This is a genomic window from Streptomyces sp. AHA2, from assembly GCF_036857595.1.
Lineage (GTDB): Bacteria > Actinomycetota > Actinomycetes > Streptomycetales > Streptomycetaceae > Streptomyces.
This window is the reverse complement of the sequence record NZ_JAUQWJ010000005.1, coordinates 288,358-400,659: the sequence shown is the minus strand read 5'-3', so window position 1 is coordinate 400,659 and position 112,302 is coordinate 288,358. Positions and strand designations below refer to the sequence as shown.

Below are 112,302 nucleotides of genomic sequence, written 5' to 3'. Positions count from 1 at the left end.
CACCGGGGCGGTCAGTAACCGACGACGTTCAGCGACAGCCACAGCGCCGCCACGGCCGGCACCAGCGCGGCCGGCACCGCGAGCAGCCCCAGCCGGGTGAACTCCCCGAGGCCGATCCGGTGCCCCCGCTGCTGCGCGATCCGCCGCCACAGCAGGGTCGCCAGGGATCCGGCGTAGGTCAGGTTGGGGCCGATGTTGACCCCGATCAGCACGGCCAGGACCGCCCCGGGCCCGGCTCCGGCGGTCAGCGGCAGCAGGACCAGCACGGCCGGCAGGTTGTTGATGAGGTTGGCCAGCACCGCGGCCAGTGCGGCCACGGCCAGCAGCGCGAGCAGGCCCGTCCCGCCGGGCAGGACCCGCCGCAGCGCGTCGGCGAGCCCGTGGTCGACGACCGCCCGCACGACGACGCCGAGGGCCAGCACGAACGCGAGGAACGCCGGGGCAGCCGACCGCACCACCGCCAGGGGCGTGGCCTTCCGGCGTGCCAGCGCGCGCCCGGCCAGCACCAGGGCACCGGCCAGGGCGGCCCACGCCGGGGAGATCCCGACGGCCGAGGCCAGGACGAACCCGGCGAGGGTGCAGCCGACCGTGACCAGCGCGAACAGCGGCAGCGGCGCCGCGGGCCCGGCCGGGCCGGGGGAGGGGAGGGGTGCCGTCAGCTCACGGTCGAAGAAACGCCGGAACACCAGGTACTCGGCGATGACCGCGACCAGCCAGGGCAGCGCCATGAGGGCCGCGAAGCGGGTGAAGGTCAGGCCGCTCGCCGTGAAGGCCAGCAGATTGGTCAGGTTGGAGACCGGCAGCAGCAGCGAGGCGGTGTTCGACAGATGGGCGCAGGCGTACAGGTGCGGACGGGCCTCGACACCCATGCGGGTGGCGGTGGCCAGCACCACCGGGGTGAGCAGGACGACCGTGGCGTCCAGGCTGAGCACGGCCGTGATCAGGGAGGCCAGGACGAACACGGAGGCCAGCAGCCGCACCGGCCGCCCCTCGGCCCGGCGGGCCATCCACGCCCCGCATGCCGTGAACAGCCCCTCGACGTCGCAGAAGTGGGCGAGCACCAGCACGGCCGCCAGGAAGCCCACCACCGGACCGAGCCGCTGGATCTCCTCCCATGCGTGGCCGGGGGAGACGAGACCCACGGCGACGGCCAGGGCGGCGGTCGGCACCGCCAGCACGGCCTCGGGCAGCCCCCGGGGCCGGGCGACGGCCCAGACGAGCACGGCGACCAGCAGCGTCACGGACAGGACTGTGGCGAGCGGGGTGTTCAGGGCGGGTCCTCCGTGACGTGATCACGACGTGCCCGCCCATGAAACCAGGCCCCGGTAAGAACTCCGCGAGAGCCCTGCCCGCCGCACCGCCCGGGCCACCGCCCACCCGCGGGGCCGACGGCGGGCGGACCGCGTCAGAGGTCCTCGACCAGCGCCAGCTCCGCCCAGATCGTCTTGCCCTCGGCGGTGTGCCTGCTGCCCCAGCGCTGGGTCAGCTGGGCGACCAGCAGCAGCCCCCGGCCGCCCTCGTCCCAGGTCTTGGCGCGACGCAGGTGCGGGGCGGTGTGGTTGGTGTCGGACACCTCGCAGATCAGCGTGGCGGCGTCGTGGATGAGCCGGAGCCTGATGGGCGGGGCGCCGTAGCGGATGGCATTGGTGACCAGCTCGCTCACCACCAGCTCGGCGGTGAACGTGGCCTCGACGAGTCCCCACCGTTCGAGCTGGTCCACGACCTGCTTGCGGATGGGCGCGACCAGCGCCGGGTCCGCCGGGATGTCCCACGTCGCCACCTGGGAGGACGGCAGGCCGCGGGTACGGGCCAGCAGCAGGGCCACGTCGTCGGCGGAACCGCCCGGCGGGAGCAGGGAGTGCAGGACCCGGTCGCACGTCTCGTCCAGGGAGTCCGAGGGGACCGACAGCGCCTGCAGGATCATCTGCGCGCTCGTGTCGACGTCCCGTTCCCGGCTGGCCAGGAGGCCGTCCGTGTGGAAGGCCAGGACACTGCCCTCGCGCAGCTCCACGTCGACGCTCTCGAACGGCAGCCCCCCGACACCGAGCGGCGGTCCCGAGGGCAGGTCGAGCCGGCGCGCCGGCCCGTCGGGCGGGGCCAGCAGCGGCAGCGGGTGCCCGGCGCGGGCCAGCGAGCAGCGCCGGGACACCGGGTCGTACACCGCGTACAGGCAGGTGGCGCCCACCTCGCCGGTGCCCGCGTCACCGCCGGACTCCTGCGACAGCCGCACGACCAGGTCGTCGAGGTGGGTGAGCAGTTCGTCGGGGGCCAGGTCGATGTCCGCGAGGGTGCGCACGGCGGTGCGCAGCCGGCCCATGGTGGCCGAGGCCTGGATGCCGTGGCCGACGACGTCCCCGACCACCATGGCGACCCGCATCCCGGACAGCGGGATGACGTCGAACCAGTCGCCGCCCACCCCGGAGCGGGTGGCCGGCAGATAGCGAGAGGCCGCCTCGACGGCCGCCGTGCGCGGCAGGGTCCGCGGCAGCAGGCTGCGTTGCAGGGTGAGGGTGGTCTCACGCTCGCGGGAGTAGCGGCGCGCGTTGTCGATGCAGACGGCGGCCCGGGCCGTGACCTCCTCGGCCAGCAGGACGTCGTCCTCCGTGAAACCCTCGGGGCGCCGGAAGCGGGTGAACACGGCGACGCCCAGGGTGGTGCCCCGGGCCGTGAGCGGGACCGACATCGTGGAGTGGACGCCGTGGTCGCGGATCCGGCTGAAGCGCGCCGGGTCCCAGCCCAGCCACCGCTCCAGATCGCCCGACGAGCCCGAGGCGACGACCGTGCGGCCCGCGGACAGGGAGGCGGCCTGGGGGGAGGTCTCCGGGTAGAGGTCCTTCTGCCCCGGCTCGGCGACCGCCTCGGGCTCGCCCGGGCTGACCGACCGGTGGGCCGCCCGGCGCAGGGTCACGGGCGGAGCGGGCGGCCCGGCGGACTCGCCGCCGTGCTCCTGGGGGTCCAGCAGGTCGACGCTGACGAAATCGGCGAGGGCCGGGACGCACACGTCCGCCAGCTCCTGGGCCGTGCGGGTCACGTCGAGGGTGGTGCCGATGCGCACGCTGGCCTCGTTGACCAGTTGGAGACGCTCGCGCGAGCGGTACTGGTCGGAGAAGTCGTGGGCGGTCACGCACACGCCCCGCACGCGCCCGTCGGCCCCGGTCAGCGGCGCCATCCGGGCCAGCCACGCGTGCGGCCCGCGGGTCTCGCCCCCGGCCTTCATGTACGTCTGCATGTCCTGCCGCCGGCCGGTGCTCAGCACCCGGCGCAGACGCTCCTCCAGCTCCCGGTTCTGCGGCCGGCTGCCGAGGTCGGTGGGCCTGAGCCCGAGCAGCCGCTCCGCGGGCAGGCCGACGATGTCCGCCATGGCGTCGTTGACCCCGCGCAGCCGTAGCCGCTCGTCGTAGATCATCGTGGCGCAGGGCGACTGGCGCAGCGCCTCGCGCACCAGCGGGTCGTCGTCGGGCAGCCCGTGGCGCGGACCCTGAGGCGGGGACACGGCGAGCCAGTCGGTGGTCCGCGGGCCGTCCGGGGGCCGGCGGTGGGCGACCACCCACACCGGCACCGGGTGCCCGTCGCGGTGGCGGAGTGTGAGGGTGCCGCTCCAGCGGTGGTCGTCTTCGACCAGGGGCGGTGCGGCGCCGTCGGCCAGGAGCTCGGCGGCCGGGCGTCCCACCACCTCGGCGGCGGTGTGGCCCAGCAGGCGGCGTGCGCCCTCGTTCCACTCGGTGAGCGTGCCGTCCACGGCGATGACGGCGCGGGCGGTCACACCGTCGTCGAACGTATCGTCCGGGCTCATCGTCGCCACTCCATACGGACACTCTCAGTGAACGGAAGCGCCACCAGAGTCCCAGACTAGTGCGTGGGCGCCCGGCGTGAACCGGTATCCCCGGGGACGCCCGGCCCGTGCGGACCGCGAGCAGCCGGGGCCCCGCGGTGACAGCCGGTCCTGTCCCAACCGTTGACGGGGCGTCACGTGGGCACGACCATGGCGTGCGTCCGCTTATGGGAGCGCTCCCAATGCGAGCGTCCGCCCGCACCTCCGCCGAGGAGTCCAGACGTGCACCGACGCAGAACCGCCCTGCTGTCCCTGACGGCCCTGCTCGCGACGGCGCTCACCGCACTGCCCGCCGTGCCGGCCGGGGCCGAGGAGACCGAGCAGGTCAGAAACGGCACCTTCGACACCACCACGGAGCCGTGGTGGACGACCGCGAACGTCACCGCGGCACCGTCCGACGGCAGGCTGTGCGCCGACGTGCCCGGCGGCACCGTGAACCGCTGGGACGCCGCCGTCGGGCAGAACGACATCACGCTGGTGAAAGGGGAGTCCTACCGGTTCTCCTTCAGCGCCACCGGCACGCCCGCCGGACACGTCGTCCGGGCGATCGTGGGCCTGTCCGTCGAACCGTACGACACCTACCACGAGGTGACGCCGCAGCTCAGCGTCTCCGGCGACACCTACTCCTACACCTTCACCTCGCCCGTCGACACCACCCGGGGCCAGGTCGGCTTCCAGCTCGGCGGCAGCGCGGAGCCCTGGCGCTTCTGCATGGACGACGTCTCCCTGCTGGGCGGTGTCGCGCCGGAGCCCTACGAGCCCGACACCGGACCCCGCGTCCGCGTCAACCAGGTCGGCTACCTGCCCGCCGGGCCGAAGAACGCCACGCTCGTGACCGACGCCACGGCGAAGCTTCCCTGGGAGCTCAGGACCGCGCGCGGCACGGTGGTGGCCCGGGGCACGACCGTCCCGCGCGGCGTGGACGCGTCCTCCGGGCAGAACGTCCACTCGATCGACTTCGGCGCGTACCGCGCGAAGGGCACGGGCTTCACCCTGGTCGCCGACGGCGAGACCAGCCGCCCCTTCGACCTCGCCGGCGACGTGTACGACCGGCTCCGGGTGGACGCGGCGAAGTACTACTACACCCAGCGCAGCGGCACCCCGATCCGCGAGGACCTGCGCCCCGGCTACGGCCGCCCGGCCGGCCACGTGGGCGTGGCGCCCAACAAGGGCGACACCGACGTGCCCTGCCAACCGGGTGTGTGCGACTACACGCTCGACGTGAGCGGCGGCTGGTACGACGCCGGTGACCACGGCAAGTACGTCGTCAACGGCGGCATCTCCACCTGGGAGCTGCTCAGCACCTACGAGCGCGCCCTGCACGCCCGCACGGGCCGGACCGGCCCGCTCGGCGACGGGTCCCTCGCCCTCCCCGAGAGCGGCAACAAGGTGCCCGACCTGCTCGACGAGGCCCGCTGGGAGCTGGAGTTCCTGCTGAGGATGCAGGTGCCCCCGGGGGAGCCGCTGGCCGGCATGGCCCACCACAAGATGCACGACGAGCAGTGGACCGGACTGCCCCTGATGCCCCATGACGACCCCCAGAAGCGCGAGCTGCACCCGCCGTCCACGGCCGCGACCCTGAACCTGGCCGCCACGGCCGCGCAGGCCGCCCGGTTGTACCGCCCCTGGGACAAGGCGTTCGCGGGCCGGGCCCTGGCCGCCGCCCGCACGGCCTGGTCCGCCGCGCTCACCCACCCCGACCGCTACGCCTCCGAGAGCGACGGCGTCGGCGGCGGTGCCTACCCCGACCGCGACGTGACCGACGACTTCTACTGGGCGGCGGCCGAGCTGTACCTCACCACGGGGGAGCGGCAGTTCGAGGAACACGTGCTGACGTCCCCCGTGCACACCGCCGACCTCTTCACCCCCGTCGGCTTCGACTGGGCCCGCACCGGCGCGGCCGGCCGGCTCGACCTCGCCACCGTGCCGAACAAGCTGCCCGGCCGGGACCAGGTGCGCCGGTCCGTGATCAAGGGCGCCGACCGCTACCTGGCGACCCTGAAGGCCCACCCCTACGGCATCCCGTACGCGCCGGAGGGCAACGTCTACGACTGGGGCTCCAGCCACCAGATCCTCAACAACGCCGTCGTCCTCGCCACCGCCTACGACCTCACCGGTGCCGCCGGGTACCGCGACGGGGCGCTGCAGAGCATGGACTACGTGCTGGGCCGCAACGCCCTGAACATCTCCTACGTCACCGGCTACGGCGAGGTCAGCGCGCACAACCAGCACAGCCGCTGGTACGCCCGCCAGCTCGACCCGAACCTGCCGAACCCGCCCCGGGGCACCCTCGCCGGCGGCCCGAACTCCCAGATCCAGGACCCCTACGCGCAGAGCAAGCTGCAGGGCTGCGTGGGGCAGTTCTGCTACATCGACGACATCCAGTCCTGGTCGACCAACGAGCACACGATCAACTGGAACGCCGCCCTGACCCGCATGGCGTCCTTCGTCGCCGACCAGGGACGGCACCTGAGGTGAGGGCCGCGCGCGTGCCGGGGCCGGGCCGCCGGCGGACCGCCCCCGGCACGCGCGCGTAGCCTGGGCACATGCCGGCGGTGCGGGTCGACGGCATCGAGATCGCGTACGACCGGGTGGGCCGGGGCCCGCCCCTCGTGCTCGCGCACGGCGCCACGAGTGACGCCCGCCTGTTCCGGCCGCAGGTCGAGGACCTGGCCGACGAGTTCACCGTCGTCGCCTGGGACGAGCCGGGCGCCGGCCGCTCCTCCGACGTAACGGCCTCCTTCTCCCTGGCCGACTACGCCCGCTGCCTGGCGGCCGTTATCGAGGACGTGGACCTCGGCCCGGCACACGTGCTGGGCCTCGCCTGGGGCGGGACGGTGGTGCTCGAGCTCTACCGGAGCCACGCGAGCCTGGTCCGCACGCTGCTGCTCGCCGACACCTACGCCGGCTGGAAGGGCTCGCTCAGCGCGGCGGAGGTGCGCTCACGGGTGCGGGGCGCCGAGCGGATGCTCGCCGTGCCGGACGAGGTGTTCGCCCCGAGCCTGCCGGGGCTGTTCGCCGGGACGCCGCCCGCCGGGACGGTGCGTCTGCTGTCCGTGATGTCGGCGCAGGCGCGCCGGAGCAGCATGCGGGCGGAACTCGCCGCCGTGGCGGACGCCGACCTGAGCGCCCTGCTCCCGCGCATCGGTGTCCCGACCCTCCTGCTGTGGGGCGAGCTGGACGCGCGTTCCCCCGTGGAGACGGTGGCCCGCCCGTTCCTCGACGCCGTCCCGGAGGCCACGCTGGTGGTGCTCCCGGGCGCCGGGCACCTCAGCAACATCGAGGCGCCCGAGGCGTTCAACCGGTCGGTCCGGGAGTTCTGCCGTTCCCGTTCGTGACCCGGCCGCCCCCCGGAGAGGGGGCTCGTGCCCGGCCGGTCCACCGGGACGCGCAGCGCTCGCCCCGCGTGTCACACCCCCCCCCGGGGCAGGTGCGCCAGCTTGTCGGGGTTGGCCACCACGTAGATGCCCGCCACCCGGTCGCCCTCCGGCGTCAGGTCCAGCACCAGGACGGCGTAGGGCGCGTCGCCGTCGAACAGCACCACCGCGTCGTCGCCGTTGACCCGCCGGTAGCGGAAGACCGGGTCGCGCGGGCCGCCGCGGCCGGACGTGATCAGGCGGACCACCTTGTCCCGGCCGTGCACCGGGCGCAGGCTCGCCGGCCGCCGTTTGCCGCCGGCGTCCGTCCACGCCGTGACGTCGGGCGCGAGGACCTCCATCAGCTCCGCGATGTCCCCGCCGAGCGCCGCCCGCACGAACCGCTCGGTCGCCTCCCGCCGCACCCGTGGATGGGCTTCGTAGCGCGGCCGCCGGGCGTGCACGTGCTCCCGGGCGCGGCGCGCCAGCTGGCGCACGGCCGCGGGGGAGCGGCCGATGGTCTCCGCGATCTCGGCGTGCGGGTAGCCGAAGACCTCGCCGAGCACGAAGACGGCCCGTTCCAGCGGCGTCAGCGACTCCAGGACGACCAGCATCGCCAGCGACACCGATTCCGAGCGCAGCGCCGGGGCCTCGGCGGTCCCGGCGTCCTCGTCGGCCACCGGGGGCTCGGGCAGCCACTCGCCGACGTACGTCTCGCGTCTGCGGCTGATCGCGGCCCGGCGGCGCAGCGCGTGGTTGACCGCGACCCGGACGAGATAGGCGCGGGGGTTGCCGACACCGGCCAGGGGCGCGCCCCCGGCACGGGCCGTCCAGGACAGCCACGTCTCCTGCAGGACGTCCTCGGTGTCGGCGACGCTGCCGAGCATGTTGTAGACGACGCCGAACATCAGCTCGCGGTGGTCGACGAACACCCCGGTCGCCTCGTCGAGCGGGGTGCCGATACCGGGTGTGGAGATCTCGGGCATGCGTGGCCTCCTGGACGGGCGCTCACCACTGCGAGCCGCGCAGGGCCCCGGAATGTGACATCGCCCGTCCGGATGTGACCCGCCTCTCACCCCTCCCGCGAACGCCGGGTCCCTTCGAGGTACCTCTGGGCGCCTGCTGTGACCTGCGGGTATTTACGCGTCAGTACCCGAGCGGTACCGTGAAGGCATGCCAGCTCTCAACGTCGAGTTCAGCGACCGCGAACTTGAGGACCTGCGGCAGATCGCCAAGGAGCGCGGTACGTCCATGAAAGCCCTCGTGCGGGAGGCGGCCGCCGCCGACATAGCCCGGCACCGGGCTCTGCAGGAGGGCGCGGAGGCTTTCCGCCGGTTCTTCGCCACCCACGCCGACGAGTTCGCCGCCGCGTTCCCGGAGGACGAACCGCCCGGCAGGGGCGAAGGACGGGCCGCCTGACCCATGGCATCCGTCCTCCACATCGACGTGCCCTGGCTCCTGCAGCGCCACGAAGAGGTCCTCCCGGACCAGCCCACCGTCAACGACTTCTCCGCGCTGGTCGCCGCCGTCGCCCGGCACCGCGTCGACCCGCCGCGCCTCGGTGTGGACTCCGACCCGGCCTGGCGGGCCGCCGCCCTGCTGCACACCATCGCCGTGCTGCGACCGCTGCCCTCGGCCAACGCCCGCTTCGCCTGCGCGACCGCCGTGGCGTACATGTTCGTCAGCGGGGTCGGCATCGACCCGCCCTACGGCGCCCTCGTCGATCTCGCCCGCGACCTGATGTCCGGTACGGCCGACGTCTACGGCGCCGCGGACCGGCTGCGTTCCTGGCAGATCTGAGACGGGCCGCTCCCCGGCCCCTCGCCCCTTTTCCAGCGAGGCGCGAGAAGAAGTCGAAAGCCGGTGCGAGTCGAGTTCGGGTGTTCCCGCCTTTCTGACTTCCTGTCAATGGCGCATATGTGGCACGCGCGCCTTGTTGCTCCTGTGGAGGTTGTGCAAGAGTGCACCACGCGTGCGGGGGGAATGGCCAGGTGTCGCGCGCGCATAGTCGACCGGGTCCGAATCGCCGCCGGCGCATTCGCACCTCCCGCGCCGCGCCAAAAGGGGACGCACCTACCGGGCCTCCTTTTCGGCGACCGGACTTCTGTGTGTCGCACGCGTGGGAAGGAACCATCTCAGTGCCCACCCCCCACCCCCCTCGTCCTCCGTATCCCCCGCCCGGCGGGGATCCGGGGGACTCCGACGAAAGCCTCGCGGCCCCGCTGAGAGGCAGCCCGGAGGGCGAGGTGGCCGCCCGTTCCGTCGCCCTGCTGATGGCGCGGCACTGGCAGCCGGTCCACGAGTACGCCGTCATCTGCCTCGCCTCCTCGGCGAAGGTCGCCTCCATGGTCACGGGCACCGCCTTCCACCGGACCCTCAACCGTCTCGCCTTCGGCGAGTCCGCCGTCGCGCTGCGCCCGGCTCTGCTGGTCACCGTGCGCGACACGATCCGCGAGTGGTCGGGCGACGACCGAATATCCGCCGTACTGCCCGCCCTGCAGAAACCCGCGGGGGGACGCGGACTTCGCGCCGCGACGTCCATGACGCCGGAGAACCGCGTCCTCGCGGAGCGGGCGTTCCAGGCACTTCCCGCCGTCGCGCGCTGTCTGCTGTGGCACTCGGAGGTCGAGGCCGACCCGCTGCACCTCCCGGCCGGACTGCTGGGCATGGACACCGACATCGCGTCGGCCGCCCTCGATCAGGCGCGCGACACTTTCCGCGAAGGTTGTGTGCGTGCTCATCGCGAACTGGCCCCCACCCAGGACTGCCGGTTCTACAACCGTCTCCTGGACGTGCCGATCCGCCGGGGCGGTGCCCTGCTGCCGGATGTCCAGGACCATCTCGCCGAGTGCCGCTACTGCCGCAACGCGGCGGAGCAACTCAGCCATTTCGAGGGGCCGTTGGGCCCTCTGATCGCCGAATCCGTGCTCGGCTGGGGCGCCCGCCGCTATCTCGACTCCCGTCCCGGGCGGGCGGCGCACGGCGCCCGGGGCACCCGCGCGGGCCGGCGCGGCGGCGGACGGCGGGGCGGCGGACGGCACGGGTGGCTGTCGCGGATCCCCTCGCCCGTGCGCCGGGTGCCGGTGACGCTGCCGTCCTCGCGAACGCTGCGGTCGGGTCTGGGGGCGGTGTCGGCGGGGGTGCTGGCCACCGTGCTCATCGCCGGCCTCAACTCCTACGACGGCGGCGGGGCGGACCCGGCGGGCTCCGGCAGCGCCGGTGACAGCGGTGCCACCTCCACCCCGCCCCCCGGCTCCGCCGGCCTGCCCGCGTCGCTGGACGTGACACGGCTGCGCAACACCGGGGCCGGTCTGTGCCTCGACGTCCGCGGTCTGCCCAAGGAGGGCTCGGGGGCCAGGCTGGCGGCCTGCTCGTCGACGTGGACCCAGCAGTGGACGGTCGAGGACGACGGTCTGCTGCGCAGCGTCGCCGATCCGGGCCTGTGCCTGGACTCGCACAAGGACGCCGGTGTGGTCGTCCTCGGCACCTGCGCCGACGAGGATGCCGAGCGGGGCGACGACGTGCGCTACGACCTCACCGTGCAGGGGGAGCTGCTGCCGCGCTGGGACGAGCAGCTCGCCCTCGCGCCGGCCGGCGACAAGCCGGGCGCCGATGTGGTGGTCAAGGTCCGCGACCGCACCGACGCCCAGCGCTGGCGGGCCGAGCCGCTGCCCACGGCGGCCGGGTCCCAGTCCATCGAGGAGCAGGACGGCCCGTCGTCCCGGCAGGTGGCCGTGCCGGGCGGCGGCCCGACGTCCTGACGGCGCGCGGGGCCGCGCGCGGCCGCCCGAGGGCCGCGCGGCAGGCGCCGCGCGGCCCTCGTGTCAGGCGGGGTCCACGGCCAGGTCGGCGCGCCCGACCGTGTGCGGGGTGGCGTGGCCCGACAGGGCGAGCGTGAGGTCGAGTTCCGCGAGCAGGCAGCGGATCACGTGCTCGACGCCCGGCCGGCCGTCGAGGCCCAGTCCGTACACGTACGGGCGGCCCAGCAGGACGGCCCGGGCGCCGAGGGCGAGCGCCTTGAAGACGTCGTCGCCCGTGCGGATGCCACTGTCGAACAGCACGGTGAGCCGGTCGCCGACGGCCTCGGCGACCCGTTCCAGCGCGTCGGCCGCCGCGACGGAGCCCGCCACCTGCCGTCCCCCGTGATTGGAGACGACCACACCGTCCATGCCCGCGTCGGCGGCCCGCCGGGCGTCGTCCGGGTGCAGTACGCCCTTCAGCACGATCGGGCCGTCCCAGTTCTCCCGCAGGAGCGCCAGGTCCGGCCAGGTCTTGGCCGGGTCGGAGAACATGCCGACGAAGTGCATCACGGCCGCGTTCGGGTCCTCGTGGACGGGCTTGGCCAGCCCCGCCCGGAACGCCGGGTCGGAGAAGTAGTTGGCCGTGCCCACGCCGTGCAGGAACGGCAGGTACGCCTGGTCCAGGTCGCGGGGCCGCCACGACAGCAGGGGCGTGTCCAGGGTGACGACCAGCACGCTGAACCCGGACGCCCTCGCGCGGGCGAGGAAGCTGCGGGCCACCTCCGGGTCCTTCGGCCAGTACAGCTGGAACCACCGCTCGGCGTCGCCCATCGCCTCGGCGACCTGCTCCATGGGCGTGCTGGACGCCGAGGACAGGATGTACGGCACACCCTGCGCGGCGGCGGCCAGGGCCGCGGCGGTCTCCGCCTCCGGGTGCATGATCGACAGCACGCCGACCGGGGCCAGCGCCAGCGGGGCGGGCAGGGAACGGCCGAGCACCTCGACCGACAGGTCCCGTTCGTGCACGTCGCGCAACATGCGCGGCACGATGCGGCGGCGCTCCAGGGCGGCCCGGTTCGCCCGGGCCGTGCTGCCGTCGCCCGCGCAGCCCGCCACGTAGCCGACCGGGCCGGGGCCGAGCCGCTGTTCGGTCAGCTCCTCCAGCCGCGTCAGGTCGGTGGGCAGCCGGGGTACGGCGCCCGTCATGCCGTTCAGGTAGATCTCGTACTGGAAGTCGGCCCAGTGCTTGCCCACGTCACGCCCCGCCTCTCGTCGTCTCCTCGTCGCGACCGTGCCGGCCGAGGATACCGAGCGGTATGCGATCGGTGGATCGGAGGTGATCGCGAATGCCGTCCGATGGCGATTGCACGACGGGAGCGTGAACGAAAGCGGTTGCAAAGTGGCTGCAGGAGAGCGGAATCGGAATGTTTCCGGCCTATTAACCAGCGCAGGTAAATCAGCCATCTGGCCGCTTCGGGCCGCCCCGGACCGCGCAGTTACGGGCTTCACACGTGCAGACTCCGTAACTTCACGCCACTGATTCAACACGCAATGTTACTGAAACCCGTGGGGTCGATGTGTGTTTCGGCGGCGGACTCGGCAGACTCGCGCTCGCCGCTCCGGGCACCATCCGAGCACGGGTCGGCACACGTCATCATCGAGCGGAAGGATGCACACAATGCGGACCCCCGCGCGCTGGGCCATGACTGTCGGACTGACGGCCACCGCCGTCTGCGGACCCCTCTCCGGGGCCGCGCTCGCCGACCCGGGTCAGGCCCCCACCGCGCTCTACGCCCCCTCGGCCCTCGTTCTCACGGTGGGCCACGGAGAGAGCGCGATCGCCACCACCCCGGAACGCGCGGTCACCCTGACTTGTGCCCCGAGGCCCTCGGGCACCCACCCGGCCGCCGACGCCGCCTGTGCGGAACTGCAGGGCGTGAGCGGCGACTTCGACGCGCTGACCGCGAAGGAGGGCGTCATGTGCACCAAGCAGTACGACCCCGTGGTCGTCACCGTCGACGGTGTCTGGCAGGGCAAGCGCGTCTCGTACGAGCGCACGTTCTCCAACGACTGCATGAAGAACGCCTACGGAACGGGCGTCTTCTCCTTCTAGGAGAACCCCATGGACCGGGATCGCGTCGCCCCGTGAGGCACAGCGGACCGTGGCTGGGGAGCCGGGCCGCTGTCACGGGAGCCGCGATCTCGTGCAAGGAGGCCGGCGGGCGGAGTGGGGCCGCCCGCCGGCCTCCGGCATCTTTCCGGGGCCGGTGCGTCAGGCCCGGTCGCGGTGGCTCGTGTCGCACCACGGGTAGCGGCGGCTGCGGCGGCAGGTGCACAGGGCGACCCGGAAGCGGTCCGAGGACACGACGGTGCCGTCCTCCAGTTCCACCTCCACCGGGCCCTCCATCAGCAGCGGCCCCTTGCGCTGGATCGAGACGCGGCGCGGGGCGCCGGAGCGGTCAGACGGGGAGTTCGGCACGGACCACCACCAGTTCTTCGTCGTGCTCCGCATCGGACAGCAGGCCCTGCTCGCGCAGCCAGCGTTCGCGGCCGCGCAGCACGGGGCCGAACGCGATCCGCTGCCGACGGGTCACCGCGGCCTTCAGGCCGGCCGCGCGCAGCTGCGCGACCGTGAGATCCGGCCCGGCGAGCGCCGACTGCACGAGCAGCAGCACCCCGCCCGGCCGCAATAGCGCGGGCGCCTCCCGGCAGATCCGGTCGACGACCAGGCGTCCGTCACCGCCCGCGTCCCAGGCCCGGGCCGCGCCGCGGGGGGCGCGACGGGCGTCCGGCGCCGGGACGTAGGGCGGATTGGCGAGGATGAGATCGAAGGTCTGTCCGCGCACGGGCTCGAAGAGGTTGCCGTGGCGGATGCGGACCGTGAGGCCGGCCAGCCTGGCGTTCAGCCGGGCCGCCCACACGGCGCTCCAGGACACGTCGACGGCGGTCACACGGCCGCCCCGGCGTGCGGCCTCCAGGGCCAGGGCGCCGGATCCGGTGCCCACGTCGAGGACCTGCGCTCCCTGGGGGAGCGGCTCGTCGGACAAGGCACCGGCCAGCAGCTCGGTGTCCTCCTGCGGGGCGTACACGCCCGGGGGTACCAGTGCAATCACGGGCGCCGAGTACCCCCGTGCTCAGGAGATATGAGTCACTTCCCGCGCCAGGGGTTCCCGCAGGGACGAATGTGAGGCGCGCCAGTCCGCCAGCAGCCGGGTGCCGAAACGCTCCTCGACGAACTCGGTGGCGTCGATGCCGAAGGCGATGTCCGCGGCCAGGTACGGCTCCTGCTCCAGCAGTCCGCCGATCACGTCGTGCCGCACGATCTGCTCGTGGACCGCGTCGGCCTCCACGTGCTCGTCGTAGAAGTGCTCGGCCGCGGATCCGGCGCCCGCGCGGCGCATGGCCTGGGCGAGCCGCCGCGAGCCCGGGGACGAGGTGATCTCGACCGCCGCGAAATGGCCCACCAGGGCGCCCCGCAGACTGCGATGCAGACCGAACAGGGACATCATGTTCACCGTGACCAGGGCCTCGGCGGAGGCGGCCCCCAGATAGCGGCCGTAGGTGGTGTCCAGGCCGAGATCCGTCATCAGGTCCGCGAACAGACGGGCGTGGACGCGGTCCGGGCGGCCGCCGCCCCACTCGTCGAACTCGACCGCGGCCATCGCCGCCTTCGCCCGGCCCCACAGCCGCGGCAGCACCCAGGCGTGCGGGTCGGCCTCCTTCAGGTGGTACAGGGAGCGCTGGGCCGCGTACTCGCGCAGGTGCCACAGTTCGCCCTCGTCGCGCAGGAAGTAGCTGACGCCCTTGCCGTCGACGGGCTCGACCAGAAGGGGGGCCAGGGCTTCGTCGACGCTGTCGTGCACCTGGGCGTCGCTGCGCAGCGCGGACAGGAACCGGTGCTCCATCGCCGCGCGCACGCGCAGCAGGTCCGGGTCCCACTCGCGCTCGGGCGGCACGGCGGCGAAGCCGCGGTAGTGCAGCTCGTAGCACAGGTAGAGGGCGAGCTGGAGGTCGTCGCCGTACACCTCGGCGCGGGCGACCTCCTCCAGGCGGGGCAGCCGGCCGGCGCCCCGCAGATATGCCTCGACACCCCGGCTGAGCGGGCCGCGCGGGGTGGGCAGTCGTGGTCCTTCGTGCTCCATGCGCACCGGGTACCCGCCCGCGGCCCAAGGTCACCCGCGGCCCCGCTCACGGCCCGGCAGCCGCCTCTCGCTGCAGCCCTCCGGACGCACGCGGGCCCGGGACGGTGGGAGCGGTGTGCGCCCCGCACCGGCCCGGGCCCGTGCCGTGCTGCCGCTCAGTCGCCCTCGGACTCCTCCTGGGCGCGGGCGTTCGGGGTGATGGCCTCGCCGGCCTCGCCCCGGTGGCGCCGCTCCGCGGCGGTGTCACGGGTGCGCGTCTCGGCGTCCTCGATCTCGCTCATGACCTCTTCGAACGCCGTCTCGGGCTTCTCGCCGGAGCTGTCGCGGTCCTGGTCGTGGGACACGGGTCTCCCTTCTGCGTCGTCTCGTCGTTCACTTCGCGGCGGTGGCGATGCGCAACGTCACCGGCTCCGCGAGATCCGGTGCCTCGTCCTGCCGGGCCACCTCGGCCCACCAGGACGGGCCGTCCTCGATGTGCCGCAGCAGCACGCCCTCGCGGATCGCCCAGGGGCACACCGTCACGGACTTGATGCCGGCCAGCTTCATCGCCGTGTGCCCGACGACCGCGCCGGCCAGGCTCTGGGCGGCCCGCGGCGCGGAGATGCCGGGCAGGCGTGCGCGCTCGGCGGCGGGCAGGGCGGCCAGCCGGCCGATGGCCCCGCGCAGCTGCGCGCGGCTCATCTCACGGTCCACGAACGGGCCGTGGCGGCCGGGTGCGGCGCCGCACAGCCGTCCCAGCTGCTGGAAGGTGCGGGAGGTGGCGACCGCGGTGCGCGGGCCCTCCCAGCGGATCCGGGCCGCCACGTCCCGTAGCTGGTGGCGGACCTTGCGGCGCAGCTGGCGCACCCGTTCCGGCGACGGCGGGTCCTCGTCCTCGAAGAACTCGTGGGTCAGCCGCCGTGCGCCCAGGGGCAGCGACGCCACGAAGTCGGGCAGCCTGCCGCGCCCGAAGGCCACCTCCAGGGTGCCGCCGCCGATGTCGAGCAGGGCGAGCGGTCCGGAGCGCCAGCCCATCCACCGCCGGGCCCCGAGGAACGTCAGCTCGGCCTCGACCTCGCCCGGCAGGGTGCACAGGTCGACGCCCGTCCGGGAGCGGACGGCGTGCAGCACCTCCTGGCGGTTCGGCGCGTTGCGCACCACGGCGGTCGCGAACGCCGGCGGCCCGCCGGCGCCCCACCGGGCGGCGGTCCGGCCCGCTTCGGCGACCGCGTCCACCAGCGACTCCACGGCCTGTTCCGGGATGGCTCCCCCCGGCGGGATCTGCTCGGACAGCCTGAGCCGCCACTTGGCGGTGTGCACGGGCAGCGGAACCCCGCCCACCGCGTCCGCGACCACCAGTCTGACCGTGTTCGATCCCACGTCCACCACGCTGATACGCATGACCGGTGGGTACCCGTTTACCCGGCGTACCAACAGGGTTCACCCGCCGGATCCCTCTTACATGCCTTGACCGGCATATAACCGGCGAGGCATATTGAGGGCATGTCCGACGCCGCCGGGTCCGACGCCCTCTGGACCGCGCTCGCCGATCCCCACCGGCGGGCCGTCGTCGCGCTGCTCCTGGAGCGGCCCCGGTCCGTCGGCGAGATCGCCGAGCGGTGCGGACTGAGCCAGCCGAGCGCCTCCAAGCACCTCAGGGTGCTGCGGGAGGCGGGTCTGGTCCGGGTGCGGCAGGAAGCCCAGCGCCGGGTCCACGCACTCGACCCGGCCCCCATCGCCGCGCTCGACGCCTGGCTCGCCCCCTACCGCAAGCTCTGGCACGACAGCCTCGACGCGCTGGGCCGCCGCCTCGACGAGGCGGACCGGCCGCCCGGGCCGTCCCCCGCACCGAAGGACTGATCCCCCATGACCACCGACCCGACCGGCACCTACCTGACCCTCGACGACGGCCGCCCCGCGGTCCGCTTCACCCGGGTCTACGACCACCCCGTCGAACGCGTGTGGGCGCTCGTCACCGACCCGGACGAACTCGAGCGCTGGTTCCCCTGCCGGGCCGAGATCGAGCTGCGCCCCGCAGGCACCGTCACCTTCGGCGGCGACCCGCACCTGGCCGGCTCCACGGGCCGCGTCATCGCCGTCGACCCGCTCCGGCACCTGTCGTTCGCGTGGGACGGCGACGAGGTGCACTTCGACCTGGAGGCGACGGACGACGGGCGCACCCGCTTCACCCTCACCAACGTCCTCGTCGCCGAGGACACCGCCGCTCGCAACGGCGCGGGCTGGGACGTCTGCCTGGCCGCACTGGACGCCCGGGCCCGCGGCGAGGAGCACGCCGGACCCCACGCCGGGGCGGAGGCGCCCTGGAAGGGACTCTACGAGGCGTACGTCGCCGCCGGCGTCCCCTCCGGCGCCCCGGTGCCCGGGCAGGACTGACCCTCAGGCCATCTGGCGGCGCACCAGCTCGTGCAGCCGGCCTCCGGTGTCGGCGAGCAACTGCGCGGGCGGGCCCTGCTGGACGACCTTGCCCTCCTCCATCACCACCACCCGGTCGGCGTCCAGCACGGTCGACAGCCGGTGCGCGATGACGACGCGCGTGGCGTCGATGGCCTTGGTGCTCTCGATGACCGTGCGCTGCGTCTCGTTGTCGAGGGCGCTGGTCGCCTCGTCGAAGAAGAGGATGCGCGGCCGGCGGATCAGCGCCTGGGCGATCATCAGCCGCTGGCGCTGGCCGCCGGAGACCGCTCCGCTGCCGGAGACGATGGTGTGCAGCCCCATCGGCATGCGCTTGATGTCCTCGGCCAGGCCCGCCATCTCGGCCGCCGCCATCGCCTCCTCAGGGGTGTACGGCTCGGTGCCGCAGATGACGTCCAGGATCGAGCCGGTGAACGGCTGGGCGTGCTGCAGCACCACGCCGCACTGGCGGCGCACCGCCGACTGGTCCAGAGCCGCCAGGTCCTGGCCGTCGTACAGCACACTGCCGGACACGGGACGGTCGAAACCGATCAGCAGGCGCAGCAGGGTCGACTTGCCGCAGCCGCTCGGCCCCACGATCGCGACGAACTCGCCCGGCCGCACCTCGAACGACACGTCGTCCAGCACCAGCGGACCGTCGTCCGTGTACCGGAAGGACACCCGCCGGGCCTCGATCGCACCGGTCAGCGGCCCCGGCCGGGTGCTCGCCGCGCGGACCTCCGGTGTGGCGTCCAGCACCGGCCTGATCTCCTCGAACAGCGGCAGCGCGGCCACCGCCGACACGAAGGCGCCCGTCAGCTGGGTCACGGAGGTCAGCAGCATCGTCACCGAGGTGTTGAAGGTCAGGAACGCCGCCGCCGACATCGAGCCGCGGGCCGGGCCGGCCAGCAGCATGAACATCAGCAGGGTGCACAGCGGCAGGTACACCGCGCCCAGGACCGAGGTGACGTTCTTGATCCGGCCGACCTTCTGCTGGAGCTCGCGGCTGCGCGCGAACTGCGAGGCCCATGCCGCGTAGGCGTAGTTCTCCGCGGCGGCCACCCGCAGTTTGGGCAGGCCCCGCAGGGTCTGGAACGCCTGGTTGTTCAGCTTGTTGGACAGCACCACCAGCCGCCGCTGCCAGCGCACCTGCCACAGTCCGAGTCCCAGGAAGACGGCCGCGATGACGACGAGCATGCCGATGGCGGCCATCGCCATCGGCACACTGAACCACAGCAGCAGTCCCAGGTTCATCGCCCCGACCGTCACCGACTGGGCGACGGTCGGCCCCACGCCCGCCAGCAGCCTGCGGATGGAGCTGATGCCCATGGCGGCGCCGGCCAGTTCGCCGGTGGAGCGTTCGGTGAAGAACGTCGTCGGCAGTCTCAGCAGCCGGTCCCACACCGCCGGCTGGAGCGTGGCCTCGATGCGGCCCTCGAGCCGCAGGATGGTCAGGTTCTGCAACAGCATGAAGGCGGCGGCGACCACGCTGCTCAGCATCACCGCCAGACACACCTGCACGATCAGCCCGGTCTGCGCCTTCGGTACGAACTCCCCGAGCACCTTGCCCGTGGCGATGGGCACCAGCGCCCCGATCGCCACCGTGACCAGGCCGCTGAGCAGCAGGGCCGTCAGGTCGCCGCGCATGCCCCGCACGCAGAACCGCAGCAGCCCGAGGGGCCCGAGCCCCCGCTCCGGGAGCGGGCGGTAGAACATCACCGCACGCGGCTCGAACTCGTCCGCGTTGGCCTTCTCGACCGGCGTCTCGCGGCCCGTCGACGGATGCACCGCGACATAGCCGCCGCGCCGCCACAGCAGCGCCACCGGCGCACCGGACAGGGCCCGCCGGCCGACCAGCGGCCCCACGTCGTCCCGCCACCAGCGGCCGTCCAGCCGGACGGCCCGGGTGCGCACGCGGGAGGCGAGTGCGACCTGCTCGACGGGGTCGAGGCGGTCGCCGCCCGTGCCCTGCTGCGTGGGTTCGGCGATCGGGATACCGGCCGCCCGCCCCACCAGCCTGCACGCCGCGTACGTCGCGTCGGCGTCCGCGGCGGTGGCGGTCCGGGCGGAGCGCCTGCCGATGGAGGCGAGCAGCGTCCGGTCGGCCTCGGCGCGCACCGCCTCACCGGCCCTGATGCCCTCGGCCGTACGGGTCTCGTGGGTGCGCTCCACCTGCTCGATCCAGCGGTCCAGCGTGGTCAGCAGCCGGTACTGCTGGTCCACCATGGACTGCCACAGCGCGGGGTCCATCAGCAGGTCCGCCGCGGCCTCGGCCCCGTACAGGGAGCCGTACTGCACGCTGCCGGGCGGGACCGGCATCCAGAACACGTCGTCGTCGGTGGGCGCCGCGGCCCGCTCGGTGGCCATCGGAGCCTGGAAGAGGATGGACAGGCTGCGACCGACGCCGAGGGCGAGCGCGTACTCCAGAGGACTCGTCGTCGGCGGCACGTACTGCGGGTTGCCGTACGCGTCGTACGACCAGGTCGCGGTGTTCGCGGGCTGGTACAGCTCGCGCAGGCCGATGCGGTGCACCACGCAGTCCCGCAGCGGCCGGGCCACCAGCGTGTGCTGCGGGCCCGCCACCGGTCCGAGCACCAGCGAGCCGGCCTCCAGCCGTCCGAGGTGGTGCCAGTGGCCCTGCTGCCCGGCGTCGACCGCGAACAGGTCCAGCGCGCCGGACGCGACCAGCCACAGCACCTGCGGGCCCTCGAGGTCCAGGCGGGTGAAGCCGGCGCAGTCGACGCGCGAGCCCAGCCGCCCGAACGCGTCCAGCACCAGGTCGCCGTGGTGTCCTTCCGGAACGGCCGTCATCTCACCGCTCCCTGACCAGTGCCGCGTAGGCGCCGCCGCGTGCCACCAGGTCCTCGTGCCGTCCCCGCTCCACGACCGTGCCGTGCTCCAGGACGACGATCTCGTCGCTGTCGCGCACGGTGCTGAGCCGGTGCGCGATCACCACGCAGGCGCAGCCGCGCCGGCGCAGGTTGTCCATCACGACCAGCTCGGTCTCCGCGTCGAGCGCGCTCGTCACCTCGTCGAGCACCAGGACGCTCGGCCGGCGCACCAGCGCCCGCGCGATCTCCAGCCGCTGGCGCTGCCCGCCGGAGAAGTTCCGCCCGTCCTGCTCGACCCTGCTGTGGATGCCGCCCGGCCGGCGCGCGACCACGTCGTACAGGGCGGCGTCGCGCAGCGCGTCCTCCACCGCGTCGTCCGGGATCGACGGGTCCCACAGCGCCACGTTGTCGCGGACCGTGCCCTCGAAGAGGAACACGTCCTGGTCGACGAAGGAGACGGAGGCGGCGAGCGCCCCGCGCGGGATGTCCTCGATGCGCTGCCCGTCGATGCGGATGACGCCCTCCCACGGCGCGTACAGGCCGGAGATCAGCCGGGACACCGTGGACTTGCCGCTGCCGGAGCCACCGACCAGCGCCACCTGCTGCCCGGGTCCGACGGTCAGGTCGAAGCCGGCGAGCAGCGGCTCGTCGAGCGGGCTGTAGCCGAAGGTGATGTTCTCCAGCTCCACATGGCCCTGCAGGCGCCGCGTCGACTCGCCGGCGCCGGGGCGGCCGTAGAGCGGGTCGGCCTTGAAGTTCTCCACGTCCTTCAGCCGGGCCACGTCGGCGGCGAAGTCCTGGATGCGGCCCGCCACGCCGTTCAGCCGGGTCAGCGGCGCGGTGAACCGGGTGACCAGGGCCTGGAAGGCCACCAGCAGGCCGACCGAGATGTGCCCCTCGACCGCCCGCATGCCGCCGATCCACAGGATCAGGGCGCTGTTGAGCGTGGCGAGTGTCGGCGCGACCACGCCCAGCCAGGCGCTCGGCACGCCGAGCCGCTGCTGCTCCTCCAGGGTGGTGGCGTGCTGCCCGGCCCACTTGCGGAAGTAGCCGTCCTCGCCGCCGGTCGCCTTCATCGTCTCGATGAGCTGCAGCCCGGTGTAGGCGGTGTTGGTGAGCCGGGCCGTGTCGGCGCGCAGCTTCGCCGTGCGGGTGGCGCGCAGCCGTACGACGACCCGCATGGCGACGACGTTCAGCAGGGCCACGCCGATGCCGACGAAGGTGAGCTGCGGGTCGTAGGTGTACAGCAGGACCGCGTACAGCACGACGACGATCGCGTCGACGCCCGCCGCCGCCAGGTCACGGGACAGGGTCTCGGCGACGGCGTCGTTGGACTGCAGCCGCTGCACCAGGTCGGCGGGGCTGCGCTGGGAGAAGAACGTCACCGGCAGCCGCAGCAGGTGGCGCAGGAAGCGGGCGCTGGAGAGCGTGGAGGAGATGATCCTGCCGTGCAGCAGGTTGGCCTGCTGCAGCCAGGTCAGCGCCAGGGTCAGCAGCACGCACGCCGCCATGGACGTGAACAGCACGCCCAGCAGGGAGGTCTGGCCCCCGATCAGGAACTCGTCGATGTAGGTGCGGCTGAGCGCGGGCACGGCGGCGCCCACGGCCACCAGCAGCAGGCTCGCCAGCACGGCGGCCGGCAGGGTGCCGGCGGTGCCGCGCAGCCGGGCGGGCATCGCGCCGAGGACGCCGGGCTTGCGGCCGCCCCGCGCGAAGCCCTCGCCGGGCTCCATGACCAGCACGACGCCGGTGAAGCTGCCGTCGAAGTCCTCCATGGGCACGAACCGGCGGCCCTTGCCGGGGTCGTTGATGTGGACGCCCCGGCGGCCGAAGCGGCGGCCCATGCCGTCGTAGACGACGTAGTGGTTGAACTCCCAGAACAGGATGGCCGGCGACCTCACCTCGGCGAGGGCCGCAAGGTCCATCTGCATGCCCTTGGCCGTCAGGCCGTAACTGCGGGCCGCCTTCAGCAGGTTGCTGGCGCGCGAGCCGTCGCGGGAGACGCCGCAGGCGATGCGCAGCTCCTCCAGCGGCACGTGCCTGCCGTAGTGGCCGAGCACCATCGCCAGGGAGGCGGCGCCGCACTCGACGGCCTCCATCTGCAGCACGGTGGGGGTGCGGACGGTCTTCGCCCCGGCCTTGGGCACCTTGCGCTCGGGCGGGGCGGCGCGGCGCCTGCCCCGGGTCTCCTGTGCGGTCCGGCTCATGGCAGCAGCCAGTCGACGGGACGCCGGTCGGCCAGCCTGATGGAGCCGGAGGCCGGCGTCATGGACGTCAGCTCGAACGGTGGCCCGTCCGCGGAGGACCACGCGTAACCGCTCTTCGTGGTGGAGGACTTGTCCAGCCGGACCGTCACGGCCACCGGCCTGCCCTTCTTCGTGAACTGCTCGCCGAGCTGGCTGTCCCCGAGGAACGCGGCGATCTGCTGCGGCGACTGGGCCGAGCGGTCCACGGACTTCACGTGGCCGCGCAGCACGCCGTACTCCTGCGTCGGCACCGACTGCACCGTGAGGTCGACGGGTGCGCCGTCGGGGATCGTGGCGGCGTTCTGTGCGGGCACGTAGACCGTGGCGTAGAGGGGGTCCCCGGTGCGGGCGACCTTCTCGACGGCGGCGACGTTCGCGCCGGTCCGGATGATCTGCCCGACGCTCGCGGCGAGCGCGGAGACGCGGCCGGCGTCGAGCGTGCGGACGACGGTCTCGCCCTCGGGGGTGCGGACCTTGAGCACGGGGGAGTTCGCCGGGAGCCGTTCGCCCTGCTCGGCGAGGACCGCGGTGACCTGGCCCGCGACGGGGCTCTGCAGGACGTAACTGCCCTGCCCGTGCGTGAGGATGGCGGGCGCGCTGACCGTGGAGGCCACCGAGCCGGTCACCGCCCACATCGAGGCGGCGGCCATCGCGACCAGCGTCACGGACAGCACGAGCCAGCCCTGCGGGCGGGCGAAGCGCACCGGCAGGTCGAGTTCCTCCGGTGACTGGAGCTTGGCGAGGGCCTGTTGGCGGAACTGCAAGGGGACTTCCCGCACCCGTAGAAGAAGCACTGACGGCCGTGACGGGGACGGTCACGGCACCCGAAGATCCCGGAACCGCCGGCTGCGGTTCCGGGAGTCGACGGCACTGGGGCTCGATCAGAGACCGGCGACCAGGTTGGTGACCGGGGCCGTGTTCAGGCCGGTGACACCCTCGACGGTGCCGACGGCCGTGTCTACCAGGCCGGCGACCGGAGCGATGCCGTTCACCGTGTCGGTGACGGTGTTCACGGCGTTCACGGACAGACCGCCCGAAACGGCGTCGAGCTCGGCGTCGGCGATCTCGACGGTCTCGACCTGGGGGGTGGAGTTCATGATGGAACTTCCCTTCGTATGGATAACTCATCAAGGGGGGAGCGGCCCCCTCTGGGGACAGACGACGGCCGCGACCACGAGTGCCGGACGCGCGTTCCCGAGCGCCCTCCGCGGCCCCCGCGGTGCGATGGATCAAAGCACGCCCCGGGCGGGCGCTTCCACTCAATCAGCCGCCTCACCAGGCAACTTGTGCAGCGGCGGCTCGCACCCGTGCAGATTCGGGCACGGCTCGGCGGCGACTTCTTCACATGCCCCACGGCATCGGCGCATCCCGTCCCTTGCGTCCCGTGACGGCGAATCCGGCACTCCCGCCCCAAAGGCGTGAGCGCCCCATCACGCCTGTGGACAACCGCCGGCCCGGTGACCGGGTTGGGCAGCCGATGTGCAGATTCGCGGAAGCCGGGATTCAACTTCGTGTGCGGGACGGAGTGTTGCCGAATGGACACGCACCGCTGTGTCCCGCGGCGGGGTCCCGGCGGGTGCCGCTGAAGGGCCGTCAGGACAGGAGCCGGCCGATTCCCCCGGGTCGACGGACCACTTGCAGTCGGAATTGAACGCCCCGTGCGACCGCTGCGTACCAACAGCCATCCAGGCGCCCCCCCCAAGACGCTGCCGGACGGCGGCACCGCTCCGTCCCCCAGGAGGAGAGAAGTTTGAGTCACAAGCGAATCCCGAAGCGCAAGGCCGCGATAGCGGCGGGCAGTGTGGTGGCGCTCGGCGCGGCAGCGATCCTGCTCCCCAACGCCAACGCCTCGCAGGACGGTTCGTCCGGCGACGCGGCGGCCGCGCCCAGGACCCTCAAGGCGGGCGACGCCTCGGATCTCGCCGCGCAGCTGTCCGGGCTCCTCGGCGAGGCGTTCGGCGGCTCGTACTACGACGGTGACAACCGGCAACTCGTCGTCAACGTCGTGCCGGGCGACGACGACAACGCGATCGCGCAGGCCAAGGCCGCCGGCGCGAAGGTCCGCGAGGTCGACAACAGCTGGTCCGAGCTGGAGGACGGCGCGTCGACGCTCACGTCGGAGGCGACCATCGCCGGCACCTCCTGGTCGATCGACCCGCGCACCAACAAGCTCCTGGTGACCGCCGACAGCACCGTGACCGGCGCCGAGTGGGACCGGCTGGAGGCCACCGTGCGCAGCCTCGGCCCGGACATGGCGACCTTGAAGAAGTCCTCCGGCACCTTCAAGCCGTTCGTCTCCGGCGGCGACGCCGTCTTCGCGGGCGGCTCGCGCTGCTCCCTCGGCTTCAACGTCACCGCGGGCGACGGTTCCCCGGCGTTCCTGACGGCCGGTCACTGCACCCTCGGCGGCAACGAGTGGTCCGACACACAGGGCGGCCCGCCGATCGCCACGGTCGACCAGTCGACCTTCCCCGGCAACGGCGACTTCGCACTCGTGAAGTACGACGACCCGGCGACCCAGGCGCCCAGCGAGGTCGACACCGGGAACCAGACCGTCCAGATCAGCGGGGCCGCCGAGGCGACCGTCGGCCAGCAAGTGTTCCGGATGGGCAGCACCACCGGCCTCAGCGACGGCCAGGTGCTCGGCCTGGACGCCACGGTGAACTACCCCGAGGGCACCGTCACCGGGCTCATCCAGACCGACGTCTGCGCCGAGCCCGGCGACAGCGGCGGCTCGCTGTTCACCCAGGACGGCCTGGCGATCGGCCTGACCTCGGGTGGCAGCGGCGACTGCACCGTCGGCGGCGAGACGTTCTTCCAGCCGGTGACCACCGCCCTGGAGGCGGTCGGCGCGACCCTCGGCGCGGCCGGCGAAGCGGGCGCCGGTGCGGAGGCCGGCGCCGGTCAGGAGGCCGGTGCCGGCCAGGACGCCGGTGCCGGTGAGCAGACCGGTGCCGGTGAGCAGGCCGGTGCCGGAAACGGGGCCGGCCAGGGAGCGGGCGCCGGCCAGGACGCCGGGGCCGGCGAGCAGGCCGGCGGCGACGCCGGTGCGGGTGCCGGACAGGACCCGGGCCGGGAAGCCGCAGACCACTCCGAGCCGACCGAGTCCCGGTAGCCGACTGAGGCCGGTCCACGTGGCCGGTCCTGGTGCCGCCCCCTTCCCGCGGCGGTGCCGGACCGGCCCGTCGGCGTCCGGGGCCGGGTTCCTTCCGGGCCCTATCCGACCGCCCTGATCAGCAGCACGGCGACGTCGTCGAGGCGTTCGTCGCCGTTCACCTCGTGCCGGACCTCGCGCACGAGGCGGTCGGCCAGTTCGTCCAGCGGCAGGTCCCCCGCCTCGGCCAGGCGCCGACTCAGGTCCGCCAGGGCGTCCTCGAAGTCCGTGCCGGGCGATTCCACCAGCCCGTCGGTGTAGAGGACGAGCAGTGAGCCGGGCGGCAGGGCGACCTCGGTCGCCGGGTAGACCGCCGAGGCGTCGATGCCCAGGAGCGGCCCGCCGGCCAGGTCGAGCACGCGCACCCGGCCGTCCGGGCGTCTCAGCAGCGGCGGGGGATGTCCGGCCCGCGACATCACCGCGCGGCCGCGCGCCGGGTCGAGCCGCAGGTACAGGCAGCTGGCGAACAGGTCGGAACCCAGGTCGAGCAGCAGCCGGTTGGTGCTGCGCATGACCTCCTCGGGGGCCTGGCCGACGGTCGTGTACGCGCGCACCGCGGTACGCACCTGCCCCATCAGCCCGGCCGCGGTGACGTTGTGGCCCTGCACGTCCCCGATCACCGCCGCCGCCAGGCCCTGCGTGCGCACCAGGTCGTAGAAGTCACCGCCGATGTCCATGCCCTGCGTGGCCGGCAGGTACCGGCCGGTGGCCTCCACACCGGGCAGCGCGGGCAGCGAGTGCGGCAGCAGCGCCTCCTGCAGCCCGTGCGCGAGCCGGTGCTTGGCGTCGTAGAGCAGCGCCCGCTCCAGCGCCTGGGCGATCAGCCCGGCCAGGCTCGTCATGATCGCCCGATCCTCGGTCGGGAAGGGGTGCGGCTCGGCGTAGGCGAGCACGCAGGTGCCCACGGGGCGGCCCTGCGCGATCAGCGGCAGGTAGGCCCACGCAGCGAAACCGTCCGGAGTGGCGTGGCGCGCCGGGTACAGGCGCTCCAGCTCCTCCTGGGACTCGAAGAAGGCGGGCACGCCGGTCCGCAGCACCTGGGTGCCGGGCGTCGGCTCGGTCAGGGGCAGGCCGTCGAACCGTTCGACCACGTGGGCGTCCCGGTAGCCGCGGTGCCCGAGCACCCGCATCCGGTTCGCGCGAGACCCCAGCAGCACGAGGGCCTGGCTGCCCACGGCCGGGGCGATCTCGTCGGCGACGAGCTGCACCACGTCCTGCACCCCGACCGCCTCGGTGAGCGCGCCGGCCAGGTTCAGCACCTGCGAGATGGTGACCAGCCGGGAGGGCGCCCCGTCCGGCGGCGGGACCCTGCGGTTCATCTCCGACACGGCCCGGGACCGGGTGATGCGCACGCTCAGGCCGGTGGTGCTCGGATAGAGCCGGAAGGACAGCCATTCGCCGGGCGGGCGCAGCGCCACGAACGAGGTGGTGTGCTGGCTCATCAGCGCGGCCCGGTAGCGGTCCTCGTACACCGGGTCGTTGAGCCAGGGGACCGATGCCCACAGCTGGGTGCCGAGCAGCCGGCTGACGGGGACGTTCAGCAGCTCGGCCGCCGCCGCGTTGACGAAGCCGATCCGGCCGTGCAGGTCCAGGGAGACCAGGCCGTAGGGCAGCCGGCTGACCATCCGGGCCGCCTCGACCGTGCCGAGGGAGCCCGCCATGCCGCCCACCAGGGGAGCGGCGACCAGGTCCGTCTCGGGGTGCGGCGGGACGCTGTGCTCGGCGGCCCGCTCCAGCCGCACGGCCAGCCGGCCACAGGCCGCCGTGAGATGGTCGCGCTCGTGGTCGGACAGCTCCGGCGGGTGGGCGCCCGGCCAGGTCACGAACACCGCGCCGTAGACGGTGGAGTCGGTGGCGACCGGCACGGCGGCCAGCGCGAAGGGGTAGGGAAGGACCATGGCGATGCGGGGGTAGCGGCGGGCCATCTCCTCCTCGCCGCCCACCCAGACCAGGCGCCGCTCGCGGGCCGCGTCGGCGACCGGGATGGGCGCGCTGAGCCCCACCCGCTCCCAGGGGGCCGCGAACGCCCGGGGCAGCCCGGCCATCACCGCCATCTCCAGCACCGGCTGGTCCCGGGCGAGCAGGTACACCGCACCGGAGTGCGCGTGCACCTCGTCCATCATCGAGGCCAGGGCGAGTGACAGCAGCGGCCGTCCGACCGGCATCCTGGCGGTCGCCGGCGCCTGCGCGGACGCATGCCCGTCGGACACGCCGACCACCTCCTCGCACGGACCGTGCGGCCTGGCCCAGAACAAATCTGCCCCCTGGCGGGCCGTCCCGCACGACGAGCCACACCGGCACCGGTCCGCCGCCGGGAGCCCCCGGCCCGCACCCGCCGCACGGCGACGCGGCGCTCGGCGCCGTGCGGCGGCGTCCACGCCGCTGGTTCACGGACCGCCCACAGGGGCTGCGCAGGTGTCTCATTAGCGCTGTAATGGCCATCGTGGTCAGTCAGGGCGCCCCAGAACGCGGAACGCGAATCTCGCGCGTCGAAGGTGCTCTCAAGGCGGTCGCGGCCGAGCACGAGTCACCCGAACGGGTGCGCCGCGTCCTCGAACAGGCCCTCGTCTACGCGGGTGCCGTGCTCGCCGCCGTGTACGCCCCGAGCACCGACGGCGAGCTGCTGTGCCTGGTGGAGTCGGCCGGAGTGCCGCGGACGCTGTACGGACTGCGCGACAGCTACCCGCGCGCCGGCCGGTCCCCGGTGGCCGAGGCCCACCGCACGGGACGGCCCGTCGCGCTGGACCCGGTGGACCTGGCCGGGCACGCCCAGGCGCGGCGCGTGCCCTCCGGGAACTTCCACCTCCTCGCCCTGCCGCTGCAGGCGCCCGGCACAGTCGAGGGCGGCTGCCTGCTCGCGGTGACCGAACGCCCCGGCGGGTTCTGCGCCGAGGACCGGGCCTGCCTGGAACGGGTCGGCGACGCGGTCGCCCTCACCGCCCCGTCGGCGCCCGCCGAGGGCGGCGACCTGCCGCCGGGCGCGTTCAGCCTCGCCATGGACAGCGGGCGCGTCCGCGTCGGTGACGACCTGCTCGCCCTGTTCGGGCTGGATCCCGCCGAGTTCGACGGCCGGGTGGAGACCCTGCTCGGCCTGACCGTGCCGGAGGACCTGCCGTCACTGATGTCGGTCGTGGAGGCCGACCACATGTCCATCGGCGACCGGGAGCTGGAGTTCCGGGTGCTCCAGCCCGCCGGACCGCCGAAGTGGCTGCGGCTGCGCGGGCGCCTGGTGCCCGGCGGGGACGGCCGCCCGGCCCGGCTCGTCGGAACGGTCGCCGACGTCTCCACCCTGCGCTCCGACGTCACCGACGTCGCCCGCGTCCAGCGCCTCGCCGCCGCCCTGGCCACCGCCGTCACCGTCCGCGACGTCGGCAAGGCCGTGGTCGCCGCCCTGCGCCGCCCGCTGCGGGCCGACCGGATCGCGCTCGCCGAGCTGGAGGGCGACCGTCTGGTCGTCACCGTCCTCGACCCGCCCGAGCCCGAGGCCTGGCCGGGGGTGTGGCGTACGGAGTGGCGCGGCGAGTGGCCCGACGCGCCCGTGCGCTCCATGCCGGCGCTCGCCGCCGCGCTGCGCGAGGGCCGGGCCCACATCTGGCCCGCCGGCAGCCCTCTGGAGCCCTCCCTCGCCGAGGTCGGCCCCGGCGGCCTCGCCGTCCTGCCGCTGCCCGCCGGGAACCGCATGGCCGGGGCCTGCCTGATCGGCTGGGACAGCCCGCACGACTTCGGCTCCGACGAGCGCGCCCTGCTCACCGCCTGCGCCGGACTCGCCGGGCAGGCGCTGGTGCGGGCCCGGGCCTTCGACGCCGAGCACGAGCTCGTCGGCATGCTCCAGCGCCAGCTGCTGCCGCGCCGCCTGCCCCGGCTGCCGGGCGCGGTGGCCGTCGCCCGCTACCTGCCCAGCACGGCCGGGCTGGAGCTCGGCGGTGACTGGTACGACGTCATCCCGCTCCCCGACCACCACGTCGCCCTAGTCATCGGCGACGTGCAGGGGCACAGCGCCGGCGCCGCGACCCTCATGGGGCAGATGCGCACCGCCCTGCGCGCCTACGCCGTCGAGGGTCACCCGCCGGACGTGGTGGTCGCGCACGCCAACCGGCTGCTGATGGACATGGAGAGCGATCTCTTCGCCACCTGCTGCTATGTCGACCTGGACCTGGAGGAGGGCGCGGCCTGGTGCGTGCGCGCCGGGCACCTGCCGCCCGTGCTGCGCCGGCCGGACGGCCGCACCGAGATCGCCGAGGCCGAGGGCGGCCCACCGCTGGGCGTGATCACCCAGGCCGAATACCCGATGAGCCCGCTCCGCCTCCAGCCCGGCACCGTCATCGCCCTGGCCACGGACGGGCTGGTCGAGACACCCGAGTCCGACATCGACGAGGGCATGGCCCACCTGGCCGCGCAGTTCGCCGGCGCCGCCCCCACCGACCTGGGACTGATCGCCGACGCCCTCCTCGGCAATGCCCCGCGCAGCGACGACGTCGCCCTGCTCCTGCTGCGCTACGACGGTATGGACCTGCGCCCGCTGCGGGAGAGCTGGACGGTGTGGCGGGTGCCCCAGGCGGTCGGGCACGCCCGCCGGTTCGCCCGGCGCACCCTGCGCTCCTGGGGCGTCGGCGGGGACCAGGACGCGGCTCTCCTCGTCGTCTCCGAACTCGTCACCAACGCCCTGGTGCACACCGACGGCCAGGTCCGCATGGACCTCACCCTCATCAACGACCGCCTGCGCATCGCCGTCGCCGACGCCTCCCCCCGCACCCCGGTACGGCCGAGGAGCATCGGCTGGGAGGCCACCGGCGGCCGCGGGATCCTCCTCGTCGAGGCCCTGTCGGCCACCTGGGGGACGCTGCCGGTCAGCGGCGGCAAGCAGGTGTGGGCGGAGCTGGCGGTGGGACGCTGAGCGCCCCGGGCCGCGCCGGTCAGCCCAGCCGCGCGAGCAGTTCCTGCGCCAGCGGCGCGGAGGACGCCGGGTTCTGGCCGGTGACCAGGTTGCGGTCGGTGACCACGTGCGGGGCCCAGGGCTCACCGGCTCGGACGAGCACGCCGGCCTCGGTGAGGCGCTGCTGGAGCAGCCAGGGCGCACGGTCGGCCAGACCGCCCTGGATCTCCTCGGCGTCGGTGAACGCCGCGACCTCGTAACCGGCGAACACGTTCCCCCCGTCCGGCCCGACGGCGGCCAGCAGCGCGGCCGGCCCGTGGCAGACCACGCCGAGCGGCAGGCCCGACTCCAGGGCACGGGCGAGCAGCCGGCCGGAGTCGGCGTTCACCGCCAGGTCCTCCATCGGACCGTGGCCGCCGGGGTAGAAGACGGCCGCGTACTCCTCCAGCCGGACGTCCTCCAGCCGCAGGGGGTGGCGCAGCTCGGGGGAGGACTCGACCGCCGCGGTGATCCGGTCGGCGTTCTCCCGGCCGCCGTTCATCTCCGGTGCGAGCGAGGCGCGGTCGACGGTGGGCACGACACCGCCGGGCGTGGCCACGACGACCTCGTGGCCGGCGGCCCGGAACGCCTCGTAGGGGGCGACGAACTCCTCGGCCCAGAACCCGGTGGGGTGGGCGGTGCCGTCGGCCAGGGTCAGGGTGTCGGCGCCGGTGACGACGAAGAGGATCTTCGACATGGGTGGATCTCCGTGAGAACGGGCCGCGGTCGGGCAGTGCGGCGATGACTCGGACGGTGACGACCGTACGACCCTTGCCCCTTGGTCTTCCAATGGATCGGCCAATGGCAGCCATAGGGTTTCGCATGGCAGCGGGCGGTATCGTGGGGGCTCGTGAAGCCCCTCGGCACCCTCGGCGCGGCCGGTGCGCCCGCACAGCCCGACCTGAACCTCCTGCGCACCTTCCTGGCCGTCTACCGGTCCGGCTCCTTCACGGCCGCCGGACAGCTGCTCGGCCTGTCCCAGCCGACCGTCACCACCCAGATCCGCTCGCTGGAGCGGCAGACCGGCAGGGAGCTGTTCGAGCGCCTGCACCGCGGGGTCGCCCCCACCGCGGTGGCGCACGAACTCGCGGCCCGCGTCGCCGCCCCGCTCGACGCGCTCGCCGAGGCCACCGGGCACGGGCCGCGGCCGGCCGCGACGGCGGAACCGGTCCACCTGGCCGGTCCCGCCGAACTGCTGGCCACCCGGGCCCTGCCCGCCCTGGCCCCCCTCGTCACCGGCGGGGTGCGGCTGCGCGTCACCACGGGCCTGACCGAGCCGCTGCTCGAGGAGCTGCGGGCCGGACGCCACGACCTCGTCGTCTCCACCACCCGGCCGCGCGGCCGCACCCTGTCGGCGGTGCCGCTGACGGACGAGGAGTTCGTCCTGGTCGCCGCGCCCGTCTGGGCCGACCGCGTCCGGGAGCGCCTGGCCGCCGAGGGACCCGTCGCCCTTCAGGACGTCCCGCTGATCGCGTACGCCGAGGACCTGCCCATCGTGCGCCGCTACTGGCGGCACGTCTTCGGCCGTCGTCTGAACGGCCGCGCCGCCGTCTCCGCGCCGGACCTGAGGGCCGTCCTCGCCCTGGTCGCGGCGGGAGCCGGCTTCAGCGTGCTGCCGCGTTACCTGTGCGCCGCCGAGCTGGCCGGCGGCGCACTGGTCCTGCTCGACGCCCCCGAGGACCCGCCGATCAACACCGGATTCCTCGTCCAGCGGCCCGGGACCCCGGGCAACCCGCACGTCGCCCTCGTGCGCGACCGGCTGCTGGAAGCGGCCCGCGGCTGGTGAGGGAACGGGGCCACCGGGTACCCGCCGCCACAAGGACGGGGAACACCGCACGAGCCGAGGAAAGAGGAACGTCATGGCTCAGCACGTCCGCGACATCATGACCAGCGATCCGGTCACCGTCGAGCCGCAGACCTCCGTCGCCGAGGTGGCGCGCATCATGCGCGACGAGGACCTCGGCGTCGTCCTGGTGAGCGACGGCGACGACCTGAAGGGCCTGGTCACCGACCGGGACCTCGTGGTGAGGTCGATCTGCCAGGGGGGCGATCCGGAGCAGACCACCGTGGCCGGCGCGTGCAGCGACGACCTGGTCACCGTCACCGCCGACGACGACCTCGGCCACGCCGTGGAGCTGATGCGCGAGCACTCGGTCCGCCGCGTCCCGGTCGTCGACCAGGGCCACCCGGTGGGCATCGTCTCCCTGGGCGACCTGGCGATGGAACGCGATCCGGAGTCGGCACTCGGCGACATCAGCGCCGCGCGCCCCAACACCTGATCGCGGCGGCCCTCCCCGGCGGTCCCGGCACCTACACGTGCGCGGGGCCGCCGTCGTGTGCGCGGGGTACGCGCGGCGGGTGCCGGGCCGTACGGGACGAGGGTGCGCGGCAGGGGCAAAGGCCGCCCGCGGCAGGGGAGTCGGGTATGTCACCGCCCCGCCGGTGACCGCGGGTGTTTGCCCGGTTCGTCCCGGGACACCCGGAGGGGAGCGGAAGCAGAAGGAAGATGATGAGCCGTGACGTGCATGGACCTCCCCGACCAGTCGGCCCTCCGACGCCCCGAGACCGGCTGGTCGCAGGCGCGCCGCCTGCGCGGCAGGAGCCCGGTGCGCACCTGCCTGCCCGCCGTCGAGGACCGGGCCACGGCCGGAAGCGCCCGTTCCGGCCCGGAGTGGAACATAGTCCGGGGTGAGGACTGACCCCCCACCGGACGAACGCACGATGACGATCCGGGCAACGGAGCACGTCGGCAACCCGTTGAAGTGATGTTCACATCCGCCGGATCACGACTAAGGTGAGCCCAATGAAGGCTCTCGTGCTGTCCGGTGGCGCAGGAACACGGCTGAGGCCGATCACCCACACGTCGGCCGGACGACTCGTGCCCGTGGCCGACAAGGCCGTGCTGTTCTGCGGGTTGGAGCCGGACCGGGTCGAGTACGTCGAGGACCGCAAGGGCCACGACCTGCGCTGCTCCGTCGACTGGTCCAAGGCCCGTGACGAACTGGGCTACCGCCCCCGCCACGACGTCACCACAGGCCTCGCCGAGACCGTCGCCTGGTACCGGGACAACCGAGCCTGGTGGGAGCCGCTGAAGCGGCGCGTCGCCCAGGAGCGGGCATGAGGTGGCTGGTGACCGGCGCGGGCGGCATGCTCGGCCGGGACGTCGTCGAGGAACTGGCCCGGCGCGGGCAGACCGTGACCGGCCTCGACCGCACCGCCCTCGACGTCACGAACCCGGGTGCCGTCGACGCGGCGGTGCGCGAGCACGGGCCCGGCGTGGTCGTGAACTGCGCCGCGTACACGGCCGTCGACGACGCCGAGACCGACGAGGCCCGCGCCCTGGAGATCAACGGCGACGGCCCGCGCCTGCTGGCCCGGGCCTGCGCCGCGCACGGCGCACGTTTGATCCACGTCTCCACGGACTACGTCTTCTCCGGAGTCGCCCGCACCACCCCCTACCCGGAGGACCATCCGACGGGGGCGCGCACCGCCTACGGCCGCACGAAGCTGGCCGGGGAGCAGGCCGTGCTGGAGGAACTTCCCGGCGCGAGCGCCGTCGTGCGCACGGCCTGGCTCTACGGCGCACACGGCCGCAACTTCGTCCGCACCATGATCGAGCTGGAGTCCCGCCGCGACACCCTCGACGTCGTCGACGACCAGCGTGGGCAGCCCACCTGGAGCGCCGACGTCGCCGAGCGGATAGCCGATCTCGGCACCCGGCTCGGCCCCGGTGCGCACGGCGTCTTCCACGCCACGAACTCCGGCGAGGCCAGCTGGTACGAGCTGGCGCGCGAGGTGTTCTCCCTCATCGGCGCCGACCCCGACCGGGTGCGCCCCACCAGCAGCGCGGCCTTCCCGCGGCCCGCGCCCCGCCCCGCGTACAGCGCCCTCGCACACCACCGGTGGCCGGAGATCGGCCTGCCCCGGCCGCGCGACTGGCGCTCCGCCCTGCACGAAGCACTGCCCCGCATCCGCAAGGAAGGTCTCCCTCGTGAAACGCCATGAGTTCCTCCGGGAACTGCACAAGGTCAGCGCCAACCGCAACTACCTGGAGATCGGCGTCAACGACGGGCGCAGCCTGACGCTGTCCCGCGTGCCCAGCATCGCGATCGACCCCGCATTCAAGGTGGTCTCGGAACTGCGGTGCGACGTCCACCTGGTGAAGGCCACCAGCGACGACTTCTTCGCGCGGGACAACCCGCTGCAGCACCTCAAGGGCGGCCGGCACCCGCTGCGCAACCTGCGCCGCGGCCGCAGCCCGATCGGTCACTGGCGCCGCACCACGCTCGACCTGTCCTTCATCGACGGCATGCACCTGTTCGAGTTCGCGCTGCGCGACTTCATGAACGTCGAGAAGCACTCGGACTGGTCCAGCGTGATCGTCCTGGACGACATGCTGCCGCGCAGCGTCGACGAGGCGGCCCGGGACCGGCACACCGACGCCTGGACCGGTGACGTGTACAAGATCACCGAGGTGCTGGCGCGCTACCGCCCCGACCTGGTCACCGTCCTGGTGGACACCGCCCCGACCGGCCAGCTCGTCGTCTTCGGCGCCGACCCGGAGAACCGGGTGCTGCACGACAAGTACGACGAGATCATGGCCGAGTACAAGGTGCCCGACCCGCAGAAGGTGCCCGAGGCGATCCTGGAGCGGGCCGGTGCGGTCCGCCCGGAGGCGCTGCTGGAGGCGGGCTTCTGGGGTCCGCTCGCCCAGGCCCGCAACCGCGGCCTGCCCCGCAGGATCGGCTGGGAGCCCCTGCGCCGCGCGCTGGAGCAGGTCGGCGTCAGCCGCTGAACCTGGCCGGCATGCCACAGGCCCGGACGCCGCGCGCGTCCGGGCCTGTGGCCTGTGCGGACGCGGTGTTCCCGCCCGCTCGGGCAGGTTCAGGGACCCTAGGCGTTCCGGCGCCGCAGGTGCTCGCAGTACGCCACACAACTCGTACGACGGCAGCAGTCCCTGGCGCTCCGCCTCCGCGAGGGTCGGCGCCTGCTCGTCCTCGGTGGAGACAGCAGCGGTGTGATGCCCTCGGGCCATGCGATGCCCATGAAGGCGTGCTCCAGGCCCTCCGAGAGGAACACCGCGTGCCGGGTCTCGTCGTCGAGCCGCACCGCCTCCCATGCGCCGTACGTGGCGTAGCCCGCAGGGCAACTGAGCTGCACCGTCTGTCTGTCCACGATCACAAGCGGGGTTCCCGTTCGGACGGCGGCCGTCCGCCCGGCGGACCGCGCGCGGCGGCCGTACGCTGAACACGTGCGTCTGCTGCTCATGTCCGACACCCATCTGCCCAAGCGTGCCAAGGTGCTGCCCGCGCCCCTGCTGGACGAACTGGCGCGGGCCGACGTCGTGTTCCACGCCGGGGACTGGGTCGACGTGGACACCCTCGACCTGCTGGAGGGCCGCTGCCGCCGGCTCGTCGCCGTGTACGGCAACAACGACGGGCCCGAGGTGCGCGCGAGGCTGCCCGAGGTGGCGTACGCGGAGCTCGGCGGGGTGCGGTTCGGGGTGGTCCACGAGACCGGGGCCAGGCAGGGCCGGGAGGCACGCTGCGCCGCCCGGTTCCCCGACCTCGACGTGCTGGTCTTCGGGCACAGCCACATCCCCTGGGACACCACGGCCCCCTCCGGCCTGCGGTTGCTCAACCCCGGCTCCCCGACGGACCGCCGCCGTCAGCCGCACTGCACGTACATGACCGCCACCGTCGCCGCAGGACGGCTCGGCGAGGTGGAGCTGCACCGGCTGCCGGCCCGTGCGCCCGGACGGCCGTCACCGCCTCGCCGATGATCCCGGCACGGGGCCGCGAGCCCGGCGGCGCCGCGCACTGAGTTCAGCGGGCGGCGGGCGGATGCACGGCGCCTTCCGTCGCACGGGGCGGAGCACCGCTGCCGCCCCAGCGCAGCACCACGATCTCGGCGGCGACGGACACCGCCACCTTCTCCGGCGTACGCGCTCCGAGGTCCAGTCCCACCGGTGAGCGCAGCCGCGCCGGCTCCCGTTCCGTCACCCCCGCCGAGCGGCCGGCCGCGCCGCCCGCTCGGCGCGGGTGCGGCGGCTGCCCGTCGCCCCGACGTACGCAGCCAGCCTGCGCAGCGCCTCGGGGCTGAACAGGGAGAAGTACCCGCTGAACGTGACGCGCCGGGTGGGTGGCTGAGCAGGACACGCGGCGCGGGCACGCCGACTCCGGGGTCACCCGGCCGTGGGGCCCGTCCAGTCGGCCGGGACACGGGCGAGACGCACCCGCTGCGGATGGTCGCCGACCGGAACGGACACGACCTTCCTGCCGGTGGCGAAGTCGATGGCCGTGACCTGGTCGGTGCCGCTCTCGGACACCACGCAGGACTTGCCGTCGCCGCTGACCGTGGCCCAGTAGGGCTTGGCGGCGGTGACCAGCGGGCCCTCCCGGAGGGTCGCCCGGTCGACGACCGTGGCGTAGTCGTCCATCGTGCCCGCCACGCACAGCTTGCTGCCGTCGGGACTCATCGAGATGCCGTGGTGGCGCGAGTCGTTGACGAACGTGGTGCGGTCGTCGCTCGTCGCGGGGTTCTTCGGCAGCGTCTTGGTGCGGGCGATCTTCCCGGTGGCGACGTCGTACTCGAAGAAGCCGTTGAAGAAGGACACCTGGAAGTACAGCTTCGACTCGTCCGGCGAGAACACGGCGGGCCGGACCGCGTCGGAGAAGTCCTTCAGCCCGATCGCGTCCAGCTGCGGGCGCATGTCGATGACCTTGACCTGCTTGTACGTCGTCGCGTCGACGACGGTGATGCGCCGGTCGCCCTTCGTCCAGTCCAGCCATGGTGCGTCGGTCTGCGTGTTCACGTCGCCGATCGCCATGTTGTAGAGGTACTTGCCGTCCTGGGTGAAGATGTTCTCGTGCGGCTTGTCGCCGGTGGCGAACCTGCCCAGCTCCTTGCCGGAGACGATGTCCAGGACGTGCACGGTGTTGGACGTCGACGCCGACACGGCGACGCGTCTGCCGTCGGGGGAGACCGCCATGTGGTCGGACCGGTAACCCGAGACGGGGAAGCGCCAGTTGATGCGTCCCGAGGCGAGGTCGATGGAGACGACGTCGGCGAAGCTCGGCCGGGAGACGACCATCGCCGTGCCGTCCGGGGTGGAGTACATGTCGTCGACGAACTGGTCGTGGCCCTCGCCGACGCTGTTGCGGATCGCCATGAAGTAGATCCACTTGATCGGATCGGCGTTGATCTCCGCCATCCGCTGTTCCTTGTCGGGGACGACGTCTATCCGGCCGATCTTCCGGAAGTCACCGCCGGAGGCGATGACATCGGCGGTGCCGTCCCAGTTGTTGCCCACGAACATCACCTCGCGCAGTGCGGCGGGCGAACCCGGGGGCGCCGCCGCGGCGGTCGCGGGAACGGCTGCGGTCAGGGCCAGGGCGGCGGTCAGGGAGCACAGGTGCCGTCGTCGGAAGACGGACATGGCTGATCCCTCCTCTGCGGTGGGGTGAGGAATCTGAACACGCGTGCTTTCACAGTGAACTTACTGCAAAGTAAGGAAAGGGCGGCCTACTCCACAAGACCGCGTACACGACAAAATCGTGAGCGGGCCACGAGAGGAGAGCGGGTGCCGGGCAGACTCAGAACCCCGACGGGCCGCTACGGCGGCAAGACGGCCGAGGAGCGGCAGGCGGAGCGGCGCCGCCGGTTCCTCGACGCCGCGCTCCGGCTCTTCGGCGACACCCCCGGCTACCGGGCCACCACGGTCGCGGCGCTCAGCGAGGCGGCCGGTCTGTCCACCCGCCAGTTCTACGAGGAATTCCGCACGTTGGAGGACGTGCTCGCCGCGCTGCACCTGCAGGTCAACGGCTGGGCCGAGGCGGCGGTGCTGGAGGCGGCCGCGGGCGCGGCGGACCTGCCGCTCGTCGAGCGCGTCACGGCGATCTTCCGGGCGTACGCGGGCAGCGTCACCGCCGACCCGCGCCGCATCCGCATCACGTTCGTGGAGATCATCGGCGTCAGCCCGCGCCTGGAGGAACAGCGGCTCGCCCGCCGGGCGGGCTGGGTCGACCTCATCTGCGCCGAGGCCGACGCGGCCGCCGCCCGCGGCGAGGCCGCGTCCCGCGACTACCGGCTGGCGGCGACGGCCTTCATCGGCAGCGTCAACGGCCTGCTGCACGACTGGAGCGCCGGCTGGGTCGACGCGACACTCGACGAGGTCGTCGACGAACTGGTCCGCCAGCTCCTCGCCGTCCTGCGGCCACCGGGGTGGGAACCGCGGGGCTGAATCCGGCGGCCCGTGGCCGCTGGCGCGAGCGCAGGCCGGACCGAGTGCCCCGGCCGCTGTTCCCGGGGCAGGTGCTCCTCCCGCGCGGCGCGCTCGGCACGTCCCGGGTCGCTGCGCCTGACGGGTGAGCGGGACGCATCACCCGTGTCCGCCGGGGACCCGCCGGCGTTGCGATAGGCATGATCTCAACACGACGTATCGTCGCCGCCGTTGGTCTCGCCGCGGGGGTGACCGGTCTCGCCGCGCCGATGGCGCAGGCGGCCGACACGGGAGCCAAGAGCCCGCTCAGCCCCATGGCCGCGCTCGACTCGCTGGCCGTGAGCGACATCCCCGCCGAGCACAAGGACGAGATCCTGCGGCCCTCCTCGCAGCTGGCCGGACTGAACCGCCTCAACGACCTCAACCAGCTGAACCAGGTCGTCGGTCTGGTCTCCCCGCTGTTCGGTTTCGTCCCGAACATCCGCTGACGACCCGGACCTGCGAGGGCCGCCCCGCCCGGGGCGGCCCTCACGCGTGTCCGCGGCTCAGTCCGCCGCCAGGAACTGCGTCGCGGCCGGCTCCGCGTACAGCGGGCCGGCGGTCACCGGCTCGCGATGGGTGCCCACGGTGCGGATCCGCCCGGCGTGCCTCACCACGATCTGGTCGGCCACGGTCTCGGTCGGCAACCGAGGGACGGCGACGAGGCCCGTCGTCGAACCGGTCACATCCGCGACGCTGTCGCGCAGCGCCGTCTCTCCAGCGCGTCCCGCCGCGACGTCGCCTCGTCGAGCGGCGGCAGCCGCAGGCGGCACACCAGCGCCCGGGGGATGGCGAGACGCTGCCGCCCCCCGCCGGACAGCGTCGTCCCCCGGTGCCCGGCGATCGTGTCGCGCCCGTCCGGCAGCCGGGCCGCCGGCCCGTCGGGCCGGGTCGTCCTCACCACGCGCGCGAGGGCGTCCTCGTCGGCGTCCGGGTTGCCGAGCAGCAGGTTGCCGGACCGGCGACGACAGGCGGAACACGTACGGCAGCGACGACAGGCCGAACACGTACGGCAGGAGCGCCACCGGCGTGCCACTGCCGACGGCCCGGCGCCGGCCCGGCGGCCTGCCGTTCCCGGGACCACGAGCGCCCGATCGGCACTCTTGCCGATCAGTCGCGCGTAGGGTCGGAACGGAACGAACCCGGCCGACGAAGGAGTCACCACCATGGCCCAGGAAGTACGCGGTGTGATCGCGCCCGGCAAGGACGAACCGGTGCGGATCGAGACGATCGTGGTGCCCGACCCCGGCCCGGGAGAGGCGGTCGTCCGCGTCCAGGCCTGCGGGGTGTGCCACACGGACCTGCACTACAAGCAGGGCGGCATCAACGACGACTTCCCCTTCCTGCTCGGGCACGAGGCCGCGGGCGTGGTCGAGGCGGTCGGCGACGGCGTCACGGACGTCGGACCCGGCGACTTCGTGATCCTCAACTGGCGTGCGGTGTGCGGCAAGTGCCGGGCCTGTCTGCGCGGCCGGCCCTGGTACTGCTTCGACACCCACAACGCGCGGCAGAAGATGACCCTCACCGGGGGCACCGAACTCTCCCCGGCCCTGGGCATCGGCGCCTTCGCCGAGAAGACGCTGGTCGCCGCCGGGCAGTGCACCAAGGTCGACCCGGCCGTCGCCCCCCAGGTGGCCGGACTGCTCGGCTGCGGCGTCATGGCCGGCATCGGAGCCGCCATCAACACCGGCGACGTCGGACGCGGCGACTCGGTGGCCGTCATCGGCTGCGGCGGCGTCGGCGACGCGGCCATCGCCGGATCGCGCCTGGCCGGAGCGCGCACGATCATCGCCGTCGACATCGACGACCGCAAGCTCGCAACCGCCCGGTCCATGGGCGCCACGCACACCGTCAACTCCCGCGAGACCGACCCCGTCGAGGCGATCCGGGAACTGACCGGCGGCTTCGGCGCCGACGTGGTCATCGAGGCCGTCGGCCGCCCGGAGACCTACCGGCAGGCCTTCTACGCCCGCGACCTGGCCGGCACCGTCGTCCTCGTCGGCGTCCCCACCCCCGAGATGAAGCTCGAACTGCCGTTGCTGGACGTCTTCGGCCGCGGCGGCGCCCTGAAGTCCTCCTGGTACGGCGACTGCCTGCCCTCCCGGGACTTCCCCATGCTCATCGACCTGCACCTGCAAGGACGCCTGGACCTCGGCGCGTTCGTCACCGAGACCATCCGGCTCGACGAGGTGGAGAAGGCGTTCGAGCGGATGCACCACGGCGACGTGCTGCGCTCGGTGGTGGTGCTGTGATGACGACGCGCGTCGAACACCTCGTCACCTCCGGGCAGTTCAGCCTCGACGGCGGCACCTGGGACGTCGACAACAACGTGTGGATCGTCGGCGACGACCACGAGGCGGTCGTCATCGACGCCGCCCACGACGCCGACGCCATCCTCACCGCCCTCGGCGACCGCCGGCTGACCGCGATCGTGTGCACGCACGCCCACAACGACCACATCGACGCCGCCCCGGCGCTCGCGGACCGCACCGGCGCCACCATCTGGCTGCACCACGACGACCTGCCGTTGTGGCAGCAGACGCACCCCGACCGCGAGCCGGACGCCTGGCTGGTCGACGGCCAGGTGATCGAGACCGGCGGCGCCGACCTGCGCGTGATCCACACGCCCGGGCACGCACCCGGTGCCGTCTGCCTCCACGCCCCCGGACTGGGCACCGTCTTCACCGGCGACACGCTCTTCCAGGGCGGGCCCGGCGCCACCGGCCGGTCCTTCTCCCACTTCCCGACCATCATCGACTCCATCCGCGACCGGTTGCTCACGCTGCCGCCCGGGACGACCGTCCGCACCGGGCACGGCGACTCGACGACCATCGGCGGCGAGGCCCCCCACCTCCAGGAGTGGATCGCCCGGGGCCACTGACCGCGTGTCGGCCCCGAAAGGCGACAGAAGATGTCCGGCTTACCCGTCACCCTGGACGCGGCACACAGTCGAGGGCACGGGAGGCCGGACATGTCAGCTCAGCTCGAGGGCAAGGTCGCACTGGTCGCGGGGGCGACCCGGGGCGCGGGGCGGGGGATCGCCGTCGAACTCGGCGCGGCCGGCGCCACCGTCTACGTCACCGGCCGCAGCACCCGGACCCGCCGCTCGGAGTACGACCGCCCGGAGACCATCGAGGACACCGCCGACCTGGTCACCGCGGCCGGCGGGCAGGGCGTCGCGGTTCCCACCGACCACCTCGACCCGGCGCAGGTCCGCGCGCTCGTCGACCGCATCGCGCGGGAGCAGGGCCGCCTCGACGTCCTCGTCAACGACATCTGGGGCGGCGAGAAGCTCTTCGAGTGGGACTCCACGCTGTGGGAGCACGACCTCGACAACGGACTGCGCCTGCTGCGCCTCGCGATCGAGACGCACGTCGTGACCAGCCATCACGCCCTGCCCCTGCTGCTGCGCCGGCCCGGCGGCCTGGTCGTCGAGGTCACCGACGGCACCGCCGACTACAACCGCGACCACTACCGCGTGAACTTCTTCTACGACCTCGCCAAGACCGCCGTGCTGCGCATGGCCTTCGCCCTCGGCCACGAACTCGGCCCGCGCGGCGCCACGGCCGTCGCCCTCACCCCCGGCTGGCTGCGCTCGGAGCTGATGCTGGACGGCTACGGGGTGAGCGAGGACAACTGGCGCGACGCGCTGGAACGCGTCCCCCACTTCGCCATCTCGGAGACCCCCCGCTACGTCGGCCGGGCGGTGACCGCCCTGGCCGCCGATCCGGACGTGGCACGCCTGAACGGCCGGTCCCTCTCCAGCGGCGGTCTGGCCCGCGAGTACGGATTCACCGACCTCGACGGCAGCCGCCCGGACGCCTGGCGCTACCTGGTCGAGGTCCAGGACCCGGGCAAGCCGGCGGACACCACCGGGTACCGGTGAGACGCCCGGGCCCGCCCGCCGCCCCATGACGTCACCCCGCTGTGCGAAATGTCACCGATCGGTCGCAGGGCCGCCGGCCGTACAACCGAAGCGGCCGTCCGCCCGTCTAGAGAGCAGGGATCGCAACCATGTGACCACTTCCGCGAAAGGGCAGGACCGCTCATGGGGGACGTACGCAGACGGGGCGCCGTCGCACTCGGGATCACCGGACTGGTGGCGCCGCTCACGCTCGCGCTCGGCGCCACGCCGGCGCAGGCCGCGAGCTGCACCACGCAGGCCGGCCCGTACCAGAAGCAGGTGGAGAAGTTCCTCGGCCGGCCGGTCGACGGGAAGCAGTCCGCCGCCGACTGCAAGGCCATCAAGGCCTTCCAGACCAAGCACGGCATCTCCCCGAACGCCGGTTACGCCGGACCCGTCACCTGGGGCGTGATGGACCTGATGCAGAAGCAGAAGGCCGTCGGGACGAACCCCAACAAGGACGGCAAGTGTCCGGTGAACAAGGGCCGCATCGCCTGCGTGAACCTCACCCTCCAGCTGAGCTGGATCCAGGACGGCAAGAAGCTCGTCTACGGCCCCGTCCCGGTCCGCACCGGCCGCGACGGTGACGAGACCCGCACCGGCCTGAAGAAGATCTACTGGCGCAACATCGACCACGTCTCGTCCCTCTACGACGTGCCGATGCCCTACGCCCAGTTCTTCGACGGCGGCCAGGCCTTCCACCAGGCGAACGTCAGCATGTGGAACCCCCCGGGTTCGCGCGGATGCGTCAACATGACCAAGACCGACGCCACGAAGTACTGGTCGCTGCTGAAGAAGGGCGACGACGTCTTCGTCTACGGCCGCAAGCCGGGCACCTGATCTCCGGAACCCGGCCCGCACCCGCCTGGTACCGGGGTGCCTCCCCGAAGACCGGGATCTCCGGCCGCACACCACCCTGCCGCGCCGACTCGTGCGCGATGAAGCCCGGCAGGGTGCAGCGGGCGGCCGCTCAGGCGTTCACCGACGGCAGGCTGCGCTCGTTCACCGCGGTGACGAAGTCGTCCACCGGGACGTGGTGGCTGCCCTCGTGCTGGTGCTGGGATCGGCCGAGGCGTGATCCGTGGCGAAGTCCGTACCCGTAAGCGGCACTCGCAGGCGGATGATGTGAACAGCCTCACGTTTACCGGCAGATGGACGTGATCAGCAACACTGTCTGATATGTCCATTTAGCTCGGGATTACTCACATCGCCTTCACGTCGGCCGACGTATGCTTCACAGCATGTCCACCACTGTTGAACCATCATCCGAGCGATCGGCTGACGAGGTCAACGAGGAGATCCGGGCCCTGTGGCGCCGGTCGGGCGGGACACTGAGCGTCGAGCAGCGCGAGCAGTACCAGCGGCTCGTCCTGGAGTGGGCCGCCGCGGCCCCCCAGAAGGCGCCGGCGGCCTGACCGCCGCCCGCTCCCCGTTGACATACCGGGCCTTCCACGCGCATCGGCCCCCTCGTCCGAGGGCACCCTGGATCCCATGGGTGCCCTTCTCGCGTTTCCGCGTGCCGCCGGTCACCCCCAAGTCGCCGAGTAATGCCGCCGATAGGCCTTGCGGTCCTGTTCCGCCCGGATGTAGCGCGTCGCGACCAGGGCGACGAGACTGCCCGCGATCACCAACAGGCCCGGGCCGACGTTGCGCGGGTCGCTGAGCCGGGTCAGCAGCGTCGACACCGTCTCGCCGGTGATCGGCGCCGAGGCGCCGGGGGAGGCGGCTCCCGGGGACGCCGACGGGGCGGGGGAGGCGCCGGTGCCGCCGGCCCGCTCCGAGACGATCAACTTCACGCCGAGCTCGGTCAGCGCCTTCGTCACCGGCTGGAAGAACGTCGTGCCCCCGGCGGCGCAGTCCCCGCTGCCGCCCGAGGTCACGCCGAGCGCGATGCCGTCGGCGAACATCGGCCCGCCGCTGTCGCCCGGTTCGGCACACACATCCGTCTCGATGAGCCCGGTGACCGTGCCCTCGGGGTAGTTGACCGTCGCGTTCAGGGCCGTCACCTCCCCCTGCCGCAGCCCGCTGGTGCTGCCGCTGCGGAAGACCTTCTGCCCGACCTCCGGATCGGCGACGCCCGTGATGCGCACGCCCTTGCCGTCGCCCACCACCACCACGTCCGCCCCCTTGCCCGCGCGCCCGCCGTCGTACTTCACCAGGGAGTAGTCGTCGCCCGGGAAGCTGCCCCTGAGCGAGGTGCCGACCTGCCGGCGGCCGCGGTCGTCGGCGAACCAGATCGAGCCGTCCGGCCCGCAGTGCCCGGCCGTGAGGATGTAGTCACTGGTGCCGTCGGTCACGTTGAAGCCGGCCGAACAGCGCCCGGCCGTCGAGAGGATGGGCTGTGCGCCGTTGAGCCGCGTGGTGAACGTGCCCTGGGTGCGCTCCATGCGCACGAAGCCACCGATGCCGTCGGCGACCTTCGTCAGCCGGGCCCAGGCGGCGGCGGAGACGGTGCTGTCGCCCCGCACGACGACCTCGTTGCGCTTGTAGTCCAGGGCCCAGGACGTCCCGGACACCCGGGGTGTCGAACGCAGCCTGTCCGTCGCGGACTTGAGGTCGCTCATGCTGTGACGGACCAGCTTCGCCCGGGCCCCGGCCCCTTCGACCTCGGCGGCCGCCTCCTCGTCCGTGACGGCGACGACCGGCCGTCCGGCCGCGTCGACCCAGCTGCCCGCCGTGCGGGAGGCCCCGAGCCGGGTCACGAGGCCGGTGCCCTCGCCGGTGGCCGGCGGGGCGGCGTACGGGACGCCGATGACCGGGCCGGGCGGCTCGCTCGCCACGGCGCTCGTGACCATCGCTCCTCCGAGGAGGAGTCCGCCGACGGCCGCCAGTCGTGTCACTCGCCGGACGACCCGTCGTCGTGCGTGCCTCATGCATGGCTCCCGAACCCGAACATCACGGTGCGAACACCGCGGGCCGCTCCCGGAGTTGAACGCCCTCCCTCCATACGGTGCGCGGTCGCGCCGCGTTCACCGCGGGGATGATCCCTTGTCGTCCGAGAGCGAGCCCCGTCCCCTCTCGTCCCGTCGTCCGCGGCCCGTTCCCGCCCTGCCCGGCGGCCGTCCGGCTCCTATCGTGGGTGCATGACCAGGACCCCGCGCGAGACGTCCGGCGAACCGAACCCCCTTCAGGCCCTCACGCTCGACCGGCTCAGGCTCCGCACCAGCACGAAGTGGCGCACCCACCCCGAGGACGTGCTGCCGGTGTGGGTGGCCGAGATGGACGTACCGGTGGCCGAGCCGGTGGTACGGGCCGTGACGCAGGCGATGGAACGGGGGGACACCGGCTATCCCGCCGGGACCGGCTACGCCGAGGCGCTGGCCGCCTTCGCCGCCGAGCGCTGGAGCTGGGACGGGATCGCGGTGGAACGCACCGCGATCGTGCCCGACGTCATGCTGGGCGTCGTCGAGATGCTCAAGCTGGTCACCGGGTACGGGGACGCCGTGGTCGTGAACCCGCCCGTGTATCCGCCCTTCTTCCACTTCGTGTCCCACCTGGACCGGCGGGTCGTCGAAGCCCCGCTCGGGCCGGACGGCCGGATCGACCCGGGCGTCCTGGAGGAGTCGTTCCGCCGGGCCGTCGCGGGCGGGCGGCGGGCCGCCTACCTCCTGTGCAGCCCCCACAATCCGACCGGCACCGTGCACGCGAAGGACGAGCTGGCCGCCGTGGCGCGACTCGCCGAGCGGTACGGCGTCCGGGTCGTCGCGGACGAGATCCACGCGCCGCTCGTCCTCGGGGGCGCGCAGTTCGTGCCGTACCTGAGCGTGCCGGGCGCCGAGCGCGGACTGTCGCTGATGTCGGCGTCGAAGGCGTGGCACCTGGCCGGGCTCAAGGCCGCCCTCGCGATCGCGGGGCCCGGGGCCGCCGACGACCTGGCCCGAATGCCGGAGGAGGTCGGGCACGGCCCCAGCCACGTCGGCATCCTCGCCCACACCGCCGCCCTGCGCGACGGCACGGCCTGGCTGGACGCCCTGCTGGCCGGGCTGGACGACAACCGGCGCCTGCTCGCCGCGCTGCTGGCCGAGCACCTGCCCGAGGTCCGTCACCGTCCGCCCCGGGCCACCTACCTCGCCTGGCTCGACTGCCGCGCACTCGGGCTCGGCGACGACCCGGCGGAGGTCTTCCTGCGCCGCGGCCGCGTCGCGCTCACCTCCGGACCGCCCTTCGGCACCGGCGGGGCCGGGCACGCGCGTTTCAACCTGGCGGCCTCGGCAGAGGTGGTCACGGAGACCGTGCGCAGGATGGCGCGGGCGGCACACTGACCCGGTACCTGCGCGACGTACGGCACGCTCGTACACTGCCCGCCATGGACGACAGGGCGCTGGACCACCTGGGCTCGGGCAAGTACCTGCTGATCACCAGCTACCGCAGGAACGGCACGCCGGTCGCCACCCCCGTCTGGGTGGTGCGCGACGGGGACGCGCTCGGCGTCTGGACGGCCGCCGACTCCTGGAAGGTCAAGCGCATCCGCAACCGGGCCGACGTCCTGGTCGGCCCGTGCGATCTGCGCGGCAACCCCACCGGCGACCAGGTGCCCGCCACCGCCGAGATCTGCGACGGGGCCACCACCGCCCGCTACCGGAAGCTGATCGCCCGCAAGTACGGACTGATGGGCCGGCTGACGCTGCTGGGCAGCCGGCTGCGGCGGGGAACGGACGGCACGGTGGGCATCCGCGTCACCGTGTGAGCCCCGGCGGCGTCGCCCCGCCCGCGCTCCTGACGAACGCTCAGCTCCAGGCCCGGTAGGGCTCGTCCAGCAACTGGAACACCGGCTCGCCCCGGACCGGATCCTTGGCGGTGGACAGGCGCACCCGGTCCCCGCTGTGGATGCCGATGGGCGGGCCCATCACCCGGCCGCGCACGACGAAGCCCTCGGCCATCTCGACCATGGACACGTTGCGCGCCGCGGGCGTGTTGCGGTGCACCACCGTGGAGTGGCGGACCGTACCCGTGCCCTCGGCGCGCTCCGTGCGCAGGTCACTGCCCCGGCAGACCGGGCACAGCAGACGGTGGTACATCGCCGTACCGCACCAGGTGCAGCGCTGGAAATAGATGGCGTCCCTGTCCTGGCCCTGGGGGTCGAGCAGGCCCGTCGCGGAGCCGGCCGTCTGCTGAGCGACGCTTCCTGAGTGGTGGTACACGCTGTCAACTCCCTGCACTCGCCCGGAATCCGTGTGCGGTGCGGGGGTCGCCCGCGCACACGTGTGCCCGGTCGCCGTGCCACCGTGCACGCAGCACAGAGTATGGCACTCAGTGCCACTCGTAAAGGCACTCCGTACCCTCACTCCGGACCGCTCAACGGGTCCGGAGGTTCTCAGGTCCGGCCCAGCGCCGACTCGATCTCCTGCACGACCCGCCACAGGGGTGCTCCCCGCCGCGACACCACGACGACCACGTCGTCGGGCCGTTCGCCGGCCGGGGGCACGGTGGTGCCGCCGAACGCCGACCGCACGTGCGCGAGCGCGTGGTCCACCGCGGCCTCCGCGTCGTCCCGCCCGTCCGAACGCAGCCAGGAGCGCAGGGCGTTGTTGTGCGCGGCGACCACGGCCGCGGCGATCACATCGGCCCGGAGGGTGCCGTCCCGGCGGGCCGCGAAGCGCCGCCGCAGGTACGCGGCGAGAGCCCTCTCGTAGCGCCACACCACCGACAGCTCGTAGGCGCGCAGTCCCGGGACCTGCTTGGTGAGGCGGTAGCGCTGGACGGAGAAGGTGGGGTTCTCGGCGTACATCCGCAGCACCAGCCGGGCCGCGTCGCAGACCCGCTCCACCGGCTCCTCGTCTCCGGAGCCGTCCGCGAGGAACGCCGTCATGTCGGCCAGGCAGCGCTCGTGGTCGGGGAAGACCACGTCCTCCTTGGACGGGAAGTAGCGGAAGAACGAACGCCGCCCGACGCCGGCGAGGGCAACGATGTCGTCCACGGTGGTCTGCTCGTACCCCCGCTCGAGGAACAGGTGGAAGGCCGCCGCCACCAGCGCGTCCCGCATGGGCGGCCTGCCGGCCCCCGTCTCGGCTTTGTCGGAGCTCATGATCTGCAACGTAGCACCCGTACGTCCTCCTATGGCACTCAGTGCCGCGGGCGCCCGGCCGCAGGGACGAGGGCTGCGCCCCGCATGCGGACATCCGGCGCCCCGGCCGGGTCCCTGAGGCGGGCGGACCCGCATCTGCCTGCGGTCATGGACATTTCCTCATCGATCGCGAGGCATCTTCCATGGCCTGCCCTCCTGACTTCGGGACTGCCCCCGTGCGAGTGTCTGGGAGGCGCCTCACCGACCGGGGCGACCACCGCGCGGGACGGACCACTCGCGCACTCGTAGCCGTGGACGACCTTCATCACGCCTGCGCGGCCGCGCCCCGTGACCTCGGGCGGAGCCGCTGGACCAGGGGTGCACTCACGAAACGGGGGATCACCGATGCTGCCTGCCCTCAGGACGAGAACGGCCCGGACGAGGACCGCCCGGGTGAGAACCGGGCCACCGTCGCCCGAGGTGCCCGCGGGATGACGGCCGCAGCGGCGGCGTCCGGCCGACACGGGCTGTGAGGCACCGCGGGGCGGCGGTGAGTCCCGCCGGTACGAGCGGACCCCACCTTCGTGGGGCGATACGGAAGACACACACGATGACGCGATGTCGCAGAAGCACGGCCGCCGCCGTGACGGGGCTGATCCTGCTGCTCGCCACCGGATGCTCCGACGGGCCGGCGGCCGACGGCGGGCCGCGGGCCGCCGGCACCTCGACGACGGCGAGACAGGCCACGGCGCAACAGCGGAGTCTGCTGTACGACGCCGAGCAGGAACTCCAGCGCAGGTGCATGAAAGCGGCCGGGTTCCGGTTCTGGGCCGTGCCCGAGGACCCGCTGCCCGAAGCACGTGACTTCCCTTACGTGATCGACGATCCGAAGTGGGCGAAGCGGTACGGATACGGCAGCGTCTTCGAGGCACGGGTCAAGAGGCTCCGCGCCGAGGACCCCAACCAGGTCTACCTGCGCGGCCTGCCCGACGACCGCCGGCGGGCGGCGATCGCCGCCCTGAACGGCACCCGCCGCGAAGGGCTGCGCGCCGAACTCCCCGGCGGGGCGGTCATCGGGCACAGTGCCACGGGCTGCAGGGCGAAGGCCTGGCGCACCCTGTACGGCGACCTGTCCGCCTGGTACACGGCCAGCACGCTCGTGAACAACCTGAGCGCCCTCACGCAACAGCGCGTCACCGCCCACCCCGACTTCACCCGGGCCTCGGAGAAGTGGTCGTCGTGCATGCGGGCGCACGGACTGCGCTACCGGAACCCGGCGCAGGCCAGGACCGAGTTCCTCGGACACGGCGGCGGTCGTGACACGGATCGGGAGGTCCGGGTCGCCGTCCAGGAGGCCCGGTGCGCGCGCAGCAGCGGCCTGTCCTCCGTCGCGCAGCGCCTGGAGCGCCGCCTCGGCCGGGAACTGCGGCAGGAGCACCGTGCCGAGGTGGACCGGGTGGAACGCCTGCGGGCCGACGCCCTTCCGCGGGCCCGCACCCTCCTGGCCCGCTGACCGGCCGGGACCTCAAAGCCCTCACCGCAGGGGAGCGCGGGCCGTGCCCGGTCCTCCCCGTGCAGCGTGTCGAGGAGAACCAAAGAGTGACGAACCCAGAAGGAGACAGCACATGCTCATGAACCGAGGCAAGTCCTGGCTCACCGCGGCGGTGTTCGCCGCCGCCCTCGTGGCGCCGACCACCGCCTACGCGGCGGGCGCCGGAGAGGCGGCCCCCACGTCGGAGAAGGCCGTGGCGGCCGACGGCAACCTCTACGCGTGGGAGCACTCGTGGAAGAACGGCCGCCAGGCCGCCTGGTACGGCGACAGCTCGAACTGGTCCGACCGCAACATGCGCAACCAGGCGTCGTCGGTGGACAACCAGGGTTATGCGGGGGCGTACGACGACGTGCGGCTCTACTGGGACGCCGGGTACGGGGGCGCTTCCTACTGCCTGGCCAACGGCAACTACCTGATGGACATGCGGTACGACTACTTCCCGCACAACGGGGCCGGTGGCGGTGAGGCGATGAACGACAACATCTCCTCGCACCGCTGGGTCAACTCCTGCTGATCCCCCGCGTCCTGCGACGGGTGCCGACCACATCGGATCGGCACCCGTCGCCCGCGCGACGGACGATACGCGGCCAGCGCACCCCCTGTTGTGCACACCGGGCGCGGTGGCCGCGTATCCACCGGCAGGAATCCACGGCCCGGGCCCCGTCCTCCCCGGCGGACGGCACCCGTCACCGGCTGACGCCCGGCATCAGGCCCCGGCGCCGGCCCCGGGCGGGGCTGATGCGACCATGACGGGCATGGACGAGTTCATCGACCGTTTGAACCCCGACATGTGCCTGGTCACGGCCGCCGCGGGCGGTGAACGAGCGGGGTGTCTGGTCGGGTTCGCCTCACAGTGCTCGATGCGACCGGTGCGCTTCGCCGTCTGGCTCTCCGAGCTGAACCACACCTTCCGGGTGGCCCGGAAGGCCGACGTGCTCGCCGTGCACCTCCTCACCCGTGAACAGCACGCTCTCGCCGAGCGGTTCGGCGGGCACACCGGTGACGACACCGACAAGTTCCGCGGAGTGGCCTTGCGCGAGGCCCACGGCGGCGCGCTCGTCCTGAAGGACGCGCCGGGCTGGTTCGTCGGCAGGATCGTGAACCGCGTCGTCGGCGGCGACCACGTCGGCTTCGTCCTCGACCCGGTCGAGTGGGGCGGCCGGGCCTCCTCGGACGGGCCCCTGCTCCGCCTGTCCGACGCCCTCGACATAGCACCGGGTCACCCGGTCGACTGATCAGCCGTCCCGCGTCTCGAACTCCCGGCAACGGAAGGCAGAAGCGGCGGTCCGGCAACGCCGCGGTGCGTCACGCTGACCCCGTGCGGCCCCACGAGCACCGGCACCTGCCACACCGGCCCGTCGCGAACGACTCGGCGCCGCCCCGCCGGCCGGTGCCCCGCCGCCGGAGTCCGCCGCGAACCGAAGGCCACGTCCATGAACGGCTTCCGCATCCCCGGCCTGGTCCTGCCCACCCTGTTCCTGCTGGCCCTGCTGGTGGGCCTGTGGTGGTACTGGCGGCACCGCGGCGACTCCTGAGCCGCCGTCAGACCGCCTGCGCCCCCACCGACCGCCCCTGCGTCTCCGGCACCCGCACGTCCACCACGCACACGTCGTCCCTGCGCTCGTCCGGCAGCATCCGCGCGAGCAGCGGTCCCAGCGACCCGGGCCGGTCGGTGTGCGGCGCGGCCACGGCCTCCCCGAGGCGTTCCAGTCCCCGGTCGATGCTCTCCGGCGGGTGCTCGACCAGTCCGTCGGTGAACAGGATGAGCCGGTCGCCCGGTTCGAGACGGCACTCCGCCTCCTCGAAGACCGGGGTGGCGGACGCCCCGATGAGCATGCCGCGCGGGCGGTCCAGGTACCGCGGCTCACCGTCCCGCAGCAGCAGGGGCGGAGGATGCCCGGCCTGGGCCCAGACCAGTCGGCGTTCACGGGGGTTGTAGCGGGCGAGGACCATCGTGGCGGTGGCGTAGGTGTCGCGCGAGTGCAGCAGCAGCGTGTTCAGCCGGGTCAGTGCACCGGTCAGGGAGGAGCCCGTGATGACCATGCCCTTGGCGGTGAACCGCAGCTGGGCCATCGTGGCCACGGCGTCGACGCCGTGGCCCGCGACGTCGCCGACCACCAGCAGCGCGTCCCCGTCGGGCAGTTCGATCGCGCTGAACCAGTCACCCCCGACGTGCACGCCCGACTGGGCGGGCAGGTAGGCGACCTCGACGCGCAGCCCGGCCAGGTGCACGGGCCGGTTGGCCATCGGCAGCAGGGCGTGCTGGAGCCGGGAGGCCAGGGTCCGCTCGGCCCGCAGCACGTCGTGCTGGGTGAGGATGGCCCGCTCGCTCTCCACCAGGGCCAGCTCCGCCCGCCGCCGGGCCGTCGTGTCCTGCACGAACCCGTGCACCTCGACGGGCGTGCCGTGCCGGTCGCACACCGCCTCGGCCGTCAGGCGCAGGTGGCGGATGCCGTTGTTCGTCCTGATGCGGAACGGCACGTCCGCGGACTTCCCCTGGTGGACGAGGCCGGCGACGGCACGGGTCAGCGCCGGCGTGTCCTCCGGCAGGGCCAGCTCCGGCACGTCGGTCAGCGGCAGCGGGCCGTCCGCCGGGTCCCGGTCGAGCAGCGCGAACACCTGGGTGGACCAGGAGACCTCCGGAGCGTGCAGGCTCCAGTTCGCCCAGCCGAGGTTGCCCAGCCGCTGCAGGTCGGCCAGCCGCTGTTCCTGCCGGTCCGAGGAGCCGTGCCGGATCCACGAGACGACCAGGGTGTCACCGAGCGGAGCGACCCGGACCGTGTAGATGAACAGGGCCGCGATGCCCGCCACCACCTCCTCGTGCGCGAAGGGCTCGCTCTCGTACTCCTGTCCGGTGGCCAGTACCCGCAGGCAGCCCTGCCACAGCGGCTCCGCCGGCATCGCCGGGCGCAGTTCCAGCAGCCGCCGGCCGGCCGCCGCCTCGCCCGCGCGGCCCAGCAGATCGCCGGACCGGGGGGTCGCGGCCTCGATGCGGAAGTCCTCGACGTCGCCCGAGGCGTTCCGCAGCGGCGTCAGCAGCATCGCCGAGAGCGGCAGTGCCCCGAACAGGGCCTGCACGACGTCCGTGCCGGCGTCGGCGGAGCGCTCCGGCGGGGTGTCGAAGGCCCGCAGCCGTCCGGCGCACAACCCGGTGAGGCCCCGCAGGTGCGCGCGGTCCCGTGCGGTGAAGTCGCCGGCACGCGTGCGCAGCACCCCCACGCAGACCTCGGCCGGGCCGCTGCCGGTCAGCGGGAGCCAGGCGCGCGAGCGCCACCGCTCGGGGGGATCCCCGATGAGCAGGTACCGCTTGACGTCGGTGTCGAAGTCCTCCAGCCAGCGCGGTTCGCCCGCCCGCAGGGCGTCCAGCGCCGCCACCCCGCTCAGGGGCGGCACCTGGCGCCACTGGGCGGCCAGCCGGTCGTCGACGCCGGCGTGCCCGATCAGCCGGAGGCCGCCGTCGACGCGGCGGCGGTAGATCAGCACCGCGTCCGCCGCCATGTCGGGTGCGAGGTGCTCCAGCAGGCACCGGGCGAGATCCTGCGGTGTCGTCACCCGAACGAGGGCCTGGCCGAGGCGGGCCAGAGCGGCACCGACGTCGTCGGGCACGGCGGTCCGCCCCGGACCGGAGGCACCGGGGGCCGTCGGGTCACCGTCGCCGCAGGCGTCCGTGACGGTCGGCGGGGGCGCCGCGGGGCCGAGGGCGCCGAGCGTGATCCAGCACTCCTCCAGCAGGGTGCGGCGTGCGTCCTTGGCCCTGCGGCGCAGTTGTTCGCTCGCCGCGTCCGCGGAGCATCCCGTCAGCGCCATCACCGCGCCCTTGGCCCGCTCGACGACAGCCGAGACGGCCGCCTGACCGCGCAGCCGGTCCAGCTCGGCACGCTGCCGGGCGACGATCCTGGCCAGTTCGACCAGGTCCGGTGCGGCACCCGGCTGCGCCGGTGTCACGGGCTCGCTCGTCACGCGTCGAGCATTGCACACCGGGGCGGATCGGTAGAGCGCCTTGTGGGCAGGTGATGCACCCTCTTCACATGCGCACCCGGGCGGCGCCGGGGTGCGCGGCCGATCCCTCAGCGCCCGTCGCGCGGATAGAGCCACCGGCGCAGCAGCCGGCTGAGCCGGGGCATCACCAGGTACGTCAGTACGGGCAGCAGCACCAGGGGGAAGACGACGGCCCGCAGCGGCAGCGGCCAGCCGGCGGTCGACGGCGTCACCAGCCACTGGATGAGCAGGACGAAGGGGTAGGCGCCCAGGAAGGTGGTGAGGACCATCTTCCAGCGCGGCGGGGCCTGGACGGTGGTGCCCGGCAGGCTGAACCAGGTCTCCAGGCCCGTGGTCGACTGGCGTTCGCTGCTGACCTCGACGGCGATGTCGTGGATCTGCCGGTGCCAGTGCGCACGCTCCTCCGACTCCAGCCAGGCGGCGAGCCGGTGCCGGTCGGACCAGCGCAGCACGGCGTGATAGCGGTGTCCGTCCTCCGGTGCCAGCCAGGAGACGCCCTCGTTGCCGGGGAAGCGCCGGGCGCACCGGGTGATGCCGCGCGTCCACTCCTCGAACCGCTGCTCCCGGCCGGGGCGCACCTGCCAGGTCAGCACCGTGGTCACCGGTTCGGCTCGGCGGGCTTCGGTGGTGCTCATCCCTCTCCGGGTGCCACGCGGCGAGCCCGTCATGCGCCCCGGGTCAGTGGCGGCCGGACTCGGTGAGCGCCTGGGTGACCGCGCGGACGCTGCGGGCGATGTGCTGCAACTGCATGACCTCGGCCGCGTACAGCTTGATCGTGTGCTCGATGACGCCTTCGTGCAGACCGAGACCGGGCAGGTCCGCGCGGGCGGTCTGCAGGGCGGTGCGGGCGACCCGGATCTCGTGCTGGACCTGGATCTGGGCGTGCCGCGCCAGGAGGACGGGGTGGCGGATGAACACGGGGTAGCCCGCGTAGCGGGCCGGCACCAGTTCGCGCAGCCACTTGGCCGCCGAGCGCTCCCAGTCGAAGCTCCCGGGGGTCTTGACCTGGCAGGGCCAGTCCGGGCTGATGCGCGTGGACGTCAGGGACATGATCATCGCTTCCGGGTGTGCGGCGTCGTGAGGGTGGACGACGGTTCGGGGCGGCCCCGGCCTAGGGGATGACCGGGGCCGCCCACGGGCACCCGGGAGGCCGGAGTGGGTAGGACCCGGCTCGTCAGGTGCGGAACGGATCCGGACGGGCCGGGTCGCGATCCGTGAGCAGTATTTATATATGCCTTCCGGTTTGCAAGAAGCATGAAAACATTCATGCGCGCTTTGTTGTGGATGGTCCGCATGCGTACCCGGGTGCCTCGGCGCCGGAGTCAGTCCCTGAGGAAGAACTGGTGCTGGTCGGCGACCTGCTCGTACTCCTCGAGCCGGGCCTGCGTGCGCTCCGGGTCGGCGTCCGTCATGGCCTGCAGCAGCGCCGAGCACATCACGCCCGGGGCGGCATAGGAGTCGAAGACCAGGCGCGAGCCGGTGCCGAGGGCGAAAGCGACGTCGGCCTCGTCCGCGAGCGGCCCGAGCGCCAGATCGGTGATCAGGGCGACCTTGAGTCCGGCGCCGCGCGCCACCCGGATCGCCGTCAGGGTCTCCTGGGCGTGCCGGGGCATGGAGAAGGCGAGCACCCAGGTGCCGCCCGCCTCACGCGACTGCAGCAGGGCGTCGTAGGCGGTGCTGCCGCCGCGGGTCACGAGCCGTACGTCCGGGTGGATGCGGCGCGCGGCATAGGCGAAGTACTCGGCGAGCGAGCCGGAGATGCGCAGCCCGAGGACCGTGAGCGGAGTGGACGACGACAACTTGCGGCCGACGTCGATGACCAGGGCCGGGTCCGCGAAGTCCCGCCGCAGGTTCTCCAGGTTCTCGATCTCGGCGTCGACCGCCGCCTGCAGCTCGTTGCCCCGGTTCTCCTCCGCCGGGCCGCCCGCGAGGGTGCCGAGCGCGATGGACTGGAGCCGCTCGCGCAGGGCCGGGTAACCGCTGAAGCCGACCGCCGAGGCGAACCGCGTCACCGACGGCTGGCTCACCCCGACCCGGTCCGCGAGGTCCGTGATCGACAGGAACGCCGCCTCGGTGATGTGCTCGATCAGGTACTGGGCGATCCGCCGCTGCCCCGGGGAGAGCCGCGGGCGGTCGAAGAGGGTGCGCAGCCGGGAGGACGGGGACACCTCCGTCTGGGGGGCGGCCTTCCCCGAGGTGATGGCGGATGCCTGTGCGCGTGCCTGCTGCGGCGATGGCACCGGTACGCCTCCTTCGTTGCCCACGGACGTTCAACATAGCTCACGCACCGTGGTGACCAGGGCTTCTTCGCGGGTGCACATGAGCCGCAGCCGACAGGGATACCCGTGCCCGGAGCGGGAACCCGCCGCCGCAGAAGATCCTGAGAGGAGTCACCGACATGAGCACCCCCGAGGAAAGCCGGCCCAAGACCCACACCACCGACGAGGTCCTGCAGCAGCACGACGACGACCGTGCCAAGGATCAGGGCGCGACCGGCCGCACCATGCGCGAGGCACTGGAGGAGGCCGAGGTACGCCCCGACGACTTCGACGAGAAGTGAGCCCGGCCCGCGCGGCCGCACCGACGACGTTCCCGGCAGGTGAGAAACGCATGGGCGCCCTCAGCGCGCTGGAGGAGACCCTCGAGAACCGATGGCGGGCGCTGTGGGCACGCGTCCTCGACAAGGAACCCGTCGAGGTCGTCGAGGCCCTGCGGCGCGAGTGCGACGACAACGCCGTGGTGTGCGGCGAGGGCCGGGTGATGGTCCCCAACGCCTACGACGTGGAACTGCCCGACGAGGTGCACGAGCACCTCACCCGCAGCGGCACGGAGGTGGGGCAGGCCCTCACCGACAGCCTGTCCCGGCACGCGGAACGCCGCGGCTACGAGTGGGCCGGACCCCTGACCGTCCATGTGGCGAGGTGCCTCGACGTCCCCAACGGCCGTTACCGGGTGGCCAGCAGGGTGATGCACCACGTCAGCGCCGACGGGTTCTTCCGCGCGGCCCACTGAGGCACCTCACGGGGTCCGTCGACGACGGTGGATCGTGATCGTGTGCCCGACGTCGTCCACGGGGCGGCTGCCGCCGATCGGTTCGGCCGGCCGCCCCGTGGCCCTCTCGGCCGCGGAGTCCGACACCACGAGCAGCCCCCGCACCCGCACGGCCGGCACCCGCAACGGATCAGCCGCCCGGATGCCGTGGTACGCCGGCACGCCGCCGCCCTTGTACACCAGCCACACCCGCTCGCCGGGATACCGCTCCCGCAGCCGGCCGGCGGGCCGCCCGGGGCCCACTCGCGTCCCGCCGGCAGCACGCACCCGGCCGCGACCGCGAGGAACAGCGGCGGGAAGACGGCGTGGCGGGTGCCGAGGTCACGCTCCCCGAACATGGCCGCCGCCGGCCAGACCGAGGCAACGGCGGGCACGTACGGTGCGGCAGGACGTCACCGACGGCACCCGGCTGTGGACGACGGTGGCCGTCCCACGGCTCGACGGCACGCCCTACCTGCTGGCCGGACTGCCCTGCGCCGAGGACGACGGCGACCGCGTCCGGCGCACGGCGCGGGCCCGGGCCGCCTCGGCCGGTGCGCTGCGCCCGACACACCCGGACGGGACCGACCGCACCACGTCGGCACCCGCTGCGAACGCACCCGGGAGCAGGCGGCGTTCGCCCTGGTGCTCGACCCCCGCGGCTACGGCGACCCCGACGAGGGCCGGCGCCACCTGGTCGCCTCCTCGGCCCTGGGGGCCGGTCCGGCACCGGGCGCGCCGCAGGACCTGCACGTCTTCGCCGTCCGCTACGGACCGGACGACAGCCCGTCCACGCCGGTGCCCGCGCGCGAGGGCGCGGCCCTCAGCATCCGCACCGAGGCGTTCACCGCGCTGATCGGCGACCCGGCGGGCGATGCGCACGGGGAACCGGAACTGGTCCTGTCGGCCGCCGGGCCGCCCGCCTGAGGCCACGGGGGGCTGCCCCGTGTCTGGTCGGCCCTCCTCAGACCTCGCCGGCGGCTGCCTGCGCCGCGAGCCGGGTGAGGGAGCCGCCGCTGAGGCGGCAGACCTTCCACTCGTCCATCACCTGGGCGCCGATCGACCGGTAGAAGCCGATCGCCGGCTCGTTCCAGTCCAGGACCCACCACTCGAACCGGTCGTAGCCGCGGCGCCGGCACAGCGCGGCGAGATGCGCGAGCAGGGCTCTGCCATGGCCCGCGCCCCGGGCCCCGGGCCGCACGTACAGATCCTCCAGGTGCATGCCCCGCCTGCCCGTCCAGGTGGAGAAGCGCGGGAACCACACGGCGTAGCCCACGGTCCCGCCCGTGTCGTCGTCCTCGGCGATCAGCGCCGACGCGGCGGGGTGCTCCCCGAAGAGCGCCGCGCGCAGCTGCTCCTCGCTGGACCGGACCTGGTCCGCGGCCTTCTCGTAAGTGGCGAGTTCGCGGATCATCGTCCGGATCTCGGGGACGTCGTCGACGGTCGCGGGCCTGATCATGGGGTCGATCCTGCCGCACCGGGGCGGACGGGCTCAACGCGCTCGTCGCACGCGGTGACCTTCCTCGGTTCCGGTCCGCTCGCCCGCGGGGTTCACCCGTCCACCCGCGGCAGTGCCCGCTCCGGCACCAGGAGGTCCGCGCGGTCCCGGGTTCCGGCGACCAGCTCGGCGTTGCGCTGGTCCGAGCGGTGCACCCAGGACACCGCCTCCTGGTGGCTCTTGCCGAACTCCTCGTGCCGGGCGATCAGACGGCGCACGCGCTCCCGCTCGGGCAGGTCACAGAACCACACCTCGTCGAGCAGGAGCCGGACGCGGGCCCAGGCCCCGGACTCCAGCAGGAGGTAGTTGCCCTCGGTCACGATCAGCCGGGCGGAGGGAGGAACCGGAACGGCCCCGGCCAGCGGCTGCTCCAGATCGCGTGCGAACCCGGGCGCGTACACGGTGTCCGCCGGGTCGTCGTCGCGCAGCCGCCGCAGCAGCGCCGCGTACCCGGCGGCGTCGAACGTCTCGGGAGCGCCCTTGCGGTCCCGCAGCCCGAGCCGCTCCAGCTCGGCGTCCGCGAGGTGGAAGCCGTCCATGGGGACGTGCGCCACCCAGGGCTCGCCCGACCCGTTCAGCTCCCGCACCAGGCACGCGGCGAGAGTCGACTTGCCGGCACCGGGGCTGCCCGCGACACCGAGGATCGCGCGCCGGCCGTCCCGGGGGAGGGCTCGGGCACGGTGGACCAGGTCGTCGAAGGTGAGCGGCACGGGGAAAGTGTGTCACCCGGGCCCGGAACCCCGCAGTGCCCACCGCCCGCTCGGGACCCGCATGTGGCGTGCGCCACCCACTGGAGCGTCCCGCGACGGGGAACAGGTCCCTCATGACGCAGCTCGGTCTCCCCGGACACATCCACGCCTGCCTCTTCGACCTGGACGGAGTCGTCACCAGGACGGCCGTCGTGCACGCGGCCGCCTGGAAGGAGATGTTCGACGCCTTCCTGCGCGAACGCGACGGCGAGGACTTCCGGCCGTTCGACGCGGCGAGCGACTACGACGAGTACGTGGACGGCCGGCCGCGCGCCGACGGTGTGCGCACCTTCCTCGCCTCACGCGGCATCGAGCTGCCCGACGGCGACCCGGACGACCCGCCCGGCTCCCGGACCGTGCACGGCCTCGGCAACCGCAAGAACGACCTCGTCCTGGAGAGGATCCGCACCGACGGCGTCGAGGCGTACGACGGCACCCTGCGCTACCTGGACGCGGTCCGCGCCGCCGGTCTGCGCACCGCGATCGTGTCCTCCAGCGCCAACTGCCGCGACGTGCTGCGCTCGATCGGCGCCGAGCACTACTTCGACGTGCGCATCGACGGCGTGGTCGCCGCCGAGCGCGCCCTGCCCGGCAAACCGCGCCCCGACACGTTCCTGGCCGCCGCCCGGGACCTCGGCGTCGAGCCGTCCGAGGCGGCCGTCTTCGAGGACGCCCTGGCCGGCATGGACGCCGGCCGCGCGGGCCGCTTCGGCTACGTCGTCGGTGTCGACCGCGTCGGGCAGACGGACGCCCTGTACACCCACGGTGCCGACGTCGTGGTGCGGGACCTCGAGGAACTGGGAGGCGGACGGTGATCACCCAGCGGGCCTACGGCGTCGAACCCTGGGCCGTGCGCGAGACGGAACTCGACCTCGGCCTGCTGGCGCAGAGCGAGTCCGTGTTCGCCCTGTCCAACGGGCACATCGGCTGGCGCGGCAACCTCGACGAGGGCGAACCGCACGGCCTGCCGGGTTCCTACCTCAACGGCGTCCACGAACTGCACCCCCTGCCGTACGCCGAGGCGGGCTACGGCTATCCGGAGTCCGGCCAGACCGCCATCAACGTCACCAACGGCAAGGTGCTGCGCCTCCTGGTCGACGACGAGCCGTTCGACCTGCGCCACGGGCGGCTCGTCACCCACGAGCGGACCCTCGACCTGCGCCGGGGCGTGCTGGAGCGGGTCTGCGAGTGGACCTCCCCGGCCGGCTCGACCGTCCGCGTGCGCTCCACCCGGCTGGTCTCGCTCACCCAGCGGGCGATCGCCGCCGTGGCCTACGAGGTGGAACCCGTCGACAGCCGCACCCGGGTGGTCGTCCAGTCGGAACTGGTCGCCAACGAGAGCCTGCCCGATCCGGACGGCGACCCGCGCGCCGCCAAGGCCCTGAAGTCACCCCTGGAAGCCGAGGAGGACCTCGCCTCCGGGAACCGGCTGCGCCTGGTGCACCGCACCCGCCGCAGCGGCCTGCGGGTCGCCGTGGCCGCGGACCACACGGTCACCGGCCCCGAGCGCACCACCACCAGCAGCGAGTCCAACGTGGACGTGGCCCGGCTGACCGTCACCTCCGTGCTGGAGCCGGGCGAACGGCTGCGCGTGGAGAAGCTGGTGGCGCACGGCTGGTCGGGGGCCCGGTCGCGGCCCGCGATGAGCGACCAGGTGGAGGCGGCCCTGGCGGCGGCCGGGCACAGCGGCTGGCAGGGACTGCTGGCGGAGCAGCGGGCCTGCCTGGACGACTTCTGGTCCCGGGCCGACGTCGAGGTCGACGGCGACGAGGAGATCCAGCAGGCCGTCCGCTTCGCCCTCTTCCACGTCCTGCAGGCCGGTGCCCGCGCCGAGCAGCGGGCCATCCCCGCCAAGGGCCTCACCGGCTCCGGTTACGACGGTCACGCCTTCTGGGACACCGAGTCGTTCGTGCTGCCGCTGCTGACCTACACCGCGCCCCGCGCCGCGGCCGAGGCCCTGCGCTGGCGCCTGGACACGCTGCCCGCCGCCCGGGAGCGCGCGGCCCAACTCGGATTGCGCGGCGCCGCGTTCCCCTGGCGCACCATCGAGGGCTCGGAGGGCTCGGCGTACTGGCCCGCGGGCACGGCCGCCTTCCACGTCGGCGCCGACATCGCGGACGCCGTCGTCCGCTACGTGGCGGCCACCGGCGACGAGACCTTCGAACGCGAGGTCGGCGTCGAACTGCTCGTGGAGACCGCCCGACTGTGGCTGTCCCTCGGCCACCACGACGACCGGGGCGTCTTCCACATCGACGGCGTGACCGGCCCCGACGAGTACAGCGCCATCGCCGACGACAACACGTACACCAACCTCATGGCCCGGGCGAACCTGCTGGCCGCCGCCGACGCCTGCAAACGCCACCCCGACCGGGCGGAGCGGCTCGGCGCCGACGAGGAGGAGCGGGCGGCCTGGCGGGACGCCGCCGAGGCCGTGCACGTCCCGTACAACGAGGAACTGGGCGTGCACGAACAGCACGCCGGCTTCACCCGCTACCAGCGCTGGGACTTCGCCGGCACGCGGCCGGACCAGTACCCGCTGATGCTGCACTTCCCCTACTTCGACCTGTACCGCAAGCAGGTCGTCAAACAGGCCGACCTCGTGCTGGCCATGTACACCTGCGACAGCTTCTTCGAGGAGTTCTCCGACGAGGAGCAGATGGCCCGCAACTTCGCCTACTACGAGCCGCTGACCGTTCGGGACTCCTCGCTGTCCGCGTGCGTCCAGGCCGTGATGGCCGCCCGCACCGGGCACCTGGAGCTGGCCCGCGCCTACACCACCGAGGCCGCGCTGATGGACCTCGGCGACCTGGAGCACAACACCCGCGACGGACTGCACATCGCCTCCCTGGCCGGCACCTGGCTCGCGCTGGTGGCGGGGTTCGGCGGCATGCGCTGCACCGACGGCACCCTGCGGTTCGCCCCGCGCCTGCCCGAGGGGTACGGCAGGCTCGCCTTCCGGATCCGGTTCCTCGGCCGGTGCCTGCGCGTGGAGCTGACCCGGGACCGGGCCACGTACACCCTGTCCTCGGGCCCGCCGCTGACGATCCACCACCACGGCACCGAGCTGACGGTGAGCGAGGACGGCCCCGTCGAGCGGGCCGTTCCCGCGCTCACCCCGCGCCCGGCACCGAGCCAGCCCCCGCACCGCGCCCCGAACGCCCGCTGACGGAGACGGCCGATCAGACGATCGGCCGTATTCCATCCCTCATCGCCCCGCCGAGCGGGTTACGTTGGCCGTACTGGTGATCACTCGGCTTTCAGCCCGACGGGTGGGAGGTCGCGACGGCCCGACGGCGAGCGGAAAAGGGGTGGACGATGACCGACGGCGCGAACGCCCTCCTCGTCCGGAGGCGACGACGTGACCACGCCGGACCTCCCGGCGCGCGCGGCGCGCGGCGCGTGGACCGGCCGCTCGCTTCGCTCGCCGCGGTCTTCACCCTCGCCCAGCTCGTGCTGGTACGCCCCGTGCTGGGCCTCGGCTGGGACGAGATCGTCTACGTCAGCCAGGTCACCTCGCACCACCCCGCGGCCTTCTTCAGCGCGCCCCGGTCCCGCGGCGTGTCCCTGCTGGTCGCGCCCGTCGCCTCCTGGTCGTCGTCCGTCCCGCTGCTGCGCGTCTACCTGGCCCTGCTGTCGGGTCTCGCCCTCTACCTCGCCCTGCGCTGCTGGCGGGGCCTGTTCCCGACGCGTGTCCTGGTGACCGCGGGCGCCTTGTTCGCCTCGCTGTGGGTCACCGTCTTCTACGGGCCTCAGGCCATGCCCAACTACTGGGTCGCCATCGGCGCCCTGACCGCCGCGGGCTGCTTCCTGCGGGCCCGGGCGGGCCGTTCACCCCGTGCGCTGTGGGGCCTCGCCGCCGGCGCCGCGCTCATGGCCTGGATGCGGCCCACCGACGCGGTCTGGGTGAGCGTGCCCCTGCTGGTCCTCGCCCTGGTCCGGCACCGGCGCCTGCTCGTCCCGCTCGTCGCGGGACTGGCGGCGGGGGCGGTGCCGTGGGTGATCGAGGCGTACGCCGGCTTCGGCGGCCTGGGGCAGCGGCTGGCGGAGGCGTCCCGCATCCAGGGCGGGCTGGGCTGGCAGATCGCCGTGGACGACCAGTTGCGCAGCCTGGGGGGCCGGGCCCTGTGCCGGCCGTGCACCGGGCCGATGCCCGAGCCGGTGGTCTTCGCCTGGTGGTTCGCGCTGCCGGTGCTGGCCGGCCTCGGCCTGGTCGTCGCGGGCCGGGCCCGGCGCCTGGACCGGACCCTGCTCCCGCTGGCCTGCGCGGCCACGGCGGCCCTGCCGTACCTGTTCATGATCGGCTACGCCGCGCCCCGCTTCCTGCAGCCCGCCTACGCCCTGCTCGCGATCCCCGTCGCCGACGGGCTGTGGTACCTGGTCAGAACACCGCGCAGGACGTGGCGCCCGGTGGCCGCCACCCTGGTCGCACTCGGCCTGGCCGGACACCTGGCGGTGCAGATCGCCGTGCTGCACGGCGCGGTGACCCGCAACACCGCCAACCGCGTCGACTGGGACCGCACCGCCGACGCGCTGCACCGCCTCGGCGTCCGGCCGCCGTGCCTGCTCACCGGCCACGAGGCCATCCCGATCGGCTACTACACCGGCTGCTCCTCGGGCGCGACGTCCGGCAACAACGAGAACATGACGGCCGCGGGCATCCTGGACACCGCGGACCGCGTCCCGGTCGCCCACATCACCCCGGCCGGCGGCGCCGCGCCCCGCTACGCCCGCGACTGGCCGGTCCACCGCGTCTCGGACCTGGACGTGCGCGTCGCCCCCCGGCCGGGGCGCGACGCCGACCGCTGACCGCCGCCGGGCGTTCACCGCGGGGCGGCGGACGTCCGCCGAGGTTAGAGCCCGCGTAACGGGAAACGCGGAACGGGCAGATCCGAACGGACACGTCGCGCAGGGCGCGACAGGGAGGCAAGTGATGGGCACGGAACGGATGGACTCCGAACAGATGGCGGACGACGCGTACCAGCCCACCGGGACGAACGAGGAGCAGGAGGACGCGTCGCCGCTGGACATGCAGGACGCCCTCGACGAGCGCACCTACGACGACATGGTCGAGGAGGGCTACTCCCCGCCGGAGAAGCCGCTGGGCGTGACCAAGCGCGGCGTCACCGCGGCCGAGCAGCACGAGGGCGAGACGCTCGACGAGCGGCTGTCCCAGGAGGTCCCGGACGTGTCCGCCGAGCCGGTGGGCGACGGAGTGGGCGACAGCCTCGACAGCGACGGCGAACCGGTCGACCCCGAGGCGGGCACCTCCCGTGCCGGCCGTCTGGTCGCCCCGGACGAGGGCGCCCACGAGGACACCGAGAAGGACGCCGTCGCGACCGACATCGGTATCGACGGCGGGGCGGCCGGCGCGGAGGAGGCCGCCATGCACGTCGTGGAGGACGACACCGCCCTCCCGGAGGACGACGGCAGGGTGTGAACCGCCCGCTGCGGTGAACGCGCGTGACCCGCGCTGGCGGGGGCGGGGCCGCCGACGTCACCGCCCTCTCGACGCCCCGCCCGGCGTCCCCCGCACTGACGAGGCCACCGACCCGAGTGTTCCGGGTCGGTGGCCTCGTCAGTGCGGGGGACGCCGGCTAGGGCAGCAGCTTCTCCATGGCCGCCGGCCCCTCCTCCGCCAGCTTGCGCTCGGCCCACTCGAGGTTGTGCGGGGTGAGATCCTTGCCCGAGGCGAGGACGAGGTCCTCCGCCGACACGTCCGTGCCGGTGCGGGCGTGGAGCAGACGGTCCGGGGTGCAACGGTCCTCGGGGGACTGGCTCGCGGCGGGCTGTGAGGTCGACATGTTTCTGCTCCTAGGGTCCGGATCACTGGTGGCCCCGGTGCTGAAAAGGGTCCGCTATCACCATTGCCCGCCGGAGCGCCGCGTGCATCCGGAGAGGACGGGAAGGGCCCGTGCACCCCGTTCGGACCCCTATGGATGTCGCGCAGCGCTACGAGGGGTGACGGTGGAGTCACGTGTCCCTGCGACTGACAGGAGCTTTTCCATGCGCACACGTGTGACCGCCGCGGCCGGCCTGGCCTGCGCCGCCCTGCTGGCCTTCGCCGGTACGGCGAGCGCCGACTCGGGCCCCGTCGGTATCGCCACCGACAGCCCCGGCGTTCTCTCCGGCAACGTCGTCCAGATCCCGGTCAGCATCAACGCCAACGTCTGCGGCAACACGATCAACGTGGTCGGCCTGCTCAACCCCGCGTTCGGCAACGTCTGCGAGATCAAGGACTGACGCACCGGCCGTACGGCTTGCCGGCGGCGGCCCGCATCACGCGGGCCGCCGCCGGCCGCTGTGCGTCAGGGCACCCGCGGTTCCGGCGCCAGCACCAGCATCGTGACGTCGTCCCGCACGTCCGGGCAGTACCGCAGCAGATCGGACCACACGCCTTCGGCCAGGGCCGCCGGATCCTCCCGGACCAGGCCCGGCAGCCGCTCGGCCAGCGGATAGAAGGCCCCGGTGGAGTCCCGGGCCTCCGTGACGCCGTCCGATGCCAGGAACAGCCGGTCCCCGGAGCGCAGCCGCACCGTGACGACCTCGGGCGGGCCGGTCCCGGCCAGCCCCAGGCCCAGGGGCGTGCCCGGCTCCACGTCCAGCTCCCGCGCCCGGCCGTCCCGCAGCAGCAGCGGCCCGGACTGGCCGCACGCGACGATCCGTACCGTCCCGCCGTCCGCGGAGAAGTCCAGCAGGAGCGCCGTGGCGAACAGCTCGGCGTGCGGGTCGTCGGCGGAGTCCACCGTCAGCCTCCGGTCCAGCCGCGCCGCGACCGCCCCGGGGTCCGGCTGGTCCAGCACCGCCTCACGGAAGGCGCCCAGCAGGGAGGTCACCGTGGCCACGGCCGACAGCCCGTGCCCCTGCACGTCGCCCATGACCGCCCGCACCCCGTACGGACCCGCCCGTACGTCGAAGAAGTCGCCCCCGACGAGCGTCCCGCTCTGCGCGGCCCGGTACAGCCCGGCGCAGCGCACCGGCCCGACCCGCTCCGGCAGCGGGGGCACGACGGCCCGCTGCACGACCTCGGCGACGGTCCGCTCGGTGACCAGCTGGGCGTCGCGCTTGCTGCGGACGAACGACAGCAGCACGCTCAGCAGGGACACGAAGCACACCGTCAGCAGATCGGTGTTGCCGGGGTCGTCCAGCTCGAAGATCGGTGTGGTCAGCACCAGCACCGCCAGCGTCCCCAGCACCGCCGTCAGCACCGGCCCGTGCGCCAGGACGGCCAGCGGCGGGATGGCGCCCAGCAGGAAGCCGATGTCGAGCGGCTCCGGGCTGACCAGCTCGGCCAGGCACACCACGACCAGCAGCGCCGACGGCAGCACCCGGGCCCACCGGGGCGGTGGGGCGCCGCGCAGCCAGCCGCGCCGGTCCCCGTCGGGGTCCCGGCGCGGCGGCAGCCGGACACGTGCTCCGCTCACACCACCACGCTGCAACGCCGCACCGGCCGTCGCACGCCGGGCCCCGCACGTGCGACGGCCGAACGGCCCTAGAAGGGTGTGAGGGTCAGCCGGAAACCGGTGGGTGCCGTGTCCTGGATGTACGAGGCGAAGTCCGCCACGTCGTCGAAGGCGAAACCGTACGCCCGGCCGTCCTCGGCGGCCGCGTGCATGGCCTTGGCGTAGTGGTTGGTCAGGCCGGTGCCGTAGAAGGACGCCGGGTCGGTCGTCGGCTGCGCCGCGGAGGCGAGCAGCGTGGACCGGTTGAACCCGGCACCCAGGATCGCGGCGACCGGGCCGGTCGTGCCGTCGTTGGGCGCTGCGAGGGCGCCGTCGCAGAACAGCACGTCACGGGTGGAGGGCTTGCCGAACGACACCTCGGCGGGGCCGGAGAAGGTGAGGCGTTCACCGCGCACGCGGCCGGTGAACGTGCCCGCGTTGGTGGTCACCCGCAGGTCGCGGCCGGTGTACGTGCTCCACACCTCGTCGATGTAGGGCGCGAGGTAGTCCTCGGCGAACAGCCCGGCGTCCAGCCCGTGGCCGGGCGCGATGATCCGTGTGTCGTCCACCACGAGCCGCTCGAACTCCGGGACCCGGCGCACCGCGTCGAACGCCGCGGCCCGGCCGCCGTCGCGCAGTGTGCCCGTCGTCTGGTCCTTCGCACCGGTCAGCCTGATGCTCAGCGGCACGCTGAACATGTCGACCATGGTCGTGTTGCAGAACATGCCCGAGGAGTTGTACGTGAACTCCGCGCAGTCGTGCAGCACTTCGTAGTTGGGGTCCGAAGGCACCCAGCCGGCCGGGTACTGCAGGGCCGGATCACCGGCTCCGTCCGTGACGACCTTGAACTTGAGCTTGGCACCCAGCGACACGTAGATGCGGCCCGACATATAGGGCAGGGACAGCCGGGTCTCGCCGCCGCCGGCCAGGTCGATGGCGTAGTCGGCGAAACCGTCGGGGCCGTTGTCGGACAGGGCGACGGGGGCCAGGGTGCCCTCGGGGGTGAGCCGCACCTGACGGCCCTCGGCGTTGCCCACCACGTAGACGTGGACGCTCGCGTTGCCGAAGGAGCCGCTGTCGTTGACCAGGGTGAGGGGCAGGGCCGCGGCGGCCTTCGGGGTGCGCGCGGGGGCGTCCGCCAGGGCGTGGGGGGCGAGCGCGGCGACGGCGGGGGCGGCGACGGCGGCACCGCCGATTCCGGCGAGGAGCTTGCGGCGGGTGAGGGGACGCTGGTGACGAGGAGTCATGTGGGGGGCCTCCGGTGGTACGGGGCGGCATGAGAGCGCTCTCATGCCCGTTCTCGGGTCCGGATGCTACGGACGGACCTCGTCCCCGCCAACCCGTGCACCTGGGGAAATCCCGTGAAATCCGGCATCGGTCGGGGCTGCTGAGGCTCGCTTAACCACTTCTTAAGGGCCACTTGAGCTTCGCCGTAATGCGGTGGACGGTCCGGGAGGTGATCGCGTAGCGTGGCCCGCGTCACGCCCCGAGACGAGCGGAAAGGAGGGCAGAGCCGTGCAGTTCACACCGATCCCGCGCTCCCTCCCCGTCGTCCCGGCGTGCAGTGCCTGAGCCCCGGGAGCGCTCCACGCAGCACCGTCCCGGAGGACACCCATGACCGATCCGGTCATCCGCGCGCTCGACGCGAGCGACGCCGCACTCTTCGACACCCTGCCCGACCCGCTGGGCGCCCGCGAGGGCCACCGGCACACCCGGCACCGCCCCGACTGGAAGCGGGTGGCCCTGCGCGACGGCCGGGTCGTCGCCCGAGGCGCCTGGTGGGGCGGCCCCGACGACACCGAGCCCGTCAACGTCAACTGGTTCGACGTGGCCGAGGGCGAGGAGGACGCGGGCGCGGCCCTGCTGCGCACGGCGCCCTGGCAGGTCGAACTGGAGGTGAACCTGCCCGCAGGCTGGCGCGAGGATCCCGCCCTGCGCGCCGCGGCCGAGGCCCGCGCCACCGCCGCCCGCAGGGCCGGCTACGAGCTGCTGGTCGAACGCCTGCTGTACCGCTGGACCCCCGCCGTCGGCCTGCCCGAACGGCCCGGGCGCCTCACCTTCCGGCCCGAACCGGACGACGCCGTCTTCTTCGACGCGCTGCGCCGCATCCACTCCGTCACCCTCGACGCCCACGCGCTGAGGGCGATCGAGAAGGGCGGACCCGACCGGGCGGCGCAGGAGGAACTCGACTTCTTCCACTGGTGCCCGTCGCCGCGCGAGTGGTGGCAGGTGGCCCACACCGCCGAGGGCGAGCCGGTGGGCATCCACATCCCGGCGCACAACCCGTCGGGCCCGTGCGTCGGCTTCATCGGCGTCCTGCCCGGACAGCGGGGCCACGGCTACGCCTACGACCTTCTGGCCGAGTGCACGCACTTCCTGGTCGAGCACGGCGCCGAGTTCGTCGCCGCCGCCACGGACCGGGGCAACGCCCCCATGGCCGCCCACTTCGCCAAAGCCGGCTACCCGGTGGTGAAGGAACGGCTCAACTTCGAGCCGCCCGGCACCGGCTGACGGACCGGCCGCCGACGGAACCGGAGCGCGCCCGGGTCACGATCACCGGGCGCGTCTCCCCTCCGCCGGGGTCCTCGGACCGCCGGAGAACCGTGAACGGGAGTGCGCCCGGCGGCGTTCAGCCGACGCGCTGCCCTCCCGGCAGGTCCTCAGCCCGCCGGGCACCGGTGCGGGCCGCTGTCCAGCAACTCCTGGGCCGCCGCGAGGATTTCGGTGACACGCAGGCCGAACGCCGCGTCGCACGCGTGCGGGCGACCGGTACGGGCGGCGGTGCGCAGGGCGTCCGCGGCGCGCCGGAGGGCGGGCACCGCACCGCCGGAACTCTCCGGGAGCAGGGCCACCCCCGCCTCGCCACGGAGCTCCACGGCGGCACCGGCCGCCGCGGGCGGCGCCGTCAGGCTCAGGGTGAGGGTGCTGGAGGCGCCACCGGCGTGGTCGAGGACGACGTGAGCCGTGTCCCCCGGGCCGTACGCCGCCGCCGTCACGCGCCGCACGTCGCCCAGGACCGGCAGCAGCACCGACAGGGCGTGGGGGCCCACGTCCCACAAGGCGCCCTTCTCGCGCCGCCACGGCGTCGCGAAGGGGCTCTCACCGCTGAAGACCGCCCCGAGCCACTGCGCGCGACCCGTGAACCAGCCCGGCACTCCCGCCTGCTCCTCGATCCAGGCCCCGGGCTCCGGCTGGAAGCGGGTCGTGAAGAACACGACCGAAGCCACTCCGGCCGCCTGAGCGGCCTCGACCACGGCCCGCCCCTGCTCCACCGTCGGGGCGAGGGGCTTGTCGAGCAGCAGGTGGCACCCGGCCCGTGCCGCCCGCACCGCCAGCGCGGCCTGCACCTGGGGAGGGAGCGCCACGGCGACCGCGTCCACGTCCGCGAACAGCTCGTCCGCCTCGTCGTAGGCCCGCACGCCGTGCTGCTGGGCCAGTTCCCTCGCGGCGTCCGGCCGGCGGCCCCACACGCCCGCGAAGTCCAGCTCCTCGTGTCCGCTCAGAGCGGGTGCGTGGGCCATCCGCGCCCATGGTCCGGTGCCGAGCAGTCCTATGCGCATGCCGCCGCCTCTCCAGTGCCTGGAGGACGAGCCTGACACACGGGCGGGGCCGGCCGACGGGAGGGTGCGCGCAACAGAAAAGGCAAGGAGTCCTCTCCTTGCCGCTTTCAAGGTATAGCGCACGGGGGGCCTTGCGGCAAGGCCCCCCGCCTCCCGCACAATGACCGGCCTGACCCCATGACCTGCGGAAACGGGAGCATGACGTGACCCCTGCGACCACGAGCGCGTTCGATCTCCCCGACCGCCTCGCGCACAAGGCCCGACCCGAGCTGATCGCGGAGGACGAGCGCCACTTCACCGCCCTCGCCGACTGCCTCGAGCAGTCGATCGCCGACCTGTCCGGGCGTCTGGAGGCCGAGCGCAGGGCGCCCGGCGGCAAGGGCCGCCAGGCCATGGACCGGGACGCCGAGATCCACCGGCTGACCGCCCGGCTGCGCGCCCTGCGGCGTTTCGGCCTCGACCTGTGCCTCGGGCGCATGGTCGCCGAGGACGGGTCCGGACCCGTGTACGTCGGACGGTTCGGCCTCACGGACAGCGAAGGGCACCGGCTGCTGGTCGACTGGCGTTCCCCCGCCGCCGAGCCGTTCTTCGGCGCCACCCACGCCAACCCCATGGGCCTGGCCAGCCGCCGCAGATACCGCTGGACCGGAGGCCGGGTCGGCGACTACTGGGACGAGGTGTTCGCCCCGGACGCCCTCGGTGGCCACGCCGCGCTCGACGACCAGTCCGCGTTCATCGCGAGCCTGGGCACCGACCGCTCGCCACGGATGCGGGACGTGCTCGGGACGATCCAGGCCGACCAGGACGCCATCATCCGCGCGGGTTCCCGGGGCGCCCTCGTCGTCGACGGCGGCCCCGGCACGGGCAAGACCGTCGTGGCCCTGCACCGCGCCGCCTACCTGCTCCACTCCGACCCGCGTCTGGCCCGCCACCGCCGCGGCGGCGTCCTGTTCGTCGGCCCGCACCGGCCCTACCTGTCGTACGTCTCCGACGTCCTGCCCGGTCTCGGCGAGGAGGGCGTGCAGACCTGCATCCTGCGCGACCTGGTCGACGAGGGCGCCACGGCGGGGGAGGAGAGCGACCGGGAGGCGGCCCGGCTCAAGGCCTCGGCGGACATGGTGCGGGCGATCGAGACGGCCGTCCGGTTCTACGAGGAACCGCCCGCCGACGCCCTGACGGTGACCACCCCGTGGTCGCAGATCCACGTGAGCGCCACCGACTGGTCCGTCGCGTTCGAGGCGGCCGAACCCGGCACGCCGCACAACGAGGCACGGGAGCAGGTCTGGCAGGAACTGCTCACCGTCCTGGCGGGCCGGCACGACGGCCACGCCGCTCACGACGTGCTGCGCGCGCACCTGGCGCGGGACCGTGAGCTGGCCGAGGCCTTCGGCCGGGCGTGGCCGGTCCTCGAAGCGGCCGACGTCGTCGGCGACCTGTGGTCGGTACCCGCCTATCTGCGTCTGTGCGCCCCCTGGCTCACCCGGGAGGAGGTGCGCACCCTGCAGCGCGACGACCCCCGGGCCTGGACCGTGTCCGACCTGCCGCTGCTCGACGCGGCACGCCGGCGGCTGGGCGACCCGCACGCGTTCCGGCGCGAGCGGCGCAACCGGGCCGCCCTCGCCGCCCAGCGGGAGCGCATGGCGGACGTCGTCGACGACCTGCTGCACGCCCACACCTACGACGACGGCGAAGGCGTGCTGGTGATGCTGCACGGGCAGGACATGCGCGACTCCCTCGTCGACGACAGCGCACTGCCCACCGCCGATCCGGACCGGCTGGCCGGCCCGTTCGCACACGTCGTCGTCGACGAGGCACAGGAACTGACCGACGCCGAATGGCAGATGCTGCTCGCGCGCTGTCCCTCCCGCAGCTTCACCGTCGTCGGGGACCGCGCCCAGGCCCGGCACGGCTTCACGGAGTCGTGGCGGGACAGGCTGCGGCGGATCGGGCTGGACCGGGTCACGACGACCGCGCTGAGCATCAACTACCGCACTCCGGGGGAGATCATGGCCGAGGCGGAGCCGGTCATCCGCGCGGTGCTGCCGGACGCCAACGTGCCGACGTCCGTCCGAACCGGCGGGGTGCCCGTCCGTCACGGTTCGACAGCGGAACTGGAGCCGGTCCTGGCCGCCTGGCTGGCCGAACACACCGAGGGGATCGCCTGCGTCATCGGCGATCGCGCGTTCCGGCCGGCCAGCCCCCGGGTCCGGTCACTGACTCCGGCACTGTCGAAGGGGCTGGAGTTCGACCTCGTGGTGCTCGTCGACCCGGAGGGCTACGGCACCGGCGTCGGGGGAGCGGTCGACCGCTATGTCGCCATGACCAGGGCGACGCAGCAGCTCGTCGTCCTCACCGGCTGCTGACCGGCTGGCGCGCCGGGGTCCGCGGCTCCGGCCCCGGTGCCGCCGCATCAGCTCTCGGACCCGCTGATGTCGACCATCCACGGGACGCCGAAGCGGTCCGTGCACATGCCGAACACGTCACCCCACATCTGCTTCTCCAGCGGAACCGACACCGAGCCGCCCTCGGACAGCTTCTCCCAGTAGCCGCGCAGCTCGGCCTCGTCGTCCCCGCTCAGGCTCACCGAGAAGGGGCTGCCCGGCGCGGACTCCATGCCGGGCGGGTTGTCGGCGCCCATCAGGGTGAAACCGCTCGGGGTCTGCAGCATGCCGTGCATGATCCTGTCGGCGTTCGGGGCGTCCGCCTGGCCGAGGTCCCCGTAGGTGTTGAGGTCGAGGGTGCCGCCGAAGACCTGCCGGTAGAACTCCATCGCCTGCCGGGCCTCGCCGTTGAAGGTGAGGTAGGGATTGAGACGCGAGACCATGAGAAACCTCCCGGAAGAGGGCGAGTGGCCCTTTTCGGGCAGCGTGGCCCCGGGAACCGGCAACGGCCCGCCGGGCGCCGCCCGGGCCACGGGCCGCCGCCCGGGGCACGTGCACGGCACCGCCCGGAACGGCGGCGGCCGCCGTACGGCGGCTCAGCTCTCCTCGGCCGCCCCGCTGTTCCAGTCGTACGGACCGCCGCCCCGCCACTCGATCAGCTCGGTGTCGTCCACGGCCGTGTCGGTGGTGGGCAGGCCCTCGCGGTGCACCAGGTCGAGCACGTCGAACAGGCTGTAGGCGACGCCCTTGCTCTCGCCGCGGATGGTCACCAGCCGTCCGCCGTCCGTCGCGGGCGGCTGTACGACCACAGGGGGTTGACCGTCCATAGCCCCACCATGCCCCCCGGACGGCCGGTCCGCAGCTCGATGGCACCCGGAAGCGGTAGGCGCCCGGCCGGGACGTCGTCGGGCCCGGCCGTCAGGTCCGGGCACCCGGATCGCGATTCAGTGGCCCGGGTGCTGAATGCGTTCTCCTTCTTCTATTGGACCCCCGGCCGCCGGGAGACCAGGCTGGAGGGCACCATCGCCCGACATCCGGAAGAGGTCACGAGCCATGCACACCCGCCGCATCGGTGACGTCGAGGTCAGCGCGATCGGGCTGGGCGCGATGCCCATGTCGATCGAGGGGCGGCCGGACGAGGAGCGTTCCCTCGCCACCGTCCACGCCGCGCTCGACGCCGGTGTGACCCTGATCGACACCGCGGACGCCTACCACCGCGACGCCGACGAGGTCGGTCACAACGAGACGCTCATCGCCAAGGCCCTGGCCTCCCACGGCGGCGGCCGGGACGTCCTGGTCGCCACCAAGGGCGGGCACCTCCGGCCCGGCGACGGCAGCTGGACGCTCGACGGCAGTCCCCGGCACCTGAAGCGGGCCTGCGAGGACTCGCTGCGCCGGCTGGGCGTGGAGGCCATCGGCCTCTACCAGTTCCACCGGCCGGATCCGCGTGTCCCCTACGAGGAGTCGGTCGGTGCGATCCGGGACCTGCTGGACGAGGGCAAGATCCGCATGGCGGGCATCTCGAACGCCGACCCCGGGCAGATCCGGCAGGCGAACGAGATCCTCGGCGGCCGACTGGCCTCCGTCCAGAACCAGTTCTCCCCGGCGTTCCGCTCCAGCGAGCCCGAATTGCGCCTGTGCGACGAACTCGGCATCGCCTTCCTCCCGTGGAGCCCGCTCGGCGGCATCTCCAAGGCCGGTGAACTGGGGTCGGGACACACCGCGTTCGCCCGGATCGCCGAGGCGCGCGGGGTGAGCCCTCAGCGGGTGTGCCTGGCGTGGATGCTCGCCACGTCGCCCGTGGTGATCCCGATCCCGGGCGCGAGCCGTCCCGCCACCATCCGCGACTCGCTCGCCGCCGCCGACCTCACCCTGACACCGCAGGAACTGGCGGAGCTGGACGCCGCCTGAACCCGCCCGGGAGCGGGACGGCCACCCGCCGCCCCGCGTCCCGCGCTGTTCACACCCACAGGGTCGCGGCACGGGCCCCTGCGCTGCGGGCACCCACCGGGTCCCGGCCCGGGCCCCTGCGCTGCGGGCACCCACAGGGTCGCGGCGCGGGCCCCTGCGCTGCGGGCACCCACCGGGTCCCGGCCCGGGCCCTCTGCTCCGCGCATACCTGCCGGGTCGTGGCCCGCAGTCCCCTGCTCCGCGCGCCCGCGAGGTCTCCGCTCCGGGTGTGCGCGGGCCCCGTAACCGCGGCACGCGCCCGTCCCGCACCCCGGCAACCGCAGGACCACCGCCGATGGCACCGCCGTGGGAGAGAGGCTCGACACGGTCGAGCACAGCCCCGTCCGGCTGCTGCCGCCGATCACCGCGTCCATCATCGACACCGTCGTCCAGCACCGGCCGCCCGGCCCCCTGTGGACCGGCACCGGGAGTTCGGCACGCACGAGGAGCCCCTGAGCCGGGGCGGCGCGTACACCGCCCCGCACACCGGACAACTCAGCCGAGCCCGTTCGCATCCGATCAGTTCTCGTCATATCCGCCCCGGGTCAGAAAAACATGCGAATGGATGTGTGCGGTTCGGGCATACGCAGCGAAAAGAGAGAGGGGCGCTTACGTGCTGGTACCGGACCGGAAGATCGTCAGGGAGCTGCTGACGCGGTACGCGTCGCTGAGGATCGCTCAGTCGGAGAGGCACGTGCCGGCGGCGGCACGCGAACTGGACGACGTCAGCTACACGCTGTGCGTGATGATGGGGACGTCCGACATCAGCGATGCCATCGCCAAGGCGGATGTCCTGCTGCTCACCGAGGGCAAGCCCGACGCCGCGGACGCGGACGGGGACAACGGCCTGAAGCTCGTCGGCTGACAGCGGCGATACCCGGCGGCACCGGATTGTCCCGCCCCGGCGGCCCCTAAGGGGCGGCCGGGGCGGTGGCCTTCCCGTGGAAGGCCGCGCGGTAGGCGTACGGTGTGGTCCCCGCCACCTTGCGGAACCGCTCACGGAACGCCGTGGGGGAGCCGAAACCGGCCTGACGCGCGATCCGCTCCACGGAGTGGTCCGTGTTCTCCAGCAGGTACTGCGCCCGCCGCACCCGGGCCCGCAGCAGCCACTGCAGGGGAGTGGTGCCGGTCTGCTCGCGGAAGCGGCGGCTGAAGGTGCGCTCGCTCATCCCCGCCCGCGCCGCCAGTGTGGCCAGTGTCACCTCGTGCGCCAGGTTGTCCTCGATCCACTCCAGCACCGGTTCCAGCGCCGACCCGCGGGGCACCGGCGGATGCGTGTGCACGATGAACTGGGCCTGCCCGCCCTCCCGTTCCAGCGGCATGACCGACATCCGGGCGATGTTCGCCGCGACGGCCGAACCCCAGTCCCGGCGGACCATGTGCAGACACAGGTCCAGCGCGGCGGCCGCACCGGCCGAGGTGAGGATCTGCCCGTTGTCGACGTACAGCACGTCCGGCTCCACCTGGACCTCGGGGAACCGGCGGGCCAGTTCCGCCGCCGCGACCCAGTGCGTCGTCGCACGCAGCCCGTCGAGCAGTCCCGCCTCCGCCAGGACGAAGGCACCGACGCACACGGAGGCGATGCGCGTACCGGCCGCGGCCGCCTCCCGCAGCGCCGCCAGCACCCGGGCGGAGGGCGGACCGGCCTGCGGTGAGCAGCCCGGCACGATGATGGTGTCGGCCTCGGCCAGCGCCTCCAGGCCCTGGTCGACGCGCAGGGTGAAACCGCCGTCGGCGCGCACCTCCGGGGTCTCCGCGCACAGCCGCACGCGGTAGGCGGGCCGGCCGTCCGGCAGGTGGGTCCAGGCGAAGGTCTGCTGGGGTGCCGCCATGTCGAACGGCACCACTCGGTCGAGAACCAGGATCGCCACGGAGTGCATGACGGCCACCTTAGGCGGATTCCCGCCACCTCGGGACACCCGGTGGGACACGGCCCCCAGCCGGCCCCGAGGAGAAGAGGCAGGCCGGGGGAGTTGGCGGGAATCCGTGGGAAGCTGTCGTTCCAGCCCCTGGGCGATCCATGGCCGCGCTCCCTAGCGTGGGCCCGGCACCGCTGATCGCATCCATGGAAAGAGTCCCGGTGACCAAGATCCTCCTGTCCCTCCACGTCCTGGCCGCCATCGTCGCCATCGGTCCCGTGACCGTCGCGGCCAGCATGTTCCCGCCGGCCGCCCGCCGCGCCGTCCCCGCCGGCGACGCCCTCGACCCGGCCGCGGTCGGCACCGTCGCCCTGCTGCACCGCATCTGCCGCGTCTACGCCGCCGTCGGCCTCACCGTGCCGGTGCTCGGCCTCGCCACCGGTGCCGCGATGGGTGTGCTGGGCAGTGGATGGCTCGTCACCTCCATCGCGCTGACGGCCGCCGCCGCCGGTGTGCTGCTCGCCTTCGTCCTGCCCCGCCAGGAGGAACTCCTCGGCCGGCTCGAGGACGATCGGACCGTCGAGCGCGGCGACACCGTGCAACTCGCCATGTTCACCGGCATCTTCAACCTGCTCTGGGCGACGGTCACCGTCCTGATGATCGTGCGGCCCGGATCCACCACCGGAGCCTGAGGAGCCGTCGCGGGCCCGCGCGTTTCACCGGTCACGGATGTCCGGTCTGCGTCAAGTCATCCCCGGGAATTCACACTCCGGGACTTCCCGCCGCCTACACTCGCAGTCTCGGCCCCGTACGGAGCCGACGAGCAGAAAGGCGCGTTGACGGGTGTTCCAGGATTCCCCCATCTACGACCGACTCATCGCGGAGCGCGGCGACGTCCCCGGACAGGTGCGCCGTGAGGCCGAACGCGTGAGCAGGGAACTGGAGCTGGTCATGCGGCCCTCGCAGTCCCTCGGATACGACCGGCCCCACTCCCCGGGCACGGGCTGGCAGCGCGCGGGCATGCTCCCGGGCCCGCGACCGCAGTGACCCCGGGCCCGGACCCGGGTGGTCAACGGACCGTTGTCCCCGAGCCGTTGAACTGCGCCGGCACGACCGGGAGCGGGCGTGCCAGCCACTCGGCGATGGTGCGGGCGATCGGCTGGTTCGTCTCCACCTCGACGAATCCGAACTGACCCGACTGGTTGCACTCCAGGAACCACCAGTCCCCGTCCGCGTCCTCGACGAAGTCGAAGGCCCCGTAGGCCAGTCCGGCCTCGCGCATGTACGCCTCGACGCCCGGCCCGATGAACGACGGCACCTCCGCGGCCAGCCACGGCGGGCCCGGTGCGGCGAACCGCACGTCGACCTCGTCCGGATCGGCGTCCGGAGGCGTCTCCTTGCGGGCGGCCAGCATCCGCTCGCCGACCACGGTCAGCCGGACGTCGGCCCGCTTGCCGATCCGCCGCTGCAGCAGCGTCGGCCCGAACGCCACCGCGGCGAAGTCCGTGTCCGGCGCCACCCGGCTGGTCGGCACCGCCCGGGGCGGATCCTGCGGATGCGCGCCCGACACCGGCTTCACCACCAGATCCGGATAGCGTTCGGCGAACTCCCGGGCGGCACGCGGGAACGTCGTGATCAGCGTCGCCGGCACGGGCAGGCCGCACTGCTGGGCCAGCCGTAGCTGCCAGGGCTTGTGCCGGGCCCGGCGGGCCGCGTCCGGATGGTTCATCCAGCGCGCGTTCGAGCCCCGCAGCATGCCGTAGAGGGCCTGGGCGGCCTCCTCGGTCAGCCAGGAGGACGGATGGACCGCGTTCCCGGCCGGGGCGCCCGGGCGGCGCACCCAGACCGACCGCAGCCCGGCGAGACTCACCAGCCGCCCCCCGGCCGACAGATGGCCGCGGAACCGGCCGTGGACGTACTCACCGGACAGGGCGACACCGCGGGTCAGGTCGGCGGGGTCGATCCGGACCACCGGGACCCCCGTCGCGTTCAGGTGCACGACCACCATGTCCGCGGTGACGTCCTCCTCACAGGTGAGGATCAGTACGGTCATCTTCGCGACCCGTGATCAGTCGTCGAAGTGCGTCTTGGAACCGGCGGTGGACGTCGTCGTGCCGAACTCCCTCAGCAGGGCGAAGTCGCAGGCGGCGACCCGGCCGTCACGGAGTACGTTCAACTGCTGTCCGGCGTCGTACACGTACGGAATGGCAGCGTCCAACTCCACTGCCGGGCGCGCGTAGTTGAGCGCGAACGGTTGCATCGTCTCTCCCTCGTCGGTGCTGCGCCGGCCGGTCGGCGGAGCGGGGACGCTGAACGCCCGCCCCGCCGACGGGAATCGGCTTCCAGAGACTTATACGAGTCGAACGGGTGGTTGGTTTCCTTACTTTCCGTAGTCATCGGGCCGGAAGGCGGTCCGGCCGGTGATCCGTACTGCGCTCCCGTTCGCCGAGGGAGCCGCGGACAGTGCGCAGAGCAAGGAGCAGGACACCGATGTCGTCCAGGTACACCGGATCGGGCAACAGGTCGACGGGCAGCACGAAGTAGAGCAACGCGCCCCAGAAGACCCAGCGCGGACCCGCGGGCAGTCCCGCGCGCCGCAGATCGCGCCGGGTCCGCACCAGCCGCACGAGAATGCCGACGGCGAAGGCCAGGACGACGGCCGCGAGCACAGCGGCCACAGTGATCACCAGCGTGGTCGTATCCACAGGTCGCCCTCCTCATGGCATGCCGCGACACGGGGTGTCCCTTCCTGGATTCCCGTTTCCGCCGCCTGTATTGCGGTCGCACCCGACATGTCGGCCCGTCGGCGGACCCGTCCGTGCGCCCGGGTCATCCCGGTGGCCCACCCGAGTGGCACCGCGTGACACGGGCGCCTAGTAATGGTCCACGTAACGTCGCTCGTCACACGACGGGGGGCGCAGGAGCGGCCGCACTCTTCCCATGGAGGCGAGTATGACCACCTGCTCTTCATCACCCCGCTCGAACGAACCTGCCATACCCAGCGAGCCGAACGGGGTTGCCCAGCCGTCCGCCGAGACCACTGCCGCCACCGGCGCGTACCGGGTTCAGCAGACGAGCGTGCAGCCCGCTCCCGGCCCTTACGGGTCGTACGGCCCGCCCCCGGCCGGCTACCCGGCCCCGCCGGCCGTGACCCCGGGTTTCCACCCGGCCTCGCCCGCGCAGCCGGCACTCGCCGCACAGGTCCCGCCGGGTGCCGCCCCGCCGGGCGTGGCCCCGACCGACCGGCCGGATCCCCCGCCCGAGCCCCCCGCGCCCCCCGGCCAGGACTGGTTCGACCCGGCGGAGGCACCTCCGGCCCCACCCGGCCGGGACCGGGCCGACCACGCGCAGCCCGGGCCCGCCGCCCCCGCCCCCGCCCCCGACGGGACGGTCCGCGCGGACCCGGAGCACCGGTCCCCGGCCGTGCCGGACCGGCCGTCCGCCGAGCCCGGCCCGCCGGCCGCCGGCCCCGACGGGGCGGCGCAGCATCCGGCCCCGGGCGCCGTGGAGACCGGCGAGCCGCGCCCCAGGCCGTTCGTCATCCGCTCCCTCGACGACAACCCGGTCGAGCTGCGGCCCGGCACCGGCCCGGCCGGGGGCGCCCCCTACGGGGACGCGGTCAGCGACCTCGTGCACGCGGCCGTGGCCGACCGGCCGCTGGAGGAGGTCGTCGACCTCATCACCTCCCTGGAGGAGTCGCCCGACCACACGCAGGCCAAGGTCGACGCGCTGCGCACGGCCGGTGTGACCCGGCCCGTGGAGGACGTCTCCCGGCTCATCGCCCTGCTGACGAAGCCGCCGCGCGAGGCCGACTGCGCGGACGAGGCCATCCGGGCCGCCGCCGCCCACCGTCCGGTGGAGGAGGTCACCCGGCTGGTCACCCTGCTGCACAAGGAGCCGCAGGAGTCCCATGTCCGCGAGGAGGCCCTGCGGGCCGCAGCCACCGGCCGGTCCGTCGGCGAACTGGTCGAGCTCATCGACCGGCTGGGCCTCGAACGGCTCGACCGCGAGGGCCGCAGGCCGGCCGAGCAGGCCCGCACGGGCGGCGAACCGGCCCCCGCCAAGCCCGCGAAGGCGGGCCGCCGTGCGGCGCGCGCCCAGGTGTCCCAGGCGCTGCCCCGGACGCCCGAGAGGCCGCGCGAGGAGCATGCGGCGGACCGGCTGGGCCGGTATGTGTCCTGGTCGGGCTGGCTCGCCGCCCTGTCCCTGGCCGCGTGCGCCGTCGTCCACTTCCCGCTGGACCGCGGGGACGCGTCGCTGCGGATGCACGCGTTCGCGCTCGGCCTGTCGGTGCTGTGCACGGTGCTCGCGCTGCTGCTGGCTCTGCGCCCGGTGGCGCTGGTGCTGGCCGGGGCGGTGCTGGTGCCCACGGTGCTGGCCGGGGCCCAGGCGTACGGCAGTTCCTTCCCGTCCGCGTCGCTGTCCCGGGCCGTGGACCTCGCCCTCGCCCCGCCGTGGCTCGCCGCCGCGGTCGCGGTCTGCGCGGCGCTGCTGTCCCTCGTCGCCCTGGTCTTCCGCGTGCTGGCGCCCATCGCCGCCCGGCAGTGGACGGCCGCGCCGGCCGAGGCGGGCACCGCCGCGGAGTAGGCCCTACGGCGTCCGCACGGGACCGGATCCGCTCACCGCGGACCCGGTCCCGCCCGCGTCCGGCGTACGAGGGCCGAGCAGACCGGCCAGTACCCGGTCCGGCGTGAGGGGGAGTTCACGGAAGCGGACGCCGGTGGCGTGGTGCACCGCGTTGCCGATCGCCGCCGCCGTCCCGACGATGCCGATCTCACCGATCCCCTTGCTGCCCATGGGGTTGAGACGGGAGTCCTCCTCGTCGAGCCAGTGCGCCTCGACCGAGGCCACGTCGGCGTGCACGGGCACGTGGTACGACGCCAGGTCCGACTCGGCGAAGTCGCCGAACTCCGCGTCCATCGTGCTGCCCTCGGTCAGCGCCATGCCCAGGCCCATCGTCATGCCGCCGACGAACTGGGAGCGCGCGGTACGGGCGTTGAGGATGCGTCCGGCCGCGTACACCCCGAGCAGCCGGCGGGTCCTGACCTCTCCGGTGACGGTGTCGACGGCGACCTCCGCGAAGTGCGCCCCGAAGGCGTGCCGCGCCCGGTCGCACTCGGCGTCCGCGACCCCCCGTGTGTCCGCCCGGAATCCGAGCCCCCGCGCGGGCAGCGGTCCGGTGTGCTCCGCCAGCCGCCGTACCAGACCCGCGCAGGCCTCGTGCACCGCCCAGCCCCAGGAAGCGGTGCCGGACGACCCGCCGGCCAGCGGGGCCGACGGCAGGTCCGTGGAGCCGATGTCGATGCGCACCCGCTCCAGCGGCACCCCGAGGGCGTCGGCGGCCACCTGGGCGAGCACGGTGCGGGCGCCCGTGCCGATGTCGGTGGCGTTGATGCGCACCTCGAACCCACCGTCGGGCAGGGCCCGTACGGCCGCGGTGGAGGGTGCCGCCATGACCGGGTAGGTCGCCGCCGCGACGCCCGTCCCCAGCAGCAGCGGTCCGTCCCGCCGGACACCCGGCCGGGGATCACGCCCGGCCCAGCCGAAGCGCCGGGCCCCCTCGCGCAGGCACTCGACCAGGTGCCGGCTGCTGAACGGCCTGCCACTGTCGGGCTCGGCGTCCGGCTCGTTGCGCACGCGCAGCTCGACCGGGTCCATGCCGAGGGCGCCGGCGAGTTCGTCCATGGCGGACTCCAGCGCGTACATGCCCGGCGCCTCGCCCGGTGCCCGCATCCACGACGGGGACGGCACGTCCAGCGCCGCGACCCGGTGCAGCGTGCGCAGGTGGGCAGCGGCGTACATCACCCGCGCGGGGACGGCCGCCTGCTCGACGAACTCCTTGATGCGGGAGGTGTGGGTCGTCACCTCGTGACTGAGGGAGGCCAGCCGCCCGTCCCCACCGGCACCGAGCCGCAGCCGGTGCAGGGTGGGGGCGCGGTGCCCGACGACGGCCGGCAGGTACCGGCGCGGCAGGGCCAGCGTCACCGGCCGCCCGGTGTGCCGGGCCGCCATCGCCGCGAGCACCACGTCCGGCCGCGGGGTGCCCTTCGACCCGAAACCGCCGCCGACGTGCTCGGCGGTGACGGTGATGCGCCCCTCGGGGAGGTCGAACAGCTCGGCGAGCGCCGCCCGCACGGCGTTGGTGCCCTGGCTGGAGGTGTGCACGACGAGCCGGCCGTCCTCCCAGCGGGCGGTGCTGGTGTGCGGCTCCATGGGGTGGTTGTGCAGCGGCGGCACCCGGTAGGCGACGTCGACCGTGACGGGGGCGGAGGCGAACGCCGCATCGGGGTCGCCCTGCTCGCGCACGGCGGGGTTGCCGGCGTTGGCCTTCTCCGGCACGTACACACCCGGGTGCGTCTCGCTCAGGACGACGTCGTGGGGCTCGACGGCGTAGTCGACGCGGACGGCGGCGGCACCGGACCGGGCCGCCTCCAGCGTCTCGGCCACCACCAGGGCCACGAACCAGCCGCGGTGCGGCACGTGCGGACTCTGCAGCACGGCGAGCGTGGGGTCGTCCGGGTCCGCGATCCGCGGGGCGTTCTCGTGGCTGAGGACGGCCAGCACTCCCGGCACGGCCAGGGCGGCCTGCGTGCCGACGCCCGTGACCCGGCCGCGCGCGACGGCCGCCGGCACCGGCCAGGCCTGGGCCCGGCCCGGAAAGTGGAACTCGGCGGCGTAGCGGGCGGTGCCGCCCACCTTCTCGTACCCCTCCCGGCGTTCGGCGGGAGCACCCAGGGGGCCGGTCATGAGGTCCTCCTCGCGCGCGCCGCGTCCGCCACCCGGGACAGCACGTCCACGGCGAGGTTCCGGGCCAGCGGCACCTTGTAGGCGTTGTCGCGCAGTGGCTGCGCGGCGGACAGTTCCAGGTCGACCGCGTGCTCGAACGCGGCGGCGGTCGGAGCGGCCCCGACGAGTGCCTCCTCCGCCCGCCGCGCCCGCCAGGGCCGGTGCGCCAGGGCGCCGAAGGCGAGGCCCGCCCGGGCGACCACGCCGTCCTCCACCTGCAGCACGGCCGCGACGGACGCGAGGGCGAAGGCGTAGGAGGCCCGGTCGCGGGCCTTGCGGTAGGCCGAGGCGGGCCCGGCCGTGGCGGCGGGCAGCACCACGCCGGTGATCAGTTCGCCCGGGCGGATCTCGGTGTCCTGCTCGGGCCGGTCCCCGGGCAGCCGGTGGAAGTCCGCCGCCGCGACGCTCCGGGCACCCTCGGGACCGTGCAGTTCGACCCGCCCGTCGAGGGCGGACAGGGCCACCGCCATGTCCGAGGGGTGGGTGGCGATGCAGTGCTCCGAGTGCCCGAGCACGGCGTGATCGCGGTGGACACCCTCCCGCGCGCCGCAGCCGCTGCCGGGCTCGCGCTTGTTGCACGGCTTGGACAGGTCCTGGAAGTACGGGCAGCGGGTGCGCTGCAGGAGGTTGCCGCCGGTGGTCGCGGCGTTGCGCAGCTGGCCGGAGGCGCCGGCGAGCACCGCCTGCGACAGGGCCGGGTACCGGTCGCGCACGAGGGGGTGGGCCGAAAGGTCGCTGTTGCGGACCGTGGCCCCGATCCGCAGCGCACCGTCCGGCAGTTCCTCCACCGTGTCCAGGGGCAGCCGGGTGACGTCGACGAGCGCGGTGGGCGTCTCGACGCCGAGCTTCATCAGGTCGACGAGGTTGGTGCCGCCGCCCAGGTAACGGGCGCCGGTGTGGGAGGCGTACGCGGCCGTCGCCTCCTCGACGCTCCCGGCGCGGACGTAGGCGAACTCCTTCACGGGATCACGGCCTCGACGGCCTCGGCGATCCGCGGGTACGCGCCGCACCGGCACAGATTGCCGCTCAGCCGCTCCCGGATCTCCTCCCGGTCCAGTTCCACCGGCCCGCCCGAAGGAGCCGCCGGGTCGGTGACGTGCGAGGGGTGCCCGGCCGCCGCCTCGGCGAGCATCCCGACCGCGGAGCAGAGCTGTCCCGGGGTGCAGTAGCCGCACTGGAAGGCGTCGCGTTCCACGAAGGCCCGCTGAAGGGGGTGCGGTTCCTCGCCGTCGGCGCGGAGCCCCTCGACGGTGGTGACCTCGCAGCCGTCCAGGGCGACCGCGAACAGCAGACAGCTGTTGACGCGCCGCCCGTCGACCAGGACCGTGCAGGCGCCGCACTGGCCGTGGTCACAGCCCTTCTTCGCACCGGTGAGGCCGAGGTCCTCCCGCAGGAGGTCCAGCAGGACCCGCCGGTGGTCGACGGTGAGGGTGTGGGGTTTGCCGTTGACGCGGAGCGTGGTCTGCGAGTGGTGCCGCTGATTGCCCATGTCGTGGAGGACCTTCCCGGGGGCGGGCCGTACTGCCGTACGCACCACGTATCCACCAGGACGCGGCTGACACGCGCGCCCCGGGAAGGACCTCAGGACCGGGACGTCACCGGCTGCGCTTCCTCGCCACCTCGGGGTCCGGGGGCCGGGCGCCTGGGCTTGAAACGCTCCAGCGTCCGCGTGAGCTGCTGCAGCGGGGACGCCACCGGTTCCCGCGACGGCTCCGGGCGCGGGGCGGGGACCTCGCCGGCCTCCTGGTAGGCCGCGAGGGCCTCGTGGGCGCGCTCGGCCGCCTCGCGGTACAGGTCACGCGACCGGGTCATGGCTTCCAGGGCCTCGGCGTACATGGCCACCAGGCCGCGCTGGCGCTCCAGCTCCTCGTGGACCGTCAGCAGGTGCCAGTCCTCCCGCAGCGCGGTGAGGGCCGGGCCGGCGTCGTCCGGGAGGGGCGCCGGCAGCGCGGCGAACCGCCTCACCGCGTCGACCAGGTCGGCCGGCTCGGAGCCGTCGAGGTACACGGCCCGCACGGAGAACGCCTCCGCCTCGTAGCCCTCCGGGGCCGGGCTGCCGGGCAGCACCACGGCGCCGCCGCGCGGCACCTGCACACCGAGGTCGCGCAGGGCCCAGTTCAGGCCCCGGTGCTGCTGGGGTGCCGCGCGGTGCTCCACGACGCGGTGGCGCAGGCCCGGCGGAAGCCACCGGGCCAGCGGCACCCGGCCGTGCTCGCCGGTCGTCATCGCCTCGTGCACGACCACGTGGATGTGCCACCCGCCGCGCACGGCGTTCCGCAGCAGCCGGCGGGTCTCCTTGTCGTCCTCGGGCAGTGGGTTGAGCCTCCCCGTGAACAGGCGCACGGCGGCGTCGCGGTCCCAGGCGGTCTCGGGCTCCTGCGGCCAGAACAGGCCCGTGGGGGAGGGCCACGCGTGGTCCCAGGGCTGCTCCGCCTCGGCGATCAGCATCCACTCCTGGCCCGGACCGTCGTCCGGGGCGGCCCGCACGCTCATCCGGGCGCGCACGGTCACGTCGCCACCGACGCGCCAGCGGGCCTCGAAGACCCGCTCGGCCGGTGCCGCCGGGTCTTCGGGCAGCTCGAGGAAGTCGTCGATCGCCCCGCTGTCCTTGCGCTGCTGCAGCGAACGGCGGAGCACGGCCGGCGCGTCGCCCGGGGTGTGCCGGCCGCGTGCCGGCCACACCGTGGCGGGTGTCGGGAAACGGGCGGGGGAGGAGGTCGGCATGAGTCCATCTGGGAACGGGGGCACGTGCGCCTGCCAGTATCGTCGCCGCGGACCGGCCGGAGCCACCCGGGGTCGCACCGGGTCGCGCACCCCGTTGACGTACGTGTCTACGAGCCTTCACCTTCCCGGTCCGGGCGTGGTTCGCGCCCCGAAACGACGTCGGTCACGCCGGACTCCTCGGCGGTGTCCTCACCGCCCGGGCGCGGTGCACCACGGCCGCCCGCCTGGCCGCCGCCGGTGGTGCCGTAGCCGCCCGGCACGCCGGGGACGCTGTCCGCGTCGGCCTCCTCGCGGCTGATGTGGCGGGTGGCGCGCACGCCCGCGCGCCGCTCCGGGTGGGGGTAGCTGAAGGGGCGGGCCGCGGCGCGCTCCTCCTCCGCCTGCTCCACCTCACGGATCCGGTCATTGCGTTCTGGAGTGTTTTCCTCGGTCATGCCGGACCGCGTACCCGTGCTGAGCTGTGCCATGTGAGTCCGGGGGCGGCGCGATGCGGTGGCGGGGCGTGCTCCGGGACGGGGCCCGAGCGCACGGGACGTGCGCACCGGCGCTCGGGGCGTGTGCTTTGGGCCCGGGGTGTGCGCCCTGCGCCAGGAGTGTGCGCGGCGCGTGCACACCGGACGATCTCACGCGTGGCCGTCCGCCCGCAGGGGTCCTCACAATGGTCCGCACGGGCAGGGCCCGCCCGCCATCCGCATCGGGGCGGGTCCTGCCCGCCGGCCGTCGATCGCGGCCCGCCCCGTGAGGTGCTTTGCCGCTCCTTTACAGTGGGTGTAGAAGCAGGCAATCTGCTGTCACCCCTGTGTTCGTAGGCGTTTCGAGAAGGAGCGACGATCTCCCGATGGGTGATCCTCCCAGTGGCGACCGTGCCGGTACCCGCCGTCCGCGATCCGCGGCCCCGCAGGGAACGGGGGTGGCACGGTGACCGAGATCCTGCTGCTCCTGCTCGCCCTCCTGCTGACCCTGGCCTGCGCGGTCTTCGTCGCGGCCGAGTTCTCCCTGACCACGGTCGAGCGCGGTGAGCTCGAACGCGCCGCGGACGCGGGAGAGCGGGGGGCCGACGGCGCGCTGAAGGCCGTACGGCATCTGACGCTCCAGCTGTCCGGGGCACAACTCGGCATCACCGTCACCTCGTTGGTCATCGGCATGCTCGCCGAACCGTCCCTCGCCGCGCTGCTGCGCGGACCGCTGGCCGCGGCGGGCCTGGGCGGCGCCGCCCCGACGGCGGCGACCGTGCTGGGTGTGGCGCTGTCCACCGTGGTGCTGATGGTGGTCGGCGAACTGGTGCCGAAGAACTGGGCGATCTCACGGCCGCTGGCCGTCGCGAAGGTCGTCGCGGGACCGCAGCGCCTGTTCACCGCTGCCTTCGGTCCCTTCATCGGCCATCTGAACGGCACCGCGAACCGCTTCGTCCGCCGCTTCGGCCTGGAACCGGCGGACGAACTGGCCTCCGCCCGCACCCCCGAGGAACTGGGCGCCCTGGCCCGGCGCTCCGCGGCCGAGGGCGCCCTGGAGGCGGACTCCGCCGAACTCTTCGTGCGCACCCTGCACCTGAGCGAGCTGACCGCGCAGAACGTGATGACCCCGAGGGTCGACGTCAAGGCGCTCGAAGTGCACGCCACCGCCGCCGACGCGGCCAACCTCAGCCACGCCACCGGCCTGTCCCGCTTCCCGGTTCACCGCGACGGCCTCGACGAGGTGGTCGGCACCGTCCACATCCGCGACGTGCTCGCGCTGGACCCGCAACGGCGGGCGGTCACCCCGGTCACCGAACTGGCCACGCCCCCGCTGCTCGTGCCGGACAGCCTGCCGGCCGACCGCCTGCTGGAACGCCTGCGCGCCAGGCGCACCATGGCCGTCGTCGTCGACGAGTACGGCGGCACGGCCGGAGTGGCGACCGTCGAGGACATCGTCGAGGAGGTCGTCGGCGAGGTCCGTGACGAGCACGACCCGGTCGAGACGCCCGACCTGGTGCCCGGCCCGCCGACCGGGGACGGCCGCGCCGTGTGGGAGGCGGGCGGCGGTGTCCGCATCGACCGGCTCACCGCCATCGGGCTCACCGCCCCCGACGGGCCGTACGAGACCGTCGCCGGACTGGTCGCCACACGACTCGCGCGCATCCCCGCCGAGGGCGACGTCCTGGAACTCGACGGCTGGGCGGTGCAGGTGCTGGAGGTCGAGCACCACCGCGCCGACCGGATCCGGATCACCGCGCCACCCGCGGCCGCCCTGCCCGCCCAGCTCACGGGGGAGTCCCGGTGACCGTCCTGCAACTCGCCCTCGGCGTGCTGACCCTGCTCACCAACGCGTTCTTCGTCGGTGCCGAGTTCGCCCTGGTCTCCGTGCGCCGCAGCCAGATCGAGCCGCACGCCGGGAGGGGCGACAAGCGCGCGCGGATGACGCTGTGGGCGCTGGAGCACCTCTCCCAGATGATGGCGACGGCCCAACTCGGCATCACCGTCTCCTCGCTGGTCCTCGGAGCCGTCGCCGAACCGGCCATCGCGCACCTGCTGGAACCCGGCTTCGAGGCCGCCCGGGTCCCGGACGGACTCGTCCACCCGATCGCGTTCCTCATCGCGCTCACGATCGCCACGTACCTGCACATGCTGATCGGCGAGATGGTCCCGAAGAACGTCGCGCTGGCCGCGCCGGTGCCCACCGCCCTGCTGCTGGCCCCGCCGCTGGTGGCCCTGACCCGGGCACTGCGGCCGTTCGTCTTCGGCATCAACGCCTTCGCGAACGGGCTGCTGCGACTGCTGCGCGTCGAGCCCAAGGACGAGGTCGAGTCGGTGTTCACCGACGACCAGCTCGCCCGCATGGTGGTGGACTCCAGCGAGGCCGGGCTGCTCAGCCCGGCCGACGGCGAGCGGCTGCGCGACGCGCTGGAGCTCGGCACCCGCCCGGTCGGCGAGATCCTCGTCCCCGCCCAGCGGATGCGCACGGTGGACCACACGGTCACGCCCGCCTCCCTGGAGCGGATCGCGGCCGAGGCCGGGTACTCGCGCTTCCCCGTCACCGGCCCCGGGGAAGCCCTGCTGGGCTACCTGCACATCAAGGACACCCTGGGGGTCACCGACCGGGACCGGCCCTTCCCGCGCTCCGCGCTGCACAAGGTCACCCGCGTCCGCATCGACACGCCCCTGGACGACACGCTCACCGCGCTGCGCGCCGAGGGGAGCCACCTCGCGGCCGTCCTCGGCCAGAGCGGCAAGGTGATCGGCTTCGTCACGATGGAGGACGTCCTGACCGAACTGGTCGGCCCGGCCCCGGCCCCGGCCTGAGCGCCCAGGGTGCGCGCCCCGTCCCGGCCGCCGGCCGGGACGGGGCGGGGCTGTCAGCTCCAGCCGAAGCGGCGGTCCACGACCGCCGTGAACTCCTCGACGGTCAGCACCGCGTCGCCGTTCTGGTCCGCCGTGTCGAACAGCGCCGACGAGGCGTCGGCGTCCTGCACGCCCCAGAACGGCAGCACGCCCGAAGCCGCGAGCGAGGGTCCCCTCGTGCGCAGCGCGACGATCACCTCTTCCCGGGTGAGCATCCCGTCCTGGTCGAGATCCAGTGCCTCGAACAGTGCGCGGCCCTTCTCGCTCATCCTCGTCCCCGTCGTGTGTCCGGCGGGCGGCCGGTCCGTCCCGCTCTGCAGGAAGGACGTGCGGCGCGTGGCCGGGGTTGCGCCGGTCCTCCGGGAAAGTCCCGGCCGGTCCGGCTCCCGCCGCGGACCGCGGCCGGAACGCCGTCCCCCGGGCACCCTCGGGATGCGAAGGTGTCAGGGCACGCAGTGGCGCCACCGGAAGGACCTCGCACCATGGCCGTCATCCACCGGACCGACCTCAAGCCGTCCAAACTCGAGCTGCTGACCTCCTGGCTGCCGTCCCGCCCCTGGTACCGGGGCGGGACGGGCACACCACGGCTGTCCAAGGCCGGCGGCTTCCGGCTGGACGACCCCCGGGGCGAGGTGGGCATCGAGTTCCTGGTGGTCACCGACACCTCGGGCCCCGACCCGACGACGTACCTCGTGCCCCTCACCTACCGCGGCGCTCCTCTCGACGGCGCCGGGCACGCCCTCGTCGGCACCATGGACCACGGTGTGCTCGGACCGCGCTGGGCCTACGACGGCTGCCACGACCCGGTGCTGCTGGACCGGCTGGCGGCCCTGATCGAGGGCCGGGCGCAGGCCCAGGACCAGAACACCAGTGACACCCCCGACCACGAGGTCGGTGTCTCCTTCACGTCCTTCACGGGCGAGGGCCCACTTCCCACCGATCTCACGGCGGCCGACGACCAGGAGGGCACCGCCCTCGCCTCGCCCCGGGGCACGGTCCTGCGCCTGCACCGCGTCCTGCGGCCGGAGGACGACTCGGCGCCGGCGGGGCGCGGGGGGAGCGGCCGTGTCACCGCGGTGTGGCGGAGCCCCGAGGGGGACCGGGTCCGCGGAGTGATCGCCACGCTCTGAACTCGCCCGGGGCCCCCGGCGCGGCTTCGGCCGCACGGCGCCGCCCTGTTCACCCGCGCCGTGGCCGGCGGTTCGGCCCGGGCGGGCCTCGACCCGACGGTCTCCGCTGGGGAGACGGCCGCCTTCCTCGAAGGCGCCCACCTGCTGCGGCTGCTCGACCCGGAGCGGGCCGACCTGGCAGCCGTGCACCGCGGCTGCTTCGAGGGGCTGTCCGCGCGGCTGCGTCCGTGACCGCCACAGCGCGGCCCTGACGCCGAGCGCCCGCGGAGGCGACCCCTCGCGCCCGGGGCCCGCCCGGCCCGCCGTGCCGTCCCTCGCCGCCGCTCACTACGATGAGTCCCCGGCAGCCACCGACACCGTGCCGGCCCACCGGTCGGCCCGGTCACGAGCAGGGCAGGAGAGACGCAGCGCGATGACGGGTCCCGTGGACACGGCCGTACTCGACGATCCCGTGGCCGCCTCGCTCGGCGGTCGGCACGCGCGTCTCGCTCGCCGGCTCGGCGGTGCCGTCACCTACCTGCCGGACGTCGCGACGTTCTCCGCGGTGTCCGCCGGGCCGGACGGCGCCGCCTGGGACGACCTCGCCGAACTGCTGGGCGGCGGTGCGTTCGCCGACATGTTCAGCTGCCCGATCCTGCCCCCGCCGGACTGGCCCGAGGTCTTCGTCCTCGAAGGCCGCCAGATGATCTGGACGGGCGACGACGACCCGGGCGCCCTCGTCCCCGAGCCCGACCCCGCCGTCGTCGAGCTGGGCCCGCAGCACGTGCCCGGCATGCTCGCCCTCGTCGAGCGGACCCGCCCGGGACCCTTCCGGGCCCGCACCCGCGAACTCGGCACCTACCTCGGCATGTACGACGCGGGCGCCCTGGTGGCGATGGCGGGCGAACGGCTCCGGCCCCCCGGCTGGACGGAGATCAGCGCGGTCTGCACGGCACCAGAGGCACGAGGACGCGGCTGCGCGGCCCGCCTGATCCGCGCCCTCGTCACGCGGATCGTGGCCCGCGGCGAACGCCCCTTCCTGCACGTGGCCGAGGCCAACACCGGCGCGATCGCCCTCTACGAGCGGCTCGGTTTCACCACCCGCAAGCAGGTGACGTTCCGCGGGTTCCGCACTCCCTGAGCCGTGGGACGAGGCGGTGCGGGTGAGACGTACGACGGTCCCGGTCCCCGCGGCCGCCGTGACGCGGCGGCGCGGCCGAGGCCCCGGCACCGGCGTCAGTCCGCCGGGACGGCGGCCGGGAGCCTGCGGCAGTGCAGGAAAAGATGCGGCTCCGGCTGCGCCTCCGGGTGGTCGGGAGTGAACAGGAGCTCCTCCCTGTCCAGCACCTCGAGGCCGGCCTCCTCCGCCACTGCGGTGAAGTCCCCGGCGCCGAAGCTGCTCACCCGCACGGGGTGCCCCATGAAGACGCCCTCGACGTCCTCCAGGTCGATGGGCACGGTGGCCAGGACCAGATGGCCCGACGGGGTCAGTGCCCGCACCAGCCGCCGCACCACCCCGGCCTGTTCCGCGCGGGACATCTGGAGCAGCGAGAAGTACACGCAGACCGCGTCGAACGAACCGTCGGCGAGCGGCACGTCACGGATGTCGGCGCACCGGAAGGACGCAGCCGGCACCTGGCGGGCCGCCAGCTCGACCATCACGGGGGAGACGTCGACGCCGAGCACCTCGTGCCCGGCCGCGGCCAGCGTCTGCGCGGTCGGCCTGCCCGTCCCGCTGCCCACGTCCAGTACGCGGCTGCCCGGCGCGAGCCGCCGCAGCAGCCACTCCAGAGAGCGCCGGTGCGCCGGTGACCCGGCGAACGCCTTCTCGTAGGCGGTGCCCAGCGCGTCGAAGACGGCCCCGGGCCGCGGGCGCCCCTGCTGATCGGTCACGACGGTCCTCCGGGTGGGTCGATGCCGGTGCCGGGCATCGTTCCACCGGAGCCGAGCCGCGGACAAGAGCGCCCGTCCCGGCCGCCGGGCGGCCGGGACGGCCGGGGCGGTCCGCTGCCCGGCCGCCGATCACGGCGGCAGTGGCGCGGTCCGGCCGCTCATGATCGCCGCCCGCGCTTTGTTCAGGCCCTGAAACGTGGGTTAACCTGCGGCGTATTTCCACATCACACACATGTACGTGACCGTGGGATGGAGCACGACAGCCGGGCCGTCGGTTCGGCACGGGGTTGTTCCGAGTCCTCGGCTGTGAGGGCTCTGGGGAGCGGAACGAGGGTGCGCATGACCAGCGACAGCACTGGGACCGTCGACGCGGTGCCGGGAGACCAGGAGCTGCGCCGGCTCCTGGCCGGGCTGACGGCCGTCCGGGACGGCGACTTCGGCACCCGGCTGCCGGACGACGCCGACGGCCTCATGGGCGACATCGCCACGGTCTTCAACGGCATGGTCGACCAGCTGTCCGTGTTCACGTCCGAGGTGACCCGTGTCGCCCGCGAGGTCGGCACCGAGGGGACGCTCGGCGGGCAGGCCGAGGTGCCGGGCGTCTCGGGCACCTGGGCCGACCTGACCGACTCGGTCAACGCCATGGCGGGCAACCTCACCACCCAGGTGCGTGACATCGCCCAGGTGGCCACGGCGGTGGCCAAGGGCGACCTCTCCCAGAAGATCGACGTGCCGGCCCGGGGCGAGATCCTCCAGCTGAAGGAGACCGTCAACACGATGGTCGACCAGCTGTCGGCGTTCGCGGACGAGGTCACGCGGGTGGCCCGCGAGGTCGGCAGCGAAGGACGTCTCGGCGGCCAGGCGCAGGTGCCCGGCGTGGCCGGTGTCTGGCGCGACCTGACCGACTCCGTGAACCACATGGCGGGCAACCTCACCAGCCAGGTCCGCTCCATCGCCCAGGTCACCACGGCGGTGGCCGAGGGCGACCTCTCCCAGAAGATCACCGTGGACGCGCGCGGGGAGATCCTGGAGCTGAAGAGCACCATCAACACGATGGTCGACCAGCTGTCGGCGTTCGCGGACGAGGTGACCCGGGTGGCCCGCGAGGTGGGCACCGAGGGCCGGCTCGGCGGCCAGGCGGACGTCAAGGGCGTCAAGGGAACCTGGCGCGACCTCACCGACTCGGTGAACTTCATGGCGGGGAACCTCACCGGCCAGGTCCGCAACATCGCGCTCGTCGCGACCGCCGTCGCCAAGGGCGACCTCTCGCAGAAGATCACCGTGGACGCGCGCGGGGAGATCCTGGAGCTGAAGAGCACCATCAACACGATGGTCGACCAGCTGTCGGCGTTCGCGGACGAGGTGACCCGGGTGGCCCGCGAGGTCGGCACCGAGGGCCGGCTCGGCGGCCAGGCCCAGGTGCGCGGCGTCTCCGGGACGTGGAAGGACCTCACCGACAACGTCAACGTGATGGCCTCCAACCTCACCGGTCAGGTCCGCTCCATCGCCCAGGTGGCCACCGCCGTGGCGCGCGGCGACCTGTCGCAGCGGATCACCGTCGAGGCCAAGGGCGAGGTGGCCGCGCTCGCCGAGGTCATCAACACGATGGTCGACACCCTGTCGGCGTTCGCCGACGAGGTGACCCGGGTGGCCCGCGAGGTCGGCACCGAGGGCCGCCTCGGCGGCCAGGCGCACGTGCCGAACGTCGCCGGCACCTGGAAGGACCTCACCGACAACGTCAACTCGATGGCCAACAACCTCACCGGCCAGGTGCGCAACATCGCGCTGGTGACGACCGCCGTGGCCAAGGGCGACCTGTCGAAGAAGATCGACGTCGACGCGCGCGGCGAGATCCTCGAACTCAAGACGACCATCAACACGATGGTCGACCAGCTCTCCGCGTTCGCCGACGAGGTGACCCGGGTGGCCCGCGAGGTCGGCACCGAGGGCCGGCTCGGCGGCCAGGCCGAGGTCGAAGGCGTCTCCGGCACCTGGAAGCGCCTCACGGAGAACGTGAACGAACTGGCGGGCAACCTGACCCGCCAGGTACGGGCCATCGCCGAGGTCACCAGCGCGGTCGCCGAGGGCGACCTCACCCGGTCGATCAACGTGGAGGCCTCCGGCGAGGTCGCCGAGCTCAAGGACAACATCAACTCCATGGTGGAGTCCCTGCGCGAGACAACCCGGGCCAACCAGGAGCAGGACTGGCTCAAGACGAACCTCGCCCGGATCTCCGGGCTGATGCAGGGCCACCGCGACCTGCCCGTGGTCGCCGAGCTGATCATGGACGAGCTGGTCCCGCTGGTGTCGGCCCAGTACGGCGCCTTCTACCTCGCCGAGGACGGCGAGGACGGTCCGGAGCTGCGGCTCGTCGGCTCCTACGGGTACCCGGAGGACACCACCCGGCCCACGCGGATCGCCTTCGGCCGCACCCTCGTCGGCCAGGCCGCGCGCAGCCGGCGCACCATCGCCGTGGACGAGCTGCCGCCGGACTACGTCACCATCTCCTCGGGGCTCGGCGAGGTCGTGCCGACCGCCCTGGTACTGCTGCCCATCGTGGTCGAGGGTCAGGTCCTCGGCGTCATCGAACTGGCCTCCGTCACCCCCTTCACCCAGATCCACCGGGACTTCCTCACGCAGCTGATGGAGACCCTCGGCGTCAACCTCAACACGATCGTGGCCAACGCCCGCACCGACGAGCTGCTCGTCGAGTCGCAGCGCCTCACGGTCGAACTGCAGGCCCGCTCCACCGAGTTGCAGGTGCAGCAGGAGGAACTCCAGCGCTCCAACGCCGAACTGGAGGAGAAGGCCTCGCTGCTCGTGGCGCAGAACCGCGACATCGAGGCGAAGAACCTCCAGATCGAGCAGGCCCGGCAGGAACTGGAGACCCGCGCCCAGCAGTTGTCGCTGGCCTCCAAGTACAAGTCGGAGTTCCTGGCCAACATGAGCCACGAACTGCGCACCCCGCTCAACAGCCTGCTGATCCTGGCCCAGTTGCTCGCCCAGAACCCCTCGCGCAACCTCACGCCCAAGCAGGTCGAGTACGCGCAGATCATCCACTCAGCAGGTTCGGACCTGCTCCAGCTGATCAACGACATCCTCGACCTGTCGAAGGTCGAGGCCGGCAAGATGGACGTCACCCCCGAGCGGGTGGCCCTGCGCCAGCTCATCGAGTACGTCGAGGTCACCTTCCGGCCGATGACGACGCAGAAGAGCCTGGAGTTCACGGTGTCGACGGCCGCCGGCTCGCCCGCGGACCTCCTGACCGACGACTCCCGGCTGCGGCAGGTGCTGCGCAACCTCCTGTCCAACGCCGTGAAGTTCACCGAGCAGGGCTCCGTGGAACTGCGCATCGAACCGGCGGCGGACGACGAGGTGCCCGAGGGCGTGGTCCGGGGCGGCGCCGTGGTGGCCTTCCGGGTGAAGGACACCGGCATCGGCATCCCGGAGCAGAACCTGGAGACGATCTTCGGCGCGTTCCAGCAGGCGGACGGCACCACGAGCCGCAAGTACGGCGGCACCGGCCTCGGCCTGTCCATCACCCGGGAGATCGCCCAGCTTCTCGGGGGCGCCGTGACCGTGGACAGCACACCCGGGCAGGGCAGCACCTTCACGCTGTACCTGCCGGTGGCGCGGCCCGACTTCGAGGAACTGCTCCACCACGGCCGCACCCCGGAGCGGTCCTCCGCCGAGCCGTTGCCGCAGGGCTCGTCCCAGCCCGCGCCCGTGCCCCAGATCGGACCCGGACCGCGGCCCCGGCGACTGCTCGTGGTGGAGGAGCGGCCGCGCGGCCTGCTCACCCTCGTCGCCGAGAGCGTCGTCGCCGACCTGGCGCACGGACGGGCCGACAGCGGGCAGCGGCCCGCGGTCGACGTCATCACCGCCGTCGGCGCGCAGGAGGCCGCGGGGGCGCTCGCGGCCGACCCGTGCCACTGCGTCGTCCTGGAACTCGGCATGGGCGACGGCGAGGCGTCCCGGTTCCTCCAGGCCCTCGAAGGCGACTCGGCCCTGACGAGCGTGCCGGTGCTCGTGCACAGCAGCCACCCCGCGGACGTCGCACTGGACGAGGCGTTGCGCGCCCGTTCGGCCGGCGGGGCGCTGGAGCTGCTGTCCAGCCTCGACGAGCTGCGCGAGCGGATCGCCCTGCACCTGTCGGCCGAGGAACCCGGCGACGTGCTGTCGCTGGTCCGGCCCGAGGAGGCGCAGCCGCTGACGCCGCCGGTGGTGGACGACGCCTCGGCGGGGCGCACGGTCCTGGTCGTCGACGACGACGCGCGCAACCTCTTCGCCCTCAGCGGCATCCTGGAGCTGCACGGCTTCCGGGTGCTGCACGCGGAGAACGGACGCCGGGGCATCGAGACGCTGGTGAACAATCCGGACGTCGCCATCGTTCTGATGGACGTGATGATGCCGGAGATGGACGGATACACGGCGACCGCGGAGATCCGCAAGATGCCGCAGTACGCCGACCTGCCGATCATCGCCGTCACGGCGAAGGCGATGCCCGGCGACCGGGACAAGAGCATCGCCTCGGGTGCCAGCGACTACGTCACCAAACCCGTCGACACACGCGACCTGATCGCCTGCGTCCGCCGCTGGCTGCCCGTGTGAGCACCCGGCGCCCGACCCGCACACCGGCGGGCCGGGCGCCCCGCAGGGCCAGCCGTTCCGCGCCGCTGGGGCGCTGAAGCCGAGGAGCATCCACACCGTGAGCATGTCCGAGCAGCCGCGTGAACCCGACGGGGAAACCGGGGCGCAGCGCGACACCGCCGGGAGCCCGACGCCCTCGGTCCCCCCGGCGACGCCCGACGGGCCGCCGGCAGCCTCCCCCGGGTCCCCCGGGGCCGTGGGCGGACAGCGGACGACACCGGAAGGGCGACCGGACGCCCGGAGCGGGGACCCGGCGGACGCCGACACCTGGGACCCGGCGGACGCCGACACCTGGGACCCGGCGGACGCCGACGGGCTCGGATTCCTCGCGGAGGGGGATCTCGTCCTGCCCGACGGGCCGCCCGCCGATCTCGCGGGCGTCTCACCGGCCTCGCCGGTGGGCAGGCTGGCCGCCACCGTGGAACGGCTCAGCCGCGAGGTCCGGGCCGCGCAGGCCGAGGCCGAGGGCCGTGCCCTGATCGAGCTCGCCAAGGGCGTCCTGATCGAACGCCTCGGGTGCGGCCCGGCCCAGGCCGCCCGGCAGCTCGCCGAGCTGGCCGAGCAGGCGCAGCTCAGCCCCCTGGAACTGGCCGTCGACGTCATCAACCAGGCCGCGCGGGACCGGATGTCGGAGGTGACCGACGCGTTCCTCGCCGCCACCAAGGCCGCCGACGAGGCCGAGGCCGAGTCGGCCGCCGTACGCCTGCGCGCGGCCGAGAGCGGCGTGCTGGCCGCGGACGACGCCCAGGCCGTCGCCGACGCCCTGCTGGAGCAGGCGCTGCGCCCCCTCGGCGCGGCGGCCGTGGCCATATGGGCGACGGGCGCCGACGGCTCGCTGACCCTGGCGGGCAGCGCCGGCTTCTCACCGGCCGAGGCCACGCGCTGGCGCTACGTCCCGCCGGACGTGGTCACCGTGGCGCGGCGCGGCCTCATGGAGCGCGAGGGACAGTGGATCACAAGCCTCGGCCGCACCGGTCTGCCCAGCATCGGCCTGCACCACCATCCGGACGGCGGCCGGGTCGCCCTGCCCGCCGGCACCGCGGGACGCATCCACGGCGTGCTGGAGATCGCCTGGCCGGACCCGCTGGAGCCGCAGCCCCCGCAGATCGTCCGCCAGATCGAGGCGCTGGCCGAACTGTGCGCCCACACGCTGGAGATGTACACGCCGCTGCCCGCGGGAGCCACGGAACCGCGGGTCCTGCCGGACGCCGCCGAGCTGATGGACCTGGCCGACGGCCTGCACGACCCCGCCCTCGTGCTGGTGCCGCACCTGGACGCCGACGGCCACCTGGTGGACTTCCGCATCCAGCACGTGAACAACCGCTTCCTCGACCCGGCCGGCCGCCCCCGGGCCGTCGTCAGCGGCGCGCTGCTGCTGGAGGCGTACCCCATGGCCGTCGGCGAGAGCGAGCTGTTCCAGCGCGTCGAGCGCGTGTACGCCACCGGTGAGCCCTTCCGGGCCCGGCGGATGAACCTCACCGCCCTCGTCGACCAGGTGGCCCTGTCGGCCGTCGCCGACATCAGCATCAGCAGGCACGGCTCCTCCGTGCTGCTCATCTGGCGCATCGAGGACGAGACCGCGCGGCTGGCGAGCCTGCTGCAGAACGCCCAGCGCCTCGGCCGCATCGGCGGTTTCGAGGAGAACGTGCTGACGGGCGAGATCACCTGGAACGGGCAGCTGTTCGACCTCTACGGACGTCCCCACACCAGTACGCCCGTGCCGCTGGAGCAGCTGCCGGCCCACGCGCACCCGGACGACGGCGTCTCCATCCGCCGCTTCCTGCGCACGCTGCTGCACCACCGGCGGCCCGCGGCCGCGGCCTTCCGCCTGCAGCGCCCGGACGGGGTGACCCGCCACATCCGCATCGTCGCCGAGCCCGTGCTCGACACCGACGACCGGCTGCTCCTGGTCCGCGGCGCCTGCCAGGACATCTCCTCGCAGCACTGGACCGAGGTCGCGCTCGCCGCCACCCGGGACCAGCTCGCCCACACCGAGCAGCAGGCGACCGAACGCAACCGGCTGACCCTGCAGCTGCAGCACGCCATCATGCCCCCGACCCAGGTCCCGCTGCAGGTGTCCGGCCTCCAGGTGGCCGTCCGCTACCGGCCCGCGGAGACCGAGCAACTGGTCGGCGGCGACTGGTACGACACCGTCGTCCTGCCGTCCCGGCAGGTGCTGCTGTGCGTCGGGGACGTGGCCGGGCACGGCATCGAGGCGGCCACCAGCATGGTCGTCCTGCGCAACGCGCTGCGCGGCCTGGCGGTGACCGGCGCCGGACCGGCCCAGCTGCTGTCCTGGCTCAACATCGTCGCCCACCACCTGACCGGCGCCGTCACGGCGACGGCCGTGTGCGGACTGTACGACCCGGTCCACCGGACGCTGCGCTGGGCCAGGGCCGGACACCTGCCGCCCGTCCTCGTCCGGGAGACCGACGCGCAGCCCCTGCCCCTGGTCAAGGGCCTGCTGCTGGGCGCCGTCCCCGAGGCGACGTACGAGGAGACGGAGATCCAGCTGGCGCCCGAGGACACCCTGCTGATGTACACGGACGGCCTCATCGAACGCCGGGACCGGCCGGTGGAGGAGTCCCTGACCCAGCTGCTGACCACGGCCACGTCGGCCCCCAGCACGCTCGACCAGCAACTGGACCGCCTGCTGACCTACAGCAGGTCCGACACCGACGACGACACGTGCATCGTGGGCATCCGGGTCGGCTGAGCGGGTCCCGCCCCGGGCGGTTTCGCCCGCCGCCGGCCACCGCGGTGCCTCCGGGAGGCCGGCCCGGGCTCCCCGGTGCCCCACCCTCGGCCCTGGTACGCCGGCGGAGGTGCCGGCACCTGAGCGGACCCTGCGGCGCATGACTGAGATCATGGAAGTCCGCCCGCGCACGGCGTGGAAACGCCGTGCGCACGGGAATACGGGGTAGGCAAGCGAAGTGGACGAGCCGTCGGCCCGCGAGGACGTCGGCACGCAGAGCGAGGAGATCGCGATGGTGGGGCCCGAGGAGACGGCGACCGCTGGCAGACCACTCACGCCCGCCGCGTCCGCCGCGCTGGCCGGGACGCTGGAGGCCATCGGAGCCGGCGCCTACGTCGTGGACGAGCAGGGCTTCATCCTCGCGGTCAACGCCCGTGCCGAGCACCTTCTGGGCCGCAGCGCCGCGGAACTCCTCGGTCACGACGCACACGACCTGCTCCACCGCGGCCCCCACGGCCAGCCCCTGCCCAGGTCACAGTGCTCCATGCGCCAGGCGTTCCACGACAGCCGCACCGCCCAGGCCGAAGAGGACTGGTTCTCCCACTCCGACGGTTCGGTCCTGCGCATCTCCTGGCTGATCACCCCCTTCGCCCTCGGTGACGGCGACCTCGGCACCCTGGTGGTCTTCCACACCGCCGAGGACGCCCTGTCGGCCGAGCCGCTGCCGCGACCGGCGTCCCAGCCGCTGTCGGAGCTGCAGCGGCTGGCCCTGCTCGCCGAGACCACCACGCGTCTGACCTCCACGCTCGACGTCGACGAGGCCCTGCACCGGCTGGTGGCGCTCGTCGTCCCCCGGCTCGCCGACTGGGCGGTCGTCGACCTGATCACCGAGCGCGACGAGGTGTGGCGCGCCCTCGTGGTCCACGCCGAGGGCGACAAGCTCGTGCAGCGCGAGGAGCTTCAGGGGCCGATGCCGCCGATCCCGGAGGAGTCCCCGATGCCCCTGTCCAGAGCGCTGCGGGGCGTCTCCTCCACGCTGGCCGGCCCGCGGACCTACCAAGGGGCCCCGGACTCCGGCATCGCCGTCGAGCAGCGGCGCTTGTTCGACGCCACCGGAATGCACTCGGCGGCCATCGCGCCCATCCGCAGCACCCGCGCCGTCCTGGGCGCGCTGACCGTGGGGCGCGGCGACAATCCCGCGGACTTCACCCCCGAGGACCTGCCGCTGATCGAGGACATCGCGCGCCGGGCCGGGCTCGCCCTGGACAACGCCCGCCTGTACCAGCGGCAGCGCAAGGTCGCCGAGACCATGCAGAACCACCTCCTGCCCCAGATGCCCGGCGTCCCCGGCCTGGAGATGACCGTCCGCTACCTCCCCGCGCCCGAGTCCTCGCAGGTGGGCGGCGACTGGTACGACGCCTTCCCGCTGTCCGACGCGTCCACCGCCCTGGCCATCGGCGACGTCGTCGGGCACGACCTGGAGGCGGCGGCGGGCATGGCGCAGGTCCGCAACATGCTGCGGGCCTACGCCTGGTCGCAGACGGAACCCCCGAGCCGGATCGTGGAACGCCTCGACGGGGCGATCCAGCACATCACCGACGTCGCCATGGCCACCATGATCTTCGCCAGGATCGAACCGGCCGAGAACGGTCACTGGATGCTGTCCTGGACGAACGCCGGGCACCCTCCGCCGCTGCTGGTCAGCAGGGACGGTCTGACGAGCTACCTCACCGACGGTCACGGCATCCTCCTGGGCACCCAGGCGAACGTCTCGCGCCCGGACGCCAGCACCCTGCTGCCCCCCGGTTCCACCCTGGTGCTGTACACCGACGGCCTGATCGAGGAACCCCGCCAGAACCTCGACGAGGGATTGAACCGGCTGCGGCAGCACGCCGCCGCCCTCGCCCACCGCCCCCTCGCCTCCTTCACCGACCATCTGCTGCGGCGGGTCCGCCCGGTCGGCAACGACGACGACGTGGCGCTCCTCGCCCTGCGCGTGCCGAAGGCCTGAGACGCACGTCGCCGTCCGGCGGCGGGACGCTCCGCTCAGGCCGTGGCCGCGACCGAGACGCCGATGGCGATGAACAGCCAGCCGGTGGTCAGCTCCCAGCGGTGGCGGATCCCCGGCCGGGCGAGCAGGGTCCGCAGCCGGGCGGCGACCAGCACGAGGGCGAACCAGTACGCGACGCCGACGAGGACGTCCAGGAAGCCCAGGAAGAAGATCTGCCGGGCCACGGAGCCGCCCCCGTCGACGAACTGCGGGAGGACGCTGAGGAAGAACAGCGCCGCTTTGGGGTTCAGCACGTTGGTGAGGAACCCCTGGGTGAACCCGGACCGCCACCGCCCGCGGGCCGTGTCACCCGTACCGGCGACGCCGAAGGCGTCTGTGCGTCCGGGCCGCCCCTGCCGCCGCTCGCGGACCGCCCGGCGGGCGGCGAGGACCGCCCGTACCCCCAGGTACACCAGGTAGGCCGCGCCCAGCAGCTTGACGGCGTCGTAGACCAGGGGCGAGCGTGTGGCGACCACCGAGAGGCCGCCGGCGGCCGCCAGCATGTGCACGCACAGTCCGGTCTGCGCGCCCAGCGCCGCGGCCCTGCCCTTCGACGGGTCCTCGGCCGCCGACCGGACCACCACCAGGAAGTCCGGCCCGGGGACCACGTACGCCACCAGCACCACGCCGAGAAAGCCCACCAGATCGACCGTCATCCGTCGTCCTCCGCTCCAGGGAGCGGGCCGGGTACCCCGGCTCGCGTGTCACTCCCCGCCGTCCCGCTGCAACCCGTGGTGTTCGACGAGCCAGTGCCCGAGCAGAGCCCCGCCGTACACGACGAAGCCGACGCCGATGAGCCAGGACTCGACGACCAGGACCACACCGACCGCGCCGTAGCTGATCGCGTTGGTGACGATGAGCGGTGTGAAGACGAAGTAGGAGAACATGCGCAGGCCGACCAGGCCCGCCATGGTGGCGATCGCCCCGGGCAGCAGGTCGCTCCAGCGGACCACCCCGCCGAGCAGGAACCACTGGCCCCACCAGAAGAACAGCACTCCGGTCGCGGTGCTCAGCGCGATCCGTCCCGCTCCGGAGGTGAGGTCGCGGCTCTGCGCCTCCTGGTACAGGTAGGCGGTCATGGCGATCATCCACACCGCCTGGCGCCAGACGCGGTGCCAGCGGCCCGGCGGCAGCTCCCAGATCCGCTCGTAGCCGTTCTGGACGCTTCCGCCGAGCGCGATGCCGAAGACGGCGAGCGTGACACCGCCGAGCGCGCTGGTGGTGCCGATGACCTTCCGGGGCGGGCTGATGATGTCGGTCAGGATGCGTGCCGACCGCCCGGACAGTCCCATGCCGTCGGCGAGCCACGAGGCGAATCCGCCGCGGGCCAGGGGATCGGCGGCGGCCACCACGATCAGCAGCGGCGCCAGGGTGACCAGGGCCAGCGTGGCGAAGCCCATGGCCCGGTGCAGCAGTTCCAGGTCCCGGCCCTGCCGGACGAGGGTGTACGCGCCGAGCCGGCGCCACCCGGCCCGCAACGCGTGCCCGGCCCGGTCCAGGGCGTGCCGGCTCACACCCCGGCGACGGGGGTGAGCGGCAGGACGTCTGCCGTCGACGGTGTGGTGACGGTCATCCTCGGTCCGCCTCCCGGTGCGGTCGCTCGCCGTGCGCTCGCGAGATCGTTGACCGTTTCCGCCGTGGCGCAAACGCGACGAACGGGCGGTGCGCGACGAACGGGCGGTGCGCGACACACCGTGCGTGCGCCGGTCCGTGCGGGAGCAAGCTTTCCGCGGTGACGGCGATGAGTTCGGGTGGCGGATCGGGTCTGCCCCGGTATGACGCGCATCGTGGCCGACATCTCGGTCTCCCTCGACGGATTCGTCACCGGTCCGGATCCCGGCCCGGACAACGGTCTGGGAACCGGTGGGGAGGCTCTGCACACCTGGGCGTTCTCCGAGGACCCCGACGACCGCCGCGTCCTGCGCGAGGCGACCGCCCGGTCGGGGGCCGTCGTGCTCGGGCGCCGCCTCTTCGACGTGGTGGACGGGCCGCAGGGGTGGGACGACACCACCGGCTACGGGGCGGGCGAGGTGGGCAGGCCCGCCTTCGTCGTGGTGACGAGTACGCCGCCCCGGTCGGTGCGCCTCCGCGGCCTCGACTGGACGTTCGTCACCACCGGCCTGGCCGACGCCGTCGCGGCGGCCCGCGAGCGGGCGGAGGCGGCGTCGTCGGCCGCCGGCAGGGATCTCGACGTGGTCGTGATGGGCGGGGCGGCGACCGTGGGCTCCGCCGTGGACGCCGGACTGGTGGACGAACTGACCCTGCACCTCGCGCCCGTCGTGCTGGGCTCGGGGACCCCCCTGTTCACCGGGGGGACCCGGCGCATGCTGACGCGCCGGTCGGTCACGGCGACCCCGACGTCGACCCACCTGACGTACGACGTCGCTTGACGGCCCCGGGCCGCCGCCGCGGTGTCACGGCCGGTGCTGCGACCGGCCGGACAGGGACGTGGGCAGGACGGTCCGCAGGCCGGGGCCGGGGGCGTCGCCGCTCGGCGGGAACGGGATACGGGCGACGATCCGCTTGCCCCCTTCTCCGACCGACACGGCGACCGAGCTGCTGACGGCGTGGACCACGTGCATGCCGTGCCCCCCGAAGCGGCGCGCGTCCCGCTCCCGCACCACGGGCTCCTCGACGGAGCTGTCCCACACGGTGACGACCAGCTCGTCGTCGGAACACGACAAGGCCAAGCCGCACGGGCCGGGAGCGTGCCGGATGGCGTTGGTGACGAGCTCGCTGACGACCAGCTCGGCATCCAGGACGACTGGGCCCGGGACGGGGACGCGGCCGATGCGCGGGGCATGAGCGAGGAAGGCACGCAGGGCCCGGCGCGCGTCGACCGCGCAGGCTGTGCCTTCCGCCCACGCGGCACCGAAGTGCAGCGCGGAGCGCTCGTTACGTCCCTGCTCATCCGCCTGCTTCATAAGCGGGATGACCATGTGGGTTCTTTCGTTGTCGTTCACTGCTCGGGGTGACGCCTGCGCCGTACGCCTACCCGGACGCCGACAGCGCATACGGCGCCTGCTCGTGCCCACTGTCACACAGCGGCGGCCCGTGAGGGGGGCATTCCCCCAGGGACGTCGCCCGGGGCCGGCTGTCCCTTCCTCTCCGTCCTGCGGCCGGGGCGGTGGAGGGTTCAGCTCCGCTCGTCGGCCCGATCGGCCCGGATGCGCTGGGCGATGTCGCGCAGCTTGACGTTGTGGTGCTGGGAGATGCGGCGCAGCACGCTGAAGGCGTCGTCCTCGGTCATGCCGTGGCGTTCCATGAGGATGCCCATGGCCTCGCCGATCGCGTGCCGGGTGTCCAGCGCGTGCTGGAGCTGGTCGATGGTGCGGGCGTCGGCCAGGGCGACGGCGGCGTGGGAGGCCAGGAGCCAGCCGGCGGTCTCCACGTCCTTGGTGAAGGTTCCCGGCCTGCGGGCGTAGAGGTTCAGAGCGCCGAAGTCCTCGTCGTGGGTGTAGAGCAGGACGCCGGTCATGCTGCCGATGCCCAGGTCACGGGCCGCGGCGGCGTAGCGCGGCCAGTGCTCCTGGGGTTCGGTCATGTCCGGGACGCGGAAGACCCGGTCCTCGTCGGCGCGGCGGGCGAGGTCGAAACACGGGCCCTCGGCCAGCTCGCCCTGGATGCGGTCCGAATCCTCGACCATGTCCCCGTACGAGGACAGCGTGATGGCCCGACCCTTGCGCACCGCGAGGATCCCGGCCGCGTCGCAGCCGTCGACCAGCCGTACCGCCGCTGCCGCGATCTCGTCGAGCGTCCCCTGAACGGAGTCCTGCTTCAGCAGGGTCCGGGCGAGCAGGGCCATCTCCTCGGCGAACTCACGCCATTCCATGCGCCACCGCCCGTGCTCGACCGCCTGTGCGGCCACCCTACCCACACGCGGGTGTGGATGGCTCATGCCACCACCGGGACGGCGGCGCCGCCGCTCAGCAGCCGCTGCCGTCGGCTGTGAGGTGCTGTGCGGTGCCCCGCGCCCCGTCCAGGGGAATGGTCGCCGCCAGATCCGCGTCCGACGCCCTCGGGTCCGCGCCCGTCGCCGTCAGGGCCGGGTCGGTTTCCCACGGGCGCGGGCCGGTGCCGTCCGTCCACGCCAGGAGCGCCTCCCGGTTCACGCAGACGATTCCGCACTGCTCGGCGTACTCCAGGGCCGGCGCGGTGAAGTCGCTGGTCGTGACGAGCACGGCGACGTCCGCCTCGTGCACCGTGAAGCAGGTGCCGCCGAAGCGCTGCAGGTCCTGGGAGCCGACCCGGTTGGTCTCGCAGTACTGCTTGCACTGCACCACGGCCCGGCGCCCGTCCGGCGTGACGGCCAGGACGTCGGCGCCCAGGTCCCCGGCGCCTCCGACGACCTCCACGGCGGAGCAGCCGTCGCGCTCGCAGAGGGCGGCGATCGCCTCCTCGAATCCCTCGGGGGTCAGTGCGTCGTAGTCGAGGACCGCTTCCGGCTGCTCGACGACGACCCCGCCGCGGCCGGTGACGACGTCCCCGGCCGGGCGCTGCCGGGGAACCGGCGGGGGAGCGTCCAGTGCGTGGGCCGCCTCACGGGCCGCCTCGTCGAGCGCGGTGGCGGCCCGGCGTGCGACCCTCGCCAGGCGCAGGCGGCGCCGCAGGCTCAGCAGGGCCGCCACGGCCAGGGCTATCAGGACGAACACCCACGCGGGACGCCGCTCGGCCGCGTCGGCCAGCGTGCGCAGGGCCAGCCCGACGACGACGAGGACCACGGCGAGGAAGACGAAGAACAGGGCGGTCGACCGAAGGTCGAACCGGTACCGGCGGTGCTCAGGCGGTGCGGGACGCACGGGTGCGGTCACGACTGCCCCCTCTCATGGGACCGATGGAAGATCACTTCCACCGTCTGCCCGAGATCGGGATCTTCACCGGTCCCCTCGTCCCGTGCGTCCCGCCACCCGGACCGGGCAACAACCCTGCCCCGTATGACGGTTGGTTGCGGGACGGACAGCGGGCCGACGGCCGGGACGTGCTCGGGTCGCGAACGTCGCAGCCCCGGTCCGTGACGCGATTGCCTCGATCCGTCGTCACCTGTCAGAATGGTGACGACGGACGGCTCGACAGAAAGGTGATGCGCCATGAGTGACGTCGAGGAGAGGGCGCTGCTCGCCGGTGGCTGCTTCTGGGGTATGCAGGAGCTGATCCGGTCGCTCCCCGGTGTGGTGCGCACCCGGGTCGGCTACAGCGGCGACGACGACAAGCCGCACCCCACCTACCGCGACCACGGCCGGCACGCCGAGTCGATCGAGATCGTCTTCGATCCCACGGCGACCGACTACCGCGCGATCCTGGAGTACTTCTTCCAGATCCACGACCCCACCACGAAGGACCGCCAGGGCAACGACATCGGGGTCAGCTACCGCTCGGCCATCTTCTACCTCGACGAGGAGCAGCGCCGCGTCGCGCAGGACACCATCGCCGACGTGGAGGCGTCGGGGCTGTGGCCGGGGCCGGTGGTGACCGAGGTCGTCCCGGCCGGCGAGTTCTGGGAGGCCGAGCCGGAGCACCAGGACTATCTGCAGCGCTACCCGGACGGCTACACCTGCCACTTCCCGCGTCCCGGCTGGCGGCTGCCCAAGCGCGCCGAGGTCTGAGACCGCGGCGGGACCGGGGAGGGGGACGCCCGTCCTCTCCTCGGTCGGCCGCCCGGGTCGGCCGTCAGCCCTCCTGCGGCTGCGGCTCCGGCTGCTTCTCGGGCTGGGTGAGGGTGTACATGACGGAGCGGCCCTGCTTGTGGCGCTGCACCTGACCCTTGGCGACCAGGTTCTCCAGTGTGTTCCGCACGACCTGCGGCGTGGGCGTGCGGTCGGGGTGCTTCTCCATGAGCTCCTCGCGCAGTTCCTTCGCCAGACGCGGTTCGTCGTGGCCACCGAGTTGATCCGTCAGCAGATCACCGAGCAGCGGTTGCGAAGCGGGCTTGGGGCGCGCCCGCTTGGCCTTGCGCCCACCGGACTCGTCCTTGGCCCTGGACGTACGGCGCCCGTCCTTCGCCTTCGGTGCGCGGCGTCCGTCCTTGCCCTGCGGTGCAGTCGGCTGGTCGGCGGCCTTCCGCGCACCGATCTGATCCCTGGCCTTCGGCAGACTCGGCTCGTCCTTGGCCTGCTCGGGAAGCACCGGGACGTCCGGGGAGCCCTCGGCGAGCCTGAGGATGTCCGCCAGGAGTTCCTCCTCCTGCTTGAGGACGGCGATCCGCTCGGTCAACTCCCGCTGGAGCCGGCGGTTCTCCTCAAGGTCCGACGCGGCCTGTTCCACGTAGCGTGCCCGGAGCGTGGAAGCTGGTTGGCTGGTCACATCGCTGCCCTCCTCGACAAAAATGGTGTTGCGCATGGTACTCACACCCGCGCCGCACGGGTTGGCGGACGAGTGGTTCGGCCGAACGCGAAGTTGACACATGTCCGGGACGTCCGGTCCTCGCGGGTGTGACCGGTCGCCCCGCCGCGGAGCTCACCACACACGGTGGCTCGGCACCTCGGGTGCGCTCCCGTTCCTCCGGTCGCGGGGCGCGTCACGCACACGGCGGGAGATCCGGCCCCGCACACGTCCCACCCGGTGGCCGTAGCCCGACGTCTCGTGGCCGGCCGGCCCTCCCGTTGCCCGAGTCACCGGCCCGATCAGCGGCCCCCGCGCTTTTTGCAGACTCTGCATCTTTGCGTAGCATGCAAATATGACGGACGGGAACCCGGCACCCACCGGGCTGCGCGAGCGCAAGAAGCAGGCCACCCGAGCCGCCCTGGTGACGGCGGCGGTACGGCTCGCGGCGGAGCAGGGCGCCGAGAACGTGACCGTGGACGCGATCAGCGAGGCCGCCGGTGTGTCCACCCGCACGTTCTTCAACTACTTCGACTCACGTGACGACGTCTTCGTGATGATCGGCGCCGAGTCGAGTGCACGGGTCAGGCGAGCCGTCCTCACGGCGCCCCCCGGCACCGCCCCGCTGGACGCACTGCGCGACGCCATCGCCGCCGAACTCGCGGAGATCGAACAGCACCAGGAACTGTGGCGCCTGCACTCCGAGGTGCTGCGCCGCTCCCCGCACCTGCTCGCCCGCAGCATCGGCGCCCACATGGCGGACGAACTCGCCCTGGCCGAAACACTTGCCGAACGCGTCGGCGCCGGCTCGCCGCTCTTCTCCGGGGAGCGCACCGACCCCGCCTCGCCGGACGACCAGCGCCGCAGGCGGGCCCTCGGCCTCTACCCGCGCCTGCTGGCCGCCGTCGGCGTCACCGCCGTACGGGTCGCCGTCGAGCACTGGTGCGTGCGGCAGGACGACACCGTCTTCGCGGACGTCTTCCGCGAGACCTTCGACCACCTCGCGGCGGGCCTGCCCGGCCCGCCGCCGGCGGACGGCGACTGACGAGTCCGCCACCCACTGCGAAAGAGATGATGTGACTTCTTCAGCGGCGCCCGCCGAGGCGCCTGTGTCCGCCATGTCCAACCGTCGGATACTCCAGGCCATGTCGGGGCTGATGGCGGGCATGTTCGTCGCCATCCTGGCGGGCACGGTGGTGTCCAACGCCCTGCCCAGGATCATCGCCGACCTCGGTGCCAGCCAGTCCTCGTACACCTGGGTCGTCACCGCCGAGCTGCTGGCCATGACGGCGACCGTGCCCCTGTGGGGCAAGCTGTCCGACCTGTACAACCAGAAGCTGCTGCTGCAGCTCTCCCTCGGCCTGTTCGTCGTCGGTTCACTGCTGGCCGGCTTCTCCCACGACGTGGGGCTGCTCATCTTCAGCCGCGTGGCCCAGGGCATCGGCGCGGGCGGCCTGACCGCGCTGGCGCAGGTCGTGATGGCGGCGATCATCCCGCCTCGGCGCCTGGGCAAGTACGCGGGCGTCTTCGGTGCCGTCTTCGCCGTGGGCACCGTCGCCGGACCGCTCATCGGCGGCGTCCTGGTGGACACCTCCTGGCTCGGCTGGCGCTGGTGCTTCTTCATCGGCGTGCCCTTCGCCCTGCTCGCCATCGCCCTGCTCCAGCGCACGCTGAAGCTGCCCACGGTCCGTCGCGAGGCGAAGATCGACTACCTGGGCGCCTTCCTGATCGTCGCCGGCGTGTGCGCCCTGCTGATCTGGGTCACGCTCGCGGGCAACGAGTTCGACTGGGCGTCGTGGCAGACCGCGGCGCTCACCGGCGGGGGAGTGGCGCTGCTGGTCGCCGCCGTGTTCGTGGAGGCCAGGGTCGCCGAGCCGGTCATCCCGCTGGGCATCTTCCGCAACCGCACCGTGGCCCTGACCACGATCGCCAGCCTCTTCGTCGGCCTGGCGATGTTCGGCGGGACGGTCTTCCTGTCGCAGTACTTCCAGGTGTCCCTCGGCAAGTCCCCGACGATCGCCGGTCTGATGAGCCTGCCCATGATCATGGGCCTGCTGCTCTCGTCCACCGTCGCCGGGCAGATCATCAGCGCGACGGGCCGGTGGAAGGCGTACCTGGTCGCGGGCGGCGTCACCATGACCGCCGGACTCGCCCTGCTCTCCACGATCGGCGCCGACACGCCCTTCGGCCTGCTCAGCCTGTACATGGCCATCATGGGCATCGGCGTCGGCATGCTGATGCAGAACCTGGTCCTGGCCGCGCAGAACGACGTCCCCGCGGCCGAACTCGGCGCCGCGACCTCCGTGCTGTCCTTCTTCCGCAGCATGGGCGGCACCATCGGGACCAGTGTGCTCGGCGCGATCCTCGCCAACCGCGTCGCCTCCGAGATGACCACGGGCCTGGCGCGCGCCGGTGCCGCCACGGGCGGGACCGAGGGCGCAGGACGGGCCGGACACGGCGGCGTACCCGACATGACCACCCTGCCCGCGCCGATCCGGGACATCGTGGAGCACGCCTACGGGGTCGCCACCGCCGAACTGTTCCTCGTCGCCACGCCCTTCGCGGCGCTCGCGCTGGTGGCCGTGCTGTTCGTCAAGGAGAAGCCGCTGAAGACCACCAGCGGCATGGAACGGCTCTCGGAGGAGTCCGCGCACACGCCGACGCCCGGGACCGGCCCCCGCCCGCGCGTCGACGCCGAGGTCTGACCGCGGGAGAACACCGGGGGAGCGGCGCAGGGGGGAATCCGCCGTGCGCCGCTTCCCTCCGCCCGGTGCTCGGACGTCAGCCGGACGGCCCCTCACGGCCTGTGCCGGGCCCCGGCCGGAACTCGACGGCCACGACTCCGTCGACGTCACGGCACAGTTCCTCCAGCCGTGGGACCGCGTCCGGCGAGGAGAGCCGGCCACTGAGCACGACATGGCCGTGCGCCACGTCGACCTGCACGGAGGACGGCGCTTCGCCCAACTCCTTGACCAGGACCTCCTCGACGATCTCGGTGCGGATGGCCTGGTCGGCCCGGAGGAACACCCGCAGCAGGTCGCTCCGGCTCACCACGCCGACCAGCCGTCCGTCGTCGTCGACGACGAGGAGCCGCTTGATGCGGTGCCGGGCCATCAGCCGGGCCGCGTCCACGACGCTCCAGTCCTCCCGGGCGCACAGGGCCGGTGCCGTCATCAGTCCCGCCGCATCGGTGGCGCGCGCCTTGGCCGCCCGGGGAAAGCCGCCCTCCCCGTCCGTGTCGTCCTCCTCCTGCCCGTCCCACATCTTGTACAGCAGGTCCGCCTCCGACACGACGCCCACCGGACGGTTCTGCTCGTCCACCACGGGCACCGCCGTGATGTCGTACTCCTGCAGCAGGTGGGCGATCTCCTTGAACGGCGTGCCGCCCTGCACCCGGACGACCGCCTCGCTCATCAGGTCGCGCACCTCATGGTGGTTCATCGGGCGTTCCTTTCTGGCCTTCTCCCCCTGAACTTAGCCTCCCGGGGCCCGGGGCGAGTCGAGCGCGCGCACGCGGTGACCATGCCGCCGTGAGGCCGGGCCCGGCCCCTCGGCGGCCCGGGCGGCTCTCTCCGGCCGTTCGTGATCGAAAACGTCCCTTTCTGCCCGCTCGGGACCGGGTCCGCTCGCCTCGTTCCGGTTCGCTGCACATTCCCTTGGAAAATGCCAAAGCGTTCCCGTGGCCCCGAGCACCGTGCGTAATGTCGTGCTCACGTTCGCGGGAACGGCCGTGCAGGGGGAGGGGATCCGGCGTGCCCGGAATCGACGAGAGTCTGCTGGAAGCCATGCGGCTGCCCGGTGCCCGGGGGGCGTCGGTGGTCGACTGGATCAGTGGTCTTGCGCTGGGCGCGGTGGGTGACGCGCCGGGCGGCGACGCGGAGGCGACGGCGGCGGAGACCGCCGAACTCGCCCGGCTCGCCACCGAGAGCGTCGCCCTGGCCGGCGGCGACCCGGACGGCGGCACGGACAAG

Annotated in this window: 106 protein-coding genes and 6 pseudogenes (1 of these 112 only partly in view); 58 read left to right on the top strand and 54 right to left on the bottom strand. The window is 73.5% G+C overall.

Annotated features, from left to right (window positions below; all coding sequences use genetic code 11):
* Positions 1-11: 11 nt before the first annotated feature.
* Positions 12-1,241 carry an SLC13 family permease gene (locus Q5694_RS14430; RefSeq protein ID WP_333933280.1) on the bottom strand — a complete coding sequence of 410 codons (1,230 nt, stop codon included), beginning with the start codon at positions 1,239-1,241 and terminating at the stop codon, positions 12-14.
* A gap of 164 nt (positions 1,242-1,405) precedes the next feature.
* Entirely contained in the window at positions 1,406-3,793 is a 2,388-nt protein-coding gene (locus Q5694_RS14425) for a SpoIIE family protein phosphatase (protein WP_333933279.1), read from the bottom strand.
* Between the two features lie 261 nt (positions 3,794-4,054).
* Here Q5694_RS14425 and Q5694_RS14420 point away from each other — a divergent pair, with 261 nt between their 5' ends.
* A complete protein-coding gene (locus Q5694_RS14420; protein WP_333933278.1) occupies positions 4,055-6,310 on the top strand; it encodes a glycoside hydrolase family 9 protein in 2,256 nt (751 codons plus the stop codon).
* Positions 6,311-6,378: 68 nt separating this feature from the next.
* Positions 6,379-7,170, top strand: a complete 792-nt coding sequence (locus tag Q5694_RS14415; protein ID WP_333933276.1) for an alpha/beta fold hydrolase — start codon at positions 6,379-6,381, stop codon at positions 7,168-7,170.
* A 71-nt stretch (positions 7,171-7,241) separates the two neighbouring features.
* Here Q5694_RS14415 and Q5694_RS14410 read toward each other — a convergent pair whose 3' ends face one another.
* Positions 7,242-8,174 (bottom strand): sigma-70 family RNA polymerase sigma factor, encoded by a 933-nt coding sequence (locus Q5694_RS14410; RefSeq protein ID WP_333933274.1) that lies wholly within the window; start codon positions 8,172-8,174, stop codon positions 7,242-7,244.
* A gap of 187 nt (positions 8,175-8,361) precedes the next feature.
* Here Q5694_RS14410 and Q5694_RS14405 point away from each other — a divergent pair, with 187 nt between their 5' ends.
* The 3 genes from Q5694_RS14405 (at position 8,362) to Q5694_RS14395 (ending at position 10,949) form a co-directional block, all read left to right on the top strand.
* Complete coding sequence (locus Q5694_RS14405; protein ID WP_333933272.1) at positions 8,362-8,607, top strand: hypothetical protein; 246 nt, start codon at positions 8,362-8,364, stop codon at positions 8,605-8,607.
* Between the two features lie 3 nt (positions 8,608-8,610).
* A complete protein-coding gene (locus tag Q5694_RS14400; RefSeq protein ID WP_333933271.1) occupies positions 8,611-8,988 on the top strand; it encodes a toxin Doc in 378 nt (125 codons plus the stop codon).
* 338 nt (positions 8,989-9,326) lie between these two features.
* A complete protein-coding gene (locus Q5694_RS14395; protein WP_333933269.1) occupies positions 9,327-10,949 on the top strand; it encodes an RICIN domain-containing protein in 1,623 nt (540 codons plus the stop codon).
* 63 nt (positions 10,950-11,012) lie between these two features.
* On the opposite strand, the gene Q5694_RS14390 is transcribed toward Q5694_RS14395, so the two are convergent.
* Positions 11,013-12,182: a lactate 2-monooxygenase gene (locus tag Q5694_RS14390; protein ID WP_333933268.1), complete on the bottom strand. Its 1,170-nt coding sequence runs from the start codon at positions 12,180-12,182 to the stop codon at positions 11,013-11,015.
* A gap of 424 nt (positions 12,183-12,606) precedes the next feature.
* Between Q5694_RS14390 and Q5694_RS14385 the strand changes: the two genes are divergently transcribed.
* Positions 12,607-13,041, top strand: a complete 435-nt coding sequence (locus tag Q5694_RS14385) for a protease inhibitor (RefSeq protein WP_333933267.1) — start codon at positions 12,607-12,609, stop codon at positions 13,039-13,041.
* A gap of 159 nt (positions 13,042-13,200) precedes the next feature.
* Here the strand turns inward: Q5694_RS14385 and Q5694_RS14380 are convergent, their stop codons facing one another.
* From Q5694_RS14380 to Q5694_RS14360, 5 genes are all read right to left on the bottom strand, one after another.
* Positions 13,201-13,407 (bottom strand): CDGSH iron-sulfur domain-containing protein, encoded by a 207-nt coding sequence (locus tag Q5694_RS14380; protein ID WP_333933266.1) that lies wholly within the window; start codon positions 13,405-13,407, stop codon positions 13,201-13,203.
* Positions 13,388-14,041: a HemK2/MTQ2 family protein methyltransferase gene (locus Q5694_RS14375; protein ID WP_333933265.1), complete on the bottom strand. Its 654-nt coding sequence runs from the start codon at positions 14,039-14,041 to the stop codon at positions 13,388-13,390. Before Q5694_RS14375 ends, Q5694_RS14380 begins: the two co-directional genes overlap by 20 nt.
* A gap of 21 nt (positions 14,042-14,062) precedes the next feature.
* A complete protein-coding gene (locus Q5694_RS14370; RefSeq protein WP_333933264.1) occupies positions 14,063-15,070 on the bottom strand; it encodes an iron-containing redox enzyme family protein in 1,008 nt (335 codons plus the stop codon).
* Positions 15,071-15,225: 155 nt separating this feature from the next.
* The gene (locus tag Q5694_RS14365; RefSeq protein WP_333933263.1) at positions 15,226-15,414 is read right to left on the bottom strand and encodes a hypothetical protein; all 189 of its coding nucleotides are present in this window, start codon (positions 15,412-15,414) and stop codon (positions 15,226-15,228) included.
* 28 nt (positions 15,415-15,442) lie between these two features.
* Positions 15,443-16,450 carry a Ppx/GppA phosphatase family protein gene (locus Q5694_RS14360; protein ID WP_333933262.1) on the bottom strand — a complete coding sequence of 336 codons (1,008 nt, stop codon included), beginning with the start codon at positions 16,448-16,450 and terminating at the stop codon, positions 15,443-15,445.
* Between the two features lie 102 nt (positions 16,451-16,552).
* On the opposite strand from Q5694_RS14360, the gene Q5694_RS14355 reads away from it, so the two are divergent.
* Positions 16,553-16,909, top strand: a complete 357-nt coding sequence (locus Q5694_RS14355) for an ArsR/SmtB family transcription factor (protein ID WP_333933261.1) — start codon at positions 16,553-16,555, stop codon at positions 16,907-16,909.
* A 6-nt stretch (positions 16,910-16,915) separates the two neighbouring features.
* Complete coding sequence (locus Q5694_RS14350; RefSeq protein ID WP_333933260.1) at positions 16,916-17,443, top strand: SRPBCC family protein; 528 nt, start codon at positions 16,916-16,918, stop codon at positions 17,441-17,443.
* Positions 17,444-17,446: 3 nt separating this feature from the next.
* On the opposite strand, the gene Q5694_RS14345 is transcribed toward Q5694_RS14350, so the two are convergent.
* The 4 genes from Q5694_RS14345 to Q5694_RS14330 all read right to left on the bottom strand — a co-directional run bounded on the left by Q5694_RS14345 (position 17,447) and on the right by Q5694_RS14330 (position 23,635).
* Positions 17,447-20,272, bottom strand: coding sequence for an NHLP bacteriocin export ABC transporter permease/ATPase subunit (locus tag Q5694_RS14345; RefSeq protein WP_333933259.1), 2,826 nt, complete (start codon positions 20,270-20,272; stop codon positions 17,447-17,449).
* 1 nt (position 20,273) lies between these two features.
* Complete coding sequence (locus tag Q5694_RS14340; protein ID WP_333933257.1) at positions 20,274-22,499, bottom strand: NHLP family bacteriocin export ABC transporter peptidase/permease/ATPase subunit; 2,226 nt, start codon at positions 22,497-22,499, stop codon at positions 20,274-20,276.
* A complete protein-coding gene (locus tag Q5694_RS14335) occupies positions 22,496-23,302 on the bottom strand; it encodes an HlyD family efflux transporter periplasmic adaptor subunit (protein WP_333933256.1) in 807 nt (268 codons plus the stop codon). The genes Q5694_RS14340 and Q5694_RS14335 overlap by 4 nt, the downstream gene beginning before the upstream one ends.
* Before the next feature lie 117 nt (positions 23,303-23,419).
* The gene (locus tag Q5694_RS14330) at positions 23,420-23,635 is read right to left on the bottom strand and encodes a type A2 lantipeptide (protein WP_333933255.1); all 216 of its coding nucleotides are present in this window, start codon (positions 23,633-23,635) and stop codon (positions 23,420-23,422) included.
* 653 nt (positions 23,636-24,288) lie between these two features.
* Between Q5694_RS14330 and Q5694_RS14325 the strand changes: the two genes are divergently transcribed.
* Positions 24,289-25,653: a S1 family peptidase gene (locus Q5694_RS14325; RefSeq protein WP_333933254.1), complete on the top strand. Its 1,365-nt coding sequence runs from the start codon at positions 24,289-24,291 to the stop codon at positions 25,651-25,653.
* Positions 25,654-25,754: 101 nt separating this feature from the next.
* Here the strand turns inward: Q5694_RS14325 and Q5694_RS14320 are convergent, their stop codons facing one another.
* Positions 25,755-27,857: a SpoIIE family protein phosphatase gene (locus Q5694_RS14320; RefSeq protein ID WP_443040876.1), complete on the bottom strand. Its 2,103-nt coding sequence runs from the start codon at positions 27,855-27,857 to the stop codon at positions 25,755-25,757.
* A 269-nt stretch (positions 27,858-28,126) separates the two neighbouring features.
* On the opposite strand from Q5694_RS14320, the gene Q5694_RS14315 reads away from it, so the two are divergent.
* The gene (locus tag Q5694_RS14315; protein WP_333933251.1) at positions 28,127-30,586 is read left to right on the top strand and encodes a SpoIIE family protein phosphatase; all 2,460 of its coding nucleotides are present in this window, start codon (positions 28,127-28,129) and stop codon (positions 30,584-30,586) included.
* A 19-nt stretch (positions 30,587-30,605) separates the two neighbouring features.
* Here the strand turns inward: Q5694_RS14315 and Q5694_RS14310 are convergent, their stop codons facing one another.
* A complete protein-coding gene (locus tag Q5694_RS14310; RefSeq protein ID WP_333933250.1) occupies positions 30,606-31,301 on the bottom strand; it encodes a type 1 glutamine amidotransferase domain-containing protein in 696 nt (231 codons plus the stop codon).
* Between the two features lie 153 nt (positions 31,302-31,454).
* Between Q5694_RS14310 and Q5694_RS14305 the strand changes: the two genes are divergently transcribed.
* The 6 genes and pseudogenes from Q5694_RS14305 (at position 31,455) to Q5694_RS14280 (ending at position 35,399) form a co-directional block, all read left to right on the top strand.
* Positions 31,455-32,390 (top strand): LysR family transcriptional regulator, encoded by a 936-nt coding sequence (locus Q5694_RS14305; protein ID WP_333933249.1) that lies wholly within the window; start codon positions 31,455-31,457, stop codon positions 32,388-32,390.
* Positions 32,391-32,463: 73 nt separating this feature from the next.
* The gene (locus tag Q5694_RS14300; RefSeq protein ID WP_333933248.1) at positions 32,464-32,883 is read left to right on the top strand and encodes a CBS domain-containing protein; all 420 of its coding nucleotides are present in this window, start codon (positions 32,464-32,466) and stop codon (positions 32,881-32,883) included.
* Between the two features lie 237 nt (positions 32,884-33,120).
* Positions 33,121-33,303, top strand: a complete 183-nt coding sequence (locus Q5694_RS14295) for a hypothetical protein (protein ID WP_333933310.1) — start codon at positions 33,121-33,123, stop codon at positions 33,301-33,303.
* Between the two features lie 74 nt (positions 33,304-33,377).
* Positions 33,378-33,725 (top strand): annotated as a pseudogene (locus Q5694_RS14290) (sugar phosphate nucleotidyltransferase); the annotation flags it as partial.
* Positions 33,722-34,609 (top strand): dTDP-4-dehydrorhamnose reductase, encoded by an 888-nt coding sequence (rfbD, locus tag Q5694_RS14285; protein WP_333933247.1) that lies wholly within the window; start codon positions 33,722-33,724, stop codon positions 34,607-34,609. The pseudogene Q5694_RS14290 and the gene rfbD, both read left to right, overlap by 4 nt.
* Positions 34,596-35,399, top strand: a complete 804-nt coding sequence (locus tag Q5694_RS14280) for a class I SAM-dependent methyltransferase (RefSeq protein WP_333933246.1) — start codon at positions 34,596-34,598, stop codon at positions 35,397-35,399. The genes rfbD and Q5694_RS14280 overlap by 14 nt, the downstream gene beginning before the upstream one ends.
* A 123-nt stretch (positions 35,400-35,522) precedes the next feature.
* Here Q5694_RS14280 and Q5694_RS14275 read toward each other — a convergent pair.
* Positions 35,523-35,743, bottom strand: a pseudogene (locus Q5694_RS14275) (dTDP-4-dehydrorhamnose 3,5-epimerase); the annotation flags it as partial.
* A 112-nt stretch (positions 35,744-35,855) separates the two neighbouring features.
* On the opposite strand from Q5694_RS14275, the gene Q5694_RS14270 reads away from it, so the two are divergent.
* A complete protein-coding gene (locus tag Q5694_RS14270; protein ID WP_333933245.1) occupies positions 35,856-36,386 on the top strand; it encodes a metallophosphoesterase family protein in 531 nt (176 codons plus the stop codon).
* 43 nt (positions 36,387-36,429) lie between these two features.
* Here Q5694_RS14270 and Q5694_RS14265 read toward each other — a convergent pair.
* Together Q5694_RS14265 and Q5694_RS14260 are read right to left on the bottom strand one after the other, a co-directional pair.
* Positions 36,430-36,698: pseudogene (locus Q5694_RS14265) on the bottom strand (XdhC family protein); the annotation flags it as partial.
* Between the two features lie 90 nt (positions 36,699-36,788).
* Positions 36,789-38,042: a YncE family protein gene (locus tag Q5694_RS14260; RefSeq protein ID WP_333933244.1), complete on the bottom strand. Its 1,254-nt coding sequence runs from the start codon at positions 38,040-38,042 to the stop codon at positions 36,789-36,791.
* 144 nt (positions 38,043-38,186) lie between these two features.
* On the opposite strand from Q5694_RS14260, the gene Q5694_RS14255 reads away from it, so the two are divergent.
* The gene (locus tag Q5694_RS14255) at positions 38,187-38,846 is read left to right on the top strand and encodes a TetR/AcrR family transcriptional regulator (RefSeq protein WP_333933242.1); all 660 of its coding nucleotides are present in this window, start codon (positions 38,187-38,189) and stop codon (positions 38,844-38,846) included.
* A 179-nt stretch (positions 38,847-39,025) separates the two neighbouring features.
* Complete coding sequence (locus Q5694_RS14250) at positions 39,026-39,313, top strand: hypothetical protein (RefSeq protein WP_333933241.1); 288 nt, start codon at positions 39,026-39,028, stop codon at positions 39,311-39,313.
* Between the two features lie 57 nt (positions 39,314-39,370).
* On the opposite strand, the pseudogene Q5694_RS14245 reads toward Q5694_RS14250, so the two are convergent.
* Positions 39,371-39,816, bottom strand: a pseudogene (locus tag Q5694_RS14245) (ATP-binding cassette domain-containing protein); the annotation flags it as partial.
* A 214-nt stretch (positions 39,817-40,030) separates the two neighbouring features.
* Between Q5694_RS14245 and Q5694_RS14240 the strand changes: the two are divergent.
* The 4 genes from Q5694_RS14240 to Q5694_RS14225 all read left to right on the top strand — a co-directional run bounded on the left by Q5694_RS14240 (position 40,031) and on the right by Q5694_RS14225 (position 43,608).
* The gene (locus Q5694_RS14240) at positions 40,031-41,116 is read left to right on the top strand and encodes an S-(hydroxymethyl)mycothiol dehydrogenase (RefSeq protein ID WP_333933240.1); all 1,086 of its coding nucleotides are present in this window, start codon (positions 40,031-40,033) and stop codon (positions 41,114-41,116) included.
* Positions 41,116-41,745, top strand: coding sequence for an MBL fold metallo-hydrolase (locus Q5694_RS14235; RefSeq protein WP_333933239.1), 630 nt, complete (start codon positions 41,116-41,118; stop codon positions 41,743-41,745). The genes Q5694_RS14240 and Q5694_RS14235 overlap by 1 nt, the downstream gene beginning before the upstream one ends.
* A gap of 90 nt (positions 41,746-41,835) precedes the next feature.
* Positions 41,836-42,750 (top strand): SDR family oxidoreductase, encoded by a 915-nt coding sequence (locus tag Q5694_RS14230; protein WP_333933238.1) that lies wholly within the window; start codon positions 41,836-41,838, stop codon positions 42,748-42,750.
* 162 nt (positions 42,751-42,912) lie between these two features.
* Positions 42,913-43,608: a L,D-transpeptidase family protein gene (locus tag Q5694_RS14225; protein ID WP_333933236.1), complete on the top strand. Its 696-nt coding sequence runs from the start codon at positions 42,913-42,915 to the stop codon at positions 43,606-43,608.
* A 34-nt stretch (positions 43,609-43,642) separates the two neighbouring features.
* On the opposite strand, the pseudogene Q5694_RS14220 reads toward Q5694_RS14225, so the two are convergent.
* Positions 43,643-43,819, bottom strand: a pseudogene (locus tag Q5694_RS14220) (gfo/Idh/MocA family oxidoreductase); the annotation flags it as partial.
* Positions 43,820-43,997: 178 nt separating this feature from the next.
* Between Q5694_RS14220 and Q5694_RS14215 the strand changes: the two are divergent.
* A complete protein-coding gene (locus tag Q5694_RS14215) occupies positions 43,998-44,183 on the top strand; it encodes a hypothetical protein (RefSeq protein ID WP_333933234.1) in 186 nt (61 codons plus the stop codon).
* 111 nt (positions 44,184-44,294) lie between these two features.
* Here Q5694_RS14215 and Q5694_RS14210 read toward each other — a convergent pair whose 3' ends face one another.
* Positions 44,295-45,641 carry a S1 family peptidase gene (locus tag Q5694_RS14210; RefSeq protein ID WP_333933233.1) on the bottom strand — a complete coding sequence of 449 codons (1,347 nt, stop codon included), beginning with the start codon at positions 45,639-45,641 and terminating at the stop codon, positions 44,295-44,297.
* Between the two features lie 210 nt (positions 45,642-45,851).
* Here Q5694_RS14210 and Q5694_RS14205 point away from each other — a divergent pair, with 210 nt between their 5' ends.
* On the top strand, positions 45,852-47,030 hold the full coding sequence (locus Q5694_RS14205) for a MalY/PatB family protein (RefSeq protein ID WP_333933232.1): 1,179 nt from the start codon (positions 45,852-45,854) through the stop codon (positions 47,028-47,030).
* A gap of 44 nt (positions 47,031-47,074) precedes the next feature.
* Complete coding sequence (locus Q5694_RS14200) at positions 47,075-47,455, top strand: PPOX class F420-dependent oxidoreductase (RefSeq protein ID WP_333933231.1); 381 nt, start codon at positions 47,075-47,077, stop codon at positions 47,453-47,455.
* A 40-nt stretch (positions 47,456-47,495) separates the two neighbouring features.
* Here the strand turns inward: Q5694_RS14200 and Q5694_RS14195 are convergent, their stop codons facing one another.
* Positions 47,496-47,909: a Zn-ribbon domain-containing OB-fold protein gene (locus tag Q5694_RS14195; RefSeq protein ID WP_333933230.1), complete on the bottom strand. Its 414-nt coding sequence runs from the start codon at positions 47,907-47,909 to the stop codon at positions 47,496-47,498.
* Between the two features lie 173 nt (positions 47,910-48,082).
* Positions 48,083-48,793, bottom strand: a complete 711-nt coding sequence (locus Q5694_RS14190) for a TetR family transcriptional regulator (RefSeq protein WP_333933229.1) — start codon at positions 48,791-48,793, stop codon at positions 48,083-48,085.
* Between the two features lie 622 nt (positions 48,794-49,415).
* On the opposite strand from Q5694_RS14190, the gene Q5694_RS14185 reads away from it, so the two are divergent.
* From Q5694_RS14185 to Q5694_RS14175, 3 genes are all read left to right on the top strand, one after another.
* Positions 49,416-50,285, top strand: a complete 870-nt coding sequence (locus Q5694_RS14185) for a hypothetical protein (RefSeq protein ID WP_333933228.1) — start codon at positions 49,416-49,418, stop codon at positions 50,283-50,285.
* A 112-nt stretch (positions 50,286-50,397) separates the two neighbouring features.
* Complete coding sequence (locus Q5694_RS14180; protein ID WP_333933227.1) at positions 50,398-50,838, top strand: hypothetical protein; 441 nt, start codon at positions 50,398-50,400, stop codon at positions 50,836-50,838.
* Positions 50,839-51,070: 232 nt separating this feature from the next.
* The gene (locus tag Q5694_RS14175; protein ID WP_333933226.1) at positions 51,071-51,559 is read left to right on the top strand and encodes a flavin reductase family protein; all 489 of its coding nucleotides are present in this window, start codon (positions 51,071-51,073) and stop codon (positions 51,557-51,559) included.
* 307 nt (positions 51,560-51,866) lie between these two features.
* Here the strand turns inward: Q5694_RS14175 and Q5694_RS14170 are convergent, their stop codons facing one another.
* The 4 genes from Q5694_RS14170 to Q5694_RS14155 form a co-directional block, all read right to left on the bottom strand.
* Positions 51,867-54,284, bottom strand: a complete 2,418-nt coding sequence (locus Q5694_RS14170) for a SpoIIE family protein phosphatase (RefSeq protein WP_333933225.1) — start codon at positions 54,282-54,284, stop codon at positions 51,867-51,869.
* A 107-nt stretch (positions 54,285-54,391) separates the two neighbouring features.
* Positions 54,392-54,958 (bottom strand): antibiotic biosynthesis monooxygenase, encoded by a 567-nt coding sequence (locus Q5694_RS14165; RefSeq protein WP_333933224.1) that lies wholly within the window; start codon positions 54,956-54,958, stop codon positions 54,392-54,394.
* 43 nt (positions 54,959-55,001) lie between these two features.
* Entirely contained in the window at positions 55,002-55,379 is a 378-nt protein-coding gene (locus tag Q5694_RS14160) for a hypothetical protein (RefSeq protein WP_333933223.1), read from the bottom strand.
* A gap of 266 nt (positions 55,380-55,645) precedes the next feature.
* A complete protein-coding gene (locus Q5694_RS14155) occupies positions 55,646-56,563 on the bottom strand; it encodes a MurR/RpiR family transcriptional regulator (protein ID WP_333933222.1) in 918 nt (305 codons plus the stop codon).
* A 158-nt stretch (positions 56,564-56,721) separates the two neighbouring features.
* Between Q5694_RS14155 and Q5694_RS14150 the strand changes: the two genes are divergently transcribed.
* Positions 56,722-56,883 (top strand): hypothetical protein, encoded by a 162-nt coding sequence (locus tag Q5694_RS14150; RefSeq protein ID WP_333933220.1) that lies wholly within the window; start codon positions 56,722-56,724, stop codon positions 56,881-56,883.
* A gap of 50 nt (positions 56,884-56,933) precedes the next feature.
* Positions 56,934-57,335: a DUF3662 domain-containing protein gene (locus Q5694_RS14145; protein WP_333933219.1), complete on the top strand. Its 402-nt coding sequence runs from the start codon at positions 56,934-56,936 to the stop codon at positions 57,333-57,335.
* Between the two features lie 6 nt (positions 57,336-57,341).
* On the opposite strand, the pseudogene Q5694_RS14140 reads toward Q5694_RS14145, so the two are convergent.
* Positions 57,342-57,766 (bottom strand): annotated as a pseudogene (locus tag Q5694_RS14140) (phospholipid carrier-dependent glycosyltransferase); the annotation flags it as partial.
* A 232-nt stretch (positions 57,767-57,998) separates the two neighbouring features.
* Here Q5694_RS14140 and Q5694_RS14135 point away from each other — a divergent pair.
* Positions 57,999-58,280, top strand: a complete 282-nt coding sequence (locus Q5694_RS14135; RefSeq protein WP_333933218.1) for a hypothetical protein — start codon at positions 57,999-58,001, stop codon at positions 58,278-58,280.
* A 37-nt stretch (positions 58,281-58,317) separates the two neighbouring features.
* Here the strand turns inward: Q5694_RS14135 and Q5694_RS14130 are convergent, their stop codons facing one another.
* Positions 58,318-58,812 (bottom strand): GNAT family N-acetyltransferase, encoded by a 495-nt coding sequence (locus tag Q5694_RS14130; protein WP_333933216.1) that lies wholly within the window; start codon positions 58,810-58,812, stop codon positions 58,318-58,320.
* A gap of 92 nt (positions 58,813-58,904) precedes the next feature.
* On the bottom strand, positions 58,905-59,561 hold the full coding sequence (locus Q5694_RS14125; RefSeq protein WP_333933215.1) for a nucleoside/nucleotide kinase family protein: 657 nt from the start codon (positions 59,559-59,561) through the stop codon (positions 58,905-58,907).
* A gap of 113 nt (positions 59,562-59,674) precedes the next feature.
* On the opposite strand from Q5694_RS14125, the gene Q5694_RS14120 reads away from it, so the two are divergent.
* The 4 genes from Q5694_RS14120 (at position 59,675) to Q5694_RS14105 (ending at position 65,037) form a co-directional block, all read left to right on the top strand.
* Positions 59,675-60,415 carry an HAD family hydrolase gene (locus Q5694_RS14120; RefSeq protein ID WP_333933214.1) on the top strand — a complete coding sequence of 247 codons (741 nt, stop codon included), beginning with the start codon at positions 59,675-59,677 and terminating at the stop codon, positions 60,413-60,415.
* Entirely contained in the window at positions 60,412-62,766 is a 2,355-nt protein-coding gene (locus Q5694_RS14115; protein WP_333933213.1) for a glycoside hydrolase family 65 protein, read from the top strand. Before Q5694_RS14120 ends, Q5694_RS14115 begins: the two co-directional genes overlap by 4 nt.
* A 149-nt stretch (positions 62,767-62,915) precedes the next feature.
* On the top strand, positions 62,916-64,406 hold the full coding sequence (locus tag Q5694_RS14110; RefSeq protein ID WP_333933212.1) for a hypothetical protein: 1,491 nt from the start codon (positions 62,916-62,918) through the stop codon (positions 64,404-64,406).
* A gap of 139 nt (positions 64,407-64,545) precedes the next feature.
* Positions 64,546-65,037 (top strand): DUF5709 domain-containing protein, encoded by a 492-nt coding sequence (locus Q5694_RS14105; RefSeq protein WP_333933308.1) that lies wholly within the window; start codon positions 64,546-64,548, stop codon positions 65,035-65,037.
* Between the two features lie 157 nt (positions 65,038-65,194).
* On the opposite strand, the gene Q5694_RS14100 is transcribed toward Q5694_RS14105, so the two are convergent.
* Positions 65,195-65,401, bottom strand: a complete 207-nt coding sequence (locus Q5694_RS14100) for a hypothetical protein (RefSeq protein WP_333933211.1) — start codon at positions 65,399-65,401, stop codon at positions 65,195-65,197.
* A 202-nt stretch (positions 65,402-65,603) separates the two neighbouring features.
* Here Q5694_RS14100 and Q5694_RS14095 point away from each other — a divergent pair, with 202 nt between their 5' ends.
* On the top strand, positions 65,604-65,840 hold the full coding sequence (locus tag Q5694_RS14095; protein WP_333933209.1) for a chaplin: 237 nt from the start codon (positions 65,604-65,606) through the stop codon (positions 65,838-65,840).
* Positions 65,841-65,905: 65 nt separating this feature from the next.
* Here Q5694_RS14095 and Q5694_RS14090 read toward each other — a convergent pair whose 3' ends face one another.
* Entirely contained in the window at positions 65,906-67,021 is a 1,116-nt protein-coding gene (locus Q5694_RS14090; RefSeq protein WP_333933208.1) for a PP2C family protein-serine/threonine phosphatase, read from the bottom strand.
* A gap of 68 nt (positions 67,022-67,089) precedes the next feature.
* A complete protein-coding gene (locus Q5694_RS14085) occupies positions 67,090-68,286 on the bottom strand; it encodes a glycoside hydrolase family 64 protein (protein ID WP_333933207.1) in 1,197 nt (398 codons plus the stop codon).
* A gap of 367 nt (positions 68,287-68,653) precedes the next feature.
* Here Q5694_RS14085 and Q5694_RS14080 point away from each other — a divergent pair, with 367 nt between their 5' ends.
* Positions 68,654-69,550, top strand: a complete 897-nt coding sequence (locus tag Q5694_RS14080) for a GNAT family N-acetyltransferase (RefSeq protein ID WP_333933206.1) — start codon at positions 68,654-68,656, stop codon at positions 69,548-69,550.
* 149 nt (positions 69,551-69,699) lie between these two features.
* Here Q5694_RS14080 and Q5694_RS14075 read toward each other — a convergent pair whose 3' ends face one another.
* Positions 69,700-70,599, bottom strand: coding sequence for a Gfo/Idh/MocA family protein (locus Q5694_RS14075; protein WP_333933205.1), 900 nt, complete (start codon positions 70,597-70,599; stop codon positions 69,700-69,702).
* Positions 70,600-70,802: 203 nt separating this feature from the next.
* Here Q5694_RS14075 and helR point away from each other — a divergent pair, with 203 nt between their 5' ends.
* Positions 70,803-72,962: an RNA polymerase recycling motor ATPase HelR gene (gene helR / locus Q5694_RS14070; protein WP_333933203.1), complete on the top strand. Its 2,160-nt coding sequence runs from the start codon at positions 70,803-70,805 to the stop codon at positions 72,960-72,962.
* Positions 72,963-73,009: 47 nt separating this feature from the next.
* On the opposite strand, the gene Q5694_RS14065 is transcribed toward helR, so the two are convergent.
* Together Q5694_RS14065 and Q5694_RS14060 are read right to left on the bottom strand one after the other, a co-directional pair.
* Positions 73,010-73,423, bottom strand: coding sequence for a VOC family protein (locus Q5694_RS14065; RefSeq protein ID WP_333933202.1), 414 nt, complete (start codon positions 73,421-73,423; stop codon positions 73,010-73,012).
* A gap of 153 nt (positions 73,424-73,576) precedes the next feature.
* A complete protein-coding gene (locus Q5694_RS14060) occupies positions 73,577-73,807 on the bottom strand; it encodes a hypothetical protein (RefSeq protein WP_333933201.1) in 231 nt (76 codons plus the stop codon).
* A gap of 226 nt (positions 73,808-74,033) precedes the next feature.
* Here Q5694_RS14060 and Q5694_RS14055 point away from each other — a divergent pair, with 226 nt between their 5' ends.
* The 3 genes from Q5694_RS14055 (at position 74,034) to Q5694_RS14045 (ending at position 75,795) form a co-directional block, all read left to right on the top strand.
* Positions 74,034-74,891, top strand: a complete 858-nt coding sequence (locus tag Q5694_RS14055) for an aldo/keto reductase (protein WP_333933199.1) — start codon at positions 74,034-74,036, stop codon at positions 74,889-74,891.
* Between the two features lie 345 nt (positions 74,892-75,236).
* On the top strand, positions 75,237-75,386 hold the full coding sequence (locus tag Q5694_RS14050; RefSeq protein ID WP_333933309.1) for a hypothetical protein: 150 nt from the start codon (positions 75,237-75,239) through the stop codon (positions 75,384-75,386).
* A gap of 157 nt (positions 75,387-75,543) precedes the next feature.
* Positions 75,544-75,795: a DUF5133 domain-containing protein gene (locus Q5694_RS14045; protein ID WP_333933198.1), complete on the top strand. Its 252-nt coding sequence runs from the start codon at positions 75,544-75,546 to the stop codon at positions 75,793-75,795.
* A gap of 46 nt (positions 75,796-75,841) precedes the next feature.
* Here the strand turns inward: Q5694_RS14045 and Q5694_RS14040 are convergent, their stop codons facing one another.
* Positions 75,842-76,810 carry a GlxA family transcriptional regulator gene (locus Q5694_RS14040; RefSeq protein WP_333933197.1) on the bottom strand — a complete coding sequence of 323 codons (969 nt, stop codon included), beginning with the start codon at positions 76,808-76,810 and terminating at the stop codon, positions 75,842-75,844.
* 200 nt (positions 76,811-77,010) lie between these two features.
* On the opposite strand from Q5694_RS14040, the gene Q5694_RS14035 reads away from it, so the two are divergent.
* Together Q5694_RS14035 and Q5694_RS14030 are read left to right on the top strand one after the other, a co-directional pair.
* Entirely contained in the window at positions 77,011-77,481 is a 471-nt protein-coding gene (locus Q5694_RS14035; RefSeq protein WP_333933196.1) for a hypothetical protein, read from the top strand.
* Positions 77,482-77,632: 151 nt separating this feature from the next.
* On the top strand, positions 77,633-77,836 hold the full coding sequence (locus tag Q5694_RS14030; protein ID WP_333933195.1) for a hypothetical protein: 204 nt from the start codon (positions 77,633-77,635) through the stop codon (positions 77,834-77,836).
* Between the two features lie 22 nt (positions 77,837-77,858).
* On the opposite strand, the gene tgmB is transcribed toward Q5694_RS14030, so the two are convergent.
* The 3 genes from tgmB to Q5694_RS14015 all read right to left on the bottom strand — a co-directional run bounded on the left by tgmB (position 77,859) and on the right by Q5694_RS14015 (position 79,494).
* Positions 77,859-78,842, bottom strand: coding sequence for an ATP-grasp ribosomal peptide maturase (gene tgmB / locus Q5694_RS14025; RefSeq protein WP_333933194.1), 984 nt, complete (start codon positions 78,840-78,842; stop codon positions 77,859-77,861).
* A gap of 15 nt (positions 78,843-78,857) precedes the next feature.
* Positions 78,858-79,049, bottom strand: a complete 192-nt coding sequence (gene tgmA / locus Q5694_RS14020) for a putative ATP-grasp-modified RiPP (RefSeq protein ID WP_333933193.1) — start codon at positions 79,047-79,049, stop codon at positions 78,858-78,860.
* A gap of 133 nt (positions 79,050-79,182) precedes the next feature.
* Positions 79,183-79,494 (bottom strand): YkvA family protein, encoded by a 312-nt coding sequence (locus Q5694_RS14015; protein WP_333933192.1) that lies wholly within the window; start codon positions 79,492-79,494, stop codon positions 79,183-79,185.
* A 373-nt stretch (positions 79,495-79,867) separates the two neighbouring features.
* Here Q5694_RS14015 and Q5694_RS14010 point away from each other — a divergent pair, with 373 nt between their 5' ends.
* A complete protein-coding gene (locus Q5694_RS14010) occupies positions 79,868-81,376 on the top strand; it encodes a hypothetical protein (protein WP_333933191.1) in 1,509 nt (502 codons plus the stop codon).
* A 3-nt stretch (positions 81,377-81,379) separates the two neighbouring features.
* On the opposite strand, the gene Q5694_RS14005 is transcribed toward Q5694_RS14010, so the two are convergent.
* The 5 genes from Q5694_RS14005 to Q5694_RS13985 form a co-directional block, all read right to left on the bottom strand.
* Complete coding sequence (locus tag Q5694_RS14005; protein WP_333933190.1) at positions 81,380-83,536, bottom strand: xanthine dehydrogenase family protein molybdopterin-binding subunit; 2,157 nt, start codon at positions 83,534-83,536, stop codon at positions 81,380-81,382.
* Complete coding sequence (locus tag Q5694_RS14000; protein ID WP_333933189.1) at positions 83,533-84,537, bottom strand: FAD binding domain-containing protein; 1,005 nt, start codon at positions 84,535-84,537, stop codon at positions 83,533-83,535. Before Q5694_RS14000 ends, Q5694_RS14005 begins: the two co-directional genes overlap by 4 nt.
* A complete protein-coding gene (locus Q5694_RS13995) occupies positions 84,534-85,064 on the bottom strand; it encodes a (2Fe-2S)-binding protein (RefSeq protein WP_333933188.1) in 531 nt (176 codons plus the stop codon). The genes Q5694_RS14000 and Q5694_RS13995 overlap by 4 nt, the downstream gene beginning before the upstream one ends.
* Before the next feature lie 92 nt (positions 85,065-85,156).
* The gene (locus Q5694_RS13990; protein WP_333933187.1) at positions 85,157-86,299 is read right to left on the bottom strand and encodes a hypothetical protein; all 1,143 of its coding nucleotides are present in this window, start codon (positions 86,297-86,299) and stop codon (positions 85,157-85,159) included.
* Positions 86,300-86,406: 107 nt separating this feature from the next.
* Positions 86,407-86,733 carry a hypothetical protein gene (locus tag Q5694_RS13985; protein WP_333933186.1) on the bottom strand — a complete coding sequence of 109 codons (327 nt, stop codon included), beginning with the start codon at positions 86,731-86,733 and terminating at the stop codon, positions 86,407-86,409.
* A 484-nt stretch (positions 86,734-87,217) separates the two neighbouring features.
* On the opposite strand from Q5694_RS13985, the gene Q5694_RS13980 reads away from it, so the two are divergent.
* Both Q5694_RS13980 and Q5694_RS13975 read left to right on the top strand, forming a co-directional pair.
* Positions 87,218-88,558: a hemolysin family protein gene (locus Q5694_RS13980; protein WP_333933185.1), complete on the top strand. Its 1,341-nt coding sequence runs from the start codon at positions 87,218-87,220 to the stop codon at positions 88,556-88,558.
* Complete coding sequence (locus Q5694_RS13975; protein WP_333933184.1) at positions 88,555-89,577, top strand: hemolysin family protein; 1,023 nt, start codon at positions 88,555-88,557, stop codon at positions 89,575-89,577. Before Q5694_RS13980 ends, Q5694_RS13975 begins: the two co-directional genes overlap by 4 nt.
* A gap of 53 nt (positions 89,578-89,630) precedes the next feature.
* Here Q5694_RS13975 and Q5694_RS13970 read toward each other — a convergent pair whose 3' ends face one another.
* On the bottom strand, positions 89,631-89,885 hold the full coding sequence (locus Q5694_RS13970; RefSeq protein ID WP_333933183.1) for an EF-hand domain-containing protein: 255 nt from the start codon (positions 89,883-89,885) through the stop codon (positions 89,631-89,633).
* A gap of 213 nt (positions 89,886-90,098) precedes the next feature.
* On the opposite strand from Q5694_RS13970, the gene Q5694_RS13965 reads away from it, so the two are divergent.
* The 3 genes from Q5694_RS13965 to Q5694_RS13955 all read left to right on the top strand — a co-directional run bounded on the left by Q5694_RS13965 (position 90,099) and on the right by Q5694_RS13955 (position 91,866).
* Positions 90,099-90,746, top strand: coding sequence for a maltokinase N-terminal cap-like domain-containing protein (locus tag Q5694_RS13965; protein ID WP_333933182.1), 648 nt, complete (start codon positions 90,099-90,101; stop codon positions 90,744-90,746).
* 60 nt (positions 90,747-90,806) lie between these two features.
* Entirely contained in the window at positions 90,807-90,977 is a 171-nt protein-coding gene (locus Q5694_RS13960) for a hypothetical protein (protein WP_333933181.1), read from the top strand.
* Between the two features lie 181 nt (positions 90,978-91,158).
* Positions 91,159-91,866 (top strand): GNAT family N-acetyltransferase, encoded by a 708-nt coding sequence (locus Q5694_RS13955; RefSeq protein WP_333933180.1) that lies wholly within the window; start codon positions 91,159-91,161, stop codon positions 91,864-91,866.
* Positions 91,867-91,961: 95 nt separating this feature from the next.
* On the opposite strand, the gene Q5694_RS13950 is transcribed toward Q5694_RS13955, so the two are convergent.
* Positions 91,962-92,618 carry a class I SAM-dependent methyltransferase gene (locus Q5694_RS13950; RefSeq protein ID WP_333933179.1) on the bottom strand — a complete coding sequence of 219 codons (657 nt, stop codon included), beginning with the start codon at positions 92,616-92,618 and terminating at the stop codon, positions 91,962-91,964.
* Positions 92,619-92,957: 339 nt separating this feature from the next.
* Here Q5694_RS13950 and Q5694_RS13945 point away from each other — a divergent pair, with 339 nt between their 5' ends.
* The 3 genes from Q5694_RS13945 (at position 92,958) to Q5694_RS13935 (ending at position 101,974) form a co-directional block, all read left to right on the top strand.
* Positions 92,958-97,229, top strand: coding sequence for a HAMP domain-containing protein (locus Q5694_RS13945; RefSeq protein ID WP_333933178.1), 4,272 nt, complete (start codon positions 92,958-92,960; stop codon positions 97,227-97,229).
* Between the two features lie 103 nt (positions 97,230-97,332).
* Positions 97,333-99,984 (top strand): SpoIIE family protein phosphatase, encoded by a 2,652-nt coding sequence (locus tag Q5694_RS13940; RefSeq protein ID WP_333933307.1) that lies wholly within the window; start codon positions 97,333-97,335, stop codon positions 99,982-99,984.
* 271 nt (positions 99,985-100,255) lie between these two features.
* Complete coding sequence (locus Q5694_RS13935) at positions 100,256-101,974, top strand: SpoIIE family protein phosphatase (RefSeq protein WP_333933306.1); 1,719 nt, start codon at positions 100,256-100,258, stop codon at positions 101,972-101,974.
* 35 nt (positions 101,975-102,009) lie between these two features.
* On the opposite strand, the gene Q5694_RS13930 is transcribed toward Q5694_RS13935, so the two are convergent.
* Together Q5694_RS13930 and Q5694_RS13925 are read right to left on the bottom strand one after the other, a co-directional pair.
* Positions 102,010-102,669: a LysE family translocator gene (locus Q5694_RS13930; protein WP_333933177.1), complete on the bottom strand. Its 660-nt coding sequence runs from the start codon at positions 102,667-102,669 to the stop codon at positions 102,010-102,012.
* Between the two features lie 48 nt (positions 102,670-102,717).
* The gene (locus Q5694_RS13925) at positions 102,718-103,512 is read right to left on the bottom strand and encodes a ribonuclease BN (RefSeq protein ID WP_333933304.1); all 795 of its coding nucleotides are present in this window, start codon (positions 103,510-103,512) and stop codon (positions 102,718-102,720) included.
* A 276-nt stretch (positions 103,513-103,788) separates the two neighbouring features.
* Between Q5694_RS13925 and Q5694_RS13920 the strand changes: the two genes are divergently transcribed.
* Positions 103,789-104,403 (top strand): dihydrofolate reductase family protein, encoded by a 615-nt coding sequence (locus Q5694_RS13920; RefSeq protein WP_333933176.1) that lies wholly within the window; start codon positions 103,789-103,791, stop codon positions 104,401-104,403.
* Between the two features lie 24 nt (positions 104,404-104,427).
* On the opposite strand, the gene Q5694_RS13915 is transcribed toward Q5694_RS13920, so the two are convergent.
* The 3 genes from Q5694_RS13915 to Q5694_RS13905 all read right to left on the bottom strand — a co-directional run bounded on the left by Q5694_RS13915 (position 104,428) and on the right by Q5694_RS13905 (position 106,824).
* Entirely contained in the window at positions 104,428-104,952 is a 525-nt protein-coding gene (locus Q5694_RS13915) for an ATP-binding protein (RefSeq protein WP_333933175.1), read from the bottom strand.
* A 197-nt stretch (positions 104,953-105,149) separates the two neighbouring features.
* A complete protein-coding gene (locus Q5694_RS13910) occupies positions 105,150-105,845 on the bottom strand; it encodes a GAF and ANTAR domain-containing protein (protein WP_333933173.1) in 696 nt (231 codons plus the stop codon).
* 94 nt (positions 105,846-105,939) lie between these two features.
* A complete protein-coding gene (locus Q5694_RS13905; RefSeq protein ID WP_333933172.1) occupies positions 105,940-106,824 on the bottom strand; it encodes a restriction endonuclease in 885 nt (294 codons plus the stop codon).
* Positions 106,825-107,100: 276 nt separating this feature from the next.
* Between Q5694_RS13905 and msrA the strand changes: the two genes are divergently transcribed.
* On the top strand, positions 107,101-107,616 hold the full coding sequence (gene msrA, locus Q5694_RS13900; protein ID WP_333933171.1) for a peptide-methionine (S)-S-oxide reductase MsrA: 516 nt from the start codon (positions 107,101-107,103) through the stop codon (positions 107,614-107,616).
* A gap of 64 nt (positions 107,617-107,680) precedes the next feature.
* On the opposite strand, the gene Q5694_RS13895 is transcribed toward msrA, so the two are convergent.
* A complete protein-coding gene (locus Q5694_RS13895) occupies positions 107,681-108,313 on the bottom strand; it encodes a BlaI/MecI/CopY family transcriptional regulator (protein WP_333933303.1) in 633 nt (210 codons plus the stop codon).
* Between the two features lie 373 nt (positions 108,314-108,686).
* On the opposite strand from Q5694_RS13895, the gene Q5694_RS13890 reads away from it, so the two are divergent.
* On the top strand, positions 108,687-109,376 hold the full coding sequence (locus Q5694_RS13890) for a TetR/AcrR family transcriptional regulator (RefSeq protein ID WP_333933169.1): 690 nt from the start codon (positions 108,687-108,689) through the stop codon (positions 109,374-109,376).
* A 73-nt stretch (positions 109,377-109,449) separates the two neighbouring features.
* A complete protein-coding gene (locus Q5694_RS13885; RefSeq protein WP_333933168.1) occupies positions 109,450-111,036 on the top strand; it encodes an MDR family MFS transporter in 1,587 nt (528 codons plus the stop codon).
* 76 nt (positions 111,037-111,112) lie between these two features.
* On the opposite strand, the gene Q5694_RS13880 is transcribed toward Q5694_RS13885, so the two are convergent.
* Complete coding sequence (locus Q5694_RS13880) at positions 111,113-111,772, bottom strand: CBS domain-containing protein (RefSeq protein ID WP_333933167.1); 660 nt, start codon at positions 111,770-111,772, stop codon at positions 111,113-111,115.
* A 311-nt stretch (positions 111,773-112,083) separates the two neighbouring features.
* Here Q5694_RS13880 and Q5694_RS13875 point away from each other — a divergent pair, with 311 nt between their 5' ends.
* Positions 112,084-112,302: the 5' portion of a hypothetical protein gene (locus Q5694_RS13875; RefSeq protein WP_333933166.1), read on the top strand. 180 nt of this gene lie beyond the right edge of the window; 219 of the gene's 399 nt are visible here — the first part of the coding sequence; the start codon lies at positions 112,084-112,086; the stop codon falls past the right edge of the window.

Bases quoted from the DNA above. Each gene is read 5' to 3' on its own strand.
- Q5694_RS14200 (WP_333933231.1), top strand. From the start codon at position 47,075: ATGGACGACAGGGCGCTGGACCACCTGGGCTCGGGCAAGTACCTGCTG.
- Q5694_RS13995 (WP_333933188.1), bottom strand. From the start codon at position 85,064: ATGGGCAATCAGCGGCACCACTCGCAGACCACGCTCCGCGTCAACGGC.
- Q5694_RS13920 (WP_333933176.1), top strand. From the start codon at position 103,789: ATGACGCGCATCGTGGCCGACATCTCGGTCTCCCTCGACGGATTCGTC.
- Q5694_RS13885 (WP_333933168.1), top strand. From the start codon at position 109,450: ATGTCCAACCGTCGGATACTCCAGGCCATGTCGGGGCTGATGGCGGGC.
- Q5694_RS14205 (WP_333933232.1), top strand. From the start codon at position 45,852: ATGACCAGGACCCCGCGCGAGACGTCCGGCGAACCGAACCCCCTTCAG.
- Q5694_RS14005 (WP_333933190.1), bottom strand. From the start codon at position 83,536: ATGACCGGCCCCCTGGGTGCTCCCGCCGAACGCCGGGAGGGGTACGAG.
- Q5694_RS14350 (WP_333933260.1), top strand. From the start codon at position 16,916: ATGACCACCGACCCGACCGGCACCTACCTGACCCTCGACGACGGCCGC.
- Q5694_RS13990 (WP_333933187.1), bottom strand. From the start codon at position 86,299: ATGCCGACCTCCTCCCCCGCCCGTTTCCCGACACCCGCCACGGTGTGG.
- Q5694_RS14370 (WP_333933264.1), bottom strand. From the start codon at position 15,070: ATGGAGCACGAAGGACCACGACTGCCCACCCCGCGCGGCCCGCTCAGC.
- Q5694_RS13880 (WP_333933167.1), bottom strand. From the start codon at position 111,772: ATGAACCACCATGAGGTGCGCGACCTGATGAGCGAGGCGGTCGTCCGG.
- Q5694_RS14105 (WP_333933308.1), top strand. From the start codon at position 64,546: ATGGACTCCGAACAGATGGCGGACGACGCGTACCAGCCCACCGGGACG.
- Q5694_RS14215 (WP_333933234.1), top strand. From the start codon at position 43,998: ATGCTTCACAGCATGTCCACCACTGTTGAACCATCATCCGAGCGATCG.
- Q5694_RS14160 (WP_333933223.1), bottom strand. From the start codon at position 55,379: ATGATCATGTCCCTGACGTCCACGCGCATCAGCCCGGACTGGCCCTGC.
- Q5694_RS14310 (WP_333933250.1), bottom strand. From the start codon at position 31,301: ATGTCGAAGATCCTCTTCGTCGTCACCGGCGCCGACACCCTGACCCTG.
- Q5694_RS14260 (WP_333933244.1), bottom strand. From the start codon at position 38,042: ATGTCCGTCTTCCGACGACGGCACCTGTGCTCCCTGACCGCCGCCCTG.
- Q5694_RS14175 (WP_333933226.1), top strand. From the start codon at position 51,071: ATGACGGGCATGGACGAGTTCATCGACCGTTTGAACCCCGACATGTGC.
- Q5694_RS14230 (WP_333933238.1), top strand. From the start codon at position 41,836: ATGTCAGCTCAGCTCGAGGGCAAGGTCGCACTGGTCGCGGGGGCGACC.
- Q5694_RS14120 (WP_333933214.1), top strand. From the start codon at position 59,675: ATGACGCAGCTCGGTCTCCCCGGACACATCCACGCCTGCCTCTTCGAC.
- Q5694_RS13930 (WP_333933177.1), bottom strand. From the start codon at position 102,669: ATGACGGTCGATCTGGTGGGCTTTCTCGGCGTGGTGCTGGTGGCGTAC.
- Q5694_RS14180 (WP_333933227.1), top strand. From the start codon at position 50,398: ATGCTCATGAACCGAGGCAAGTCCTGGCTCACCGCGGCGGTGTTCGCC.
- Q5694_RS14055 (WP_333933199.1), top strand. From the start codon at position 74,034: ATGCACACCCGCCGCATCGGTGACGTCGAGGTCAGCGCGATCGGGCTG.
- Q5694_RS14130 (WP_333933216.1), bottom strand. From the start codon at position 58,812: ATGATCAGGCCCGCGACCGTCGACGACGTCCCCGAGATCCGGACGATG.
- rfbD (WP_333933247.1), top strand. From the start codon at position 33,722: ATGAGGTGGCTGGTGACCGGCGCGGGCGGCATGCTCGGCCGGGACGTC.
- Q5694_RS14210 (WP_333933233.1), bottom strand. From the start codon at position 45,641: ATGAGGCACGCACGACGACGGGTCGTCCGGCGAGTGACACGACTGGCG.
- Q5694_RS14145 (WP_333933219.1), top strand. From the start codon at position 56,934: ATGGGCGCCCTCAGCGCGCTGGAGGAGACCCTCGAGAACCGATGGCGG.
- Q5694_RS13890 (WP_333933169.1), top strand. From the start codon at position 108,687: ATGACGGACGGGAACCCGGCACCCACCGGGCTGCGCGAGCGCAAGAAG.
- Q5694_RS14165 (WP_333933224.1), bottom strand. From the start codon at position 54,958: ATGAGCACCACCGAAGCCCGCCGAGCCGAACCGGTGACCACGGTGCTG.
- Q5694_RS14065 (WP_333933202.1), bottom strand. From the start codon at position 73,423: ATGGTCTCGCGTCTCAATCCCTACCTCACCTTCAACGGCGAGGCCCGG.
- Q5694_RS14315 (WP_333933251.1), top strand. From the start codon at position 28,127: ATGGCCATCGTGGTCAGTCAGGGCGCCCCAGAACGCGGAACGCGAATC.
- Q5694_RS14360 (WP_333933262.1), bottom strand. From the start codon at position 16,450: ATGCGTATCAGCGTGGTGGACGTGGGATCGAACACGGTCAGACTGGTG.
- Q5694_RS14345 (WP_333933259.1), bottom strand. From the start codon at position 20,272: ATGACGGCCGTTCCGGAAGGACACCACGGCGACCTGGTGCTGGACGCG.
- Q5694_RS14040 (WP_333933197.1), bottom strand. From the start codon at position 76,810: ATGCACTCCGTGGCGATCCTGGTTCTCGACCGAGTGGTGCCGTTCGAC.
- Q5694_RS14085 (WP_333933207.1), bottom strand. From the start codon at position 68,286: ATGACTCCTCGTCACCAGCGTCCCCTCACCCGCCGCAAGCTCCTCGCC.
- Q5694_RS13910 (WP_333933173.1), bottom strand. From the start codon at position 105,845: ATGGAATGGCGTGAGTTCGCCGAGGAGATGGCCCTGCTCGCCCGGACC.
- Q5694_RS14190 (WP_333933229.1), bottom strand. From the start codon at position 48,793: ATGAGCTCCGACAAAGCCGAGACGGGGGCCGGCAGGCCGCCCATGCGG.
- Q5694_RS14415 (WP_333933276.1), top strand. From the start codon at position 6,379: ATGCCGGCGGTGCGGGTCGACGGCATCGAGATCGCGTACGACCGGGTG.
- Q5694_RS14410 (WP_333933274.1), bottom strand. From the start codon at position 8,174: ATGCCCGAGATCTCCACACCCGGTATCGGCACCCCGCTCGACGAGGCG.
- Q5694_RS14110 (WP_333933212.1), top strand. From the start codon at position 62,916: ATGACCGACGGCGCGAACGCCCTCCTCGTCCGGAGGCGACGACGTGAC.
- Q5694_RS14400 (WP_333933271.1), top strand. From the start codon at position 8,611: ATGGCATCCGTCCTCCACATCGACGTGCCCTGGCTCCTGCAGCGCCAC.
- Q5694_RS13935 (WP_333933306.1), top strand. From the start codon at position 100,256: ATGGTGGGGCCCGAGGAGACGGCGACCGCTGGCAGACCACTCACGCCC.
- Q5694_RS14235 (WP_333933239.1), top strand. From the start codon at position 41,116: ATGACGACGCGCGTCGAACACCTCGTCACCTCCGGGCAGTTCAGCCTC.
- Q5694_RS14300 (WP_333933248.1), top strand. From the start codon at position 32,464: ATGGCTCAGCACGTCCGCGACATCATGACCAGCGATCCGGTCACCGTC.
- Q5694_RS13965 (WP_333933182.1), top strand. From the start codon at position 90,099: ATGGCCGTCATCCACCGGACCGACCTCAAGCCGTCCAAACTCGAGCTG.
- Q5694_RS14225 (WP_333933236.1), top strand. From the start codon at position 42,913: ATGGGGGACGTACGCAGACGGGGCGCCGTCGCACTCGGGATCACCGGA.
- Q5694_RS13915 (WP_333933175.1), bottom strand. From the start codon at position 104,952: ATGGTCATCCCGCTTATGAAGCAGGCGGATGAGCAGGGACGTAACGAG.
- Q5694_RS14425 (WP_333933279.1), bottom strand. From the start codon at position 3,793: ATGAGCCCGGACGATACGTTCGACGACGGTGTGACCGCCCGCGCCGTC.
- Q5694_RS14320 (WP_443040876.1), bottom strand. From the start codon at position 27,857: ATGCCGGTCGGACGGCCGCTGCTGTCACTCGCCCTGGCCTCGATGATG.
- Q5694_RS14330 (WP_333933255.1), bottom strand. From the start codon at position 23,635: ATGAACTCCACCCCCCAGGTCGAGACCGTCGAGATCGCCGACGCCGAG.
- Q5694_RS14240 (WP_333933240.1), top strand. From the start codon at position 40,031: ATGGCCCAGGAAGTACGCGGTGTGATCGCGCCCGGCAAGGACGAACCG.
- Q5694_RS14405 (WP_333933272.1), top strand. From the start codon at position 8,362: ATGCCAGCTCTCAACGTCGAGTTCAGCGACCGCGAACTTGAGGACCTG.
- Q5694_RS14080 (WP_333933206.1), top strand. From the start codon at position 68,654: ATGACCGATCCGGTCATCCGCGCGCTCGACGCGAGCGACGCCGCACTC.
- Q5694_RS13945 (WP_333933178.1), top strand. From the start codon at position 92,958: ATGACCAGCGACAGCACTGGGACCGTCGACGCGGTGCCGGGAGACCAG.
- Q5694_RS14355 (WP_333933261.1), top strand. From the start codon at position 16,553: ATGTCCGACGCCGCCGGGTCCGACGCCCTCTGGACCGCGCTCGCCGAT.
- Q5694_RS14340 (WP_333933257.1), bottom strand. From the start codon at position 22,499: ATGAGCCGGACCGCACAGGAGACCCGGGGCAGGCGCCGCGCCGCCCCG.
- Q5694_RS13985 (WP_333933186.1), bottom strand. From the start codon at position 86,733: ATGACCGAGGAAAACACTCCAGAACGCAATGACCGGATCCGTGAGGTG.
- Q5694_RS13970 (WP_333933183.1), bottom strand. From the start codon at position 89,885: ATGAGCGAGAAGGGCCGCGCACTGTTCGAGGCACTGGATCTCGACCAG.
- msrA (WP_333933171.1), top strand. From the start codon at position 107,101: ATGAGTGACGTCGAGGAGAGGGCGCTGCTCGCCGGTGGCTGCTTCTGG.
- tgmB (WP_333933194.1), bottom strand. From the start codon at position 78,842: ATGACCGTACTGATCCTCACCTGTGAGGAGGACGTCACCGCGGACATG.
- Q5694_RS14095 (WP_333933209.1), top strand. From the start codon at position 65,604: ATGCGCACACGTGTGACCGCCGCGGCCGGCCTGGCCTGCGCCGCCCTG.
- Q5694_RS14100 (WP_333933211.1), bottom strand. From the start codon at position 65,401: ATGTCGACCTCACAGCCCGCCGCGAGCCAGTCCCCCGAGGACCGTTGC.
- Q5694_RS14060 (WP_333933201.1), bottom strand. From the start codon at position 73,807: ATGGACGGTCAACCCCCTGTGGTCGTACAGCCGCCCGCGACGGACGGC.
- Q5694_RS14385 (WP_333933267.1), top strand. From the start codon at position 12,607: ATGCGGACCCCCGCGCGCTGGGCCATGACTGTCGGACTGACGGCCACC.
- Q5694_RS13955 (WP_333933180.1), top strand. From the start codon at position 91,159: ATGACGGGTCCCGTGGACACGGCCGTACTCGACGATCCCGTGGCCGCC.
- Q5694_RS14150 (WP_333933220.1), top strand. From the start codon at position 56,722: ATGAGCACCCCCGAGGAAAGCCGGCCCAAGACCCACACCACCGACGAG.
- tgmA (WP_333933193.1), bottom strand. From the start codon at position 79,049: ATGCAACCGTTCGCGCTCAACTACGCGCGCCCGGCAGTGGAGTTGGAC.
- Q5694_RS13940 (WP_333933307.1), top strand. From the start codon at position 97,333: ATGTCCGAGCAGCCGCGTGAACCCGACGGGGAAACCGGGGCGCAGCGC.
- Q5694_RS14075 (WP_333933205.1), bottom strand. From the start codon at position 70,599: ATGCGCATAGGACTGCTCGGCACCGGACCATGGGCGCGGATGGCCCAC.
- Q5694_RS14250 (WP_333933241.1), top strand. From the start codon at position 39,026: ATGATCTCAACACGACGTATCGTCGCCGCCGTTGGTCTCGCCGCGGGG.